Annotated in this window: 109 protein-coding genes, 2 tRNA genes and 1 pseudogene (2 of these 112 running past the window's edge); 64 read left to right on the forward strand and 48 right to left on the reverse strand. The window is 64.2% G+C overall.

Going from position 1 to position 112,968, the window contains the following annotated elements; translation table 11 throughout:
- Positions 1 to 364 carry the final stretch of a site-specific DNA-methyltransferase gene (locus H156_RS0107915; protein ID WP_017364488.1) on the forward strand. Its footprint begins 902 nt before the window's first position, so only the last 364 of its 1,266 coding nucleotides appear in the window; its start codon lies off the left edge, out of view; its stop codon occupies positions 362 to 364.
- Here H156_RS0107915 and H156_RS0107920 read toward each other — a convergent pair.
- From H156_RS0107920 to H156_RS0107935, 4 genes are all read right to left on the reverse strand, one after another.
- Positions 328 to 696 (reverse strand): hypothetical protein, encoded by a 369-nt coding sequence (locus tag H156_RS0107920; RefSeq protein WP_017364487.1) that lies wholly within the window; start codon positions 694 to 696, stop codon positions 328 to 330. The genes H156_RS0107915 and H156_RS0107920 overlap by 37 nt on opposite strands.
- Before the next feature lie 71 nt (positions 697 to 767).
- Positions 768 to 980: a hypothetical protein gene (locus H156_RS0107925; protein ID WP_026045831.1), complete on the reverse strand. Its 213-nt coding sequence runs from the start codon at positions 978 to 980 to the stop codon at positions 768 to 770.
- Between the two features lie 98 nt (positions 981 to 1,078).
- On the reverse strand, positions 1,079 to 1,594 hold the full coding sequence (locus H156_RS0107930; RefSeq protein WP_017364485.1) for a DUF3489 domain-containing protein: 516 nt from the start codon (positions 1,592 to 1,594) through the stop codon (positions 1,079 to 1,081).
- A gap of 81 nt (positions 1,595 to 1,675) precedes the next feature.
- Positions 1,676 to 1,864, reverse strand: coding sequence for a DUF6900 domain-containing protein (locus H156_RS0107935; RefSeq protein ID WP_017364484.1), 189 nt, complete (start codon positions 1,862 to 1,864; stop codon positions 1,676 to 1,678).
- A gap of 105 nt (positions 1,865 to 1,969) precedes the next feature.
- On the opposite strand from H156_RS0107935, the gene H156_RS0107940 reads away from it, so the two are divergent.
- From H156_RS0107940 to H156_RS0108065, 27 genes are all read left to right on the forward strand, one after another.
- Positions 1,970 to 2,500, forward strand: a complete 531-nt coding sequence (locus tag H156_RS0107940; RefSeq protein ID WP_026045830.1) for a hypothetical protein — start codon at positions 1,970 to 1,972, stop codon at positions 2,498 to 2,500.
- The gene (locus H156_RS0107945) at positions 2,500 to 4,464 is read left to right on the forward strand and encodes a phage terminase large subunit family protein (protein ID WP_017364482.1); all 1,965 of its coding nucleotides are present in this window, start codon (positions 2,500 to 2,502) and stop codon (positions 4,462 to 4,464) included. Before H156_RS0107940 ends, H156_RS0107945 begins: the two co-directional genes overlap by 1 nt.
- A gap of 2 nt (positions 4,465 to 4,466) precedes the next feature.
- On the forward strand, positions 4,467 to 4,916 hold the full coding sequence (locus H156_RS0107950; RefSeq protein WP_017364481.1) for a hypothetical protein: 450 nt from the start codon (positions 4,467 to 4,469) through the stop codon (positions 4,914 to 4,916).
- Between the two features lie 2 nt (positions 4,917 to 4,918).
- Positions 4,919 to 5,125, forward strand: a complete 207-nt coding sequence (locus H156_RS0107955) for a phage head-tail joining protein (protein WP_017364480.1) — start codon at positions 4,919 to 4,921, stop codon at positions 5,123 to 5,125.
- Positions 5,125 to 6,615, forward strand: coding sequence for a phage portal protein (locus H156_RS0107960; protein WP_017364479.1), 1,491 nt, complete (start codon positions 5,125 to 5,127; stop codon positions 6,613 to 6,615). Before H156_RS0107955 ends, H156_RS0107960 begins: the two co-directional genes overlap by 1 nt.
- A 1-nt stretch (position 6,616) precedes the next feature.
- Positions 6,617 to 7,855, forward strand: a complete 1,239-nt coding sequence (locus H156_RS0107965; protein WP_017364478.1) for a S49 family peptidase — start codon at positions 6,617 to 6,619, stop codon at positions 7,853 to 7,855.
- Positions 7,856 to 7,858: 3 nt separating this feature from the next.
- A complete protein-coding gene (locus H156_RS0107970) occupies positions 7,859 to 8,233 on the forward strand; it encodes a head decoration protein (RefSeq protein WP_026045829.1) in 375 nt (124 codons plus the stop codon).
- 2 nt (positions 8,234 to 8,235) lie between these two features.
- Entirely contained in the window at positions 8,236 to 9,240 is a 1,005-nt protein-coding gene (locus tag H156_RS0107975) for a major capsid protein (protein ID WP_017364476.1), read from the forward strand.
- The gene (locus H156_RS15930; RefSeq protein WP_017364475.1) at positions 9,240 to 9,521 is read left to right on the forward strand and encodes a head-tail joining protein; all 282 of its coding nucleotides are present in this window, start codon (positions 9,240 to 9,242) and stop codon (positions 9,519 to 9,521) included. The genes H156_RS0107975 and H156_RS15930 overlap by 1 nt, the downstream gene beginning before the upstream one ends.
- On the forward strand, positions 9,518 to 9,946 hold the full coding sequence (locus tag H156_RS0107985; protein WP_017364474.1) for a hypothetical protein: 429 nt from the start codon (positions 9,518 to 9,520) through the stop codon (positions 9,944 to 9,946). Before H156_RS15930 ends, H156_RS0107985 begins: the two co-directional genes overlap by 4 nt.
- Before the next feature lie 5 nt (positions 9,947 to 9,951).
- Positions 9,952 to 10,119 carry a DUF7210 family protein gene (locus H156_RS17240; RefSeq protein WP_017364473.1) on the forward strand — a complete coding sequence of 56 codons (168 nt, stop codon included), beginning with the start codon at positions 9,952 to 9,954 and terminating at the stop codon, positions 10,117 to 10,119.
- 2 nt (positions 10,120 to 10,121) lie between these two features.
- Positions 10,122 to 10,874 (forward strand): phage tail tube protein, encoded by a 753-nt coding sequence (locus tag H156_RS0107995; protein ID WP_017364472.1) that lies wholly within the window; start codon positions 10,122 to 10,124, stop codon positions 10,872 to 10,874.
- Between the two features lie 11 nt (positions 10,875 to 10,885).
- Complete coding sequence (locus tag H156_RS0108000; protein ID WP_017364471.1) at positions 10,886 to 11,275, forward strand: DUF6631 family protein; 390 nt, start codon at positions 10,886 to 10,888, stop codon at positions 11,273 to 11,275.
- A 41-nt stretch (positions 11,276 to 11,316) separates the two neighbouring features.
- The gene (locus tag H156_RS16695) at positions 11,317 to 11,487 is read left to right on the forward strand and encodes a hypothetical protein (RefSeq protein WP_201769617.1); all 171 of its coding nucleotides are present in this window, start codon (positions 11,317 to 11,319) and stop codon (positions 11,485 to 11,487) included.
- Positions 11,465 to 12,112, forward strand: coding sequence for a DUF6441 family protein (locus tag H156_RS0108005; RefSeq protein WP_017364470.1), 648 nt, complete (start codon positions 11,465 to 11,467; stop codon positions 12,110 to 12,112). Before H156_RS16695 ends, H156_RS0108005 begins: the two co-directional genes overlap by 23 nt.
- Before the next feature lie 2 nt (positions 12,113 to 12,114).
- Complete coding sequence (locus H156_RS0108010) at positions 12,115 to 15,306, forward strand: tape measure protein (protein WP_036246263.1); 3,192 nt, start codon at positions 12,115 to 12,117, stop codon at positions 15,304 to 15,306.
- A complete protein-coding gene (locus H156_RS16435) occupies positions 15,307 to 16,239 on the forward strand; it encodes a hypothetical protein (protein ID WP_017364468.1) in 933 nt (310 codons plus the stop codon).
- Positions 16,240 to 16,245: 6 nt separating this feature from the next.
- A complete protein-coding gene (locus H156_RS0108020) occupies positions 16,246 to 17,235 on the forward strand; it encodes a hypothetical protein (RefSeq protein WP_026597599.1) in 990 nt (329 codons plus the stop codon).
- A gap of 7 nt (positions 17,236 to 17,242) precedes the next feature.
- Positions 17,243 to 18,934 carry a hypothetical protein gene (locus tag H156_RS15940; protein ID WP_017365811.1) on the forward strand — a complete coding sequence of 564 codons (1,692 nt, stop codon included), beginning with the start codon at positions 17,243 to 17,245 and terminating at the stop codon, positions 18,932 to 18,934.
- Positions 18,935 to 18,943: 9 nt separating this feature from the next.
- On the forward strand, positions 18,944 to 19,741 hold the full coding sequence (locus H156_RS0108030) for a phage BR0599 family protein (RefSeq protein ID WP_017365810.1): 798 nt from the start codon (positions 18,944 to 18,946) through the stop codon (positions 19,739 to 19,741).
- Positions 19,742 to 19,750: 9 nt separating this feature from the next.
- Positions 19,751 to 19,990, forward strand: a complete 240-nt coding sequence (locus H156_RS0108035; RefSeq protein WP_017365809.1) for a hypothetical protein — start codon at positions 19,751 to 19,753, stop codon at positions 19,988 to 19,990.
- The gene (locus tag H156_RS15945; protein WP_017365808.1) at positions 19,987 to 20,259 is read left to right on the forward strand and encodes a hypothetical protein; all 273 of its coding nucleotides are present in this window, start codon (positions 19,987 to 19,989) and stop codon (positions 20,257 to 20,259) included. Before H156_RS0108035 ends, H156_RS15945 begins: the two co-directional genes overlap by 4 nt.
- Positions 20,256 to 22,457 (forward strand): phage tail protein, encoded by a 2,202-nt coding sequence (locus tag H156_RS0108045; protein WP_017365807.1) that lies wholly within the window; start codon positions 20,256 to 20,258, stop codon positions 22,455 to 22,457. Before H156_RS15945 ends, H156_RS0108045 begins: the two co-directional genes overlap by 4 nt.
- Positions 22,457 to 22,807 carry a DUF2793 domain-containing protein gene (locus tag H156_RS0108050; RefSeq protein WP_017365806.1) on the forward strand — a complete coding sequence of 117 codons (351 nt, stop codon included), beginning with the start codon at positions 22,457 to 22,459 and terminating at the stop codon, positions 22,805 to 22,807. Before H156_RS0108045 ends, H156_RS0108050 begins: the two co-directional genes overlap by 1 nt.
- A 66-nt stretch (positions 22,808 to 22,873) precedes the next feature.
- A complete protein-coding gene (locus H156_RS0108055) occupies positions 22,874 to 23,164 on the forward strand; it encodes a DUF6127 family protein (RefSeq protein ID WP_017365805.1) in 291 nt (96 codons plus the stop codon).
- Positions 23,161 to 23,637 carry a hypothetical protein gene (locus H156_RS0108060; protein ID WP_017365804.1) on the forward strand — a complete coding sequence of 159 codons (477 nt, stop codon included), beginning with the start codon at positions 23,161 to 23,163 and terminating at the stop codon, positions 23,635 to 23,637. Before H156_RS0108055 ends, H156_RS0108060 begins: the two co-directional genes overlap by 4 nt.
- On the forward strand, positions 23,634 to 24,098 hold the full coding sequence (locus H156_RS0108065) for a lysozyme (RefSeq protein ID WP_017365803.1): 465 nt from the start codon (positions 23,634 to 23,636) through the stop codon (positions 24,096 to 24,098). Before H156_RS0108060 ends, H156_RS0108065 begins: the two co-directional genes overlap by 4 nt.
- 2 nt (positions 24,099 to 24,100) lie before the next feature.
- On the opposite strand, the gene H156_RS0108070 is transcribed toward H156_RS0108065, so the two are convergent.
- From H156_RS0108070 to mads1, 8 genes are read right to left on the reverse strand one after another with little or no spacing between them, the layout of a single operon-like run.
- Entirely contained in the window at positions 24,101 to 26,383 is a 2,283-nt protein-coding gene (locus H156_RS0108070; protein WP_154656696.1) for a hypothetical protein, read from the reverse strand.
- A gap of 9 nt (positions 26,384 to 26,392) precedes the next feature.
- Positions 26,393 to 27,115, reverse strand: coding sequence for a hypothetical protein (locus H156_RS0108075; protein ID WP_026046000.1), 723 nt, complete (start codon positions 27,113 to 27,115; stop codon positions 26,393 to 26,395).
- Between the two features lie 5 nt (positions 27,116 to 27,120).
- Complete coding sequence (gene pglZ / locus H156_RS0108080) at positions 27,121 to 29,115, reverse strand: BREX-3 system phosphatase PglZ (protein ID WP_017365800.1); 1,995 nt, start codon at positions 29,113 to 29,115, stop codon at positions 27,121 to 27,123.
- Positions 29,112 to 31,961: a helicase-related protein gene (locus tag H156_RS0108085; protein ID WP_017365799.1), complete on the reverse strand. Its 2,850-nt coding sequence runs from the start codon at positions 31,959 to 31,961 to the stop codon at positions 29,112 to 29,114. Before H156_RS0108085 ends, pglZ begins: the two co-directional genes overlap by 4 nt.
- Positions 31,958 to 34,735: a DNA methyltransferase gene (locus H156_RS0108090; RefSeq protein WP_017365798.1), complete on the reverse strand. Its 2,778-nt coding sequence runs from the start codon at positions 34,733 to 34,735 to the stop codon at positions 31,958 to 31,960. The genes H156_RS0108085 and H156_RS0108090 overlap by 4 nt, the downstream gene beginning before the upstream one ends.
- Before the next feature lie 50 nt (positions 34,736 to 34,785).
- On the reverse strand, positions 34,786 to 38,511 hold the full coding sequence (locus tag H156_RS0108095) for a DUF6079 family protein (protein WP_017365797.1): 3,726 nt from the start codon (positions 38,509 to 38,511) through the stop codon (positions 34,786 to 34,788).
- Positions 38,512 to 38,523: 12 nt separating this feature from the next.
- On the reverse strand, positions 38,524 to 38,991 hold the full coding sequence (gene brxF / locus H156_RS0108100; protein WP_026597600.1) for a BREX-3 system P-loop-containing protein BrxF: 468 nt from the start codon (positions 38,989 to 38,991) through the stop codon (positions 38,524 to 38,526).
- Between the two features lie 11 nt (positions 38,992 to 39,002).
- Complete coding sequence (mads1, locus tag H156_RS0108105) at positions 39,003 to 39,230, reverse strand: methylation-associated defense system helix-turn-helix domain-containing protein MAD1 (protein WP_017365795.1); 228 nt, start codon at positions 39,228 to 39,230, stop codon at positions 39,003 to 39,005.
- Positions 39,231 to 39,334: 104 nt separating this feature from the next.
- Here mads1 and H156_RS0108110 point away from each other — a divergent pair, with 104 nt between their 5' ends.
- The 3 genes from H156_RS0108110 to H156_RS0108120 are packed head-to-tail and all read left to right on the forward strand — an operon-like array spanning position 39,335 to position 43,701.
- Positions 39,335 to 40,477: a hypothetical protein gene (locus H156_RS0108110; protein WP_017365794.1), complete on the forward strand. Its 1,143-nt coding sequence runs from the start codon at positions 39,335 to 39,337 to the stop codon at positions 40,475 to 40,477.
- Between the two features lie 11 nt (positions 40,478 to 40,488).
- The gene (locus tag H156_RS0108115; protein ID WP_017365793.1) at positions 40,489 to 42,603 is read left to right on the forward strand and encodes an ATP-binding protein; all 2,115 of its coding nucleotides are present in this window, start codon (positions 40,489 to 40,491) and stop codon (positions 42,601 to 42,603) included.
- A 3-nt stretch (positions 42,604 to 42,606) separates the two neighbouring features.
- A complete protein-coding gene (locus tag H156_RS0108120) occupies positions 42,607 to 43,701 on the forward strand; it encodes a DNA methyltransferase (protein WP_202948232.1) in 1,095 nt (364 codons plus the stop codon).
- Between the two features lie 501 nt (positions 43,702 to 44,202).
- Here H156_RS0108120 and H156_RS0108125 read toward each other — a convergent pair.
- Genes H156_RS0108125 through H156_RS17345 form a run of 3 tightly spaced genes read right to left on the reverse strand, consistent with a single transcriptional unit; the run spans position 44,203 to position 46,401 of the window.
- Entirely contained in the window at positions 44,203 to 45,165 is a 963-nt protein-coding gene (locus tag H156_RS0108125; RefSeq protein WP_017365791.1) for a hypothetical protein, read from the reverse strand.
- A gap of 1 nt (position 45,166) precedes the next feature.
- Positions 45,167 to 45,895, reverse strand: coding sequence for a hypothetical protein (locus H156_RS17340; protein ID WP_202948231.1), 729 nt, complete (start codon positions 45,893 to 45,895; stop codon positions 45,167 to 45,169).
- The gene (locus tag H156_RS17345; RefSeq protein ID WP_017365789.1) at positions 45,850 to 46,401 is read right to left on the reverse strand and encodes a hypothetical protein; all 552 of its coding nucleotides are present in this window, start codon (positions 46,399 to 46,401) and stop codon (positions 45,850 to 45,852) included. The genes H156_RS17340 and H156_RS17345 overlap by 46 nt, the downstream gene beginning before the upstream one ends.
- A 245-nt stretch (positions 46,402 to 46,646) precedes the next feature.
- Here H156_RS17345 and H156_RS0108135 point away from each other — a divergent pair, with 245 nt between their 5' ends.
- The 13 genes from H156_RS0108135 to H156_RS17510 all read left to right on the forward strand — a co-directional run bounded on the left by H156_RS0108135 (position 46,647) and on the right by H156_RS17510 (position 55,347).
- Positions 46,647 to 46,994 carry a helix-turn-helix domain-containing protein gene (locus H156_RS0108135; RefSeq protein WP_017365788.1) on the forward strand — a complete coding sequence of 116 codons (348 nt, stop codon included), beginning with the start codon at positions 46,647 to 46,649 and terminating at the stop codon, positions 46,992 to 46,994.
- Positions 46,991 to 47,965 (forward strand): ImmA/IrrE family metallo-endopeptidase, encoded by a 975-nt coding sequence (locus tag H156_RS0108140; protein WP_017365787.1) that lies wholly within the window; start codon positions 46,991 to 46,993, stop codon positions 47,963 to 47,965. Before H156_RS0108135 ends, H156_RS0108140 begins: the two co-directional genes overlap by 4 nt.
- 11 nt (positions 47,966 to 47,976) lie before the next feature.
- Positions 47,977 to 49,023 carry a DNA-methyltransferase gene (locus tag H156_RS0108145; RefSeq protein ID WP_202948230.1) on the forward strand — a complete coding sequence of 349 codons (1,047 nt, stop codon included), beginning with the start codon at positions 47,977 to 47,979 and terminating at the stop codon, positions 49,021 to 49,023.
- Positions 49,016 to 50,176: a hypothetical protein gene (locus H156_RS0108150; protein WP_017365785.1), complete on the forward strand. Its 1,161-nt coding sequence runs from the start codon at positions 49,016 to 49,018 to the stop codon at positions 50,174 to 50,176. Before H156_RS0108145 ends, H156_RS0108150 begins: the two co-directional genes overlap by 8 nt.
- Positions 50,177 to 50,442: 266 nt before the next feature.
- The gene (locus tag H156_RS0108155) at positions 50,443 to 50,658 is read left to right on the forward strand and encodes a hypothetical protein (RefSeq protein ID WP_017365784.1); all 216 of its coding nucleotides are present in this window, start codon (positions 50,443 to 50,445) and stop codon (positions 50,656 to 50,658) included.
- Positions 50,655 to 51,128, forward strand: coding sequence for a DUF2924 domain-containing protein (locus H156_RS0108160; protein WP_017365783.1), 474 nt, complete (start codon positions 50,655 to 50,657; stop codon positions 51,126 to 51,128). Before H156_RS0108155 ends, H156_RS0108160 begins: the two co-directional genes overlap by 4 nt.
- Positions 51,125 to 52,543, forward strand: a complete 1,419-nt coding sequence (locus H156_RS0108165; RefSeq protein WP_017365782.1) for a recombinase family protein — start codon at positions 51,125 to 51,127, stop codon at positions 52,541 to 52,543. Before H156_RS0108160 ends, H156_RS0108165 begins: the two co-directional genes overlap by 4 nt.
- Entirely contained in the window at positions 52,540 to 53,031 is a 492-nt protein-coding gene (locus tag H156_RS15955; RefSeq protein WP_017365781.1) for a hypothetical protein, read from the forward strand. The genes H156_RS0108165 and H156_RS15955 overlap by 4 nt, the downstream gene beginning before the upstream one ends.
- A gap of 174 nt (positions 53,032 to 53,205) precedes the next feature.
- A complete protein-coding gene (locus tag H156_RS0108175) occupies positions 53,206 to 53,469 on the forward strand; it encodes a helix-turn-helix transcriptional regulator (RefSeq protein WP_017365780.1) in 264 nt (87 codons plus the stop codon).
- Positions 53,470 to 53,480: 11 nt separating this feature from the next.
- A complete protein-coding gene (locus H156_RS0108180) occupies positions 53,481 to 53,960 on the forward strand; it encodes a hypothetical protein (RefSeq protein ID WP_017365779.1) in 480 nt (159 codons plus the stop codon).
- Positions 53,961 to 53,963: 3 nt separating this feature from the next.
- Positions 53,964 to 54,722, forward strand: a complete 759-nt coding sequence (locus H156_RS0108185) for a BRO-N domain-containing protein (RefSeq protein WP_017365778.1) — start codon at positions 53,964 to 53,966, stop codon at positions 54,720 to 54,722.
- A gap of 67 nt (positions 54,723 to 54,789) precedes the next feature.
- Positions 54,790 to 54,978, forward strand: a complete 189-nt coding sequence (locus H156_RS17245) for a DUF6127 family protein (RefSeq protein WP_338009791.1) — start codon at positions 54,790 to 54,792, stop codon at positions 54,976 to 54,978.
- A 135-nt stretch (positions 54,979 to 55,113) separates the two neighbouring features.
- Entirely contained in the window at positions 55,114 to 55,347 is a 234-nt protein-coding gene (locus H156_RS17510; protein WP_238536885.1) for a hypothetical protein, read from the forward strand.
- Positions 55,348 to 55,602: 255 nt separating this feature from the next.
- Here H156_RS17510 and H156_RS0108200 read toward each other — a convergent pair whose 3' ends face one another.
- The 8 genes from H156_RS0108200 to H156_RS15965 are packed head-to-tail and all read right to left on the reverse strand — an operon-like array spanning position 55,603 to position 69,408.
- Entirely contained in the window at positions 55,603 to 56,547 is a 945-nt protein-coding gene (locus tag H156_RS0108200) for a toll/interleukin-1 receptor domain-containing protein (protein ID WP_017365775.1), read from the reverse strand.
- Complete coding sequence (locus H156_RS0108205) at positions 56,544 to 59,372, reverse strand: ATP-binding protein (RefSeq protein ID WP_017365774.1); 2,829 nt, start codon at positions 59,370 to 59,372, stop codon at positions 56,544 to 56,546. Before H156_RS0108205 ends, H156_RS0108200 begins: the two co-directional genes overlap by 4 nt.
- Positions 59,369 to 60,640: an ATP-binding protein gene (locus H156_RS0108210; RefSeq protein ID WP_017365773.1), complete on the reverse strand. Its 1,272-nt coding sequence runs from the start codon at positions 60,638 to 60,640 to the stop codon at positions 59,369 to 59,371. The genes H156_RS0108205 and H156_RS0108210 overlap by 4 nt, the downstream gene beginning before the upstream one ends.
- Position 60,641: 1 nt before the next feature.
- A complete protein-coding gene (locus H156_RS0108215; RefSeq protein ID WP_017365772.1) occupies positions 60,642 to 63,437 on the reverse strand; it encodes a TrlF family AAA-like ATPase in 2,796 nt (931 codons plus the stop codon).
- Positions 63,438 to 63,447: 10 nt separating this feature from the next.
- A complete protein-coding gene (locus H156_RS0108220) occupies positions 63,448 to 66,537 on the reverse strand; it encodes a DUF1156 domain-containing protein (protein ID WP_017365771.1) in 3,090 nt (1,029 codons plus the stop codon).
- On the reverse strand, positions 66,534 to 66,878 hold the full coding sequence (locus H156_RS0108225) for a type II toxin-antitoxin system PemK/MazF family toxin (protein ID WP_017365770.1): 345 nt from the start codon (positions 66,876 to 66,878) through the stop codon (positions 66,534 to 66,536). The genes H156_RS0108220 and H156_RS0108225 overlap by 4 nt, the downstream gene beginning before the upstream one ends.
- Entirely contained in the window at positions 66,868 to 67,098 is a 231-nt protein-coding gene (locus tag H156_RS0108230) for an AbrB/MazE/SpoVT family DNA-binding domain-containing protein (protein WP_010962195.1), read from the reverse strand. The genes H156_RS0108225 and H156_RS0108230 overlap by 11 nt, the downstream gene beginning before the upstream one ends.
- Before the next feature lie 42 nt (positions 67,099 to 67,140).
- Entirely contained in the window at positions 67,141 to 69,408 is a 2,268-nt protein-coding gene (locus H156_RS15965) for a helicase-related protein (RefSeq protein WP_238536884.1), read from the reverse strand.
- Between the two features lie 465 nt (positions 69,409 to 69,873).
- On the opposite strand from H156_RS15965, the gene H156_RS15970 reads away from it, so the two are divergent.
- Complete coding sequence (locus H156_RS15970; RefSeq protein ID WP_036246269.1) at positions 69,874 to 70,068, forward strand: hypothetical protein; 195 nt, start codon at positions 69,874 to 69,876, stop codon at positions 70,066 to 70,068.
- Positions 70,069 to 70,177: 109 nt separating this feature from the next.
- Positions 70,178 to 71,860: an FAD-dependent oxidoreductase gene (locus tag H156_RS0108240; RefSeq protein ID WP_017365769.1), complete on the forward strand. Its 1,683-nt coding sequence runs from the start codon at positions 70,178 to 70,180 to the stop codon at positions 71,858 to 71,860.
- Between the two features lie 524 nt (positions 71,861 to 72,384).
- Here the strand turns inward: H156_RS0108240 and H156_RS0108245 are convergent.
- From H156_RS0108245 to thiE, 5 genes are all read right to left on the reverse strand, one after another.
- Positions 72,385 to 73,212 (reverse strand): class I SAM-dependent methyltransferase, encoded by an 828-nt coding sequence (locus H156_RS0108245; RefSeq protein WP_017365768.1) that lies wholly within the window; start codon positions 73,210 to 73,212, stop codon positions 72,385 to 72,387.
- A 169-nt stretch (positions 73,213 to 73,381) separates the two neighbouring features.
- Entirely contained in the window at positions 73,382 to 74,803 is a 1,422-nt protein-coding gene (gene lpdA / locus H156_RS0108250; protein WP_017365767.1) for a dihydrolipoyl dehydrogenase, read from the reverse strand.
- 23 nt (positions 74,804 to 74,826) lie between these two features.
- The gene (gene aceF / locus H156_RS0108255) at positions 74,827 to 76,137 is read right to left on the reverse strand and encodes a dihydrolipoyllysine-residue acetyltransferase (protein ID WP_017365766.1); all 1,311 of its coding nucleotides are present in this window, start codon (positions 76,135 to 76,137) and stop codon (positions 74,827 to 74,829) included.
- A 16-nt stretch (positions 76,138 to 76,153) separates the two neighbouring features.
- The gene (aceE, locus tag H156_RS0108260; protein WP_017365765.1) at positions 76,154 to 78,841 is read right to left on the reverse strand and encodes a pyruvate dehydrogenase (acetyl-transferring), homodimeric type; all 2,688 of its coding nucleotides are present in this window, start codon (positions 78,839 to 78,841) and stop codon (positions 76,154 to 76,156) included.
- 94 nt (positions 78,842 to 78,935) lie between these two features.
- Entirely contained in the window at positions 78,936 to 79,610 is a 675-nt protein-coding gene (gene thiE, locus H156_RS0108265; RefSeq protein WP_017365764.1) for a thiamine phosphate synthase, read from the reverse strand.
- 123 nt (positions 79,611 to 79,733) lie between these two features.
- On the opposite strand from thiE, the gene H156_RS0108270 reads away from it, so the two are divergent.
- Positions 79,734 to 80,078, forward strand: coding sequence for a hypothetical protein (locus H156_RS0108270; RefSeq protein WP_143708569.1), 345 nt, complete (start codon positions 79,734 to 79,736; stop codon positions 80,076 to 80,078).
- A 100-nt stretch (positions 80,079 to 80,178) separates the two neighbouring features.
- On the opposite strand, the gene H156_RS0108275 is transcribed toward H156_RS0108270, so the two are convergent.
- The gene (locus H156_RS0108275) at positions 80,179 to 80,547 is read right to left on the reverse strand and encodes a hypothetical protein (RefSeq protein ID WP_010962187.1); all 369 of its coding nucleotides are present in this window, start codon (positions 80,545 to 80,547) and stop codon (positions 80,179 to 80,181) included.
- 430 nt (positions 80,548 to 80,977) lie between these two features.
- Between H156_RS0108275 and H156_RS0108280 the strand changes: the two genes are divergently transcribed.
- The 3 genes from H156_RS0108280 to H156_RS0108290 all read left to right on the forward strand — a co-directional run bounded on the left by H156_RS0108280 (position 80,978) and on the right by H156_RS0108290 (position 83,397).
- Positions 80,978 to 82,150, forward strand: coding sequence for an aminotransferase-like domain-containing protein (locus H156_RS0108280; protein ID WP_036246297.1), 1,173 nt, complete (start codon positions 80,978 to 80,980; stop codon positions 82,148 to 82,150).
- A gap of 126 nt (positions 82,151 to 82,276) precedes the next feature.
- A complete protein-coding gene (locus H156_RS0108285; protein WP_010962185.1) occupies positions 82,277 to 83,299 on the forward strand; it encodes a polyprenyl synthetase family protein in 1,023 nt (340 codons plus the stop codon).
- A 21-nt stretch (positions 83,300 to 83,320) separates the two neighbouring features.
- A tRNA-Pro gene (locus H156_RS0108290) sits at positions 83,321 to 83,397 on the forward strand.
- 14 nt (positions 83,398 to 83,411) lie between these two features.
- On the opposite strand, the gene H156_RS0108295 is transcribed toward H156_RS0108290, so the two are convergent.
- The 9 genes and pseudogenes from H156_RS0108295 to rpsU all read right to left on the reverse strand — a co-directional run bounded on the left by H156_RS0108295 (position 83,412) and on the right by rpsU (position 91,607).
- On the reverse strand, positions 83,412 to 84,515 hold the full coding sequence (locus H156_RS0108295) for a tyrosine-type recombinase/integrase (RefSeq protein WP_017365761.1): 1,104 nt from the start codon (positions 84,513 to 84,515) through the stop codon (positions 83,412 to 83,414).
- A 68-nt stretch (positions 84,516 to 84,583) separates the two neighbouring features.
- Positions 84,584 to 84,733 (reverse strand): annotated as a pseudogene (locus H156_RS17780) (helix-turn-helix domain-containing protein); the annotation flags it as partial.
- Complete coding sequence (locus H156_RS15980; protein WP_154656697.1) at positions 84,730 to 85,356, reverse strand: rolling circle replication-associated protein; 627 nt, start codon at positions 85,354 to 85,356, stop codon at positions 84,730 to 84,732. The pseudogene H156_RS17780 and the gene H156_RS15980, both read right to left, overlap by 4 nt.
- Before the next feature lie 955 nt (positions 85,357 to 86,311).
- Positions 86,312 to 86,518, reverse strand: a complete 207-nt coding sequence (locus H156_RS0108310) for a hypothetical protein (protein WP_154656698.1) — start codon at positions 86,516 to 86,518, stop codon at positions 86,312 to 86,314.
- A gap of 631 nt (positions 86,519 to 87,149) precedes the next feature.
- A tRNA-Ile gene (locus H156_RS0108315) sits at positions 87,150 to 87,226 on the reverse strand.
- Between the two features lie 14 nt (positions 87,227 to 87,240).
- Positions 87,241 to 89,040 carry an RNA polymerase sigma factor RpoD gene (gene rpoD, locus H156_RS0108320; RefSeq protein WP_017365758.1) on the reverse strand — a complete coding sequence of 600 codons (1,800 nt, stop codon included), beginning with the start codon at positions 89,038 to 89,040 and terminating at the stop codon, positions 87,241 to 87,243.
- 77 nt (positions 89,041 to 89,117) lie between these two features.
- Positions 89,118 to 90,833 carry a DNA primase gene (dnaG, locus tag H156_RS0108325; RefSeq protein ID WP_017365757.1) on the reverse strand — a complete coding sequence of 572 codons (1,716 nt, stop codon included), beginning with the start codon at positions 90,831 to 90,833 and terminating at the stop codon, positions 89,118 to 89,120.
- A gap of 58 nt (positions 90,834 to 90,891) precedes the next feature.
- Positions 90,892 to 91,350, reverse strand: a complete 459-nt coding sequence (locus H156_RS0108330) for a GatB/YqeY domain-containing protein (RefSeq protein WP_017365756.1) — start codon at positions 91,348 to 91,350, stop codon at positions 90,892 to 90,894.
- A 23-nt stretch (positions 91,351 to 91,373) separates the two neighbouring features.
- The gene (gene rpsU / locus H156_RS0108335; RefSeq protein ID WP_010962181.1) at positions 91,374 to 91,607 is read right to left on the reverse strand and encodes a 30S ribosomal protein S21; all 234 of its coding nucleotides are present in this window, start codon (positions 91,605 to 91,607) and stop codon (positions 91,374 to 91,376) included.
- A gap of 110 nt (positions 91,608 to 91,717) precedes the next feature.
- Between rpsU and tsaD the strand changes: the two genes are divergently transcribed.
- Positions 91,718 to 92,731: a tRNA (adenosine(37)-N6)-threonylcarbamoyltransferase complex transferase subunit TsaD gene (gene tsaD / locus H156_RS0108340; protein WP_010962180.1), complete on the forward strand. Its 1,014-nt coding sequence runs from the start codon at positions 91,718 to 91,720 to the stop codon at positions 92,729 to 92,731.
- Here the strand turns inward: tsaD and plsY are convergent.
- Positions 92,718 to 93,314 (reverse strand): glycerol-3-phosphate 1-O-acyltransferase PlsY, encoded by a 597-nt coding sequence (plsY, locus tag H156_RS0108345; RefSeq protein ID WP_017365755.1) that lies wholly within the window; start codon positions 93,312 to 93,314, stop codon positions 92,718 to 92,720. The two genes, tsaD and plsY, sit on opposite strands and share 14 nt — an antisense overlap.
- A gap of 79 nt (positions 93,315 to 93,393) precedes the next feature.
- On the opposite strand from plsY, the gene folB reads away from it, so the two are divergent.
- Both folB and folK read left to right on the forward strand, forming a co-directional pair.
- Positions 93,394 to 93,759, forward strand: a complete 366-nt coding sequence (gene folB / locus H156_RS0108350; RefSeq protein ID WP_017365754.1) for a dihydroneopterin aldolase — start codon at positions 93,394 to 93,396, stop codon at positions 93,757 to 93,759.
- Entirely contained in the window at positions 93,752 to 94,246 is a 495-nt protein-coding gene (gene folK, locus H156_RS0108355; RefSeq protein ID WP_010962177.1) for a 2-amino-4-hydroxy-6-hydroxymethyldihydropteridine diphosphokinase, read from the forward strand. Before folB ends, folK begins: the two co-directional genes overlap by 8 nt.
- Here folK and H156_RS0108360 read toward each other — a convergent pair.
- Positions 94,243 to 94,998, reverse strand: coding sequence for a pteridine reductase (locus H156_RS0108360; protein WP_017365753.1), 756 nt, complete (start codon positions 94,996 to 94,998; stop codon positions 94,243 to 94,245). The genes folK and H156_RS0108360 overlap by 4 nt on opposite strands.
- A gap of 81 nt (positions 94,999 to 95,079) precedes the next feature.
- Between H156_RS0108360 and H156_RS0108365 the strand changes: the two genes are divergently transcribed.
- Both H156_RS0108365 and H156_RS0108370 read left to right on the forward strand, forming a co-directional pair.
- A complete protein-coding gene (locus tag H156_RS0108365; protein ID WP_010962175.1) occupies positions 95,080 to 95,607 on the forward strand; it encodes a phosphatase PAP2 family protein in 528 nt (175 codons plus the stop codon).
- Positions 95,604 to 96,668 carry an MJ1255/VC2487 family glycosyltransferase gene (locus H156_RS0108370; RefSeq protein ID WP_010962174.1) on the forward strand — a complete coding sequence of 355 codons (1,065 nt, stop codon included), beginning with the start codon at positions 95,604 to 95,606 and terminating at the stop codon, positions 96,666 to 96,668. The genes H156_RS0108365 and H156_RS0108370 overlap by 4 nt, the downstream gene beginning before the upstream one ends.
- On the opposite strand, the gene cysQ is transcribed toward H156_RS0108370, so the two are convergent.
- Positions 96,665 to 97,483 carry a 3'(2'),5'-bisphosphate nucleotidase CysQ gene (cysQ, locus tag H156_RS0108375; RefSeq protein WP_017365752.1) on the reverse strand — a complete coding sequence of 273 codons (819 nt, stop codon included), beginning with the start codon at positions 97,481 to 97,483 and terminating at the stop codon, positions 96,665 to 96,667. The genes H156_RS0108370 and cysQ overlap by 4 nt on opposite strands.
- Before the next feature lie 65 nt (positions 97,484 to 97,548).
- Between cysQ and yrfG the strand changes: the two genes are divergently transcribed.
- Complete coding sequence (gene yrfG, locus H156_RS0108380; RefSeq protein WP_017365751.1) at positions 97,549 to 98,202, forward strand: GMP/IMP nucleotidase; 654 nt, start codon at positions 97,549 to 97,551, stop codon at positions 98,200 to 98,202.
- Between the two features lie 66 nt (positions 98,203 to 98,268).
- On the opposite strand, the gene H156_RS0108385 is transcribed toward yrfG, so the two are convergent.
- Positions 98,269 to 99,300, reverse strand: a complete 1,032-nt coding sequence (locus H156_RS0108385) for a hypothetical protein (RefSeq protein WP_017365750.1) — start codon at positions 99,298 to 99,300, stop codon at positions 98,269 to 98,271.
- Between the two features lie 376 nt (positions 99,301 to 99,676).
- Positions 99,677 to 100,546: an Hsp33 family molecular chaperone HslO gene (gene hslO, locus H156_RS0108390; protein WP_017365748.1), complete on the reverse strand. Its 870-nt coding sequence runs from the start codon at positions 100,544 to 100,546 to the stop codon at positions 99,677 to 99,679.
- 78 nt (positions 100,547 to 100,624) lie between these two features.
- Here hslO and msrA point away from each other — a divergent pair, with 78 nt between their 5' ends.
- The 4 genes from msrA to H156_RS0108410 all read left to right on the forward strand — a co-directional run bounded on the left by msrA (position 100,625) and on the right by H156_RS0108410 (position 104,386).
- Positions 100,625 to 101,293: a peptide-methionine (S)-S-oxide reductase MsrA gene (gene msrA / locus H156_RS0108395; protein WP_017365747.1), complete on the forward strand. Its 669-nt coding sequence runs from the start codon at positions 100,625 to 100,627 to the stop codon at positions 101,291 to 101,293.
- 33 nt (positions 101,294 to 101,326) lie between these two features.
- On the forward strand, positions 101,327 to 102,121 hold the full coding sequence (locus H156_RS15990) for a M48 family metallopeptidase (protein WP_017365746.1): 795 nt from the start codon (positions 101,327 to 101,329) through the stop codon (positions 102,119 to 102,121).
- 364 nt (positions 102,122 to 102,485) lie between these two features.
- Positions 102,486 to 103,835: an ATP-binding protein gene (locus H156_RS0108405; protein WP_017365745.1), complete on the forward strand. Its 1,350-nt coding sequence runs from the start codon at positions 102,486 to 102,488 to the stop codon at positions 103,833 to 103,835.
- Positions 103,832 to 104,386 (forward strand): response regulator transcription factor, encoded by a 555-nt coding sequence (locus H156_RS0108410; RefSeq protein ID WP_010962166.1) that lies wholly within the window; start codon positions 103,832 to 103,834, stop codon positions 104,384 to 104,386. The genes H156_RS0108405 and H156_RS0108410 overlap by 4 nt, the downstream gene beginning before the upstream one ends.
- Here the strand turns inward: H156_RS0108410 and gmk are convergent, their stop codons facing one another.
- Entirely contained in the window at positions 104,387 to 105,001 is a 615-nt protein-coding gene (gmk, locus tag H156_RS0108415) for a guanylate kinase (RefSeq protein WP_017365744.1), read from the reverse strand. It lies immediately after the preceding gene.
- Positions 105,002 to 105,442: 441 nt separating this feature from the next.
- On the opposite strand from gmk, the gene H156_RS0108420 reads away from it, so the two are divergent.
- Positions 105,443 to 107,833 carry a PKD domain-containing protein gene (locus tag H156_RS0108420; protein WP_238536883.1) on the forward strand — a complete coding sequence of 797 codons (2,391 nt, stop codon included), beginning with the start codon at positions 105,443 to 105,445 and terminating at the stop codon, positions 107,831 to 107,833.
- Positions 107,834 to 108,003: 170 nt separating this feature from the next.
- Here the strand turns inward: H156_RS0108420 and H156_RS17020 are convergent, their stop codons facing one another.
- A complete protein-coding gene (locus H156_RS17020; protein WP_010962163.1) occupies positions 108,004 to 108,246 on the reverse strand; it encodes a hypothetical protein in 243 nt (80 codons plus the stop codon).
- On the opposite strand from H156_RS17020, the gene H156_RS17650 reads away from it, so the two are divergent.
- From H156_RS17650 to pgl, 3 genes are all read left to right on the forward strand, one after another.
- Complete coding sequence (locus H156_RS17650; RefSeq protein ID WP_017365741.1) at positions 108,236 to 108,760, forward strand: septal ring lytic transglycosylase RlpA family protein; 525 nt, start codon at positions 108,236 to 108,238, stop codon at positions 108,758 to 108,760. The two genes, H156_RS17020 and H156_RS17650, sit on opposite strands and share 11 nt — an antisense overlap.
- Before the next feature lie 104 nt (positions 108,761 to 108,864).
- Entirely contained in the window at positions 108,865 to 110,349 is a 1,485-nt protein-coding gene (zwf, locus tag H156_RS0108430; protein ID WP_017365740.1) for a glucose-6-phosphate dehydrogenase, read from the forward strand.
- Positions 110,350 to 110,360: 11 nt separating this feature from the next.
- Positions 110,361 to 111,068, forward strand: coding sequence for a 6-phosphogluconolactonase (pgl, locus tag H156_RS0108435; protein ID WP_017365739.1), 708 nt, complete (start codon positions 110,361 to 110,363; stop codon positions 111,066 to 111,068).
- Between the two features lie 3 nt (positions 111,069 to 111,071).
- Here pgl and H156_RS0108440 read toward each other — a convergent pair whose 3' ends face one another.
- The 3 genes in view from H156_RS0108440 to H156_RS0108450 are tightly spaced (at most 28 nt apart) and all read right to left on the reverse strand, a layout consistent with a single transcriptional unit that may run on beyond the window.
- On the reverse strand, positions 111,072 to 111,674 hold the full coding sequence (locus H156_RS0108440; RefSeq protein WP_017365738.1) for an IMPACT family protein: 603 nt from the start codon (positions 111,672 to 111,674) through the stop codon (positions 111,072 to 111,074).
- Positions 111,675 to 111,702: 28 nt separating this feature from the next.
- Positions 111,703 to 112,671 (reverse strand): 2-hydroxyacid dehydrogenase, encoded by a 969-nt coding sequence (locus H156_RS0108445; protein WP_017365737.1) that lies wholly within the window; start codon positions 112,669 to 112,671, stop codon positions 111,703 to 111,705.
- Between the two features lie 10 nt (positions 112,672 to 112,681).
- Positions 112,682 to 112,968, reverse strand: partial view of a DMT family transporter gene (locus tag H156_RS0108450; protein WP_017365736.1) — the end only. Its footprint extends 595 nt past the window's final position; the window shows 287 of its 882 coding nt (coding positions 596–882); its start codon lies beyond the right edge, outside the window; its stop codon occupies positions 112,682 to 112,684.

Below are 112,968 nucleotides of genomic sequence, written 5' to 3' on the forward strand. Positions count from 1 at the left end.
TTGGCCCGAGGGCGCGGAGCGCCACTGGTGCGGCGACCGCGACCAGGGCGACGTCTGGCAGATCAAGAAGCCGCAGAAGAACGACCTGCACCCGACCATGAAGCCGGTGGAGTTGGTCGAACGGGCGATCCGCAATTCGAGTCGTCCCGGCGATGTGGTACTTGACCCCTTCGGCGGTTCAGGCACCACCCTGATCGCCGCCGAGAAGTCGGGGCGCGTGGCGCGCCTGATCGAACTCGACCCGAAGTATGCGGACGTGATCGTGCGGCGCTGGCAGGACTGGACGGGCAAGCAGACCACCCGCGAATCGGATGGCCTGGCGTTCGATCAGGCGGCGACTTCCTCCTCGACGATCTCGCAGTGAATCACGAACCCGGTCAGATAAGGCAGCCCGCGCGGGATGCCGTAGTCCTTACTGGTGCGGCGTCCGATGGTCCATTCCATCCACTGCCGGGTGGCGGCGCGGATCGCGTCGTGGAGGGCATGGCCCGCATGCATGCGGTTGAGGACTTCGTCCGCGAAGTGGCGTCCGTGGCGGCTGTCGAGGAAGGCCCGCACCGCTTCGAAGGGCTGTCCCGTGGCGTCGGAGATGGCGTTCATCGCGATGGGCCAGGCGGCTTGCGCGTGCGCGTCCATCGTGCCCCAGAAGCCCCAGTCTTCGTTGCGGGTGACGGGGATCGTTTTGGCGGTGGTCATCGTTGTTTCCTTCGTTGATCGTTGCGACACACGTATGAACGCGCTGTTCGATCGGGAAGCCAAGCTCAATCTCAATCCTCTCGCATCGCCTGCTGGCGACCGGTTACGGCGGCCAGCTTGGCGCGGGCCGACGCGCTTTCCCAGTGGCAGGGTCCGTTGCCGTGCGCAGCCTCTTCGCTCCAGCGGGCCAGGATTTCGTCATCGCTCCAGCCCTTGGCGGTGAGGTAGGCGTAGTCGTCGGCGTCGTAGTTGCTGTGGGTGAGGATGGCGCGAGTGGGTTTCATGCTGTGCTCCTTAGCGTGGATGGTTGCGACACCCGTATGAACGCGCTGCCGGCGCGGGAAGCCAAGCGTTTTCTGCTTGGCTTCCCATTCCGATTGAATCACGCGATTCGGTAGATGCGCTCGCCGCCCTCGGGCTTGTCCGAGGTGATGGTGAGGCCCAGCTTTTTCTTGAAGGCGTTGGCGAAGGTGCCGCGCACCGTGTGCGCCTGCCAGCCGGTGAGTTCGCAGATCTGGCGCACCGTCGCGCCCTCCGGGCGCCGGAGCATCGCGATGACTTGGGCCTGCTTGCTGTTCTCGCGGGTGCGGGGCTTGGTCTCGGCGCTCTGCGGTGCCCAGGTGGCTTCGGCGGCTGCGACCTCCGCCTCGAGATCCGCATCTGCCTCCACCGAGGCCGGCGCGGGACGCGGGCGCCCCAGGGCTTCGTAACCCTCGGCGGCGACGGACCAGTCGGTGCCGTCGGTGGTGATCAGGGCCCGATTGCAGAGACCGTCCAGTACCTTCTTGCGGGCGCCGCCTTTCACGTTGTCGGGGAACCACTCGATCTTGCCACCGGTGTGCTCGACGGCGTAGGCCAGGATGGCGTGCTGGGCGGGGGTGAGTTGGATGGTGCTCATCTGATGCTCCTTCGTGATGGTTGATGGTGTGGTCATGAACGCGCTGTTCTCTGGAGAAGCCAAGCGCTTTCCGCTGCTTTCTCAGCCCTGTCGCGCGGCCTGCCGGCCTGCCTGGTAGGCGGCCATCAAGGCGCTCTTGACGGCCCAGACGCTGACCTCGTGGAAGTCCAGCCGGTCGCTGTTGCGCGTTTCCAGGGTGTCGATGAACAGGTGATCCAGCGCGATCTGCTGCAGCTGCCGGTCGATGTCCTTTTCGGCTTGCTCGGTCACGTGCTTCTCCTCGAGGTGTCGTTGATGGTGATGACATGAACGCGCTGTTCCCGAGAGAAGCCAAGCTGAATCCGAGCCGGGCCGCGCCAATGCTTGATGGAGACCATGGGACTGTCGATTCGCGCCTATGCCCGCCACCGTGGGGTATCGGACACCGCCGTACACAAGGCCATCCGCGCCGGGCGGATCACGCCCGAGGCGGACGGCACAATCGATCCGGACAAGGCCGACCGCGACTGGGCAAGGAACTCCGAGCCGCCCAAGGAGGGAACGGGCGCCAAAGCCGCGAAGGTGCGGGTGGCGGACGATCCGGCCCCGAACCTCGCCGCCGGGCTGCCCGCGGGCGGCACGTCGCTGCTGCAGGCGCGCACGGTCAACGAGGTGGTCAAGGCGCAGACCAACAAAGTGCGCCTCGCCCGCCTCAAGGGCGATCTGGTCGATCGCAACCAGGCCATCGCCCACGTGTTCAAGCTCGCGCGCACCGAGCGCGACGCCTGGCTCAACTGGCCCGCGCGCATCTCGGCGCAGATGGCGGCCCGGCTCGGCATGGACGCACACGCGCTGCACGTCGCGTTGGAGGCGGCGGTGCGCGAGCACCTCGCCGAGCTCGGTGAATTGAAGGTCCGCGTCGATTAATGAACGACTTCGTCTACGAGGGCTTCGACGCCATCGAGCGCGCCTGGCGCGAAGGACTGACGCCCGATCCGCTGCTCTCCGTCTCCGAGTGGGCCGACCGGCACCGGATGCTTTCCAGCAAGGCCTCGGCCGAGCCGGGCCGCTGGCGCACCAGCCGCACGCCTTACCTCAAGGCGATCATGGACTGCCTGTCGCCGACCTCGCCGGTCGAGCGCGTGGTGTTCATGAAAGGCGCACAGGTGGGCGCCACGGAAACCGGCTCGAACTGGATCGGCTACGTCATCCACCACGCGCCCGGTCCGATGATGGCGGTGTGGCCCACCGTGGAGATGGCCAAGCGCAACTCCAAGCAGCGCATCGACCCGCTGATCGAAGAGTCGCCGGTGCTCTCCGAGCTGATCGCCCCGGCACGCTCGCGCGACTCGGGCAACACCATCCTCGCCAAGGAGTTCCGCGGCGGCGTGCTGGTGATGACCGGCGCGAATAGCGCCGTGGGCCTACGCTCGATGCCGGTGCGGTATCTCTTCCTCGACGAAGTGGACGGCTACCCGGTCGACGTCGAGGGCGAAGGCGATGCGATCTCGCTCGCCGAGGCGCGCACGCGCACCTTCGCGCGGCGCAAGATCTTCATCGTCTCGACACCGACCATCGCCGGGGCGAGCGCCGTCGAGCGCGAGTACGAGGCATCCGACCAGCGCCGCTACTTCGTGCCGTGCCCGCACTGCTCCCACCGCCAGTGGCTGCGCTTCGAGCAGCTGCGTTGGGAGAGGGGCCGGCCGGAGACGGCGGCCTATGTGTGCGAGTCTTGCGACCAGCCGATCGCCGAGCATCACAAGACCTGGATGCTGGAGCACGGCGAGTGGCGCGCGATGGCGCCGGAGAACGGCATCAAGACGGCGGGCTTCCATCTTTCGTCGCTCTACAGCCCGGTAGGCTGGCGCTCCTGGCGCGACATCGCGAGCGCGTGGGAGAGCGCGGTCAGCAAGGAGTCCGGCTCGGCTGCCGCGATCAAGACCTTCAAGAACACCGAGCTCGGCGAGACCTGGGTCGAGGAAGGCGAAGCGCCCGACTGGCAGCGCCTGATCGAGCGGCGGGAGGACTACCGCATCGGCACCGTCCCCATGGGCGGCCTGCTGCTGGTGGGCGGCGCCGACGTGCAGAAGGATCGCATCGAGGCCTCGATATGGGCCTTCGGGCGCGGCAAGGCGTCCTGGCTCGTCGAGCACCGCGTGCTGATGGGCGACACCGCGCGGGATGCGGTGTGGAGACGTCTGGCCGAGCTGATCGACGAGACCTGGACGCACGACTCCGGCAACCAGGTTCCGCTGGCGCGCTTCGCGCTCGACACCGGCTTCGCCACCCAGGAGGCCTACGCCTTCGTGCGCGCCTGCCGGGACAGTCGACTGATGGCGATCAAGGGCGTCCCGCGCGGCGCGGCCCTGATCGGCACGCCCACCGCCGTCGATGTGTCGCAGGGCGGCAAGAAGCTGCGCCGGGGCATCAAGGTGTACTCGGTGGCGGTGGGGCTCGCCAAGCTCGAGTTTTACAACAACCTGCGCAAGAGCGCGGATGTGGCCGACGACGGCACCACGCCGATCTATCCGCCAGGCTTCGTCCATTTGCCCAAGGTCGATGCCGAGTACGTCCAGCAGCTCTGCGCCGAGCAGCTGATCACCCGCCGTGACCGCAACGGCTTTCCGGTGCGCGAGTGGCAGAAGCTGCGCGAGCGCAACGAGGCGCTGGACTGCTACGTGTACGCCCGCGCCGCCGCCGCGGCGAGCGGTCTCGATCGCTTCGAGGAGCGCCACTGGCGCGAGCTGGAAAGACAACTGGGCATCGCCGCACCGCCCGAGCAGGACGAACACACCGTAACCGCAGAAGACGCCCCCGACTCCGGGGGCGTCGTCGTTTCGGGCCGACGCATCCGGCGCCGGTCCGTCGTCAAGAGTCGCTGGATGAGCTGAAGATGATCTTGGAAGGCACCTACCGTAACCCGACCACCGGTCGAGACGAAATCCGCTGCATCCGTTGTGATGCGTCGGGACACATGATGGGCGTACCGGCCCTCGCTTCCGCCTTCGCGGTGGGAGCCCTGTCCGCCGATGGCTCCGTCGCCACCGACGCGGTCGATCTGGGTGAGGAGCACGGCTACACATTGCTGCTGTCTCGTAAGAGCGGCGTCGCCTCGAAGCAGGAAGCGATGGAGATCCAGAGCTCGATCGACGGCGTGCGTTGGCTGCCGGCGGCGGGCATCTATTCGGACGAGAACGTGGCCTGGCACAAGCCGCCGAACGGCAGCGACTACTTCACCGTCCAGGGCCGACCCATCGGACGCTTCGCGCGCATCGCCTTCAAGAACGGCAACGCCGCCCAGACCGAGCTGGTCCTCGAGCTGGCCGCATTGGCGGGTGTCTGACCATGGCCTACACAGCGGCCGATCGCGAAGCGCTGGAGCGGGCATTGGCGCGCGGCGAGCGGCGCGTCACCTTCGGCGACAAGACGGTGGAGTACCGCTCGGTGGACGAGTTGCGCGCGGCGCTGCGCGAGGTCGATGCGGCGCTCGCCCGCGAGGCGGGCCGACCCAAGCTGCGCCAGATCCGGGTCACCACGGGCAAGGGGCTTTGATGGGCTTCTGGAGCCGCATCAAGCTCGCCTTCGGCACGACCCCCACCTACGACGGGGTGGGCTCCGGGCGCCGCGCGCTCGCCTGGATGCCGGGCAACCCCGGCGCGGTGGCCGCGCTGCTCACGACGCAGACGGAGCTGCGCGCGAAGAGCCGTGACCTTGTGCGCCGCAACGCCTGGGCGGCCGCCGGCATCGAGGCCTTCGTGGCCAACGCCATCGGCACCGGTATCAAGCCGCAGTCGCTGATCGAGGACCCGGGCCTGCGCGAGACGATCCAGGCCCTCTGGCGCGACTGGACCGAGGAGGCCGATGCCCAGGGGCTCACCGACTTCTACGGTCTGCAGGCCTTGGCCTGTCGCGCCATGCTCGAAGGCGGCGAGGCACTGGTGCGGCTGCGCTACCGGCGGCCGGACGACGGGCTGGCGGTGGCGCTCCAGATCCAGGTGCTGGAGCCCGAGCACCTGCCGGTGACGCTCAACCTGCTGGCCGACAACGGCAACGTGATCCGCGCCGGCATCGAGTTCGACCGGCTCGGCCGGCGCGTGGCCTACCACCTGTACCGCTCGCACCCGGAGGACGGCCTGCTCGCGCCCATGTCCGGTGGCGGCGGCATGGAGACGGTGCGCGTGCCCGCCGCCGAGATCGTGCATCTGTTCCGGCCCTTGCGTCCCGGGCAGATCCGCGGCGAGCCCTGGCTCGCGCGGGCCTTGGTGAAGCTCAACGAGCTGGACCAGTACGACGACGCGGAACTGGTGCGCAAGAAGACCGCCGCCATGTTCGCCGGCTTCGTCACCCGCGACCAGCCGGAGGACGCACTGATGGGCGAAGGGCCGGCCGATGCCTCGGGCGTGGCGCTGGCGGGGCTGGAGCCGGGCACCCTGCAGATCCTCGAACCGGGCGAGGACGTGAAGTTCTCGCAGCCGGCCGACGTGGGCGGCTCCTACGCCGAGTTCATGCGTCAGCAGTTTCGCGCGGTGGCCGCCGCGATGGGCGTGACCTACGAGCAGCTCACGGGCGACCTCACCCAGGTGAACTACTCCTCCATCCGCGCGGGGCTGCTGGAGTTTCGCCGCCGCTGCGAGGCGATCCAGCACGGCGTCATCGTCCACCAGCTCTGCCGCCCGGTGTGGCGCGCGTGGATGGCGCAGGCGGTGCTGGAGGGATGGCTCAAGCTCCCCGGCTTCGCCCGGGACGCCGCGCGGCGCCGCGCCTGGCTCGCCTGCAAGTGGATTCCCCAGGGCTGGCAGTGGGTCGATCCGCAGAAGGAGTTCAACGCGATGCTCACCGCGATCCGGGCGGGGCTCTTGTCCCGCTCGGAGGCGGTGTCCTCCTTCGGCTACGACGCCGAGGACGTGGATCGGGAGATCGCCGCCGACAACGCCCGCGCCGATGCGCTCGGCCTCGTCTTCGATTCCGACCCGCGCCACGACCGCAACCCACCCGCGGCGGCCTCCGACCCGGTGCCGCCGCAAGACATCCAGGACCTCTGACATGCAGCTCGTACACCTGGCGTCCCGTCTCTACGGGACGCCACTTCTCATCGCGCGTTCGAAGCTGGACGTGATCCTCTCCGTGCTCGGTCCCCGCATCGGTCTGCCCGACGTTGAAGCCGCCGTACCGGCGGTGATGCCCGCGAGCCCGGAGGTCGCGGCACCGCCCGGCATCACCGTGATCCCGATCCACGGCACGCTGGTGCGCCGCACCCTGGGACTGGAGGCCGCCTCCGGCCTCATGAGCTACGGCGAGATCGGCGCCCGTCTGGATGCCGCGATCGCCGACCCTGCCGTGTCCGGCATCCTGCTCGACGTGGACTCCCCCGGCGGCGAGGCGGGCGGCGTGTTCGAGCTCGCCGAGCGCATCCGTGCGGCCGACGCCGTGAAACCGGTCTGGGCGATCGCCGCCGACTCGGCCTTCTCGGCCGCCTACGCCATCGCATGCGCCGCCTCGCATCTCGCCGTCACGCGCACCGGCGGTGTGGGCTCGGTCGGGGTCATCGCCATGCACGTCGACCAGTCGGTCCGCGACGCCCAGCAGGGCTACCGCTACACGGCGATCACCGCCGGCCGGCACAAGAACGACTTTTCGCCCCACGAGCCGCTCGACCAGGAGGCGGCGGAACGCCTCCAGGCGGAGGTGGATCGCCTCTACGGCCTGTTCGTCGGGCACGTGGCCGCGATGCGCGGGCTGGACCCCGACGCCGTGCGCGCCACGGAGGCCGGGATCTTCTTCGGCGAGCAGGCGATAGGCAGCAGGCTCGCCGACGCCGTGGCGAGCCGCGACCAGCTGCTCGCCGTCTTCGCGACCTTCTTGAACCCGCAGGGCCGTTCGCGGAACCCGGCCCCCCGCACGCGTCCCGGTTCCGCGTACGCCAAACAGGAGAACGACCCGATGCAATCCACCGATCCGACCCCCGAAACCCCCGAGACGACGCTCGTCGCCGCTGCTGCCTCCGCGGCGCCCGTGCCCGAGACGCCCGCCACCGCTGCGGACCGGCGCGAGGCCGTGGCCATCGCCGAGCTGTGCCAGCTCGGCGGCTGCCCGGAGCGCACCGCCGAGTTCCTGGCCGCAGGTCTTTCGGAAACCGATGTCCGCCGCGCGCTGCTCGCCGCCCGCGCCCATGGCCCCGAGATCGGCTCGGCGATCCATCCGGATGCGCATGCCGCGCACCGCGCTTCACCCGAACACAACCCGCTGATCAAGGCGGTCAAGCACCTCACCGGAAAGGAGTGAACCATGCCGACCCTAGTTGAACCGATGAACCTGGGTGACCTGCTGAAGTACGAGGCGCCCAACCTGTACTCGCGCGACCTTGCCACGGTCGCCGCCGGCCAGAACCTCGTCCTGGGCAGCGTCGTCGGCCGCGAGACCGCCACAAACAAGCTGAAGGCGCTCGACCCGGCCGCCACCGACGGCACCGAGTTGCCCGCCGGCGTGCTGATCGTCGACGCCGACGCCACCGCCGCCGACCTCGATACGGTCATCGTCGCGCGCCACGCCATCGTCGCCCGCCATGCGCTGGTCTGGCCTGCCGGCATCACGCCCGCGCAGCAGTCCGCCGCCATCGCCGCCCTCGAAGCGCGCGGCATCCTCGTTCGTGAAGGAGCCTGACCATGCAGAATCCCTTTTCCAATCCCGCCTTCTCGATGGCGAGCCTCACCGCCGCCATCAACCTGATCCCCAACCGCTACGGGCGGCTGGAGACCCTGGACCTGTTCCCGATCAAGCCGGTGCGTACCCGCCAGGTCGTGGTGGAGGAGATGCACGGCGTGCTGAACCTGCTGCCGACCCTGCCGCCCGGCTCGCCCGGCACCGTGGGCAAGCGCGGCAAGCGGGCGATGCGCGCCTTCGTCGTGCCCCACATCCCGCACGACGACGTGGTGCTGCCCGAGGAGGTCCAGGGCATCCGCAGCTTCGGGCAGGAAACCGAGACCGAGAGCGTGGCCGGCGTGCTCGCCCGCCACCTGGAGACCATGCGCAACAAGCACGCCATCACCCTGGAGCACCTGCGCATGGGGGCGCTGAAGGGCGAGATCCTCGATGCCGATGCCACGCCGCTGGTCAATCTCTACACCGAGTTCGGCATCACGCCCAAGACCGTGAACTTCGCCCTCGGCAACGCCAACACCAACGTCAAGGGCAAGTGCGCCGAGGTGCTGCGCCACATCGAGGACAACCTCTCGGGCGAGTTCTCGACCGGCGTGCACTGCCTGTGCTCGCCCGAGTTCTTCGACGCGCTGACCGGCCACGCCAAGGTCGAGGAGGCCTACAAGAACTGGCAGCAGGGCGCGGTGCTCATCAACGATATGCGCCGCGGCTTCACCTTCGGCGGCATCACCTTCGAGGAGTACCGCGGCCAGGCGAGCGACGCCTCCGGCACCACCCGGCGCTTCATCGCGGCGGGCGAGGCCCACGCCTTCCCGCTCGGCACCGTCGACACCTTCGCCACCTACGTCGCGCCCGCCGACTTCAACGAGACGGTCAACACCCTGGGCCTGCCGCTCTACGCCAAGCAGGAGCCGCGCAAGTTCGACCGCGGCACCGACCTGCACACCCAGAGCAACCCGCTGCCCATGTGCCATCGGCCCGGTGTGCTGGTGAAGCTGACGGCAGCGTGATGGCGCAGGTGACGGATCTCTACGAGGCCGCCGGCCGCGCCGGGCTGCTCACCGACGTCATGGTGGGTTCGCTCACGGTGCAGTGCGTCTTCAGCGCCCCGGATGAGCTGGCGCTCGATGGGCTCGCACTGAACCGCGACTACCACCTCGAGTACCCGAGCGCCTGGCTCACCCTCGCCGCCGGCGACACGGTGGAGATCGCGGGAAGCCCGTATCGGGTGCGCGAGGTCCGCCAGCTGCGCGACGGCTCCGAGATGCAGGCCAAGCTGACCCGGCTATGACGCCCTCCGTCCGCGAGCGCCTGATCCGGGCGGTCGTGGCGCGCATCGGTTCCGCGATCGCACCGACGCCGCTGCATCGCCAGCCGACCGTGCCGCTCCCGCGCGAGGCGAGCCCCGCGCTCCTGCTGTTCATCGAAGGCGATCAGGTCCTCGCGCAGGCGAACGACCGGCTCGACCGCGCCCTGACGCTGAGGCTGGTCGCGCTCGCGCGCGAAGGCGACGCCTTCGACGTGGCCGACGCGATCATCGTCGCGGCGCACGGCGCGTTGATGGCCGAGCCGAGCCTCGGCGGGCTGGCTCTGGGCGTGCGCGAGATCGACTGCGAGTGGGACACGGAGGACGCCGACAGCCAAGCCCTGGCCGTGCCCGCGCGCTACGAGATCCGCTACCGCACCCTGGCCTCCGACCTCACCCAAAAAGGATAGTCACCATGCACATCGAACTGATCGAACCGCACACCCACGCCGGCCGACTCCACGCCCCCGGTGAGATCCTCGATCTCGACGAGGCAGCGGCCCAATGGCTGATCGAGCGCGGAGCCGCACGGCCGGCCGACCCCCAACCCCAGACCCAGATCAAGACCCGTAAAGGAGACTGACCATGCCGTACTTTTCCGGACAGGGGCGCGTCTACATCGGCGCCCGCGACGCACTTGGCAACCCGCAGGGGCTCGCCTACGTGGGCAACGTGCCCGAACTCAAGGTCTCCCTCTCGGTGGAGACCCTGGAGCACCAGGAGTCGGTGAGCGGTCAGCGCCTCACCGATCTGCAGCTCATCAAGACCAAGAAGGGCGAGTTCGCCTGCACCCTGGAGGAGCTCATCGCGACCAACCTGGCGCTCGCCCTCTACGGCGCCACCACCGCCCAGACCCCGGGCACGGTCACCGCGGAGGCGCTGCCGAACCCGGTCACCCCCGGCAGCCTCTACCTGCTCGCCAAGCAGGACGTCTCCTCGGTGGTGGTGAAGGACTCCAGCGCCACCCCCAAGACCCTGCCGGCCGCGCAGTACTCGGTGAACGCCAAGCACGGCTCGCTGGTGATCCTCGACGCCACCACCGGTGGACCCTACGTCGAGCCCTTCAAGGTCGACTACGCCTACGGCACGGCCTCGGTCACCGCGATGTTCACCCAGCCGCTGCCAGAGCGCTGGGTGCGCTTCGAGGGGCTCAACACCGCCGACGGCAACCGCGAGGTGGTGATCGACCTCTACCGCGTGGCCATCAACCCGGCCAAGGAGCTCTCGGTCATCACCGACGAGTTGCTGAAGTTCGAGCTCTCGGGCCAGGTGCTCGCGGACACGCTCAAGCCCGCCGCCGGCGACCTCGGCCAGTTCGGCCGCATCGTGCTGCTGTGAGGGGGATGACGATGAGTGCTTCCGATCTGGATGTTCTCGTGCCGCAGCCTCAAGTTGTGGATCTGGCCGGCCAACGCCTCGCGATCAGCCCGCTGGTGCTCGGCGAGCTGCCGGCGATGCTCAAGGCCGTGCAGCCCTTCGCGCAACGACTGGCGGACGAACCGGACTGGCTCGCCTTGCTCTCGGACCACGGCGATGCGTTGCTCTCCGGGTTGGCGATCGCCAGCCGCCAACCGCGCGAGTGGGTGGACGCGCTGGCCCTCGACGATGCGATCACCCTGGCGGCGACCGTGTTCGAGGTGAACGCGGATTTTTTCGTGCGCCGGATCGCGCCGAAAGTGGGCGATCTGGCGCAGCGTCTGAACGGCCGTTTGGCTGGGCTGACGCCATCGCCCGCCTGATTCGGGGCGGTCACCGCTACCCGGACATCCTCGGCTACACGTTGGGCCAGCTGAACGCCTTCCTCGCCGCCGATCGCCGCCTCGAACACGAACGGCTCGCCACCCGGCTTGCCGTCATGACCGCTGCCGCCCAGGGCAGTCGCGACGGCATCCGTGAGCTCCAGGCCGAACTCCATCGAGGCATGCGTGATGAAGATCGATCTGGTCGCTGACGGTTTGCTGGATCGGCGGCGCTTCAGCGCCTGGCAGGGCGACACCCGCAAGGCGATCCACACCGCCGTGGCCCGCGCGATGCGCGACACCGGCAAGGCGATGGCCGAGCGGGCGCGGGGCGAAATGCGCGCCGGTTTCAAGGTCGTGAAGCCGAAGTTCCTCCGCTCGATGCACGCCAAGGTGTTCGACCGCAAGGCCGAGGAATTCCCGGCCCTCTACATCGGCTCGAAAGTGCCCTGGCTGGGTATCCACGAACAGGGCGGAACGATCCGGGGGCGGATGCTCATCCCGCTGCTGCCGCAGCACCGGCGCATCGGGCGCAAGGCGTTCGCCCGGGTGATCGATGCCTTGATGCGCTCCGGCAATGCCTTCTTCATCGAAAAGAACGGCCGGCAGATCCTGATGGCCGAGAACATCGCCGAGAACGCCCGGCCGCTCGCGCGCTTTCGCCGTGCCGAGCGGGAGCGCACCGGCGCCAAGCGCGTGCGGCGCGGCCAGGAGATTCCCATCGCCGTGCTCGTGCGACGCGTGAGCTTGAGAAAACGGTTCGACCTCGCCCGCTCAGTGCGAGGCGATCTTCCCCGCCTGACGGCGGCCATCCGTAAAGCAATGTCGAAGGTTTGAACGTGGCCGGTAACCGTGCCCAGATCCTCATCACCGCCGTCGATGAGACGCGACGGGCCTTCCAGTCCGTACAGGGAAATCTCACCCGCCTGCGCGGCGAAGCCGCCCAGGTCGGAGAAGTGCTCTCCCGCATCGGCGGCGCGATCGGCATCGGGCTGGGGGTGCGCGAACTGGTCGAGGTCGCCGACCAGTACAAGAACCTGCAGGCGCGCCTCAAGCTCGCGGTCACCTCGCAAGAGGAGTTCAACCGCGCCGACGCGGCCCTCTTCGAGATCGCCCAGAAAAACCGCGCGCCCCTGGCAGAGACCGTCACGCTCTATGCGCGGCTCGCACCCTCGGTGCAGGCGTTGGGGCGTTCGCAGGCGGACGTGCTGGCGGCTACCGATGCCATCGGTCAGGCCGTGTCGCTCTCCGGCGCATCCAGCGACGCGGCGGCAGGTGCCTTGCTGCAGCTGGGGCAGGCCTTCGCCTCGGGCCAGCTGCGCGGTGAGGAGTTCAATTCCGTCATCGAGCAGACGCCGCGCCTGGCGCAGGCCATCGCCGACGGCATGGGCGTGCCGCTCGGCTCACTGCGGGCCCTGGCCCAGGAAGGCAAGATCACCTCGAAGGCCGTGCTCGACGTCCTGCTCAAGGAGCGGACGCGCCTCGCCGAGGAGTACGCGAGCCTCCCCGATACGGTGTCGGGTGCGCTCACCCGCCTCAGGAACGCCTTCCAGCGAGCCTTCGGCGAACGCGACGCGAGCTCGGGTCTGACGGCGGGACTGGCGCAGGCGATCCAGTTCGTCGCCGGGCATCTCGAGCTGTTGATCGACTTGGCCGGTGTCGTGCTGGTCGCCGCCTTCGGGCGGATGGCAGGCGCCTTCGCGACCAGTGTTGCTGCCGCCCGGGCGGAAGCGGCCGCGCGCCTGGCCAACCTGCGCACGCTGGAAGCCGAGGCGCTCGCTCGGGTGCGGCTCGCCGATGCCGCCTTGGCTCAGGCACGTGCACAAGGGCTTGCCACCAGCGCGCTGGTCGCGGATGCGGCCAAGGCCCAGCTGCAAGCCACCGCTGCTTCCGGTGCCGTGGCTCAGGCAGTAGCGTCCACGTCCCTGCTCGGTCGCGCCGCGGGTCTGTTGCGCGGGGTGCTCGCGCTCCTGGGCGGGCCCATCGGCGTCATCGTGACCGCCGCGGGGCTGCTCGCGGGCGCACTCTATTCGGCGCGCGACGCCGTGGTCGAGTTCGGCGGCAGGACCGCCTCGTTCAAGCAGATCGTCGCCGCCGCCTGGGACCTGGTCGTCGAGAAGGTCGGCGAAGTCGTCAGCGCCTTAGGAAGGCTGGTCGGTATCAACGACCTGTCCTGGGCCCGCGTGCGCGCGGCGATGGTCGGCGCGGTGAACGCCGTCGGCACGGCGGTCCGCGCGATGGTGAACGTCGTCATCGGCACGTTCAACGCCATCGGCAGCGTCGTGGGCATCACGGCCGCCTTCCTGGTCGAGCGCTTTCGTAGCGCCTTTTCCGACATCGGAGAGCTGGCGAAGGCCTTGGGCCAGGACGTGGCAGCGGCCTTCAGCGGCGACTTTTCGATGCAGGCGCTGCGCGCAGCACTCAGCCGCCAGCTCGGTGAGGTGCGGGATTTCGGAAAGGAACTGGCGGGAACGGTTCGAGACGCCCTCACCCGCGACTACGTTGGGGAGGCTGCGCAAGCCATCGCCCGGCGAGTCCGCCCCGAATCAACCCAGCCGGGCGTCTTCGGCCGTCCGCAACCACCGGCCAAGCCGACATCCGACAAGGGGGGCGAAACAGCGAAGCTCGCCCTCGTTCAGGCCCAGGCCGAGGCCGAATTCAAGCTCCTCAAGGACGCGTTCGATCGCCAGGCGCGGGCGCTGGACGCATCTCTCGAAGACCGGCTGATCTCGCTCAAGGACTACTACGCTGCCAAGACCCGGATCGAACAGCAGGAGATCGATGCGGAGATCCGGCGCGTGCAGGTCTCGCTCGCGGAGCAGCAGCGCCTGCAAAAGACCGGCAAGGACGAACCGGCACGCCTCAAGGCGAAAGCCGAGGTCGCCAAGCTCGAAGCAGAGCTCACCGTCCTCAACAACAAGCGCGCGGATGTCGAGGTCGCCAATGCCCGCAAGGCCGCCCAGGCCGAGCGCGAGCTGCGCGAGGAGCTTGCCAAGGTGCGCGACGAACTGCTCGACCTCACCGGGGCGGCGACCAGCCAGGATCGACGCGCGGCGATCGAGCGACAGTACCAGACCCTGATCGAGCGGCTGCGTGCCGAGGGCGACACCGAAGGCGCGGCCACGGTCGGGCGCCTCATCGACGTCAAATCGGCGGCCGCCGATCTCGCCGACTACGAGCGCCAATTCAACGACGCGCTCGCCCGGATGCGTGCATCCGAGGAGTCGATCAACCTGCAGCGTCAGTCGGGGCTGCTCACCGAATCCCAGGCACGAAGCCAAATCCTTGCGCTGCATCGCCAGACTGGCGAATCGCTCGATGCGCTCCAGCCGCAGTTGGAGGCCGCCGCCGCGGCCATTGGCCCGGAGGCCGTCGCCCGGGTACAGACCTGGAAGAACGAGATCGCACAGGTGAAGCTCGTGGTGGACGACGTGGCGGTCGCCGTCGACGGGGCGGTGCAGGACGGCTTCGCGCAGATGTTCGAGGCCATCGGCAGCGGCGCCAAATCGGCCAAGGACGCCTTCGCCGACTTCGCCCGCTCGGTGCTGGCCGCCATCAACCGCATCGCCTCGCAGAAGCTCGCTGAGGCGCTGTTCGGCAGCCTGTTCGGAGGCGGCGGCGCGGGCGGTGGAAGCCTCGGATCGCTGGTCTCGTCGTTGTTCCAGGGCTTCGCCGGCGGCGGCTACGTCACCGGTCCGGGCACCTCCACCAGCGACTCGATCCCGGCACGGCTCTCCGCCGGCGAGTACGTGCTCAACGCCGCCGCCGTGAAGCGCGTGGGCGTGGCGTTCCTGGAGGCGATCAACGGCATCGAAGGCGGACCGCGCATCCAGGGGCCCCGGCTCGCCTTCGCCGCCGGCGGGCTGGTGCCCGAGACGCCGCCCCCGCAACCCCAGGGCCAGGGCGTGCGCATCGTCAACGTGATCGACCCGGCGATGGCCGCCGACTACCTCAACTCGTCCGCGGGCGAGAAGACCATCCTCAACATCCTGCAACGCAATGCGGGAGCCGTCAGACAGGTGCTTGCGTAAATGGCGTTCGAAATCGGCACGGCCAGCGATTACCGCGATCTGCTGGACCGCTTCCATGCCTTCCTCACCGCTCACCCGAATCTGGTCGCCGCGGGCCAGCAGTGGCAGGCGCTGCACTGGACGACGGACGCCGCCACGAAAGAGCTCATCCTCAAGGCGCCCGGGCTGGCCGGTGCCGAGGAGATCTACTGCGGCATCCGGGCCTACGAGAACGCCACGGCCGGCTACTACATGTGGGACCTGAACGGCTTCATCGGCTTCAACCCGGCCAACGACTTCTACACGCAACCGGGTGCGATCAGCGGCTGGCTGCCGATGATGTCGCTCTGGAACACGGCGATCCCGTACTGGTTCGTGGCCAACGGCCGACGTGCCGTGGTGGTGGCGAAGATCTCGACCGTCTACCAGGCGGCGCACCTGGGCTTCGTCCTGCCCTACGCGACGCCGGGTCAGTACCCGTACCCGCTGCTCGTCGGCGGCTCGATGACCGGCCAGCGGGGCCGCAACTACAGCGTGACCTCGCCCAACCACCGCCATTTCGTCGACCCGGGCGAGGACGGACAGAACAACGCCAACACCGCCTGCATGCTGCGCGGCCCCTCGGGCGCCTGGCTGCCGTTCCAGAACCTCGCCTACTCGTCGTCCGAGTATCGCTACGACGGGCCGCGCCCGGTCTGGCCGACGAACTACACCTATCTCGGCAACCTGCGCGAGGCGCCGGACGGCACCTACGTGCTCTCGCCCGTGGTGCTCACGCAGAACAACTCCGGCACCGATCACGATCTCTTCGGCGAGTTGGAGGGCATCTATCACGTCTCCGGATTCAACAACGCCGCCGAGAACCTGATCACGGTGGGCGGCGTGGACCACCTCGTGGTGCAGAACGTGTATCGCACCAGCGTGCGCGACTACTGGGCGCTGCGCCTGGAGTAAACAACCATGGCCTACCAGACCGGCACCTCCGCCAACCCCGATCAGCTGCTCGATGCCCTGCGCGTGTTCGCGGTGGCCAACGGCTGGACCCAGCTGCGCTGGGTCCCCGACGGCACCGGGCAGACCCTGTCGCTTGCCAAGGGCGGGCTCTACGTCCATCTGCGCTCCGCGGTGAACGAGCGCCTCTCCACGCGCTACAACACCGTCACCGGCGTCTGGCTGATCGGCTCGACGGGATTCGATGCCGGCAAGCCCTGGTGGGATCAACCCGGATCGATCGTCAACGCGAGCTACGTGAGCAACACCACGAGCTACCGCGCCGAGGCCTGCGGCCTGTTCGAGGTGGGCACCGCCAACACCTACCACCTACTCTCGGCCGCCACGCCCGAACTGATCATGTGTGTGGCCGAGGTCTCGCCCGGCGTCTATCACCATCTCGCCTTCGGGGAGCTCACGAAGTTCGGCGGCTACGGCGGCGGGGCGTTCGTATCAGGAACGTTCGGCTCGGACGCCTACACCTACACGTACAGCGGCTTCAACGACTACGTTTTCGGCTACCCCTACGATCGGCACGGCGGTCTGCCGTTCAACGATTACAAAGGCTACGGCCAGACTTTCGTGCGCGGCACGGTGGATTCGGCCGACACCTGGTTCTCGGTCTGCCAGAACTCGCCGTTGACCGGCAAGCGTGCTAAGGCGATGTGGGAAGAGGGACTGGGCACCCCACGCAACAGTCTCGCGCGCTACTGGTGGGGGCATACGCCCAACACGCTGAACGGCGTCACGCCCATGATCCCGTTCTACGTGTTCGCGGAGCGGCCAAGCGGCTTCTTCTCGCCCTTCGGCCACACCGCTCACCTGCGCTACCTCAACATCACCCACTACGCGCCGGCGGAGGCCTTCGCGTTGGGCGCCGAGCAGTGGATGGCCTTCCCGGCCCACTCCAAGAACGGCAAGAGCGGCGTGCACGGCTATGCCGTGAGACTCATCCCCTAAGCGGATCATGCCGACCTTTCCCGGTTCCATCCTGCCCGGTGCCGCCCGCCAGGAGCCGCCAACCTGGTCGCGCTCGCCGGAGGTCTCCGAGCGCGTGCCGGTCGCCTTTCCGTTCGACCCGAGTGCGAGCTCGGTCATGCGTCCGGGTACGCGACTCGACACCCAGCCCGTCGACGAGCTGCGGCTCGGCTTCGCAGGCGCTCTGCTGCCCGCCTTCGGGGCCGACTGGTATCACCGCATCCACGTCATCCCTTCGAACATCGATCTCGGCAACTTGGTGAGTCCGGTCGAGCGGGTGCTGGAGGTGTGGAACGCTCGGTTCGACGCGCAGACGCTCGATGCCATCGACGAGACCGGAACGGACGGGCTGCTGCTCTCGGGCCAGCCGGCGCCGCCGCTCGCCTTCGGGCCGCTGCAGTCGCGCCTCTACACCTTCGCAGCGGGCACGCGCGGGGCGCCGGTGATCGACGCCGCCTACCGCTTCGTCTTTGCCGGCGGGCTCACCGCGCTGCTGGTGGTCACCGGCCGCCGCGTGGTGGTCTTTGGCATGCGTCCGGACTGGTCGCAAGGGATCACCGAGCGGCTGGAATGGCTCACCGAGGTGCTGGAGTCCTACGACGGCACCGAGCAGCGGGTGCGCCTGCGGCAGCTGCCGCGACGCGGTTTCGAGTATGGATTCCTGATCGAGGGCCGGGACGCCCTGGTGCTGGATCACCTTCTGTTCGCTTGGGGCGCACGCATCTACTGCCTGCCGGTGTGGACCGACGTCTCCACCCTTGCGGGCGAGGCCGCCGTCGGCAGCGCCGCGCTCACCGTGCAGGACGCCGCCAACAGCGACTACCACGCCGGCGGCCTGGCGGTGCTGTGGCGCTCCAACACGCGGCACGAGGCGGTGGAGATCCTCTCCATCGCCGGCAACACGCTGACCCTCAAGCTTCCCCTGGCCGGAAGCTGGCCGGCCGGCACGCGGGTGTTTCCGGCGCGGCTCGCCCGCCTCGAGGGCGAGGTGGCCGTGGCGCGTCCCACCGACACCATCGCCGTCGGCCGCTGCCGTTTCGGCATCGAGGACATCACGACGCCCGCGGTCGCCGACTATGGCCCGGCCTATCAGGGCTACCGGGTGTTCGACTGGCGGCCCAACCGGAGCACCGACCTCGAGGACAGGTGGCGGAGGAAGCTCTCGATCATCGACTACGGAACGGGACTGCCGACCTTCGACGACGAATCGGGCACCCCACTCATCGGCCGCACGCTGACCTGGCTGCTCACCGACCGGAGCGCGGCGACCGCCTTCCGGGGCTGGCTCGCCGCACGCGCGGGACGGGCGAATCCCTGCTGGTTGCCGACCTTCGAGTCCGACCTCGAAGTCAGCCGCACGGTGGCGGCCACGGATGCCGGCCTCATCGTCCGCAACGTCGGCTATGCCCGCTTCGTCGCTGCAGATCCCTTGCGGCGCGACCTCCGGCTCCTCACCACGGCCGGCACCTTCCATCGCCGTATCACCGGGGCGAACGAGATCTCCGAGGACGAGGAACTGCTCTCCCTGGACGCGCCGCTGGGCGCGACCCTCGAACCCCAGCAATTCCTGCAGGTCTCGTGCCTGGAGTTGGCCCGGCTCGACCAGGACGCGGTCGAGCTGCATTGGGAGACGGACACCACGGCGCGCGTGCAGCTCTCCACCCGAACGTTGAGATCATGAGCTAAGACCATGAGCTATCTGGGCATCGAACAGTCCGCCCACGACGGACAACCGCAGGAGCTCTACCGCTTCTCCCAGGGCGCGCAGCGCTGGCTCTACACCTCGGGGCAGGCGGCGGTGGACTACCAATCCGAGACCTATCAGCCGGCGACGATCTCGCGCGGCGGCCTCGAGCAGAGCAACGAGCTCGCGCGGCTGGGGCTGGAGATCCGCATGCCGCGCGACCTGGCCGTGGCGAGTCTGTTTCTCGCCGCCCCGCCCGAGGGTGTGGTGAGCGTGACCCTCTACCGGCGCCATGTCGGCGACGCCGAGTTCATCACCTACTGGAAGGGGCGGATCACCGGCGCGCGGCTGTCCGGCGCCGAGGCCACCCTCAAGTGCGAGCCCATCGCCTCGAGCCTGAAGCGGCCGGGCCTGCGTGCCCGCTACCAGCTGCTGTGCCGCCACGTGCTGTACTCCAGCGGATGCGGCGCGCTGAAGGACAGCTTCCGCGTGGACGGCGCCGTAGCGGCGGTGAGCGGCGTGACCGTCCAGGTCGCCGTCGCCGCCAGCCGGCCGGACGGCTACTTCGTGGGCGGCATGCTCGCCACCACCGCCGGCGCGCGCATGATCGTCGGTCACGCCGGGATCGACCTCACGCTGGTCGCGCCCATGGTCGGCCTCACGGCGGGCGATGCGGTCCAGCTCTATGCCGGCTGCGACCACACGATGGCGCATTGCAAGGACAGGTTCGGCAACCTGGACAACTTCGGCGGCTTCCCCTTCATCCCGGTGAAGAACCCCTTCACCGGCGACGCCATCGTGTGAGATTTCACCATGTGGCAACAGATCATCATCTGGGTCGTCACCACGGTCCTGTCGGCGCTGCTCGCGCCGCGCCCCAAAGTGCAGGACGCCCAGCCCGGCCAGATCGGCGACAAGGATGTGCCCATCGCCTCCCAGGACGCCCCCATCCCGGTGCTGTTCGGTACGCGGGTGATCTCGGGACCGAACGTGGTCTGGTACGGCGACGTCCAAGTGCGGCCGATCCGCAAGTCCTCCGGGGGCAAGAAGTGAGCGAGGCCATCGCTCGGCTGGAGCATGCCCGCGCCCTGGGCTACTGCGCCCGCGGCATGCGTCGCTGGTTCGAGGGGCGCAGCCACACCTGGGCCGAATTCGTGGAGCGAGGTGTCCCGGCCGATTGGCTGCGCGCCACGGGTGACGCGATGGCGATCCGCGTCGCCGAGGAAGCCGACAAGGCCCAAAGGGCCGCAGGACAGCACGAAGTGCTGGTCCTGAGCGCAACGAGGGATGCGCGAAGCGCACAGACGGAGCAGGCAGGATGAGCGGCGGCGGAAAAGGCAGCCAGGAGTACACGGTCGGCTATTGGTACGGCCTCGGCGCCCACCTCGCCCTGTGCCACGGCCCGCTGGACGCCATCACCGAGATCCGCGTGGGCGAGCGCGTCGCCTGGTCGGGCAACGTCACCGGCAACACCACCATCACCATCGACAACCCCAATCTCTTCGGCGGGGAGGAGCGCGAGGGCGGCGTGCAGGGGCCGGTGGACATCCTGATGGGCGGGCCGACCCAGGGGCGCAACGCCTACCTGCAAGAGCGTCTCGGCGCCGACGTTCCGGCCTTCCGCGGCGTGGTGTCGCTGATCCTGCGCCGGGTGTGGGTCGCGGCCATGAACCCCTACATCAAGCCCTGGTCGGTGCGCGCCAAGCGGGTGCCGAGGCAGTGGTACGCGGCCAAGGCCGAGATCTCCGGCGACGCCAACCCGGCCCACATCGTGCGCGAGTGCCTCACCAACGGCGAGTGGGGCATGGGTTACCCGACGAGTGACATCGACGATGCCAGCTTCACGGCGGCCGCCGACACGCTCCATGCCGAGGGCTTCGGGCTGTCGCTGCTGTGGAACAAGGAAGAGACCATCGAGGACTTCATCCTGTCGGTGCTCCGGCACGTGGACGGGCTGCTCTACGTCCATCCGCGCACCGGGATCTTCACCCTCAAGCTCGCGCGCGCCGATTACACGCTCTCTAGCCTGCCGACCTTCGATCCGGGCAACATCCTGCGCATCGAAGAGTTCACGCGGCCCTCCTGGGGCGAGATCACCAACCAGGTGACCGTCGTCTACCGCGACGGCACCACGGACAAGGACGGCAGCGTCACGGTGCAGGACATCGCCGCCGTGCAGCTCAACGGCGGGGTGGTGGCGACCACGGTCAACTACCCCGGCATCAGCCGAGCGGAGCTGGCCAACCGGGTGGCCATGCGCGAGTTGAAGCAGCTCGTAAGCCCCCTCGCCAAGTGCACCTTCGTCGCCAACCGCCAGGCCTCAGGCCTCAACATCGGCGACGTGGTGAAGCTCTCCTGGCCGCCCTACGGCATCGACCAGATGGTGATGCGCGTCGCCCGCATCGCCTACGGGGAGCTGGCGAACGGGGCAGTGCGGGTGGAGTGCGTGCAGGACATCTTCGGCCTGCCGCAGTCGGTCTACTCGGCGCCGCCGCCCTCGGGCTGGACGGAGCCGACCAGCCTGCCGGCACCGTGCCCCCACCAGACCCTGTTCGAGGTGCCGTACTGGTCGGTGGTCAAGGACTTCACCGGCGAGTCCCAGAGCCTGCTCGGCGACATCGACGATCTCGACGGCCTGGTGGCAGCCTGCGGTTCGCGCCCCTCGTCGGACGCCTTCGGCTTCAAGGCACTGGCCCGCGTCAGCGGAAGTTTCACCGACAAGGGTTTCGGCATCTTCACGCCCACGGCGGTTCTCACGGCAATGCTGCCGCAGTCGGCCGTTCAGGTGAGCGTGGGGCTGACCTCCGGCATCGGCCTCGAGGAGGTGACTGCCGGGGGACTCACGGTGATCGACGGCGAATGGCTCAAGGTGGTGTCGCTCGACCTCGCGACCCAGACCGTCACCCTGGAGCGCGGGATGCTCGATACGGTGCCGGCAAGCCACCCGGCCGGCAGCCGCATCTGGTTCGTCGACGGCTTCCGCCACTACCTCACGCCCGAGTACGTCGCCGGCGAGACGGTGCGCGTGAAGCTCCTCACCCGCACGGCACGCGGCACGCTGCCCGAGGCGGCGGCCACGGAGATGAGCCTGCCACTCAACAAGCGCTTCATCCGTCCGTACTGCCCCGGCAACGCCCAGATCAACGGCAAACGCTATCCGACCGCGGTGGCCGGCGAGATCAACGTGAGCTGGGCCACGCGCAACCGCCAGTCCCAGACCGCCTACCTCGTCCTGCAGACCGAGGGGGCGATCACGCCGGAGGCGGGCCAGACCGTCACCGTGCGCTTCTACAACGAGAACGGCTCGCTGCGCCGCACGGTGAGCGGCATCGCCGGCAGCGGTACCACCTGGCCGCTGGCGCAGGAGCTCGCCGACTCCGGCCTCGGGCGCGTCAACGCGCACGTCAAGGTGGAGATCGAGGCGAGCCGCGACGGCTACGTGTCCTGGCAGAAACACGTCATCGAATTCGACCGTACCGGCTATGGCCTGCGTTACGGCGACTACTACGGAGGTACCTGATGGCTTTGAATGACCCGAACCTCGGCCTCGCCTACGGCTGGGCCCAGGGCGAACACAACTGGAACGGCGGCATGGACGCCAACCTGAAGCGGCTCGGCGCCGTGGTGGGTCTGTCGGTCAAAGACCGCGACCTCGCCACCCCACCCGCGACACCGGTGGACGGCGATCGCTACATCGTCCCGGCAGCGGCCACCGGCGCCTGGGCGGGTCGCACCGACCAGATCGCGGTGCGCATCGCCGGCGCGTGGGAGTACCACGCCCCCAAGATCGGCTGGACCTGCTTCATCGAGGACGAGGGCGTGCTCTCCGTCTACAAGGCGACCGGCTGGAGCCCGGGCATCGCCGTCTGATCGCTTCCCTTTCCATCATCCACCGAACCCGCCGCCCGGCGGGTTCTTCGTTTTCGGAGACCAACGATGAGCCCACCCACCCTGCAAGACGGCATGGTCGTCATGTCGCGCGACGAGTTCGAAGAGCTGCTCGCGCGCGCCGCCGAGCGCGGCGCGAGGCGCGCCCTGGTCGACGTCGGCCTTGATGGTCCCGAGGCGGCGAACGACATCCGCGAGTTGCGCGGTCTGCTCGAAGCCTTCAACACCGCCAAGCACACTGCGTGGCAGACCGTCGTCAAGATGGTCACCACCGGATTCCTGCTGGCGCTCGTGGCGGGTGCTCTCATCAAGCTCAAGGTGTTCGGAGGTGGCCAATGATCGAGACCCTGCTTGGTGGCCTCCTCGGCGGGGCCTTCCGTCTGGCGCCCGAGATTCTCAAATGGCTCGACCGCAAGGGCGAGCGCGGTCACGAGCTGGCGATGCAGGACAAGGCGCTGGAGTTCGAGAAGCAGCGCGGCGCCCAGCGCATGGCCGAGATCGCCGCCGCCGGCGAGGCCGCCTGGAACAGCGGTGCGGTCGAGGCGCTGCGGGAAGCCGTCGCCGCCCAGGGCCAGCGGTCGGGCGTCCGGTGGGCCGACGCGCTCTCCAGCAGCGTGCGGCCGGTGATCACCTACTGGTTCATGGCGCTGTACTGCGCGGCCAAGACCGCCGCCTTCGCCGGCGCGGTCGATGCCGGCGTGGACTGGATTCCGGCCATCCAGGCCGCCTGGACCGAGGCGGACCAAGCGCTATGGGCCGGCGTGCTGAATTTCTGGTTCCTCGGCCGCGTGTTCGATCGGGTGCGCCCGTGATCGAAGTCCCGTCGACCGCGGTCGACCTGGCCAAGCGCTTCGAGGGCTTCCATCGTGTTCCCAAGCACGATCCGCAGCGTCTCGCGCACCCCTATGTCTGCCCGGCAGGGTATTGGACCATCGGCTACGGTCACCTTTGCAAGTCCGACCATCCGCCCATCACCGAGGACGAGGGCGATATCTATCTGGCCCAGGATCTGCGAACCGCGCTCGCCGCCACACTGCGCTACTGTCCGGTGCTGGCGACGGAGCCCGAGGAACGGCTCGCGGCCATCGCGGACTTCACGTTCAACCTCGGCGCAGGGCGGTTGCAGACCTCGACTCTACGGCGCCGGGTCAACCAGCGCGACTGGTCGAGCGCTGCCAAGGAGCTGCGGCGGTGGGTGTATGGCGGCGGGAAGATACTACCGGGACTGGTGGCCCGCCGCGAAGCAGAAGTCTTCCTGCTGGTGTCCAGCTGACATCAGACCGTCGGCATCTGGTGACCCAGGCCCGGCGACAGCAGGCCAGCGATTTCCTCAAGAAGAGAGCGCAGTTTCGCGTGATCGGATTGAGCGATCGCCATATCGATCCGGGATGACCAGTGTCCGTGCCGGTGCAGGTTCGCAGCCCGTTCCACAATCCTTCTTGCCGCACGTTCTCGGATTTCCCGCTCTGGCGCCGCATCGCCAGACAAACGAGCTGCTATAGCCGTTCTGAGCTCCACAACCTGCTCATCCCCACCGAGTAGAACGAATGCAGCGAGACCGCAAAGTCCCCTTTCCAGAACGCCCCATCCTGTTTCGTATCTCCCGCCTTTGAACGTCCACGACAACAGGCTTTCCCCGATCTCCTTAGCGATATCATCACAACCGCGATTGCGCGCGTCCATTGCAGCTTCGAACAACGTCTCGGTCATCCGGAAATTCTCAACGAACGTCACCGTGTCCTTGTCATCGGGAATCCAGGTCAATGTAGCGATCAACCAGCGCGCATGCTTCCGAAGTTCCTCTTGGCTGTGATGGTCGCATGCGGGCGCATTTGACACTGCCAACAGGATTTCCGTCACGCCCGTTATCCAGTGAATCATGTCAAACGCGAAGTGGGATTTTGCCTGTATGGCTGCAAGAAGTAGCTCTTTCTCCGTTTGGTAGAGGCCGTCTGCCCAATGCTCGATGTTCCGTATGACCGATTGGGCGTCCGCATTGTCCGGTTGCGCTTCAGAGATCGCGTTTGCCAAGGCAGTAAGCCGCGCCCTCAAGCTCTGCATGCTCGTCGACGAGTAGTACGGCCCCAGGAATGTGCTATGGCTGCTCGATAGAGGTGCATCTGGCACCTTAAGAAACAACTTCGCAACCAAGGCCACGTCTCGGCGGATTTCTCCAACCGCGAAATGGATGTCGTGGCTCCTGGATCGAAGGAGGTCGAAAGTCAGATTCGCAAGCTGCGTCATGCCTTCCATCGTAACTGGGCGGTAATCCTCTTTCGCGCAGCCAGTGCACGCGATCAAAGCAATCTTTTCACTGAGTACCGCTATGTCATTCGGATCTCCATGGGCGAGGACATATCGCGCAGACTGTCCCATCAGCCGTTGTCCCTCCAGCAGAACATCGGCCATATCGTGAGGAACCACGGTCTGTACCGCGCTCGAAAGGTATCCTGCGGCGAGTTGTGCGTGGCTTTTTGCAGCAAATGGGCTCGAGTAATCGATGCCCAGATACACCTGAACAAGCGCAGCCATAGCTTGCAATGTCTGTTCGATTTGCTGCTCATCCCGGCGCGCAATCCCACTCTGGGCGTTTTGCCGCAGGTGCTCCAGTGTGTCGTTGAAGAAACTGTCGCTGGAAAGAGGATTGTCGACAAATGGGTTATTGGCGTAGAAGGTTTTCCCCTTGGACTCGATGTATGCAGCATTGATGCCGACGACGGCGTTCAGCGCCGCGCCGGAAACTTCATAATCCCCTTGCTCTGCATAGCGCCGAGCAAACGACATTGCATGTCGGATCGCTCGTTTCGCGCCATCGGTCCATCGATTGTTGATCTGGAAGAAGGCCGTACGGGCCAAGTCATGCGTGGAGTCCGTGGGTGACGACGTGGCACTTGCAGGTTCTTCGCGCTCAAGGAGTGGCATTGCCCGCTGAGCCCGCCGAGCCCAGGTCCGCAATTCCTTCCGGGTGTCTTGAATGAGTATGCCGAGTTGCTGCAAGGGATTGATGAGAACCAAAGCGCGCCGATAGGCGTACATGAACGAGATCAGTATGAATCCGACCGCCCAGGAGGTCGCGAGAACGACGTGCGCCAGTCGAGCTTGATCGACGAACGTCGACAGCGTGGCGACGCCGATTGCCAGGAGGAATGCCAGCGCGAACGCGCCGAGCAACTTCAGATCCGCACTCAGACGACGAAATAGCCCGTGAGGCATGCGCTCAATGTTTACCTGCATGGCGAATAGCACGAGCGATGTCACAATGGCGGCCGCACCGATCAGCGCGCTTCCGGTGTTCAGAATCAGGCCGCGCAGCCCCTCGATCGCTTGTTCTGTTGCGTAGTGGACTTCAAGCGTGGACTGGAGAGCCGGTGACAGATAAAAGCTGGCTGAAACGAGAAGGACCAGACCCGCAGAAAATGCGATGCTGCCATATCGAAGTCCCCATCCTGCAAGCCGGTATTTGGCTCTGTATGCGTACTGCCACAATGCCGCGATTCGTCGCCGAATCGCCTTCCTCGTGCGTGCGACGGTGGGCTCTATGGCTTTTGGCAAGGGCATGAGCGATTGTCACCGTCCAGGATGTAGGCACACGAACTGGTTCCCGGCTCCCTCCGACCTCACTTCCAGGTTCGGACTCTTCGACGCAAGGTAGCCAAGCGGCTGTTCCAACACGAAGGGATAAAGCACCGCCAGCGACGACAGGGTCGGAACCGATACCGCTTTGCCGACGTAACGCAGTGCCGCCTCGACCAGCCAGGCCACAGCCTGTTCGTTGCTGACCACGATCGGCTTCATGCGCACGAGGCGCTTGCCTTTCTCGACGCGTTCAATCGCGCCCCAGCTTGCTTGCGACTGCAGCACCATGTTGGTCATCCGGTACGTGCCTTCGCGTTCGCCAAAGGACTCGCTCATCCGGCGATGGACTTCGGCAGAAGCGCAGTCACCCTGCAACGCCGAAAGGCGCCCCACCAGCTCCGCCACCTTGCCGAAGAACGGATAGGTGGCAACGGCCATTCCCCAGGTCAGAGCAGCGATAGGTACGCTCGGATCGGCTTTGAAAATTCCGACACCGCGCTCCGCGAAATCGGCGAGTTCGGGACGTGGCTCCAGCCACAGACGATTCAGTACGGTCCGTGTCTTCTTTCGTGCTGCCACGCCCAGGCCAGCAGCGTCCAGCAAGGTATTCAGCTCATCGAGCGTGCCGAGTTCTGTACGCACCCTAAGCGCGGCAGCCGCCCATTCAAGCGGGATGAAGCGATCAAAGCCAATTTGCGGCGCTGACGACGTCATTCGATTCAATTCACGTAACTCACTTTGACGAAGGGCACGATCAGCTCCTCCACGGAGATGCCGCCGTGAACCACGACCTGGTCATCCTTCGGCACAAACGCCCCGCGCCCTCCTGCGAATAGCGGCATGAAGTTCGCGGGTAGTCCAGCGACATCCAGACGGAAGGTCTCCGGATTGGCGGCCGCCGTCTCCGCAATCAAAGCCTCGCTGCGATAGGTCCTGACGCGCTCCCCGCGCAGTTCCGACGCGACTCCCTGGTTCGGGCGGCCAATGCCCACCGCTTCGACGTTGCCGTGGTCAGCGGTCAGGTAGACGTGGAATCCGTTGTCCAGCAGCATCGAGAACAGACGATCCACAAAGCACGACTCGCACCAGCTTGCGATCTGTGCCGCGATGCCCCGTTTTCCGAGGACGGCGCCATGGATGATTTCGTCGACGGTGTCCACGACGAGGCCGGCCACCTTCACAGCCGGATTGTTCAGTGCTGCCTCAAGCGCGGGGAGGTCATCGGTGCGCTTGACTGACTTGCGGTACAGCACCTCGTTTGCGCGAAGACCATGGTCCTGCCAGAACCGCGTCCATTGCGCAGGTTCCTGAGAGGTTGATTCGATGCTGTCGGCGAACTCGCGCGGGCGCAGACCAGAGAACAGCGCCTGCCGGGACACCGATGTCAGGGTTGGCAGCCACGCAAAACAGGCGTTCTCGTCGAACATCAGCCGCTGCGACCGATTGATCACGCTCTCCCGGATCTGAATCCACTGGTCTACGGCCAGCCCGTCGAATACCACCAGTGCGACCTTTGCCTCGCCGTTGCCGCGGCGCAATGCCAGATACCGTGGCACATGGTGGACCATGATCGGCCCTTTGGCCGCCGGCAAAGACGGCAGGTCCGCGTAATGCTTCCCGACCCATTCACGCAGCTGATCGTCGGCGGAGATGACCAGGTCTCGCATCGCTTCTTTGATGCTCTCCGCTCGGGCAGCATCCAATCCATGGAAACGCGAGATGACTTCGCCGAGCCGACGCGAGAAATGGGTCCAGTCGCGGTGTGGTGACTGGATGGTCGGCACTTCCGCCTTCAGGCTCTTGATGCCTTCGAACACCAGGTTCCGCATCGACGCCGGGTCCTGCACCACGCCCGCCTTGGCCCATTCCGGCAGGGTGGCCGGCACGCCCTGGACCACCAGCGGGTGCAGCGTGCCGTCCAGGAACATCGAGTCGACAATCACCCGGACGTCATGGTGGTCGAAAGGCAAGTCGAGTTTTGCGACGTAATCGGGCGGCGTGGGTTCACCGGTGCGGGCACCAGTGATTCCCAGCTTAGTGAGGTAGCGAAACCAGGCTTCCTGCACCACACGCAGGGTGATGCTCTTGTGCGCAAACAACTCGGCGATGGGTATGCCCTTGAATGCGTTATGCTCACCGACCACGTGCCCCACGTGCTGCGCGAGCACGCCCGGAAGGGCCGCCTCGCGGTAGTGCAGACGGAGGAGCTCACGCCAAAAGTCCTCCGGCCGCGTGATGAGGTGCGGGCTGATGCGGAAGATGTGCGTCAGCACGAACTCCTTGGTCGCCGCTTCGCCCAGCGACTGATGCGCGTGCCTCGCCTGCGCTTCGAACAGCGCGGGCAGCATCTCGCTGCCCAGCTGCCTCACCACGGCATAGCTGAGCTTGGGGAACAACTCGGCGAGACTCAGGCTCAGCTTCCGCGCCTGACGCAGGTAGTCCCAAGGCAAGTCGGCGACGTTCATTCCCCGCAGATGGAGGATTAGTGCGCGGGAGGGACCCGGCTCGCCCCGGTCCCACGCCGCCCGATAGCGTTCCTCGTACTCTGCCCGGAAGGCGATGCTGTCCTCGAAGGGCAGTACCTCAAAGCCACGCTCGCGCAGTCCCGACAACACTTGCTCATCCAGCAACACATCGTCCGGGTCGGCGACGATCCAGAGCCGGGCTAGATCGACGGGAAACTCCTTCAGGATGCGGTCAACCCAGGCTGTCATGCTTGCGCACCTCCCAGGTGACCAATGCGAAGCATCAGCACCGCATTGAGATCCGGCGTGCAGCCTTCCGCATCCGCCAGGGCCGCCATGCGCGCATCGTGCTCAGCTTCGAGCCGTTTGCGGCGGTGCTCCCTGACCGCGGGAAGACCGATGCGACCGATCGCCTGGTAACGCGCCTCGAAGGCGTAGCGCGCCCGTTCGCGCTCCTCGGCGAGCCAGGTGCGGTGCTCCCCCAGCAGCTCTTCAAAGAGCCGCTCCCCCTGGGCCTTGGCCGCAGCCAGCGATATTTCGAAGCAGGCCAAGGCGTTCTCCACCTCGACCTTCGGTGCAAGCGTCACGTTCTCGGTCAGCAGCAAATCCCAGATCCGCTTGGCGGTCGGCACGAAGGTGCGACCATCGTCGGTGACAAACACGGGAAGGAACCGCCGCCGGGAGAAGCTCTCGGAGAGGTTGGACGCGCTGATGTTGATCTCCCACAGCGACCACACGCCACGCACCGTATCGGGCAAGCCGGTCACCGTCGCAATCGGCAGCGGCTGGCCCGCCACGCAGCGCGGCAGCTCGCTGATGACTGCGCGGGCGCGCGGGTCTTCCAGCGTGATCCACTCCATCTCAGGGTTGTGTTCGGCGGTACGCGCATCGAAGCAGACGCGGGAAGACTCGCTCCCGTCCGCCCACTTCACACGCCAAGCGTCGCCAACCTTCTCAGCCGCTCCACCTCGCGCAGGCAACCCGGCGGTGATCGCACGCTCCAACCAATACTGCGCTGGATGATCCCGCCACTTGCGGGCATCGCCTGCTTCCAGCACGTGGTCTTCCGTCAACAGATCGGTGTCCTTCCGACTCGCCGCCACCTTCTCCCGAACCTGGTTGATGACTGCATCGCATTCCTTGTCGATCGATGCTGGGTCTTGCAGCCCGTGCACGAACAGTTCGTCGAAGATCGGCTCCACCTCCACCGAGTCCATCACATCGGCCGCCTTGTCGACGCCGAACTCCTGGGCAATGACAGCGAGCTTTTCCTCCAGCACCTCGCGCACCCGGTGCTCCACCGTGTCTTCCAGCACGAAGTTGACTGCCCGCACGACATGGGGCTGACCGATGCGGTCCACGCGGCCGATGCGCTGCTCCAGCCGCATCGGATTCCACGGCATGTCGAAGTTCACGATGACATGGCAGAACTGGAGGTTCAGGCCCTCGCCGCCGGCATCGGTGGAGATCAGTATCCGGACATCTCGTGAGAAGGCCTGCTGGGCGCGGGTTCTCGCGTCCAGGTCCATCCCGCCGTTGAGCAGTGCCACGGAGAAGCCCCGGCTCTCCAGGAACTCGGCGAGCATGGCCTGGGTGGGAACAAACTCGGTAAAGACCAGCACCTTGAGCTGCGGGTCGTTCTCCTCCTGCTGGAGCTTGTAGATCAGTTCGAGCAGCGCTTCCGCCTTGGCATCCGTCCCCTGTCGCTCGGTTTCGCGAGCCAGATCCAGGAGCATCTCGACTTCCGACCTCTCGCGCTCCCAGCCGCTGGCCTGCAGGGCAATGTCGAGCTGGGACTGGCCGTCGAGCTCTGCCCATTCATCCGGGTCCACCGCCTCGAACAGGTTTGCCTGCGCCTGGGGCGCGTCCAGCAGGGCTTGGCGCTTCTCCAGGGTGGCGCGGATGGCGGCCGTACTGGACGTCACCAGGCGTTGCATCAGGATCATCAGAAAACCGATGTGCCGTTGCTTGGCGGCCATCGCCTGGTTGTAGCCGTGCCGGACGTAGTCCGTCACCGCCTCGTAGAGCCGCTGCTGGGCGGCATCCTTGTCCTGCCACGCCACGGCTTGGAGTCGCGTGGACCGGGGTTTGAATAGCGGTTGACCCTCCGCGTCGATGGCGGCCCGTTTCTCGGTGCGAATCACAAACGGGTGCACCCGGTCACGGTGGATGCTGGCTTCGTCCGGAAACGCCTCGCGATCCAGCAACTGCATTAGCCGCATGAACTGGTCGGTCTTGCCCTGGTGCGGCGTCGCGGACAGCAGGAGCAGATAGGGCGCGGCCTCGGCCAAGGCAGCGCCCAGCTTATACCGGGCAACCTGCTCGGTGCTGCCGCCGAGGCGGTGCGACTCGTCGATGATTACCAGATCCCAGCCCGCCGAGATCAGGTCCTCGAAGCGCTCGCGGTTGTAGGTGGCGAGTTGCTCCAGGCTCCAACCACGGCGGCCTTCGATTGGTTTGACCGAGTCGAGCGAGACGATCACCTGGTCATGCATGCGCCAGAGGTTGTCGTCGCCCCCAGAAGCCGAAAGAGCGCCGTTGTCGCGCCACTGGCGAAACGCCGCCAGCTCGGACGCCTCGATGAAGCGGAAATGCTCACCGAAATGCAGCCGCATCTCCGCCTGCCATTGACGCACCAGTCCTTTCGGCGCCACCACCAGCACGCGTCGCGCCATCCCGCGCAGTTTGATCTCACGCAGGATCAAGCCCGCCTCGATGGTCTTGCCAAGACCCACCTCGTCCGCCAACAGGTAACGGATGCGATCCCGGCTCATGGCTCGGTTCAGCGCGTAGAGCTGGTGCGGAAGCGGCACCACGCTCGACTGGATCGGCGCCAGCAGCAGGTTGTCCTCCAGCGCGTCGAGCAGCTTGGCCGCCGAGACCGTGTGCAGGATCTGCTCCACGGTGGGTCGCACGGCAGTCAGATCGCCGAGATCCTGGGCGCGGGCGCGCACCACGGCATCCTTGGCCGGCAGCCAGACGCGATAGGCGACCTCGCCCCACACGTCCTGGCGGTCGATCACCCGACAGGGCGAGGCCTGTCGGGCATGCCAGCACCAGTCACCGATGGCGAAGCCGGGGGCGCCATTCGTCACGCATCGGCCTCCGTACGCGTCAGCGCCTGGTCATACCAGAGCAGCAGCTTCTCGTCTTCCTGCAGCGCCTCGTCCGGGATCTTCTGGGCGACCTTGATGATGGTCTGGTAGTCCTTCCTGCTCCAAGCGTCCTTGAAGCCGGCGCGCAGCACTTCCAGTCGGAACTCCTTTAGCCGGCGCCCAGTGGCGGCCAGGTAGGTATCGAACTCCTTGAGCAGCACCTTCTCGCGTTTCTTCTCCAAGTCCTGCGCCTTGTTCGGATCGGGCACGTACCAGCGGTCCTTGGCCTTGGCGATCAGGCGCCGGTCACTCTTGTCCAGGCCGCGCAGGTCCTTGTGATTGGTGGAGAGATAGCTGTGAATCTGACTGGGTACGTCGCCGGTGCCGTCGTACTGTAGAAAGTTAGCCTCCAGCAACGCTGCCAGCTCGGGCCTTTTTTCATGCTTCTTCCAGCCGGCGCCGAGCTGAGTGATGAACTCGGGATGCAACTCCTGGTAGGTCGACGGACGCTTCTTCAAGAAGTCCGTCAGCCAGTCGATCGCGCTGCGTTCGTCGGAGACGAACAGTTCCATTTGGGGTGCTTGCGCAACCTGAGCGCGCTTCTTGTCGTACTCGGCAACCTGCTCGGGCAGGAAGACCATACCGTCGCGCTCCGGGAAGCGCTGGTACAAACCCTCCTGGAACTCCGGGCTCGAAAGTGGCACCGCCGCGCTGTGGCGTACGAACCAGGCGACCATGCGGTCGAAGAGAATGCGTGGATCTCGCTCGGCAATGAATTCAAGCTGTCCGGCCTTGATCTTGGCGACCGGTAGCTGACGCAGGTGCGTTTGCACGAAATCCCACGCGGATTCCTGCGTTGCGCCTCGTTCCGAAAATCGTTGCTCAAGGCCACCGTTGGGCTTGTAGGCGGAGATAACGAGATCCTGCTTGACAGCAACGGTTGTGGTGACAGCCTTGAAGCTGCCTTGCTGCTTGTCGAGTGCCGACACGTTGGCAACGACAAAACCGGCTTCCTGCATGGCGGTTTGCAGACTATTCCATACGGATGCCTTGGTGTTTGAGAACACTACCGTCATCCAGCGACCAGGTTTGAGGACGCGGTAATACTCAGCAAAGCAGGCCTTCATTAGGTGTCGATAATCGTCGACTGATTTTTGCGCCGACCGGTTCTCCTTTGAACGATCAACAATCGCATCAAGCTCTGCCCGAGTTACAACGCCGTGCCATGATTCTGCGAGGAAGTTCAGCTCTGCGTACGGGATGTTGTCTCCGAACGGCGGGTCAGTGAATATGTAGTCGACGGATGCATCAGCGAGCGCGAGACCCGTCGTTGAAGATGTCCCTAAGATGGTGCCCCCGTGAACAGCCTCGTAGTCCTTCATAGCGGCGACAATCCGCTTCAGCTTGTTTTCGTAGGCGATGAACGGGGACGCCTCTGAAATCAAGGATGGCACGTAGTAGGAGCCAGTTAGCGGATTGTATGGAAAGGAAACTTCTGGCCTATAGCGATTCAGGATTGACAGGTTTACCAGATGGCTATCAAGCCAGAACTTGAGCAGGAGTTTGATTCGCACATCGGTGATAGCACTCGCGTGCTTCCAAAAAGCCGCTATGGCGAGACGTGCGCGGGGGCTATATAGGTGGTGCGTGTGTGTAATCCCCTTATCCCGCATACGCGGCGCTTCCCACATGTCCGAGTAAGGGAACTCCCAGACCGGCACTTCCTGTGGTAGGGCCATAGTCTCAAATCGCTCAATAAGCGCGATGTCCTGCGCAGATGGCTTCTTGACGTGCTTTGTCTTCCCGATGCTGTAGGAAATCAGCGTCGGCACTCGCTTCGGCGTTGAGATGTTCGCGCCAGTGGCAGGGTCACGCCTTTTCACATAAAGGCGGTCCAGCCTTTTTTTGGTCAGCTCGACACCACAGCTAGGACAAGGGAACGCATCCCTCACTTCGTTGCTGTTGGCGATAAGAGCCTCGTCGAGGAAGTTCACCTCACCTGCGCACTCCGGACAGGTGAAGATTTCGCTCCAAACGGTGTATTCAATTCGCCCCTTGGTCTTTCCGTCCGTATGCAGGGTCTCGTACATCCAGCCGATTTCCTGTTCGACCTTCTTGAGCAGTTGTTTCCCCGCCTTGGCGAAATCCTCCACGTCGAACGGCAGGTTGTAGTTGGCCGCGATGAAGGTGGCCGCCGGCGACAGGTCGTTGAGGATGACGCGGCGCGCCCCCCATTTGGGCGCCGGCTTGCCCTCCTTTTTCCACGACATCTCCAGTTCATGCCGATACGCCGCAGGCGCGGAAGCGCACCACTGCGCAGCAACGCCTGTCATGCCTGATCCCGCGAAGCCGTCGAGCACGATGTCGCCTGGCTGCGTGTAGTGCAGGATCGACGGCACGATGGCCAGGTGCGGCACCTTGGTGTGATAGGAATGCGCCTTGTAGATCGGATCGGTCTTGCCCACCGATACGTCGATGGCCAACGGTTCGCGGCTGTACTTCACCGACGGATCGTAGGGCTTGCCATAGTGCTTGACGAAGTCCGCGAGCCACGGGTTCGGGCAGGCGGTGTAGTACGGCGGATCGGACATGGCAAGGATGGCCTCGTCCGTCCCCTGCGGGAAACCTTCCTGCTTGCGGAATTCGGGGTCCTTCAGCTTCTCGGCGAGCAGCCTCAGAAAGTGTTCACGGCGCGCTTGGTCACTCGAAAACGTCTGCCCAAGGCACTCGACCGGACCGGTGTTGGTTGTTGGGCTTTGCAATAAATCATTCATCAATTCGATTCCTCAAGTTCTTCTTCTCGGCGCGCCACATTCCAGCTTTCTCACTCGATCACGAACCGCAGCTTCCCGGCATCCTTGCCCTTGCAGCGCTCATTCATGAACGACTCGAAGCGCTTGCGCAGATCCTCGGGCGTAGCGGGCGATCCGCCGGTGAGCAGCGCCTTTTTGATGTCGTCTCCGGTGACCACAATCTTTTCGAGGCCTGACAGCGCTTCCTGAACTGCCGCGACGAACTCGGGCGCGATCGGATCTGGCAAGGCCTTTGAGGCAAGGAAGCCCTTGATCAGGTCGCGCTGCGCGGCCTTCAGCAACTCGAAGTTGGCCTGGATGATCGGGTCGTCCAGGTTGTCGAGCAGCGTTTGTTGCCAACCTTGGACCAAGCGGTCGAGCTCGTCGTCCAGTGTCTTGAGGACGTTGGCGGCCGGCAGCAGGTCGCCCTGCTCGTTGGCTGGGCGGAAGCTGCAGTGCGGGCAAACGGGGCTGGCTGCGAGCTCGGACTCGACCAGGGACGCGCAGCTCTTGAGCTTGTCCAGCTTGTCCTCGAAGGTGGTGAGCTGGCCGGTGGGCATGAGGGAGATGCCAGCGAGTGCCCGCAGGGTCGTGATGCGCGAGTCCTTGCGCAGGGCAGACTTGCTCTTGTCCTCCGCCACGCCGAGCCGGGCCTTGCTGTGTTGCGCCACGTAGGCGGTGATATAGTCCTTCTTCAGCGTGGCCAGGCGCTGGCGATACTCGGCGGCATGCTGCGCACTGCGGTCCTCGGCGAGTCTATCGAGGATGTCTTTGCGGGCAGCCTGCGCCTGCAGCACCCAGGCATGGTCGGTGGCGAGCACCATCTCGGCCTGTGACAGATACGCCGCCGTGGTACCCAGCTCGGCCACCAAATCGCGCAGTTTCTCCACGGAGGACAGGACCTCGAGGTTCTTCTTCTGGGCATCGATGTCGTCCTGGGTGACGCGCAAGTTCTTGAGCTTGCCAACGGTGTTGTAGGGCGATAGCCCCTCCAGGAATCCTTTCAGCGCTTCCAGCCGCGTGCGCCAGTCGCGCAGCTCTTCTTCGCGCAGCAGGGACTGGCCCCAGAAGCTGAGGCGGTTCTGCAGATCGGTGCCGACCATGAGCACACGCTGCACCTGCTTGGCCACGGCATCCAGCAGTTCCTTGACCGGCTCCTCCCTGCCTTGGGTCGCCATTTGGGCGAGGCCAGACGGCAGGCCCAGCAGCTCGAACAGCGAGCGCAGGACGGCGACATTGATCTCCTTTGGTGCCTCGACGTGCTTGAACTGCTTGAGCTCGTCCAACGCCCGTTCGACCAGCAGAGCCATCTTGCCGGAGTCGATTTTGTCGCCGGTAATGGCCAGCACGATGTCGCCCGAGTAGACCAGGCTGCCCAACACCGCCACGAGCAGGTCGGGTTCCAGGCGGAAACGCACGGGCGCGAAGTACTCGACGTCGGTGGCGCCGCTGATGAGCTCGCTGCGGTTGAGCACCTGGCCGTGGCCTTTGGCCTTGAGTCGGTTGAGCACTTCTTGGGCGTACTTGGATCGCGTGGGCTCGATGCGGTCGCCATCCAGCATCTCCAACGCATCCAGGATGGCGATGGCGTCCTTGGTGCGCGTTCCCCCCGCCAGCGCCTTGAGGGCATTGGTGATGAGCTGCTTGCGGTTGGATTCGGTGACCAGCACCGAGAAGGTCGGATATTCCGGCGCCAGATCCGCGAAGTGGGTACCGAGGGCCAGACCTGAGGTGACGTTGACGATGTCGCGGAAGTTGGCGCGCTCATCCGGCCCAAGCCGCAGCTTGTCGCGCATCGACACGCCCTTGGCCCATTCCTGCAGGGTCTTGGTCTTGCCCTGGTAGGTGACCTCGAAGGCGGTCATCTGTTTGTCCTGCAGCCACTTGCTCATGTCGCGCAGGGCGTCCTTGGCCTTGTCCAGGTAGACGGCCTTGGCCGCGCCGCTGGCGGTCGAGGCCAGTTCCTGGGCGGCGGCGTAGAAGGCGAGATGGCGCTTGATGGCGTCATCCAGCCCCTTCAACCGGAAGAACACCTCGTCCGTTTTGTTGTCATCGCGGAAGCGCGGCGGCTCGAACGGCTGGATGAAGTAGATGTAGAAATCGCGCTCGGGCTGGGCGGTTGGCCGATCGTTGGGCGCCCCGAGGAAGAGGTAGCCGTTGCGCTCCACGCGGCGCTCCTGCCATTCCACCTGGTGCTGCCAGATCTTGTAGCCGGTGACATACGCATGCTCATCGGTGCACTCCATGAGCTGCATGAGGGCGCTGTAGTAGGCGCGATCCAGGGCGTCGTCCGACAAGGCTTCGGCACGCTTCTCGACCTGAGCGTCGTAGTCGACGTCCTTCTTGAGATCGAGGTAGTACTGCTCGGTGTCCGGTGCCTTGGAGATGAACTGACCGTTCACCGTCTTGACGATCTCGCGCAGGGTGGTCTGCACCGCGGTCAGCAGGTCGTCGGATGGCTCACCGCCCATGTCCTCGATGCCGGGTTGGTACAGACAAAGCGTGTCGCGCAGTTCCTCGGCCGTTGGCCCCACCGGCACATAGATGTCGCCGCCGGTGGTCAGCCGGTGCACGGCCAGCCCCTTGATCACCCGCATGGCCATCGCCTTGTAGGGCGGCCGGGTGAACGCCTTTTGTACCCGTTCGCCAAGAACTTCGGCCACCTTCAACACTGGTCCGATGTTCGGGTCCGAGCGCAGCACCGAGTTGGAGGTGACCGTGTCCCAGAACTTGTCAAAGCCGATCAGGCCGGGCCGATCGGTTGGTACATCGTCGTCCAGGAGAGCCTGGATCTGGTCGCGCAAGGTGACCAGAGCGCCGCGCTTTTCGGTGAAGATCAACCGCTCGAAGGTGCCGATGTAGTCCGGGTGGACGGGGAACAGGCGGACGTATTCATCCATCCGCTCGTTCATGCTGCTGTAGAACTTGGCGAAGGGCATGAGGTAGGTGCGGATCTTGTGCTGCTGGTCGGCCGACTTCTTGAGCAGGCGCTCCGCCACGACAAAGCTCACGTCCTGGCGGGCCAGCAGGACCTGGGTGAAGCGCTCGTTCACGCGGCGCAGGCTGTCGGCCACGTGCTGGAAGCGGCTGCTGTCGAAGATGGCCTCCTGCACGCCGGCCACAAAGCGGAAGCGCAGGTGCTTGGTGACCTCGCCGATCTCGCGCAGGAAGGACAGGTCCAGCACCAGATCATGGTCCTTGCGGGAGCGCAGGTATTCGAGGAACTCGTCGACGACGAGGAGGACGCCGTGGTTGGGGTGCACCTCGTCGAACGCGGCCATCATCTCCTCGAAGGCGGCCTTGTTGTTGACCACCTTGTCGGCCGGCGGGAATGAGTAGCTGACGCCATGGTTCTCCAGAAATATCTCGAGCTCTTGCGTGATGATGTCGCGCAGGGGCATCTGGCTGGAGACCTCGATACGGTGCACCTTGAACTTGCCGGCGATCGAACCTGCGGCATCCGCGACCTTGGGATGGCGGAGCATGGGAACGTATGCGGCGTCCTCGGCGATCAGCGACAGCACGGACATCAAGTGCGACTTACCGGTGCCGTAGTTGCCGACCACGAGCACACCTTTGTGATCGACCGATTCGTCGAACGAGAGCTGCGGGATCATCTGCTTGGTGATCCGCTCGGCCATGTCGTCGGAAATGACGTAGGTGGCGACGAGCTTCTTTGCCTCGCCGGGTCGGTTGGCGTCGAGCAGCTGAATGACCGACTCGATCGGCTCGAACTGAATGAGATCCCCGTAGCGCATGCGTTTTCCCCTTTACCCCACCGTTTCAATTTCGAACGGGACCAGGCCATCGAGGCCGTAGTCCTGATATTCCGGATGCCCCATTTCCGCATAGATCAGGCGGCCATCACGTAGCTCTCCTGGCCACACCGCCACGACACGCCGGGCATGGGCGTGGCGCTTGAGCAGATCCAGCGGATCGAGCTTGAGCGACTGATCGAACAGCAGCTCGATGTTGTCGAGCAGGAGCAGATCGCCGCCCGCAGACTCATCGGCCAGTTCCCGCATGGCGACGTTGGCCTGGAGCGCCCGCTGCCGCAGCGGCAGCGCCGCGAGGCGCTTTCCCAGCGCGGCTCCGACATTCATTACCTTCGCACTGCGCCGATTGGCCAGCGCGGCCATGAGTGCGGTCTTGCCGCACCCAGGGTGCCCAACAAGCAGGATTAACTTGCTGTGCAGGGCCGCGATCTCGTCTACCAGACGGTCCAGTCGTGTAAGCATCGGGCTGCCCTTCACCCTTTCTCGCCACGAGGTCCGCCACGACCTTCTTCGCCCTGGGCTTCCGCCGTCTGCCTCTTGATCCACTGGTCGATTTCCTGGCGCTGGAATCGCCACGTTCCACCGACTTTGAAGGCGGGAATCTTCTTCGTCGCCGCCAAGCGATAGACCGTGCGTTTGCCCACCTTGAGGTAGGCCGCCACTTCATCGAGGGTGAATATCTCTCCAGTGTCTTCTTTCATCGCTTCCTCACCCGGTACCGGGACAGGGGCCGGTGATGATGGTAATCTTGGCAAGGATACGGCAAACTTGTGCATCTTTGAACAGCCAAACGGCAGGAGGGGGGATGATCGACCCGGCAAGCCAGGCCCAACTGAAGGAGGCCATCGCGGACTGCATCGGCACCGACCAGGGGGTGCTGGACGCGCTGCGGGAAGAGATCCGCCCTCTGAAGAGTGCCACGCGCCGCATCCAGCCGCGTGCCACGACGTCGATCTCGCTGGTCGGCACCGATGGCGGCAACAACCAGCTTCAGTTCGACCCCTTCCTGATCCAGCTGGTCCGGGTGGTGGATAGCAGCAACAACGAGTACTGCCTGGAGGCGGTCTCGCCCACAACCCCCGTCCAGAAGCTCAACGAGCGTCAGTTCGCTGCGGACGGGTCGGCGCGGACGGCACTGGGCGAAATGATGGCCTTTCTGGGTGTGGCCAGCCTGCCGGCGCTCTCCCACATGATTCGGCCAACCGATAAGGGGAAGCCGGTTTCGCCCAGCTGGGTGCAGGTCTACAGGGAACTGGTCGAGTGGGCGATCTTGTTCGCCATCCTGAAGAAGGACTTTGGTACCGACACCTTGATCATTTGCGACGGGCTACTGCGCAGCAAGGTCTTCGCCAAGGACCTGTTCCAGAGACTGCTCCAGGGCATGAAGGACCGCATCGAGGCGCAGTGGAGCAAGAGCCGCCGTCGGGTATACCTGGCTGGCGTGGCCAAACACAGCAAGGTGCTTTCACGGTATCGCCTCGCTATGGCACTGGAAGGCGTCCTTCAGACCGACTATCCGGCCTACGTGGAGGTGCCGCGCGAGGTGGAGGAACAGGCCTACGTCTGGTCGGAATTCGCGCGAGGCGATGACCGCGCCGGTGAGGGTGGAGAGATCAACAAGTTCGTCGGCGGCAAGATGTTCCTGGTGAAGTTCGGTTCACACCGCCGCGACCCAGTGTGGCCGGTGGACATCTTTGTGCCCCAAGTCGGAGAGTCGCAGACCATCCTCGGCTCGATGCTCGCCGACGCGATCAACGGCTTCCCGGTGCCGCACTATCCGCGTTGCCTGCAAAAGGCACATGAAAACGCAGCCCTGGTCGATTTCGATTTCGACATCCTGCAGGACTTCATTTATGAGGGTGTGCGATCGAGTCTCGGTGGTGACGCGGGGACTTTGGACGCGTTTCAACTACAGGACGCCGACCCAGCGCAACGCCGGTACGGATGAGGGGGAACAACATGGCAGAAATCCAACTTTTTCCCAGGGACCAAGTCGTCGGCATTTTCCGGGGCTTCCAGCAAGGGGGCATGGAGTTCCACGCCGACCTGGTGTTGCCGTATCGGAACGAGTTCCAGAACATCCCGATGCATGGGCAGTTCCTTCTCGTCCAGTTGGAGACGCCCGATGAGGCGGTGTTGGGCCGCATCGCCTCTTTCTCCTCAGAGGGCAAGCTGTCTTTCGGCTCCGGCGAGGAGTTCAACATCCGCGCGGTCCGCGAGGATCGGCCGATTCCCGAAGATCTGCGTGAGCAGTACCTGAAATACCGGGTGAACATCCGTGTTCTCGGTGTGCTGCGGCGAAATGGCAAAGGGCTGACCTTCGTTCCCTCGCATCGCCGGCTCCCCCATGTTGGCAGCAAGGTGGCATTTCCGAACGACGACGTGCTGCGGGAGATCGCCGGTCACAACATCGATGGGGCACCCATCGGCCATCTGGCCTTCGGCGAGTACATCTACGCCGCGGGCAGCAAATCACTCCAGGCGCAAGAATGGATGCAGGTGGTCGATCCCGAGGTATTGGTCCGCTTCCCGATCGAGTCACTGGTATCTCGCCGCAGCTTTATCTTTGCCCGAGCGGGTTTCGGCAAATCCAATCTCAACAAGCTGCTCTTCTCGAAGCTCTACGAGACGACGCCCTTCGTCACAAAACGCGCTGGCAAGCAGGTCCCCGTGGGCACGGTGATCTTCGATCCAGATGGTGAATATTTCTGGCCTGACGACAAGGGCCGTCCGGGGCTGTGCGATGTCCCCGCGCTGGAGGACAAGGTCGTCGTCTTCACCGACAGGAAAAATCCGAGTCCTTTCTACCAGTCGTTCGTGGCTGGCGGCATCAAGCTGGATATTCGCCGCCTACGCCCAGGAGACGTGATTTCGATCGCGCTCGGACCAGAACGTCAGGAACAGCAGAACGTCCGGAAACTTCGAGGCCTGCCCCAGGAGCGCTGGGAGAAGCTCGTAAATCTCATTGATGAAACCGGCAACTCAACGCCATTGGAGGATGTTGCCAAGCTGCTAGACCTTGAATACCCAAAGCAGGACGCCGAGGCTCTGGCCGCCCGGGCCAATATGACATCGATTGTCCGGATGCTGCACGACAAGAGCAGCCAACTCATGGACATGCTGGTTCACGCGCTCTCCGAGGGAAAGTTGTGTGTCATTGACGTTTCCCAGATGCGCGGCGGCCAGTCACTGGTGCTCTCGGGTCTCATCCTTCGCCGCATTTTCGATCGAAACCAGCAGGAATTCACCGCGGCCGATCCAAAGACGATCCCAACGATCGCAGTCGTCGAAGAGGCCCAATCGGTGCTGAACGAAAGCGCACCGGCTGCCGAGCCGTACATCGCCTGGGTGAAGGAAGGTCGGAAGTACGATCTGGGCGCGCTGCTGATCACCCAGCAGCCGGGCAGCATTCCTGTCGAGATCCTCAGCCAGGGCGACAACTGGTTCATCTTCCACCTGTTGTCCGCGGCGGATCTCACGTCCCTGAAAAGAGCCAACGCCCATTTCAGTGACGATTTGTTGAGCTCGCTACTCAACGAGCCCATTCCAGGCCAGGGTGTGTTTTGGAGCTCGGTGGGAGGCAAGCCCTATCCAGTCAGCCTCCGCGCCCTGTCGTTCGAGAAGATGTTCTCGATGCGGGACCATGACTACAACCAGCCAGCCGGTCACACCTACGCCCAAACGCTGCGCAGCACCTTCTCCGGGATGAGGCAGATCGCGACGACAGCGCGCGTTCCCGAAGCCGAGGGTGCAGGCACTTTGTTTCCTGCAGAGGCCGAACACGAAGAAGCCGAGCCGGTGGACGTCATGGCAAACATCGAGCAGCGGGCAATCGACGCCCTGCGGGCCGATGCCAAGCTGATCGCAAAAATCGAATCCACCGATGGAGCCGCATGGGGCTCCATCAAGGCGTTCTTCCTCGATCAACTGCCCGAGCACTTGGATGACAGGGATACCCTGGCCTTCCGGCTGGTGAAGAAGGCGCTTGACCATTTCTATGGCCCACAAGACCAGGGGTGGGAGCAATACCGCCATCCGACCCGCAACACTGCCTACGTCAGAAAGAGGAGCTAGGCAGTGTCCACCGCACAAACGGCTCTGAACGGAATTTGCCCCTACTTCACGATGTTCCCGCTCGACTTTCCGCTCAACATCCTGAAGCGGAGAGCACAGGCAGGTGATGTAGTGCTTGATCCTTTCTGCGGCCGGGGCACCACCAATTTCGCTGCACGACTTGTCGGCCTCCGTTCCCTTGGGGTGGACTCCAGTCCGGTTGCTGCAGCCATCACGGCCTCCAAGCTCGCGACGACCACCGTTGATGACATCCTTGCCGAGGCACGCAGGATTCTGACCGAACGTGAAGCGCGCCACATCCCGACCAGCGAGTTCTGGCAATGGGCGTTTCACCCGACCGTGCTGGACGCGCTGTGTCGATTCCGGGAGGCATTCCTGGAGGACTGCACTACGGATGCCCGCATCGCGCTCCGCGGCATCGTCCTGGGTGCGCTGCATGGCCCGAAGCAGAAGTCCTTCCCGAGCTACTTCTCCAACCAATGCCCCCGCACCTACGCCCCCAAGCCTGCCTATGCGACACGCTTCTGGCAGGGGCGAGGGCTTGAGCCTGACCCCATCGATGTCTTGGCCGTGATTGAACGGCGGGCGAAGCGCTACTACGCAACGTCTTCCGACATCACGGGAGCCGTGCGATTGGCGGACAGCCGGGAGGCCGAGGCGCTCCAGCCAGACACGCCGGAAGCTCGGTTCGACTGGGTGATCACGTCGCCCCCGTACTACGGCATGAGGACCTATATCCCCGACCAGTGGCTGCGAAACTGGTTCGTGGGAGGCCCCGACGCTGTCGACTACACCAATCGCGATCAGGTCGTTCATTCGAGCCCTGAGGACTTTGCGGCCGATCTGCGTCAGGTATGGCGCAACGCGGAGAACGTGTGCGCGGAAGATGCCAAGATGGTCATCCGGTTCGGTGGCATCACGGACAGGCGCGCCGACCCGCTCGACCTCATCAAGAGATCCCTCAGTGACAGCGGCTGGCGCATCACCACAATCAGGGAGGCTGGGTCTGCCACAGAAGGCAAGCGCCAGGCGGATGCCTTCCTGCGCACCAAGTCCAAGCCGATGGTCGAGTACGACGTTTGGGCGACCAGGCAGTAGTTCGGGTGCGTCGGGTAGATCGTGGGTGCCAGGTGCCCGAAGCGGACGCTGGTTCAATTCAGGATTCGGGAATCGAACTGGCGGCCGATTTGAGGTACTTGGCGGATGCCGACGCTGGCAGGAACTGATACGATTGCCGGCAGCAGGGGCTGGGTTCCGCGCCGTTCCGCAGGAGTTCGCAGCGACTCTAAGGCGCTGAGTTACCCGGGTTTGGCACTGGCTGCCGCCCCACCACCACCATTCCACGCCCAACCTCTGTCGGTTGGGCGTTTTCATTTCCGTGCTCCGCGACACCACGCGGGGTTCGGCGCCGTTCTGCATGTGTCACGCGGTAGTGACGCGGCGTCCGGAAGTCGTCCGGTTGGACTCTCTTTCGCTCTCCGTTCTCTCGAAACCGGCGTCAACTTCTTCGCCCCAGCACACGCAGGCGGCTTTGTGCGTCAACGCTTTGCACGTGTGTCACGGGCATCGGTTGTCCATCGTGCTTGGATGACCAAGGCATCAGGCCGGCGCAGGACTCGACGCCGCCGCGCAGGGCATGGCGTACAAGCCCGCACGCTGCTGCGTGACCACGAGGGCGCGGTAGGCGAACAGCGCCCCCTCGGCCTCGATCTTGCCCTTGTCGCGCGCCTTGACCTTGAACACGTCGATGGGCTTGGCGCTCTCAAGTCCCGCACGTTGCATGACCTGCTCGGCCGTGCGCGGCTCGCCTCTGAACGACCACAGGGCCTTGAACACCGCGGCCTGCGCCTCGGTCAGCCGGATCGGTCCGTGTGGCCAGTCGGTCAAGGTCACCCAGCGGAAATCCGCCGAGAACGGCCCATGCACGGCCGCCGCGGGATCGAGGGGCTGCGGCGCGGGCGGCTCACCCGGCAGGCCGATGAACGCGATGCCGCCACCGTAGAGGGTGAAGCGATCTTCCAGCGCCCACCACTGCACGCCCGGCCCGAAGGGTGCGCCGCGCGTCTCGCGGGGCTTGGGCGTGATCACCCGAAGGTCGCTCCCGGCCACGCGCACCCGATCCAGCAGCGCCGGCTCGCGCCACAGGCGAACGATGTCGCGTGCCAGCAGCACCGGCGAGCGCCGGAAGTCGCCCAGCCGCCACACGCCGTCGCCGAGGTCGTCGATGCCGTCGCGGCTCTCGATCGCAAGCGCCAGGCGCAGCTTCTGGCGCAGCCAGTCCTCGTTCAGCCGCAGCGATGTGCCGTCCTGCGGCGAGACCGGCACCGGCCCGCAGTCCGGGCAGCGGCACAAACGCCCGCCGCGCCCGTCGCCGAGCACCGGTGCCCGATGCAGCGCGCAATGCGGGCACAGCACGCAGGATTGATCGGTCACCGCCGCCTGGATCGCGCGGCCCAGGTGCGGCAGAAGCGCCACTTCGCGCGGCGACAAGGTGGCGCGCAGCACTGGTGTGCCCGCGGCGAACAGCCGGCAGAGGAACTGCCAACCCTCGTGCGCCGACATCTCACGCGCCCTCGGGCGTCGTCGCCCCCACCGTGCCCGTGGCCAAGGGCGCTTCGTGTGCGCTCAAGGTCTGGCCGGGGCGCAGGATGCCGATGCGCACCAGGTAGCGTTCCAGCTGCGCTTGCAGCCTGGGATCGAACTGATGCAGGTTGAGTCGCCCGCGGCTCGTGACCTCGATGGGCACCACGCGGGCGCGGGTGCGTCCCGGCTCCGGCGGGTAGTACAGGTTGATCTGGGCGGCCAGCACCGTCCAGCGGCCCTCCAGTGGCGCGGGCAGTTGTTCGCGCAGCAACTCGTGCACCGAACGGTGGCGGCTGGCCTGCATGGCGGTGCACTCGATCTTGAGCTCGCCGTCCGGGCTCAGCAGCGCCAGCGACTTCAGCTGCACCAGCGAGAAGCCGTCCTCGAACACTTCGGGCACGTCGAAGCCCGTGCGCAGCGCCGACAGATCCAGCGCCGGGGCCTTGATGCGCTCGGGCGTGGCCTGGACCCCGAGCACATGCTCGGCGAAGGCCTGCACCAGCATCTGCTGCACCTTGTGGCCGCCGCGCACCAGGGTGCGCACCACGCCCGTGGCCTCGGCGTACTCCAACACCATGTGGATGTTGGGATTGCCCACGCGCTGCTTCAACACCACGCCCTCGAACTCCAGCCGCAGCATGGCCAAGTCTTTGACGTGCACCGTCAGCAGATGGATGCCGGGGCCCGGGTCACCAGATAGGCCACACACCCCTCGCCGCACTGCCGCTCGCGCTGGTAGTAGGCCGAGATCGCCTGACGCAAGCCGGCCAGGGCCGCGTCCATCCCGATCGGGCGGCGCCGCACCCCCAGGTTGAACTGCTGCGCCTGGGCGCTGTGGTGCGCCCAGAAATCGAGATCGCTGGCGCGCTCGAACAGCGCCCGGTGCCGCACGTACAGCCAAAACGACCGATGCAGGTCGCTCTGGCAAAAGGTGAGTCCCGTCAACACGGCCGGATCGTTCACCGCGGCCTCGAACATCGCCTGGCTGCCCGCGGCATCGCCGAGTGCGACGCTGGCCATCAGCTCGGCCGTCAGCCGGTCACGTGCCGCCGTGTCGCCCCAGGCCTTGATGGCTTCGATCACGTCCCGATTGGGTGGCCCGTCCGGCTGCGGCTCGGGCGCAGGCGGCTCCGCCAACCCGTGGCTGGCGAGGAACTGGTGCAGGGTCTCGTCCGGCGGCAGCGCCAGCAGCACGTCGACATAGGTCTTCTTCATCGCGTCTCGGTCCTTTCCCTGAGGTGGCGTCGGAGGTCTGCGGACCGAGGGTTCGGGCGCGCGGGCCGGCGACAGTTGACTGAACTCGAATCACGCAGAAGTAAGGCAGCGTGATACAGCGCGATTGTGTCCCTGCGTGGTCCGCTTGTCAAACTACATGGCACATCTGGCGGCATTTGGTATCACAGGGCTATACTGTCCGACCGCATTCCAATACTTCCCGTGATTCGAGACAGGACATCGCCATGGCTTCCACATTCGGATCTCGCCTGCGGCGATTTCGCGAGGCGAAGAAACTGACCTTGCAGCAGGTGGCCGATGCGGTCGGCTGCACCAAGGCCTACATCTGGGAACTGGAGATGAAAGAGGGGCAGCGCCCCTCGGCCGAGCGCGTGCAGGCGCTGGCCAAGGTGCTGGGCGTGACCATGGAGGACATCATGGGCGAGCCCCTGCCTGCAGCGCCCGAGGCCAGCCCCGAGGACGTGGCCTTCTTCCGCGCCTACGCCGGCATGCGCGAGGACGAGAAGGCCCGCGTGCGCCAGGCCTTGAAACTCATCTTCCCGGACAAAGACCTGCCGGAGCCCAAGGGATGACTTCGGCGCCGCCGCTCACCGGGTCGATCGCCGCCAGCAGGCTGCATCACTGGCTGCGGGCCTGGTATGCGGGAGCGGTGCCGGAGGCGGTCGATCTCGATGTCGTGCGGCAGATGCTGCCGAGCACGCCCTTCGGGGCAGGGGTGCGCGAAATCCGCCCGCCGGTGCCGTTCGACGACGCGGCCTTCGAAGGGATGCTGGCGCGCGATCCCACGGACCCCGCCGTCTGGGGCATCGCCTACAACGGCAGCGTCAGCCCCGAGCGTCAGCGCTTCACCATCGCGCACGAGCTCGGGCATTTCGTGCTGCACCGCGATCGGCAGCCGCGCTTTGGCTGCGACAAGGAGAGCGTCTACTCGGGCCACGAGACCATGCGCCAGATCGAGCGCGAGGCCGACGACTTCGCCGCCAACTTGCTGATGCCCGGCGACCTGCTGCGCCAATGGACGGCCAACCGGCGCATCGATCTGCACGTGCTCAGTGCGATTGCCCAGCGCTTCCAAGTCTCGTTCGAGGCGCTGTGCATCCGCTTCATCAAGTACACCGGCGAGTGCGCCATCCTGGTCTACTGGGACAACGGCTATGCGAAGTACGAGTGGCGCAGCAGCAGTGCCGTGAAGACCCGGGCGCGCATCCGGCGCACCGACGATCCGCAAGAGCCCCTGCCCGGCACGCTCGCCGCCGACGCGAGCGTCGTGCAGGCGTGGGAGGGAGTGGAAATGTCCGCCGCGATCTGGTGTCCGGAAGAAGCGCCCTACATGAAGCTGCGCGAGTTCAAGCACAGCTACGGCGCGAAGGATCGCGTCCTCACTCTCCTGCTACTGGAGGGCGCCGAGCCGCGCTCTTGGGATCGGTCTTTGCAGCACGACGAAGCCCCCAACATCTACGACCAATATCCTGGGAACGGCAAGAATCCGGGCTTAACGCTCGGAAACTTGTCCGTTCGTGATCGACAAAATAGCGCAGATTGAAGGAGATTGCAGTGCAAATAACCGAAAAACCGATTGCGGTCGAAAAGTCTGACCAGTTCCGTCAGACAAGCAAGGTGCGCGCGCCGCGCAACCGCACATTGACCATTGGCAACGATGAAAAGGCTGCTCTTTTAGATCAGACAATTTCCCTTTCTCGTCCGGTAAGTGTGGCAGAGATCGAGGGGCGAGTCATCCATCAAGACATCTTCGAGTGCGCTGGCAATTTGCCAGACTCATTTATTGATCTGCTTATTATCGACCCCCCTTACAATCTAAACAAGGTTTTCGGCGGTACCAAATTCTCCAGGGCGAGCCCAAAAGACTATGAAGAGTGGCTAAATGCATGGCTAAGTAAGCTCGTCCGTTGTCTTAAGCCTACTGCATCAATCTACGTCTGCTGCGACTGGCAATCGTCTGCATCTGTTCAGGCTGTATTGCAGAGTCACTTCATCGTAAGGAATAGAATCACTTGGGAGAGAGAAAAAGGACGAGGGGCGAGCGCGAATTGGAAAAACTGCTCGGAGGACATTTGGTTCTGCACAATGTCCAAGGACTACTTTTTCAACGTCGAGGCCGTAAAGCTCAAAAAGAAGGTCATTGCTCCCTACCGAGATAAGTCGGGCGCTCCTAAGGATTGGCAGGAAACTGATTCCGGTAACTTTCGCCTAACACACCCTTCTAATCTTTGGACTGATATCTCAATCCCATTCTGGTCGATGCCGGAGAATACCGACCACCCCACGCAGAAGCCAGAGAAACTACTTGCGAAGCTAATCTTGGCGAGCTCGCGTCAGGGCGATTTCGTTTTCGATCCATTTCTAGGATCTGGCTCAACATGCGTGACCGCCAAGAAGCTCGGACGCCGGTTTAGCGGGGTAGAGATAGAGGCTGATTACTGTTGTATGGCCGTCAAGCGACTAGCTCTTGCAGAGGCTGATCGAAGTATCCAGGGATACCGCGGAGGTTACTTTTGGGAGCGGAACAGCCTCAGCGAGCAGAAGTTCGAGAAAAAAAGGAGCACTTCTTCAGAAATGAGCGGAGAACTCTTCGATGAATAACGCCCTACTAAAGCAGTTGATCGAATTTATATCAAAGCACGACGGAATCGGTGACAAGGCCAAACTTACAGCCCTTGTGAATAAAGAATTTGTGCTGACGCAGGATCGATCTGTCTACTATCGGCCTGAGTTCGCCATCCGTTTCAGCTCTGCCCAGAGCGAGAGCTTCAGCAATACCGTCCTATCACTCTCAAATCTCCAGAAGGTGGATGATAGGCCTTTTCTTGTGTGCCTCATCACCCCGAGAAAAAACTACCTCCTGCTTGCAAACTCCACATTCCTGCGGAAGATTAGTCACAGTTCACAAGAGCTGCGTGAAAACAATATTCGCGGAAGCTTCAACGGCTCCGACATCATGCGTGACTTTGAGGGGATTTCCAATGTTCCTGCCAATTTTGAACGACTCTATAACATTCACGCGGGGATAGGGTTCGATGGCAACCTGCTTCGCTTAGTTGAGGCAACAAACAACATAAGTCCAACGGGGAAGAAGTACATGGTGTCGGCTGCCGCGCGGATAATCATATTAGATGCGCCGACAAGAGCATTGAAGTTCACGGCTTCCCCCGATTTTCTCGAACTCAAACGCGACCTTGATGAGAAGGTTGATCGCTTTCGTAATGAAATTCTGCTCGCTGCATTGATCGAGAATGTCAATGTTCGCGGCCGCATCATCGAATATCTAATCGCCGGCGAAGACGAGAGGTTGCGGCAAGATCTTGTCGCCGCTCTGCGAGACCGTGGGAAGGGCCTGCCACAAGTCAAGACTGAAAACGCACTAGGGGACTACGCGCGTGCATTTGAGCAGTTTTCAACAGAAACCGATGTCAAGACCAAGATTATGATCTTGGACTCAAACCCAAAAGCTTACAACTTAGATAAGATGCTCGAATTCTTAGCGACACCAAAGTCTGTATTCATGTTTTACTTTGTTGGTGTCGATCCGCACAGAATTGTCAACACAGTACTTGTTTCGATGTTTCAAAAGAGACTGCTCAGCTCGACTATCCTGCTGAAGCACTGGGCCGGAAGAAACTCTCGCGGGGTTTCGCAGTTTGAGGGTAAAACAATTGGAAGTCTGATTCTCTCGCCCGACAATGATATTGATATGGGGATGGCGTCGAGCTTTTTGGAAAAGATCATCGATCTGTAGCCCGTGAGCGGGCCCTCCAATAAACCCACTGTTGCACTTGGTGCTTGACACCGTGTGGAGAAAGTGCGTCGCCCAACGAGGGCCGAATATCAACACGCGATTTTCGCGGGGGCATACTGCGAGAACATGAATCCAACGGTGTGCTCGTAAGTTCCCGATCTCCACCGGTTGACATTCGTCGCAGCCCTTCCTAACCCTCGCAAACCCGTTACGCGAAGCCCTTCGGGTTCCTAGCATTAAGAGCGTTTTCCATCGAAACGCTTGCCATGCACGAACTCGAACCCACCTCCACCATTCCTGCCACCAGCCGCCCCCGGCACGCGCACCAGGAAGTCGTCGACCTGCTGGCCGCAGGCCTACTGCGGCTGCGCGCCCGCGGCGCAGTCCCTGCCCTCGGCACCAGAGAGCAAGTTGACCTTGGCTTCGTCGGCCAGGAGCGCGTGAATGCGAACCCCGATGACCACGAAGGAGTTCGCCCATGACGGCACACGCAACCCGCGCCGACGCCAAGACTCTCGCCGCCCGCATCGCCCAGCTGCCGGACCTGCCGATGGACAGCCTCTGGGCGCTGTGGGACGAGCACTTTGACGAGCGCCCCAACCACCACCATCGCACCTGGATCGAGAGCCGCCTGGCCTATGCGATGCAGGCGCGTGTCTTCGGCGGCTTGAGGCCCTTCACGCGCCGCCGACTCGAAACCATTGGCGAGACCGGCCTCCTGCCGCGTCCGCTGCAGCGGCAGGCGAACCACTTGCTGCTGGGCACGGTGCTCACCCGCATGTACGACGACGTCGAGCACCGCGTGCTGGTGCGCGGTCCCTTCGACTACGAATACCAGGGGCAGCGCTTCAAGAGCCTGTCGGCGGTGGCGCGCCACATCACCGGCACCCAATGGTCCGGGCCGGCGTTCTTCGGACTGAAGTCCGGCGACAAGGGGAAGGAGCCGGCATGAGACCGAACCGAACCCTGCTCACGCCGGCCGCTGCCCTCACGGTGAAGAAGCGCTGCGCCGTCTACACCCGCAAGTCCACCGACGAAGGGCTGGAGCAGGAGTACAACAGCCTGGAGGCGCAGCGCGATGCGGGCCTGGCCTACATCGCCAGCCAGCGCCATGAAGGCTGGATCGCCGTGGACGATGGCTACGACGACGGCGGCTACTCCGGCGGCAACCTGGAACGCCCGGCGCTCAAGCGGCTGTTGGCTGACATCGAGGCCGGCCGTATCGACATCGTGGTCGTTTACAAGATCGACCGCCTCACCCGCAGCCTGGCGGACTTCGCCAAGCTGGTGGAGGTGTTCGACCGCAACGGCGTCTCTTTCGTCTCGGTGACGCAGCAGTTCAACACCACGACCTCGATGGGGCGGCTCACGCTCAACATCCTGCTGTCTTTTGCCCAGTTCGAGCGCGAGGTCACCGGCGAGCGCATCCGCGACAAGATCGCCGCCAGCAAGGCCAAGGGGATGTGGATGGGCGGTATGCCGCCGCTGGGCTACGACGTCGTCGATCGCAAGCTCGTCGTCAACGAACGCGAGGCGGCGCTGGTGCGCGACCTCTTCCGGCACTATGCCGAGCACGGCTCGGCGGCGCGGCTGGTGCGGGAGATGGCCATCGAGGGACACACCACCAAGGCCTGGGTGACCCAGGGCGGCCACCGGCGCACCGGTCGCCCCATCGACCAGCAGTTCCTGTTCGCGCTGCTGCGCAACCGCATCTACCTGGGCGAGATCCGTAACCGTGGCGTGTGGTACCCCGGCCAGCACGAGGCCATCGTGCCGCAGGAACTGTGGGAGGCGGCCCACGCCTTCATCGAACGGCGCAAGCAGGCTCCGCGCGAGCACCGCGCCAAGCATCCGGCCCTGCTCGCCGGCTTGCTGTTCGCCCCGGACGGGCAGCGCATGCTGCACACCTTCGTCAAGAAAAAGAGCGGACGCATGTACCGCTACTACGTGCCCTATCTGCACAAGCGGCGCAATGCCGGCGCCACGCTCGCACCGGACGCCCCCGACGTCGGGCACCTGCCTGCGGCCGAGATCGAGAACGCGGTGCTCGCCCAGATCCACCAGGCGCTGTCGGCCCCTGAAGTGCTGATCGGCACCAGGCGGGCCTGCCAGCGCCACCCGGCAGGCGCCGCACTCGATGAGGCCCAGGTCGTCGTGGCCCTGCGGCGCATCGGTGCGGTATGGGCGCAACTGTTTCCGGCCGAGCAGCAACGCATCACCCGCCTGCTCATCGAGCGGGTGCAACTGCATACCCACGGCCTGGACATCCTCTGGCGCGAGGATGGCTGGCTCGGCCTGGGCGCCGAGGTGGCCGGCCATCCGCTTGTCGAGGAGATGCGCGACATCCCGCAGGAGACCTGCGCATGACGACCGAACGCCCCACCGGCGCGACCAACCCGCGGCTCAAGTGCGTGCGTATCGAGGTCGGCGCGGATGCGCGCAGCTACGTCAGCGGCGATCGGCGCGTGACCCTGGTGCCCTTGACCATCAAGCGCCGGCAGAACCGCAAGCTGCTCATCCCGCCGCCGCGGGAGTCGATGCCGCAGTCGGGCGGCCTGGACGAGCCGATGATCAAGATGCTGGGCAAGGCCTTTTACTGGCAGCGCCTGCTCGACGAAGGGCGCTACGCCACCGCCACCGATCTCGCACGCGCCCTGCGGCATGAACCCGGCTGGGTGGCCGAGGTGCTGCGGTTGACGCTGCTGGCGCCCGACATCGTCGAGGCCATCCTCGAAGGCCGCCAGCCGCGGCCGTTGAACCTGCAGACCCTGCGGGGGCGGCACGAGCTGCTGCCGCGGGATTGGAACGAGCAGCGCCGCGCGTTGGGCTTTGCGGTGCAGACGCTCACGGATTGAGGCGGCACGCCTTCTCTGCCACGGCGGGCCGCGTGCCCGCTGTTCATTTTGAGCGCCCGGTCGAATGGCGAACCCGAAGTTCTTCGCCGGTTCGCCATTCGGTCCCTCCAAGGTTCGCCATCGCACGCCTGAAATGACGCCACCGATTCCTCAACCGCGTCATAGGAGGCTTGCATGCCGACAACGGCCTACCCACTCGCCCGATCGCCCGTGCCGGCGATCGATGCCCTCAACCCCGGCGATCGCCGGGTCCTCAACGAAAACGAGCTCGCGCAGCGCTGGGGCTTGAGCCCCAAGACGCTGCAGCGCTGGCGCAGCGAAGGGCGCGGTCCGCGCTATCTGAAGCTGTCCAAGCGCGTGAGCTACCCGCTGGAAGCGGTGATCGAGTTCGAGCACGCGGCGCTGCACGACTCGACCTCCGAGCGCAGCCTGCGGTGAGGAGGTCAGCCATGAACGACCTCACGCTCTACCCCGCCGATCTGGCCGCGCTGTCGGTGGCCCAACTCGCCGCCTTGCCGCCCGAGCAGAAGGCCGAGATCAGCCGCAACCTGGACGAAGCGCTGACTTGGCTCAAGCAGGCGCGCGCCAAGTTCGATGCCGCGCTCGATGCCGCCTACGGCGAGGAGGCCCGCGCCGCGCGCCTTGCGGCCGGCAAGGACTTCGGCGTCGTGCATCTCACCGACGGCGCGCTGCGCGTGACCGTCGATGTCCCGAAGCGCGTGGCCTGGGACCAGGCGCAGCTGTCGCAGATGGCCCGGCGCATCGCCGCCGCCGGCGAGCGCGTCGAGGACTACCTCGATGTCGAGTACTCGGTGTCCGAGTCCCGCTTCCACCACTGGCCGCAGGCGTTGCAACGGCAGTTCGAGCCGGCGCGCACGGTCAAGCCCGGCAAGCCGACGTTTCGGCTGACCTTGACCTCGGAGGACTGAACCATGCCCACCGAACTCATGCCGTTCGATTTCGAGGGCCGGCCGATCCGCGTGGTGACGGACGCCCAGGGCGAGCCCTGGTTCGTCGCGGCCGACGTGTGCGCAGCCCTGCACCTGCCCGAGACCCACAAGGCGGTGGCCCGCCTGGACGACGACGAAAAGGCCCGGAATTCAATTCCGACCCCTGATGGCGAGCAGGAGATGACCGTCGTCAACGAGCCGGGGCTCTACAGCCTGGTGCTCGGCAGCCGCAAGGTTGAAGCCAAGCGCTTCAAGCGCTGGGTCACGCACGAGGTGCTGCCGGCCATCCGCAAGACGGGCCGCTACACCGCGCGCCACGCCTCGCCGGCCCTGCCTACCCCCACCCAAGACCGCGTCGCCTCGATCCTGCTGATCGGCGAAGCCGTGGCCAAGGTGCCGGGAGTCAAGCCCGGCATCGCGATGGCGGCCACGCTCACCTGCATCCAGGAGAACACGGGGCTGGCGATCGAGACGCTGCGCCGCGCGCTGCCAGCCGCCGTTGATCCGATCTGCTCGCTCAACGCCACCCAACTCGGCCAGTTGCTGGGTCTGTCGGCCAAGGCCACCAACCAGCGCCTGGCCCAGCACGGCCTGCAGTGGCGCAACGAGCGCGACGAGTGGGAGCTGACCGAAGCCGGCAAGTCCTGGGCCGAGGCGATGCCGTACGCCCGCAACGGGCACAGCGGCTACCAGATTCTCTGGAGCCCTCAGGTGGCCGAGCGGCTGAAGGAGGTGGCGTGATGACAACCCGTCACCCTCTGACTTTTTTCTCTTGGCAAGCAAATGGCCGGGCTGTGCTCGGCGCGCTGTGGCATGGCATGGCATGGCGGGCAGGCCGCGACAAGGCCCAAGCGAACTGCGCGACCTGCTGGAAGCCTGGCGCGATGCCCGCCGCACGGCCTGGCAGACCGCCGTCAAGGTCATCACCACCGGCATCCTGGCCGCGCTGCTGGTGGGCGCTGCCATCAAGTTGAAGCTCATGGGAGGCGGCCAATGATCGAGACCCTGCACGGTGGTCTCCTGGGCGGGGCCTTCCGTCTGGTCCCCGAGGTTTTGAAGTGATCGGACCGCAAGGGCGAGCGGGGTCACGAACTCGCCATGCAGGACAAGGCGCTGGAGTTCGAGAAGCGGCGTGGCGCCCAGCGTATGGCCGAGATCGGCGCGGGTGCGGACGCCACGTGGAACACCGGGGGCCATCGAGGCCTTGCGGGAGTCGGTCGCCGCCCAGGGCCAGCGGTCCCGCGTCCGCTGGGCCGATGCGCTGTCGGTCAGCGTCCGCCCCATGATCACCTGCTGGTTCAGGGCGCTGTATTGCGCCGCCAAGACCGCTACCTCAGTGGGTGCGATCAGTGGCGGCGCCGACTGAGGTGCCGCGGTTTTTCACACTTGGACCGCGGCCGAAGGCTACCTGGCTGCCGACTCCAAGACGGCGCAGAACGCGAAGCCGCGCCACCGCCCGGCGCTTGCACCGAACCCGGAGGGACGGCTCGTTGCAATCGTGGACTTCACCTTCAACCTTGGTCGGGGCGCCTCCAGACATCGACGCTGCGGCGGCGGGAAAGTGCTTCCGGAACTTGTCAACAGGCGATTCGCTGAAAGCGATCTGATCCAGAGCCCGGACTCAGGCGCTCTGAAGCGCACGGCGTAGCGACGCTGAAACCTCCCGGACGTGAGATTGGCCGCCGATGTACTTCGAGACCCTGATGTAGCCGTTGCTCTCCATCAGGTTGAGAACGAAGTCGATGAAGGCCACGGGCTTGTTCACCCTTGCAGCTAGTTCGCGATTCTGTCGAACGTTCTCGTTCACCAGCAGGGCGGCGATCTGATTCACAGTGCCTTGGTAGTCATCGACGTACGCTTCGGCGAACTTCAGGAAACCGAGGTCGGTCAGTACGACATGCAACGCTCCGATGACCTTTCTGACCCTGATGAAGTCGTGCCGCTTGAGAATCTCCAGCGAATCGAGCAGCTCTTGCTGCGGGACGTCTCGCAGAATCGGTTCGGCTTTCAGCCGGTCCCATTCCACCAGTCCTGCGCCCTCGTCGATCTGTCTCCGAGCGATTACACGGATGACCAGATCATCGACACGCGACAACCCTGCGATCAGCGGCGCAGGACCGGCGAAGCGCGCTGGCGGTGCACCGAGCGCCGGCTTGTCGGTCACATCGAAGATGACCGACAAGATTCGCTGCAGGCTCTCGCCGTAGTCGTCGAGGTTGTCGATCTTCTGCCAGACCGTGGATCGCAGCGCCTCCGGAACATCGCAGTCGTCGATGACGACGGGGATCAGCTTGGTCCCGCGGCTGATCCGGTTGACCACGGATGCATTCAGCTCTTCCCGGACCCAGGGCTTCCGAACGCTCGTCGCGGACAAGACGATCACGACTGCACGGGCTTCCCTGAGTCCTTCCTCGAAGATCTTGTCCACGAGGCTGTCGCCCGGCTTCATCTCCCACTGATCCAGCCACGCGTCCACGCCGTTCTCACGCAGGCGCCTTGCGAAGTCGACCACGAAGCGAGCCTTGTCCTCGCTCGCGTGGCTGACAAAGACCTTGGGCGCCGTCATTCTCCAGCCTCGAACTCGGCGTTCTTGAACTTCAGCACGTTGCAGTTTTCTTTCACGGCGCGCTGCAGCCCATCGTCGAACCCGGTGGCCGACTCGGCCTGGATCTCGATGGCGATCTTCACCTTCACACTGGGGCGCAGGGTGAACTGCTGGACGACCTCGTCGACCAGATCGGCGAACTGCTTCTTCGCCTGGAACGGGTCGAGCTCGATGCTGCCGTAGAACTGCTTCTTGGTTGTCTGCCCCGCAGTGGCACCACCTGTGGCATAGCCACCCTTGGCCGAGTCCTCAGCGAGAGGCGTGCCGCCACCGGCGGGAATCGTCGTCGTGGCTGCACCTCCGCCAGCCTCGGCAACCTTGTTCCGAGAAGCTTCTTCCGCGTAGGCCGCCGCGGTAACCGGCTCGATCAGCAGCAGCGATGCATCCAGAATGGGCGAGTAGCGCTTGCCGTAGCTGAATCCGACGTAGCGGCCATCCTCCTTGCCCTGCGCGAAGCCGAAGAAGTCGCGGCTCTCCGCGCCCGCGGCCAGCGTCATCTGGAAGACGGTGTCGTCCTTCAGGCGCGGCAGGTAGAGCTGCTGGCAGCTCTGCTGCCAGACGTTCAGGGCGCTGGTCTCCTTGACGTCGTCCTTCCAGAACCAGTCCTTTAGCACCTTGGCCAGGTGGATCGGCGCCCACTCACTGATGAGCAATTCGTTCTCCTTGAGCACGCGCTCGATTTCCTGCGACCAGTTCTGTGCGCCGGGGTTGAGCTGGAAGTGTTCCCACCGCAGCTCGGAAAGGCCTTTGCCGGGGCGCGCCTCCTGCATCGGAGCCAGCAGCCACTTGTAGGTCTCGCGAATCATGCGGCGCACGGTCTCCTCGGCCTGCTCCAAGCTGGCGTTCGCCTGCTTGGCCATCAGGTTGTCGAGGACGATACGGTTGTCCTTGTAGTCGGCAACGATGCTGCGCCATGCCAGGAACGAGCGCACATGGTCCTTCAGCCGGCTCACGCTGTCGTAGTCGGCGGCCAGGAAGATCAGCCGGTTCTGCTTGAAGCGGGGCTGGTCGCCGCGCTTCTTCAGGATCTCGGTGGCGCGGTCTAGCCCTAAGCTCTGGCCGCTCTTGCTGAAGGCGGCGTCGGGCGGCAGCACCACCAAACGCAGCGCCCAGTCGTCGGGCACGTCGCCGCTGTCGGTGAAGACGTGGATGCCGCCGAACACCCCGCTACTGAGGCCGCGCTGCATGCGCTCGCGGATCGTTGGGAACACGTCCTCCCTGTCCTGAAAGCGGCGCTTGCGCTCCTCCATCTCACGCCGCAGGTTTGGCCGGGTATCGAGCCAGAACCGGTTGTTGGCGTGGTTGAGGTAGTGCAGCCGGTCGGTCAGACGCCTGAGCGCATCCTTGAACACGCTGATCTGCTGACCCGGCTGGATACTGCCCAAGATCACGCGCTCCAGCTCAAGGCCCCGCACCAGCTGGTTCGTGGTGCTGGGCGCGCTGCCCAGAAACACTGTGCGAGCCGACCTGCGGCAAGCCTGCACGGCTCCGAACCGGGTGTCCCTGTTCTCGATCTCGGTGGTCTCGGCGCGCTCGCCATCCACGTCGCGTTCGATCACCGGGTCCCACCCCTGCGGCAGGTAGTAGACGGCCTCGTTGCGCACGTCGGCGTCGTACAGCGGCAGGCTGCCCGGCATGATGAGCGGGTCGTTGTTGCCGTCCTTCCACAGGCGGTGGATGACCTTGGCCATCATTTTCAGCACACCGCGGGTGCGCTGGAAGTTGTCCAGGGTCGACCAGTCCTCATACAAGCGGTCGAACACCTCGGGGTGGATCGGGTAGGCGTGCACCAGCCGCTCGAAGTAGCGGCTCTCCTGCGTCTCGGCGGGCAAGTCGTCGCGGTGGGCGGTGTAGAAGTCGGCAAACGCGCGGCACACCGATTCCATCGCCAGCTTGTCGTTGATCGAGGCGAACAGCCGCCGCCGCACGATCTCGAACGCTTCCTCGGTGGCCACCGGCTTCCACAGCGCCTGCACGCGGCCGAAGTAGTGCGCCAGCGCCTCCAGCGCCTTCACGCCGCGCTGGCTGCCGGCTTCCTTGTCTGATTCGGGCAGTGATGCCAGCAGCACGGCTGTGGGCACGGCCTTCAGTGCCTCGGTCAGCGCCTGAACGAACGACAGGTTGGAATCGAACGTCCCCCCGGTGAGTGTCTTGCCCTCTTCGAACTGGCGCACGTACGCCACCAGCTCGTCGATCAGGATCACGCAAGGGGCACAGCGGGCCAGCAGCGTCTCCAGAACCGCCTTGCCGGGCGACGTGCCCGAGGCATCCGCATCGGCCACCAGGGCGTAGCCCTCCGCGCCACCCAGTTGCCACGCCAGGTCGCCCCACAGCGTGCGCACTGTCTGGCCATCGCGCTGCGCGGGCTGGTTGGGCGAAGACTTGATGCCGTCCAGCACCGCAATGCGGGCGCGCGGCAGCTCGGTGATCTGCGCCGCATTCAGGATGTCGCCCAAGCCCTGCAGATCGCTGGCCGGCACCTCGCCCTTGGCCATGTGGTACACGGCCAGCATGGTGTGCGTCTTGCCGCCGCCGAATGCGGTCTGCAGCTGGATCACCGGGTCGCCGCCCTTGCCTGCCAGGCGCTTGACCACGGAGTCGAGCAGCAGGCGCATCCCCTCGGTGATGAAGGTCCGGCTAAAGAACAGCGACGGGTTCTGGTACTCGGCCGTGGCGGTGCCCGCGTGCACGCGCCACAGATCCGCCGCGAACTCGGCCTGCTGGAACGTGCCCTTGAGCACGTCTTCGTGTGGGATGGCGATCTCGCGCCAGGGTTTCAGACTCATGCTTCTTGCTCCGTGCGAGCGGCATAAATCGTCAAAACCAGCTCGCTGTCATCGTTCATACGGTATTCGGGGCGCTTACCCGAGAGAGCTTCGCTGCGCGCGAGGATGATCGACACACCTTCCCCACGCTTGTCCATGAGGTGGCTGCGATGCTGCGCCAGTTCGTCATCCCCCACCGGGCAGCGCGCCAAGAGGCTGGTCAGGGCTTCATTGCGGGCGGCCTGCCGGAATGGCAGGCTCTCTGGGGTCATGGTGTTGGGCAGCATGCCCGGCGAATACAGCTCCAGCCGATCGGCAAACAACCGCAGTCGTACCTTGGCTCCTGCCATCGAATAGTCGCGGTGCGCCACCGCGTTGACCACCGCCTCAAACACAGCGGTCATGTCGTACTGGGGCATGTCCACCCGTCCGCCGTGGGCACGCTTGAACGCGGCCACCTGCATGTTCTTGCGCACGAAGGCGCAGGCCAGACGAATCTGTTCATCCAGCGGGCCGGTGATGTCCCGAGCGTCCCTCTGATAGACCGATTCCCCTTCGGGAACGACGGTGGTACCCGCATAGGCGACGGCCTGAATCAAGGCGCCGGGCAGATAGCGGTGCGGTTCGCGGCTGGCCATCAGCAGGCCCGCCACGGTCGGTCGCCAAACATCCTGCTCGTCTTGAGCTGCCATGGCCAGCTTGCCGAGCAATACTTCCGGTGCATCGGCGCTTTGGGCCGGCGCGAAACGCCGCCACAGGACCTCGTCCAGATCGGTGAGCGTGGCGCGCGACACGGGGGTCTCGTCGAAGCGGATCAGCCGCGACTGGCTGCGCTGCTGGAACAGACGCGCCAGATGATCCGGGGGCATGGGGCGTTTCGAGGAACCCACGCGATGGAAGTACCCTCCCGGGCTCTGGTGCACGAACAGACTGCGCGCCACTTCCACCCGCAGCACCGGCTGCTCCGCCCCCGCCGAATCGGGCAGCGTCATGCGCTCGATGACCGGCGCCAAAGGCGGTTTCACCGAATCCTCGCAGGCCTGCCGCACCAGCGCCTCCACCGCATCCAGCCGTTCCAGCGGAATGCCCAGCACCTCGCGGGCGCGGTCTTCCACGCCGAGCAGCAGCACCCCGCCGGCGCTGTTGGCAAAGGCGGCCAGTTCGTCCGCCAGATCCTCCTGCCCAGGGCCGCGCAGCTTGCCACCGGCGAACTTGACCTCCTTCAGTTCCAGGAAGCTGTCCTCGCCCAGGCGAATCTTCTCGATCAGTTCCGCACGTGTGCCCAGCATCTCAAACCTCCCTGCCCAGCCGCTTCCACCTGCGGGCGAAGGCCTCGCGCCCGCCTTCCATCACCCGGCAGACCTCCTCGCGCACGGCCTTTTCCTGCAACGCGCCGCTTTCTGCCACGACGCACTGCCCGTTCTTGAAGTCCATCACGTGCACCAGCTCCGCATCGCCATTGACCACCACGTTGGGGTTGTGGGTGACGACGATGAGCTGCCGGCGCAGCTTGTTCTCGCGGATCTGGCGCACGATGAGGTCGTAGATCAGGTGGTTGTCCAGATCGTCCTCGGGCTGGTCGAGCACGATGGGCTCCTCGCCGAAGGCCAGCAGAAAGGCCAGGAGCGCCGCCGAGCGCTGCCCCTGGGAACCCTCGCTGATGGCGTACCATCCGCCATCGCGCTGGTACTCGATCTTGAGATCGTCTTCCGGGTACCACGTCAGCACGTGGTCGGCGAATTCCGGCTTCTCGGCCTTGCGCTCCAGGTAGTTGCGGAACTTTCCACCCAACGTGCCGGGGCGCTCGATGAGCGCGTTGCGCATGGCCTCCAGCGCTGCGAGCTTGTCTCGATCCGCAGCGGCGGCCACGTCATGGGCCAGACCCGATTGGGCCTGGCCGTCATCGACCTTCAGGATGTCATCGGCAAACCGCTCGTCGGTGGCTTCGATCAGCTCGCGCAGGCTGCGCTCGATGACGAAGGCATCGAAGCCGAACGCCACGACGTTCATGCGCACGTGAGGGTTGTGCGCCAGCTTGTCCTGCAAGAAGGTCTGGCGCTGCCGGGTGATGGCCTGCCTGCGCTCGACGACCAGCGTCTGCTGATCGGCAATCTGCTTCACCAGCACAGCACGGTCGGCCTGCAACTGCCGCAGGGCTTTGGCCTGCGCCTCCAGCTGCTGGCGTTCCTGGGTGAGCCGCGCAAACGCCTGCGGGTCGGCCACGCCCTGCTCTGTCAGCTTGGCCTGCAATTGCTGATAGGCCGCGCGTGCCGCCTCGGCCCGCGCGCGCCACGTGGCCAGCCGCGCGTCGCCCTTCAGTTTGCCGATGTCCCGATCCAGTGTGGCGGCATCCTGCTCCAAGCGCTGGCGTGTCTGCGCGAGCAAGGCATCGGCCTCAGCCCGCCACGCCAGCAGATCCGTCTCGGCCTCGCCGAAGTGCTGCGGCAGCCAGTCGTCGAGCAGCAGGTTTTCCGCGGTTTGGCGCAGCGTGCTCGCTGCCTCGCGCAACTGCGCCAGCGTCTCGTCCACCGCCCGCGCCTGGTGCTGGGCGCGGGCATAGGCCTGCTGCACGGCGGCGTGGTCGCCCTGCGCCAGGGTCTTGAGCTTGTTTTCCAGTTCCTGCAAGCGGCGCTCGACCTCGGGCAGGGCGGCGACCTTGCCGTCGATCTCCCGCAGCCGCGCCCGCTGGGCGAAGAAGGCGCGCTTGGCCTCCTCGAACGCCTGCTTAAGCGGCTCCACCCCGGCCGCCTCGTCGATGATGGTCAAGAGCGCCTGCCGGCCATTGCCCGCCAGCGCGGCGATCTGACCCTGCGAGAACAGGCGGACAGGGAAGCGGCTGGCGTTGACGCTCTGGCTCGTCGAAGGCTGCCACTGACCATCGCGCCATTCCTCGACCGGCGTGCCCTGTCCATTGGCCTGCCAGTTCAGGCGCAGCAACCGGTCCTCGTGCTGCCACTCGACGCGGAGGGCCGTGTCCGCCTTCAAAGCGCCCCTGTCGTCACGCCCCCTGGCCACCGTGGCGAAGGCCTCGAAGCGCTCGCGCGGCTCGCTGTCCCTGGGCAGCGCCCGAATCTCGCCCTCGCGCCGGGTGGCGAGCCGCAGCGCGTGCACCACGGTGGACTTGCCCGTGCCGCGCCCGCCGACGATGGCGTTGAAGTACGGCGAGAGCGTCAGCCGCGCCGGCTGGCCATTGCCCATCACCCGCGCTCGGTCGATCTCGATGCTGCGGATCACGTGCGCCGGGGTCTTGAACGGGTCGAACGCCCCTTCGTCGCTGCGGCGGATCGACACGCCGTTGCCATCCAGCAGCGCCAGCCGCAAGCCCTCCAGCGTCGGCGCGGCCATCTTGACCCAGGTGTAGCGGCTGCCCGGCACCGCCGCTCCCTGAAAGCTGTGGCAGTCGCTGCCCAGCACCCGCGCCAGCGGCCGGGCGAGTTTTTCCACCGCTTGCGGATACGGGTTGGCTACGTCGAGCCACTCCAGGGCGAGCAGCCCTTCGACCTCCAGCGCCTGCCGGACCATGTGGGCCGACAGGGCGCATTGCTGCGTGCCCGGATTGACGCGCAGCAGGCCCTTGTCGGCATCGGCATGCGCCGGAATGGGAATGGCGTCCGCCGCCAGCACCGCCGCGATGACTTCGGCCACCGACCTGCTGGTCTCGCCGTCCGAGTCGCCCTTGGTGCCGCCGTAGCCCGCTGCGCCCAGAAGACTGTCGATGTCGCCGGTCGTGGCAGCCGGATCGAAGATCGCCAGCACATGAACCCCGCCGCTGGCGGAAATCTCCACGCCGGGGAACAGGGTCAGCGGGCGGAAGCCTTCGGGCGGGTTGCCGGCCTCGGCCTGCGCCTGCATGTCGGCATAAGCCGTTTTCAGCTGATCGATCCACGCGCCGCTGTTGTGGTCGGTCACCGCCACGCAGTCGATGCCGGCGCCCATGTAGCGCAGCAGCCATTGCTCGGGCGTGAGCGTCAGGTTTTGCGTATGCCAGGGCGTGTCGCGCGAAGCAGGCGTGTGGGTGTGGAAATCGAACGTCCACCAGCGCGAGCCCGGGTAGTTCCATGGGGTCTCAGTGACGGGTGAAATCATGGCGCCTCCCTCAGAGTTCCAGTTGCATCTGCGTGCCGACCACGCCAGCCTCGTTGGCCGCCTGCTCGATGCCGCTCCAGGCGGTGACGAGCTCGTTGTAGGCGCGGGCGTCCTCCGCCCAGCCCTTGCGTTCGCACAGCGTGTAGAGCCGGTAGGCGAGGGCGCGGATGGGTTCGGCGCGGGCGGGCATGCGGGCGAGCAATGCGCCGGCGGCCGATTCGCCCGATTGGTTCAAGGCGCGGATGAGCTGGTGCAGCGCCTCCCAGATGGGCGTGCGGGTGTCGGTCTCGGGCGACCAGTCGGCGGGGTACTCGGGCCATTTCAACAGGCGCACGCTGCCCTTGGCCGACTCGGCCACGCCGGCGGCCACCAGCGCATCCACCGCCGTGCCTTTGGCGCGGGCGAGCACGTCGGCTTCCCCATACTTGCCCGCGGACCAGCCCTGTTGCTCGAACCAGTGCAGGCAGAACTGGGTGTCGTGGTCGAAGTCGTCCTCGGCGAGAAAGCGGTTGATGAGGGAAAGCGCGGTTTTCACCGTCATCGGCTCACCACTGGCCTCGAGCACCGAGGCGTATTGCGAGAAGATCGCCATGCCCGGGCCGATGATGGCCTGCGAGAGGTCCACCGGCGCCACCCGGCCAAAGCCCCTCTCCCCCGGGGAGAGGGGTTGGGGTGAGGGGCCGGCGCCGATCATGTCGGCGATGGCCTCCGGCAGCGTGGCGTTCAACTCACGCAAGAATTCGCGGCGGCTGGCGGTGGGGGCGTCCGGCGCACGCTTGCGGCAGACCAGCACGATGCTGGAGGCGAGCGCGTTGGTGCCCGCGCCGATCATGCGGTTGCCGAGTTCCGTGCGCATCGGCCAGGTGCCGGTGAGCATGAAGCCTGCGTCGAGCACCGCCTGCAAAAAGGTCTCCCAGCCGGTGCTGCTGGTGCCGGATTCGTCGGTGGTCTCGCTCTGCTTGAAGGCGTAGTAGATCGTCACCGGAAACGCCGGGTGCGCCTGCTCGGCCAGATTCTTCAGCGCCCGGCGCATGCCCTCCAGAAAGAAGGCTTCCGCCGCCTCCTTGCTACCGTGACGGTAAGGGGTGGCGACCAGCTCCTCGGCTTTGGGCACGGCGAGCGTCGCATACAGGCCGGGGAAGATGGGGCGCAACGAGCGGCGCAGCCAGACGTAGAAAAAGTCCGACAGGTCCGCGTAGCCGATGTTGTCGTAGTACGGCGGGTCGGTGGAGACGACCTTGTCGCGGGAGAGCGTTTGGGTTTGAGCGTCAGCACCGTCACCATATCCAGCACACCCGCCACGAAGTGAACGTACCGCGGGCTCAATCCATTCAAAGGCACTAGAAAAGCCACCACCGGAATCGCTAAAGGGATTAGCTTCCCCGAAATCCCAAGCCATAGGAATGGCCTGACGTGCGAACAAATTGCGCAAAGATGCTGTCCTCGCCGAGCCACCAGTAGATGCTTTCGTGCCGGTCGGCCCACTATCCCAAGTGCAAATAGAATTATTGCGGTCCGAAAATCGGCTAATTGCTATTGCCAAATACACCCCCACCGCCTGGGCGTAGGCCAGCGCGCCGGTGCCGCCTTGATCTAGTGTCCTAGTATCGAGTAGGTAGGAGATAGAGGGGTCGCTATCTCCTAACCGCTGTCTTCTGTCTTCTGCGAGCACGCGGAACGCGTGCTCCGCGTCCTGGCGGCAGCGTTCGATGGCATCAATCACCAGATCGGAAAAGGTGGTCAGCGCCACCAACTGGCGGGGGGTGAAGAGGTCGCCGAATGTGTTGAGACCGTAGTTCGGCGTTTTGAAATCGCGCGGATTGGTCGGCAAATCCATGTCCGGCTTCCACTCCGGCTGCGCCTGCCGGGCGATGGCCTCGTGCTCGGGCAGTGGTGGCAGGTAAACCCGCCCGCGCACGCCTTCGGCGACGATGGCTATCAGCCGCGCACCCATACGCCCGGCCTGGCCTTCGGTGCGGATGTATTTGTAGTCGATGGGCGAGTTCGACAGCAGGCAATAAAAGCCGCCGCGCTTACCCGCCGCCGTGCCGTCTTTCGCTCGCGCATAGGCCGCCTTGTCGAACCCCGGCGTGCCCGCCACCCGCACGGTGAAGCGGTAGTAGCCCTCACCCCCGGCCCTCACCCCCAGCCCCTCTCCCAGGGGGAGAGGGGAGATCATGGGCTGCACATAGGCTTCCTTGCCCGCCTTGCTGGACAGCACGAAGGTCGAGGCGAGCGGCACCTCCACATGGGAGAACGCCGGGTTGGGGCTACGCACCGTGCGCGCCCACAGCCAGGCGATGACGGTGAGCTTTTGCCCCACCAGCGGCGCCAGGTCCGGGCGATCCTTCGCGAGCTCGGGCGTGACCTCGACCTGCGGATAGAGCTGGCCGATGCGTTTTTCCGCCTCGGTGCGCATCCATGCGCCGTAGCGGCGCACGTCTTCGGCGAGGCCCCTCGCGCCGGCCCAGTCCTGCGCGAACAGGCCCTCACCCCTAACCCCTCTCCCAGCGGGAGAGGGGGGCAAAGGCCCCACCGGTGCGCGGCCGGCAAAGCGCGGCGGGATTTCGATCATGGCCTTGTTGATGGTCACCGCCACGGGGTTGAGGTCGGAGGCAAAGCTCTCTAGCCCCAGGCGCTGGGCTTCGAGCGGAATCGCGCCGCCGCCGGCAAAGGGATCGTGGAAGGCGGGGAGCTTCTCGGGGTCGAAGAGCTCGGCGGCGCAGGGATGATTTTTGTTGAGCTCGCAGGTCTCGCGCCGCCTACGCCAGATTTCGGCGCGGGCGCGTTCGAGCACGGCTTCGTTGTTGGTGTTTTCCCACTGGACGAGCTCCTCGATGAGCTTGAACAGGCGCTCGCGTTCGAGCCGGGCCTTGTCCTTGTTGACGCCGCGCCCAAGCTGGCGCTCGTAGCCGGGGTCGTTGACCATCTGGGCGAAGATCACCGCCCGCGCCGCCGCCAGGGGCCGCCTCGCCCACCACAGGTGCAGGGTGGAGGGGTGGCCGTGGCGGATGGACTTTTCGCGGGCGCTGGCTGCGTTGATGGCGTCCAGGGGGAGTGCCACTTCAATGAGTTTTTTCGGGGCTTTGATCGGGGTCATGAAAGTGGTCCCAGCAGGCGGGCCAAAGCGGTGTTGGCGCGCGCGGCATCGGCGGCGGCCAAGCGCCCCAGCACGCCGCGGATCAGCCGGGCATCCAGGGTGAACAGCTTGCAGCGCACCACCGAAGGCGCGGGCAGGCCGGCGGCGGCCAGGTCTTCAATCGGGTAATCGAGCGGCCACGGCGGATTCTTGGCCGAGGTGATCATGGCCAGCACCACGTGAGCGGCCGGAGAGTTGAAGGCGGTCGCGTCGGAGAGCACCAGCGCGGGGCGGTTCTTGCTGGCGGCGCGGTCGGTGAAGGGGAAGGGCACGCGCACCACCTGGCCGCGTTCATAGGTCACGGTAGGCCTCCTCGTCGGCCGGGCTCGTCCACTCGGACAGGGTGCCCTCGACGGCCTTGAGGTATTCGATGTCGAGCGGTTGCACACGGCGCACGCGGGCGCTGCCGTCGGGTTCGATCTCCCAGGCGATGAGGTCGCCGGGACCGACGTGGAGCGCGGCGCGGATGTCGGCCGGGATGGTGGTCTGGCCCTTGGCGGTGATTTTGGCCACGGCGGTCATGCCGTACCTCCTTTCATGTAAGGAATGGAAGGATATCTTACATCAATGCGGAAATTCAGCGCGCGCGAGCAGTGCATCCAGATCCAGATTGATGCTGGTGACGGCCCAGTCGGGCTCGCTGGTGAAGGGCTGGCGCACGTAGAACGGACCTTCATGCTGCTCGCCGTCGACCAGCACGATGGCCAGGATGAACTTGTCGGACTGGTTGAGGGCGTAGAGGATCTCGTTGCGCGTGACGGTGATCGTGGTTTGCCCCTTGACGCGCCCTTTGACCTCGATGTGGCGGGAAGGCGGTAGCTTGCCGTCCTGCGCGGGGGGCAGGCTGGTGATGTCCCAGCCGCACTTCTCGGCCGAGACGTCGATGACCTCATGCCCGAGGGCGCGTTCGGCATCCATCACGGCGCGCATCGCGATCTGCTCGACGCGGGCCCGTGCGGCGGCGTCCGCGGTCCAGCCCGGCTGCCCCTTGCGCTGCAGCAAGAGGCCCGCCGGGATGACGAGCGCGCCGCCCAGGATCACTGGCGTGGCGGAGACGACGTGGCGCATGGCCGTGAGCTCCTTCTCGCGCGTCTCGCGGCGGGCGGTGAGCTCATCGATGGTGCGGCGGACGTTCGTAAGCTGAAGGCGAACGTCCTTGCCGGCGGCGATGTCCTCCTGCAGCTTGATGTAGCGGTCGGACCAGAAGTTGATCTCCTTGACCAGGCGCTCGTGCACGGCGGCGAGCGTCTTGCCGACGGTCTTTTCGCGGCGGGCGCGCACATCAATGAAGTGTTCGGGCACCAGGTGGGTGGAGGCGTGGGCGAGCGCCACCTGCTCGAGATTCGCCCTCACCCCCTGCCCCTCTCCCAAGGGGAGAGGGGTGTTTAGCCAGGGGGCGGCCAGCACGTCCTCGATCAGCGCCCGGTCGGCCGGCTCGAGCGGCTCCAGGTCCAGGTGCGGCGCCCAGCCGGCGTTGATGGCCTTGCCGGAGGCGTCGATCTCGACGAACTGCATGCGGCGCGAGACGATGCGCGCCGGGTCGGCGCCTTCCTTGAGCTTGTTGCGGTGGGCCTCGAGCGTGAGATCCGTCACCGACTGCATCAGCGGGTGGCCGGGGTGGATGAGGCTCGCCATCGGGCTGCCTGCGCGATCCGTCAGGCGCACGAACTGCTTCTCGAAGCAGACGCGCTCGTAGCGGCGCAGCACCGGGTCGGCATGGCGGCGGTCGCGGCCGGTGATTTGCCGGTCGCGCTCGCGGATGATGGCCGGGACGTGGGTGATCTCGTAGCGCCCGGGCTCGCGGGGCTTGAGCTCGCCGCCCAGCTGCTGGAAGGCCTGGGTGAAGAACGAGCGGATGAAGAAGGGCTGGAGCTTGCGGGCTTCGGCCTTCTCCATCTCCTCCTTGACGGCGAAGAGGCGCTTCTCGTCCATCACCTCTTCGCACAAGGCATTGCGCTTCATGATTTCTTCGAGGTGGCGGGTGTCCAGCGCGCCTTCGACTTTCTTCAGCAGGCGGGCGCGGACCTCGGGATCGGCGCCGTAGCGGATGGCCTCGATCAGCAGGTCCTTGAGGCTCTTTTCCTCGAAGACCTCGCCCAGGATGTCGAACACGCGGCCGCCCAGGGCCTGGCGTTCGACTTCCAGCTTCTCGAACAGACGCTGGAAGACGTCGCCCTCGCGCGTCTCAGAAGCCACCATGTTCCACAGGTGGCAGACCTCGGTCTGGCCGATGCGGTGGATGCGGCCGAAGCGCTGTTCCAGGCGGTTGGGGTTCCACGGCAGGTCGTAGTTGACCATCAGGTTGGCGTTCTGCAGGTTCACGCCTTCGCCGGCCGCGTCGGTGGCGACGAGCACGCGCACCGCGGGGTCGTTGCGGAAGAGCTCCTGCACCTTGCGGCGTTCTTCGCGCTTGACGCCGCCATGGATCATGACCACGGCATCGATGCTGCCGATCAGTCCGCGGATCTTGGTGGCCAGGTAGTTGAGCGTGTCGCGGTGCTCGGTGAAGATGATGAGCTTGCGCTGCCGGCCCTGCTCGTCATGCATTTCAGGCCGGCCGTCCATGGCCGGCCCCGCTGCGCGGCGCCCTACGGGCGTGCAGATCGGCAATCCTGCCGATCTGTCGGGCGTGTCCTGCAAGAGACGCGAGAGTTCGTCCCACTTGCGGTCCTGGCCGGAGTGGACGACCTGGCGCGCCTGCTCCTCCAGGGCTTCGAGGATGAGGATCTCGGCCTCGAGCTCCTGAATCGTCTGTGCGGCGGTGGCCTGGTCGACGACGGCCTCCTCGAAGGTCCGTAGTCGTCGGGCGACATGGCGTCGGCCGATTCCCAAATGTCTTCGGGCACGCCGTTGATGCCGGGGCCCGCCAGCGTCTCGGCCAGGGCGCGGCCACGTGCCCCGAGCTTTTCTTCCTCGACGCGGCGCCTGAGCTTGATGCGGCGGCGCTTGAGCGATTGGTAGATGGCCTCGGGGCTGGAGGCGAGCCGGCGCTGCAGCGAGGTCAGCGCGAAGCCGACCGTGCCCTTGCGGCCGCCGTCAGCCAGCTCGTCCGCTTTGTCGAACTGGGTTCTGACGTAGACGGACACGCCGATGCCGACGCCGTTCCAGACACCAGGCATGCCGGGTTCAAGGGATCCACGCAGCCATGAAGGCGATGGCGTTTTACGACCGGAAGCGCCTGCACTCGACGCTGGGTTACGAACCGCGAGAGCGGTTCATGCGGGACGGGCTCGCAGCCCGGAATCGGAAAAAAACAGGTGGCATGAACCCCACCACTTGGAAGACGAAAAACCGCACATGTACATCCCATCCTGGCTGCCGCTACCGGCAATCCCAGGGAGGTGTGGCGTCTTCTATCCAGGAACGCTGTTGTCCCTGCCGGGCTTTGGCGTGTCCGCCAGCCTGCTGTCTCGCCATGTCATGCATACCCTGGTACAGATATCCGCTGCGCTGGTGACCGTCATGGGACCGGGAATGACCGGCTCGGGCTAGACCTAGGTTTCCTGTTCGATGACTGGCAGTATCATCGACCCGCCGCCGCGAGCCGTGACCTAGGGCCGCACGGTGCCCCCACTGAATCCAACTCAGGACATCAAAGCCCATGAATTCCGTTCCAAAACGCATCCTCATCGTCGGCGGCGTGGCCGGTGGCGCCACCTGCGCGGCTCGGGCACGCCGGCTTTGCGAAACCTGCGAGATCGTCGTGTTCGAACGGGGACCGCATGTCTCGTTCGCCAATTGCGGCCTGCCTTATTTCGTCGGCGACGTCATCCCGTCAGAGGCCAATCTGCTGGTGGCGAGTCCCGATCTGTTCGCGCGCCGTTTCAACATCGAGGTGCACACCGAAACCGAGGTCATCGGCCTGGATCGGCATGCCAGACGGATCGAAGTCCGCGATCTCAGAACGGGCGCGGTGCGAACGGAGCCCTATGACGCGCTCGTCCTGGCGACCGGCGCCCAGCCGGTCCGTCCGCCCCTGCCGGGGATCGACCTGCCCGGGATCCATGTGCTGCGCACCATCCCGGACAGCCGCGGGATCAAGGCGGCGGTGGCCCATGCGAAGCGGGTGGTGCTGGTGGGCGGAGGATTCATCGGCCTGGAAATGGCCGAGAACCTGGTCGGTTTGGGACTTGAAGTCACGCTTCTGGAGCTCGCCGACCAGGTGTTGCCGCCGCTCGATCCGGAAATGGCCACGTATGCCGCCGAGAGGCTGAAAACCCATGGGGTCAGCCTGAGACTGGGCGAAGGCGTCGAGGCCTTCGATAAGCACCCGGAGCATGGTTTGAACCTGCGCACCTCGAAGGGTGGAACCATCGCTGCCGATCTGGTCATCCTGGGGATCGGCGTGCGCCCGGAATCGGGGCTCGCGGCCGCAGCCGGCCTGGAGCTGGGCGCCTTCGGCGGCATTCGCGTCGATGAATACATGCGCACCAGCGATGCCGCCATCTGGGCCGTGGGCGACGTGGTCGAAGTGAAAAACCGGGTGACCGGGGAATGGCAACTCGTCCCGCTGGCGGGGCCCGCCAACCGGCAGGGGCGGGTCGCGGCCACCGCCATTCTCCACCATTTCGAATGCAGCGACGGTACGCCGCCTCCCCTGAAGTTCGAGGGCGTGCTCGGAACCGCGGTGTGCGAAGTGTTCGGTCTCACCATCGCCTGTACCGGCGCGAACGAGAAAGTGCTGCGGCGGGCCGGTATGGATTACGACAAGGTCTACCTGCATCCCGGTCATCATGCGAGTTATTTTCCGGGTGCCAAGCCGATCCACATCAAACTGCTGTTCTCCAGAACGGACGGCCGGATCCTGGGCGCCCAGGCGGTCGGCGAGCTCGATGTGGCGCGGCGCATCGATGTCATCGCCACGGCCATGATGCAGGGGGCGACCGTATTCGATTTGGAGGATTTGGAACTTTGCTACGCGCCCCAGTTCGGCGCCGCCAAGGATCCGGTCAACCTGGCCGGCATGATCGCGGCCAATCATCTACGGGGAGATCTGTCGCTCGCCGCTTGGGAGGCATTGACAGAAACCACGGCCCTCCTGGTGGACGTCCGCAGCGAGGCCGAGTTTGCCGCTGACCACATTCCCCATGCCCGGAACCTCCCGCTCGAAACCTTGCGCGACCGGCTCTTCGAATTGCCTCGGGACCGGGAAATCTGGCTGGTCTGCGGCGTGGGACAACGCGCCTACTATGCCTATCGCCTGCTGTATCGGGCGGGTTTCAACGTGAAAGTACTGTCCGGCGGCATGCAAACCTACCGGGCCTGGATGCGCGCCCGTGACTGATCTCGTTTGTCGAGCGGGAGCTAAGCGATGGAAAACGGGGCTGCTGAAGTTCCCGAATGGGCAGAGGCGAACATGTCAATGGAAAAGCCCGGAGTGTCCCTCGCCACCGGGATGGTCCCGACTGTTGGACAGGTCGGCGATCTTCCTCGAGATCGGTGTCACCGGGATAACGTCCCGTCCTTTTTTAGGTTTTGAGAACCCCCGACGCCGCCAAAATCGGCCGAGAGACGTGCCCGGCGCATTGATTTTACGGGTCCGCAAGAGCCAAAGTTTTGGATGGGACGTTACCCCGGATTCCATTGCGCTGGACTCTTTCCTCGAGCCCGAATGGGAAGTCGAGGTCGAATGGCCGCAATCGCCGAACAAAGACCCGCGCCGAGAATCGGCGAACCGACGGGTTTTCGGCCTAAACGGCCATGTGCGCCAGGCTCGTGACTTGGTAAGAGGCTGTTCTTCCAAGGGCAACGAGGCCGGATACCCTGCCGACATGCGCGCAGAATAGCCCAGCGACATGAATGTCCTCATCAGGCCGGTTTTTCGGCAACGACATAGATGACGTTCGCCTCGATCCCGTTCAGGCGGGATTCGGCGATAAAGCGGAGATTGGCTTCCCTCACTCTGGCAAGGCTCTCGGCATCCAGTTGATCGATGGTGCCGCGGTAGCCCGAGCCCAGCAAGGTGATCCACCAGTCCCCGGGCGAAGCGATGGGATGGATTCCGGCTTCTTCCGCAATCTGGTAGGTTTCGATCCCCCCCTCTCTCAGCATCGCCGCCAACGACGCCGGGTCACTGATTCTGTCCCAGGGGTTGAAGGACTTATGGAGCTCGGGCGCCTCGATCCGGATGGCTTTCCAGAACACCGAATTGGCTGGTTCGAAGAAGTTCGGCCCCCAGGTCGTGAGGGCGAGCTTTCCGCCCGGCCGTACCCGCCGCCAGAGTTCCTTGACCGCGCCAGGCATGTCCGGCGCGAAGAAGATGCCGAATACGCACACCACCGCGTCGAAGACCTCGGCCGGGAATGCGAGGGACATCATATCCCCCAGCTGGAATTCGGCCTGGGCGAGGCCGCGCTGCCTGGCCTTGGTCCGCGCAAGTTCCAGGAGGTTTTCCGCCAGATCGACGCCTATCACCCGCCCCTTCGCCCCAACGGCTGCCGCAGCCGGGAGCGCAGAAGCGCCGCTCCCGCAGCAGACGTCGAGCACGGTTTGTCCTGGCCGGAGATTCAGTCTGTCGATGGTCGCCTGCCCGAATCGGTCCCAGAATGTGTTGGCGGGATGGTCGAACAGGTCGGCGGCGGCATTGTACGCAGCGGCAGCGCGCGCCCTGGCCGCTTCCAGGTCCTGCCTATGCATGGTGGCTCCTCTTGTCGGAAGGGAACGCCAACCGGCTTGACCTTCCCAGGTACCGCGAAAAACGGGGTATTGTTGATTTATTCATCGAACTCGGCGTTCTTGGATTTCGACAGGCCGCAGTCTTCCTTCACCGCGCCTTTACGCCGCGACTCCGGCGGTCTGCGCTTTTTCAGCGCTTGCGGATATAGAGATCGGTGATCGTGCCTTCGATCATTTCCGCGGCGAAGGCGAAGGTTTCCGACAAGGTCGGGTGGGCATGGACGGTGAGGCCGATGTCTTCCGCATCGGCGCCCATTTCCATGGCCAGCACGGCTTCGGCGATGAGCTCGCCGGCATGGGGGCCGACGATGCCGGCACCAATCACCCGTTTGGTGGTCTTGTCGCAGAGCAGCTTGGTGGCGCCCTCCTTGCGGCCGATGCCCAGGGCGCGACCGCTCGCGGCCCACGGGAACACGGCTTTTTCGTATTCGATGCCCTGGGCTTTGGCCTGGGCTTCGGTGACACCCATCCAGGCCACTTCCGGATCGGTATAGGCCACCGATGGGATGGTCAATGCCTGGAAGGCGGACGGTTTGCCGGCGATGACTTCGGCGGCGACCTTGGCCTCGTGGGTGGCCTTGTGGGCCAGCATGGGGTTGCCGACGATGTCGCCGATGGCGTAGATATGAGGGACGTTGGTGCGCTGGCGCTCGTCGACGGGGATGAAGCCTTTGGCATCGACGTGGATACCGGCATTTTCCGCCCCGATCAGGGCGCCATTCGGGGCGCGCCCCACCGCGACCAGCACGCGGTCGAACAGGTCGGACTCGGGCGCGCCCTCCCCTTCGAAGAACACCTTGAGGCCGGCGGCTTCGGGTTCGATCCGGCTGACGCGGGTCTTGAGATAGATGTTCTCGTACTGCTTCTTGATGTGCTGGTGCAGCGGGCGCACCAGATCGGCATCGCAGCCCGGGATCAGCTGGTCCATCAGTTCCACCACGGTGATACCGGCACCCAGGGCGTGATACACCGTGGCCATTTCCAGGCCGATGATGCCGCCGCCGACGATCAGGAGGCGCTTGGGGACTTCCTGCAGCGCCAGGGCGTCGGTCGAATCCATCAGGCGCGGATCGTCGTGAGGGAAGTCTGGAATCTTCACCGCCCGGGAGCCCGCGGCGATGATGGCATGGTCGAAGCCGACCGTGACCGGCCCGTCGGTCGTTTCCACCTGCATGCCGTGCTCGCCGGTGAAGCGGCCGGTGCCCTGGACCACGGTCACCTTGCGCTGCTTGGCGAGGGTCTCGAGCCCTCCGGTCAAAGTCTTGACCACCTTGTCCTTGAAGCCGCGGATCTGGTCCAGATCGATCTCGGGCGCGCCGAACCGGAGGCCGAACTCGCCGGCTTCCCGTGCCTCGTGAATGATCTGGGCGACGTGCAGCAAAGCCTTGGAGGGGATGCAGCCCACATTGAGACAGACGCCCCCCAGGGTCGGGTAGCGTTCGACCAGGACCACCTGCCTGCCCAGATCCGCCGCGCGGAAAGCCGCGGTGTAGCCGCCAGGCCCACCGCCCAGCACCAGGACATCGGCGTGTATCGTCTTGGGTTCAGCCATCGGGGATATCCTTCCTCGGTTGGTTAGAGCAGGACCCGCCGCATGTCGGCGAGCAGGCTGCTGACATGGGTGACGAAGCGGACGCCGTCGGCGCCGTCGATCACCCGGTGATCGTAGGACAGCGACAAGGGCAGCATCAGCCGCGGGACGAACTGGCCGTCTTGGAATACCGGTCGCAACTGCGCCTTGGAGACACCCAGGATGGCGACCTCGGGGGCGTTGATGATCGGGGTGAAGGCGATACCGCCGATGCCTCCCAGGCTGGAGACGGTGAAGGTGCCGCCCTGCAGATCGGCGGTGCGCAGCTTCTTGCCGCGGGCTTTGTCGCCGATGGCGGCGAGTTCGGCGGCGATGTCCCAGATACCTTTGGTGTCGGCGTCGCGGATCACCGGCACCACCAGGCCATCTGGCGTGTCCACCGCAAAACCCACGTGGTAGTAGCGCTTCAGGATCAGCTCCTCGCCATTGGGAGCGACTGACGCGTTGAAGCGCGGGAAGTCCTTCAGCGCAGCGACCGCAGCCTTGATGATGAATGGCAGGAGGGTCAGTTTGACGCCGCGCTTGGCGGATTCGGCCTTGAGCGCATTTCGGAAGGCTTCCAGCTCGGTGATGTCGGCCTCGTCATGCTGGGTGACGTGGGGGACGGTGAGCCAGGTGCGGTGGAGGTTGGCGGAAGAGAGCTTCTGGATTCGCGACAGCGGCTGGCGTTCGATCGGGCCGAACTGGGCGAAATCGATCTCTGGCATCGCCGGCGCGGCGAAACCGCCGCCGCCCGTTCGTTCTGCTGTCGCGACGGCTTGTTTCACGAAAGACTGGACGTCCGTTTTCAGGATGCGGCCTTTCGGGCCGGTGCCGCGGACTTTCGCCACGTCCACGCCGAGTTCGCGGGCGAAGCGACGTACGGCGGGGCTGGCGTGGGCCGGTCCCGAGCCTTCCTCGGCGACCGGCATCGGCGCAGGAGGTGTGGGCGCCGACGCAGGGACTGCCTGGGTGTCGCCCGCAGCCGGGGCGGCTGCGGCCGGTGGCGGGGAAACAGGCTCGGCCGGCGCCGGTTCTACCGGGGCGGAAGCCGCCCCAGAGGCGTCCGTGCCCTCGTCCTCCCGCAGCTGCAGAATGGGCGTCCCCATGCTGACTTTGCTGCCGACCCGCACATGCAGTTCGGTGACGGTGCCGGAATAGGGCGAAGGAATCTCCATCGCCGCCTTGTCGCTCTCCAGGGTGATCAGCGAGTCGTTCGCCGCGACCTTGTCGCCAGGCTTGACCAGTACCTCGATGATCTCGACGTCCTTGAAGTCGCCGATATCGGGGACGACGACGGTTTGTTCTTGGGCCATGTTGTTCTTGTCCTCCTCAGCACCCGATGGGGTTGGCCTTGTCCGGATCGATGTTCCAGCGGGTCATCGCCTCGGACACCTTGGTTTTCTCGATGCCGCCTTCATCGGCCAGTGACTTCAAGGCCGCGAACGCGATGTAGTGGCTGTCCACCTCGAAGAACCGGCGCAGCGCCGACCGACGGTCGCTGCGGCCGAAGCCGTCCGTACCCAGCACGGTGTAGCGTCGGGGTACGAACTCCCGGATCAGGTCCGGATAGGCCTTGACGTAGTCCGTGGCGGCGACGACGGGGCCGGCGGTGGGGGCCAGGCATCGTTCAACGTAGCTGGTCTTCCGCGGCTGTTCCGGATGCAGCAGGTTCCAGCGCGAAACCTCGAGGCCATCGCGGCGCAACTGGTTGAAGCTGGTGGCGCTCCAGATGCCGGCCTTGATGCCGTAATCGGCTTCCAGCAACTCCGCGGCCTTGATGACTTCGCGCAGAATGGTCCCGCTGCCGAGGAGCTGCACTGCCTCGTCCTTGCCGGCATCACGGAACTTGTACAAACCTTTGATGATGCCTTCCTCAGCCCCTTCCGGCAGGGCCGGATGGGTGTAGTTCTCGTTCATCACCGTGATGTAGTAGAAGACGTTTTCGCCTTCCTGATACATCCGGCGCAGACCGTCGTGGACGATGATCGCCAGCTCGTAGGCGAAGGTCGGATCATAGGTGATGCAGTTGGGGATGGCGCCCATGATCAGGTGGCTGTGGCCGTCCTGGTGCTGCAGACCTTCGCCGGCCAGCGTGGTCCGTCCGGCGGTGCCGCCCATGAGGAAGCCGCGTGCCTGCATGTCGCCCGCCGCCCACATCAGGTCACCGACGCGCTGGAAGCCGAACATCGAATAGTAGATGTAGAACGGGATCATCTGCACATTGTGGTTGCTGAACGCCGTACCGGCGGCGATCCAGTCGCACATCGCGCCGGCTTCGCAGATGCCTTCCTCCAGGATCTGGCCGGATTTGTCCTCCCGGTAGAACATCACGGTGTCGGCGTCCTGCGGTTCGTAGAGCTGGCCGACGGAGGAATAGATGCCGTATTGCCGGAACAGGCCCTCCATGCCGAAGGTGCGGGCCTCGTCAGGCACGATCGGCACCACGTAGCGGCCCAGCGCCTTGTCCCGCAGCAGGGACGACAGCAGGCGGACGAACACCATGGTGGTGGACATTTCTCGGTCCTCCGAGCTTTTCAGCATCGTCTCGAAGATGCTCAGCTCGGGTATCTGGAGGTGGGGTGCCTCCTTCCGCCGTTGCGGCAGGTAACCGCCCAAGGCCTTGCGGCGCTCCTGCAGATAGATCATCTCGGGGCTGTCTTCGGCCGGTTTATAGTACGGCGCCTCATGCACCTTGTCGTCCGGGATCGGAATGTTGAAACGGTCGCGGAAGGCCTTGAGCGCCTCGGCGTCCAGCTTCTTCTGCTGATGGGCGATCATCTGGCCTTCACCGGCCCGGCCCATGCCATAGCCCTTGATGGTCTTGGCCAGGATCACCGTCGGCTGTCCCTTGTGCGCCACCGCGGCCGCGTAGGCGGCATACACCTTGTGCGGGTCGTGACCGCCCCGGTTCAGATGCCAGATGTCCTCGTCGGACATGTTGGCGACCATTTCCAGCAGTTCGGGATACTTGCCGAAGAAATGCTTGCGGACATAGGCGCCGTCTTTGGCCTTGTACGTCTGGTACTCGCCGTCCACCACCTCTTCCATCCGCTGCCGCAGGAGACCCTTGGTATCGCGCGCCAGCAGCGCATCCCAGTGGGAGCCCCAGATCACTTTGATGACGTTCCAGCCGGCGCCGCGGAATTCGGCCTCCAGGTCTTGGATGATCTTGCCGTCGCCGCGCACCGGTCCGTCCAGGCGCTGCAGGTTGCAGTTGACCACGAAGATCAGGTTGTCCAGTTTTTCCCGGCCGGCAAGGCCGATGGCGCCCATCGATTCCGGCTCATCCATCTCGCCGTCCCCGCAGAAGCACCAGACCTTGCGGCCTTCGGTATTCAGGAGGATCTTGCGGTCGGCCAGGTATTTCATGAACCGCGCCTGGTAAATCGCCATGAGCGGGCCGAGGCCCATGGAGACGGTCGGGAACTGCCAGAAATCCGGCATCAGCCAGGGGTGCGGATAGGATGACAGCCCCCCGCCGCCCACTTCGGCGCGGAACCGGTCCAGATGCTCCTCGGTCAGCCGTCCTTCCAGAAATGCCCTGGCATAGATGCCGGGCGCCGAATGGCCCTGGAAAAACACCAGGTCGCCGCCATGGTCCCGGTCGGGAGCGTGGAAGAAATGGTTGAAACCGACGTCGTAGAGCGTGGCCGAGGAAGCGAAGCTGGAAATGTGTCCGCCGTACTCGGTGGATTTCTGGTTTGCCCGCACCACCATCGCCATGGCGTTCCAACGCAGATAGCAGCGGATACGGTGCTCGATGCCGGCGTCACCGGGACTGCGAGCCTCCGCATGAGGCGGAATGGTGTTGATGTACGCCGTGTTGGCCTTGTAAGGCAGATTCGCGCCGGAGCGGCGCGCCTTGTCGACGAGCTTTTCGATCAGGAAATGCGCGCGCTCGACGCCTTCTGTTTCGATGACGGCCGCAAGCGCGTCCAGCCACTCCCTGGTTTCCTCCGGATCGGTATCCGTGTTGGCCGCGGACTGGGAGTTGAGGGAGGGATTGCTTGCGATCATGGCGGTACTCGGCCCTTCGGTTGATTAAAGCGTTAACCGAATATGATGCCGCCGTTCTAACCCTAGGACAATGGGATCGTGTAGAACGGACGACTCAGGCGTCGTCGCAGTGCGGCCGCCGTTTCCGCGGAGCGTGAAAAAGGCTGCACAGTTCACGGGCCGCACGTGCGACATCCGCGGCACCGAACACGGCCTCGACGGCCGCCACCAGGTCCGCTCCGGCACCGATGACCTGACCGGCGTTGGTGGTATCTATGCCGCCGATGGCTACGATGGGGATCTGCAGACGGGCTCCCGCCTCCCGCAGCGTTTCCAGCCGTGCGCGCGACGCGCAGGGTTTGGTGGCGGACGGGAAAAGCGCGCCGAAGGCCACATAATTCGCGCCCTCGGCTTCCGCTCGGAGTGCCCTTTCCAGCGAGTCGTAACAGGAAATGCCGACGATCGCCCGGTCGCCGAGGACGTGACGTGCGGCGGCCACCGAACCGTCGTTCTTGCCCAGATGGACCCCGTCCGCGCCGATCTCCGCTGCCAGCCGGGGGCTGTCGTTGACGATCAGGGGGATCCCGGCGGTGCGACAGAGTTCCTGCAGCCGGATTCCGTCGGTCAGGCGATTGCTCGCCGGTCCCGACTTGGGTCGGTATTGCACCACCGCGGCGCCTCCGAGGATGGCGGACTCCGCGGCGGCAAGCAGCGCATCGCCCTGCAGCCGGTCGGGGGTGATCGCATAAAGGCCTTTCGAGGGAAAGGGCAGGTACATCGAGTTTTTCATTCGAGTGGGTCGTCAGTGGCGTCCCGGTATTCTCGACCGTTGAAATCCCGTAGGCATCTGCTCGTTGACACGGCATTCATGATAGGCTTTCGAACGTTACCCATCCTTGTGCCGACGACGATCGTGGAAAAACCTTCAATACCGGCGGTAGCGGCGCTGATTTCCTGTCTGACCGCCTGCGGTACGGGGCCGGTGACGCCGGACTCGTCGGTCCAGCCCATGGCGTTTCACAATGCCCGTCTGACTTATGCCTTGATGACCGACGACGAGGAGATCCTGCAGCGGGACTTCCATATGAAAACCCGCCCAACGGGGGTGGAGCGCGCCGTCGCCGGCATCGGCCTGCTGACCGCGAGCGGCATGGAGGCGGTCACCTGGCCGGTATTCGCTGGTTTCCGTGCCTATCTGGAAGCCCATCAGGAACCCAGCACGCCGCAATATCTGCCCGGCGTGCGGCACGAGCCGTAAAACGGCGGTGACAGCCGGTGAGCAGCATGAAAAAAGGCGGAGCGCTCTCGCTCCGCCTTCCCTTGCCGGCGGGCATGGCCGCCGACCAAATGCAACGAGATTACTTCGTCTCGTTGTTGATGGCCGTCATGCGGTTCACGACGTCGGTCAGCTTCTCGATGGCGGCGGCATTGTTGCCGGCTTCGAGTTCCGTCGCGGCTTCCTTGGCGGCTCCCATGGCCTTCTGCAGGGACATGCCCGCACCGGCGCCGGTGATTTCCTTCGCCTTCTGACGGTAGAGCTTTGCACTGGCGATGGCGGCATCCTTCTGGCCGCTCTTGGCCTGTTCCAGCGCCTCCTGGGACGCCTTGAGCGCCTCTTCGGTGGCTTTCTTCACGCCAGCGGCGTCTTCTGCGGCGAAAGCGCCGAAGCTCAGCGAGCCGGCGACCATCAAAGCGGCGAACTTGGACAGGACGTTCTGAGTTTTCATATCGACTGAGTCTCCTCGGGTATCGTAGTTATCGTTGTGTGGAGTCTGGAGCCGAGTGACTGCTGTCGTATCCCTCTGCCCGTCGACCCACCGGTACCAGCCCGGCTACAACGCGGCGCTAACGGAAGTCGACACCTGACGGCCCCGCCTTCCGTAATCGGGTCGTAATACTAACCAAATTCCGCGACCAAGACCACGTTTGGAGCGCGGGTCGTCGCAAAATTCCCCCCGTCCCCCGTCTTGCCTGTCGCAAAGGGGCGCCGCAGGCGCGTTTGTTCCCGTGCTGCAAGCCACGATGTTGTATAGTCGGAAGCTTGCGAACGCTGATGGGCCGACGGCTTCCGCTCTCGGCCGGGCCTTGGGCGAACCCGCCTCGAATTTTTTCAAAACCATCCAGCCGAACCGGCTCGAGCAACCACACCGGATTTTCATGACACCTCGACTTTCCCGCCGAACCGAACGCCTTACCAGTTCCCTCATCCGAGACATCCTGCAGATCACTCAGCGGCCCGGGGTCATCTCTTTCGCCGGCGGCTTGCCGGCGGAAGAGATGATGCCGGAACTGGATTTCGGCGCCTGTGCCGCAGACTCCCGCCAGTACGGTCCCAGTGAAGGCGAGCCGGTGTTGCGGGATTTGATTGCCCGAGGACTCTCGGGCCTCGGGCTTCGCTGTCAGACCGAGCAGGTCCTGGTGACGACGGGCTCCCAGCAGGGTATCGACCTGGTCGGCAAGCTTTTCATCGACGAAGGAACGCCGGTGTTGCTGGAATCGCCGACGTACCTCGCTGCGCTCCAATGTTTCCGGGTCTATGGCGCGGAGTTTCACGGCCTGCCCTTGCAGGTCGGGGGCATCGATCCGGAAGCACTGAAAGCGGCCATCGACCGCCACAGACCCGCTTTCGTGTATCTCATCCCCAGCTTCCAGAACCCGTCGGGATGCTGTTACAGCGATGCGGCACGCCGCGCCGTCGCGGCGGTGCTCGATGAGACCGGTACCCCTTTGGTGGAGGACGACCCCTACCGGGATTTGGTCTATACGTCATGCGACCGGACGCCGGTCTGCGCTTATCTCGAAAGGGCGCCCTGGGTCTATCTGGGCAGCTTTTCCAAAATAACGGCGCCGGGACTGCGCGTCGGCTACCTCGCATCGTCTCCCGGTCTGTTCCCGTGGCTCGTCCGCCTCAAGCAATCGAGCGACCTCCACACCGGCCGCACCGGTCAGGCCTGGCTGGCGCGCTTCCTCTCTTCCGGCGATTTCGGGAAGCATCTGGCGCACATGAACGGCGTCTATGCCGGGCGGCGGGATACGATGCAGGCTGCCCTGGAGCGGCATTTCAGCGGCCTGGCGGAATGGTCGGCACCGGCCGGTGGACTGTTTTTCTGGTTGCGGCTGGTAGGGAACATCGACACTCTGGCTGCACTCAAGGTGGCATTGGGCCGCGATGTGGCATTCATGCCGGGAGAACCGTTCTTCCCGGTCGCGGATCAGCGCTATCCGGCTTTGCGGTTGAACTTCAGTCATGCTACGCCGGAAAAGATCGAGAGGGGCATCGGCCTCCTGTCGGAGGTGCTGAGCGAATGCGCCGCTCCTGCCGCCGGTTGAAGTGCAGTCGACGACTCTGGGCGGTTTGGACCCAGAACGTCGCATGCGCGGTCACCTTGACACACGCGCTATGAGTATCTAACATGGATGGGTTTTTTTGTTGGCGGGCGCGCTCATAACAACTCGATGAATAATCACGCTATCTCCGATCCAGGGGCCGCCGATCTTCGCGATTCCCGCGAGGTTTTCGCCGGTATCCGCCGTCTCGTCGACGGCGAGGCGGCTGCGGTCGATAGCCTGATCTTGCGCGAGCTGCATTCCGATGTGGTACTCATCAATCAGATCGGGCAATACATCGTCGGCAGCGGCGGCAAACGCCTGCGCCCCATGCTCCATCTGCTTTCGGCCAAGGCATTGGGTTATCCGGGCGACCACCATATCACCCTGGCAGCGGTCATCGAGTTCATCCACACCGCGACGCTGCTGCACGATGACGTCGTCGATGAATCCGCGCTGCGCCGGGGGCAGGACTCTGCCAATGCGCTCTGGGGTAATTCCGCGAGCGTGTTGGTAGGGGATTATCTGTACTCGCGTTCATTCGAGCTGATGGTGCGGGTCCAGGATATGCGAGTGATGGACATCCTGTCCCGCACCACCACGGCCATCGCCGAGGGCGAGGTGCTGCAGCTGCTCAATTGCAACAATCCGGCGACCGACGAGGGGCGCTACCTGGACGTCATCTCTCGCAAGACGGCGATATTGTTCAGCGCTGCCGCCCAGCTTGCCGCGGTGCTCGCCGGCTCGTCGCACGCAGTCGAAGAATCCCTGAAAAATTACGGGACATATCTCGGAATCGCCTTCCAGCTCAAGGACGACGTGTTGGACTACAAGGCCGATCCCGAAGAGTGGGGCAAGAACCTCGGTGACGACCTCGCCGAAGGCAAGCCGACACTGCCATTGATCTATGCGCTGTCCCAGTCCTCCGGCGCGGAGGCCGAGCTCTTGCGGCAAGCGATAGAGCACGGCGAGCGGGAACACTTCAAAAAAGTGTACGCAGTGATTGAGTCGACCGACGCAATCTCGTATACTGAGCGGCGTGCCAGGGATGCTGCGAACAAAGCCATTGAGCAGGTTACCCATCTTCCCGAGAGTGGTTACAAGGATGCCTTGATCGCTCTTGCACGGTTCGCGGTCGATCGCGGCTATTGAAAAATCTGTCCAGCCGGATTTCGGGGTGTAGCTCAGCCTGGTAGAGCACTGCTTTCGGGAGGCAGTGGCCGGAGGTTCGAATCCTCTCACCCCGACCAATGAAATCAAACCCTTATCTCGCATTCCCCACCTTCTCGCGTCGGTCGGTGTGCCCAGATTGTGCCGTGTTGCCTTCTAAGGCCTGTACGGCGGCCCGAAGGTTCTCCGGAGCCAAGTGAGCATAGACCCGATCCGTAACGCGAATATCGCTGTGGCGCAGTAGGGCCGACACCTCATGGATCGGTCGACCGGCCTGCACCAGCCAGCTTCCGCAGGTCCGCCGCAGATCGTGCGGATGTACATCCTGTAAACCCGCTTTTTGAACCGCCGCCGCAAAACTCGTCTTAACGCTGGCGATCCGTTGTCCCTCCTTGTCACAGAAGACCCAAGGGCTATCCGGGCAGTATTGCGCCCGAAAACTCGCCCGCCGGATCAGTGCGGCCCGCGCTTCCCCATTCAAGGGCACGCTACCGGCCTTTCCGTTTTTCTGGTGTTGGCCCTCCAGGTAGACCAAGCTCCGATGGAGATCGACCCGGCTCCATTCCAGCTCGAGCATTTCCCCGCGTCTCATGCCGGTGTTGAGCGCCAAGCGGATGAAGTCCAGCAGATGGGGGGCCCGCGCCACTTGCTCGGCGGCATGTAACAACGCCTCGGCTTCCGCTTTGGTCAACCAGCGCGAACGCCCTTCCGGCTCCTTCTGCTTGCGGCCTTCCACTGGATTCGGAACGTCCCATTCCAGTTCGCGCCGCGCCCAATTCAAGGCCGCACTCAACAAGCCGATTTCCCGATTGATCGTGGCGGGCTTGACCCCGTCGCCCTGACGCCGCTTTACATACTCGCGGACATCCAGGCCGGTCAGCGTATCCAACGCCTTTTCCGTGAAAAATGGATACAGGCGCTTCAAGCTGCTCCGGTCACGGTCGATGCTGCGCTTGTTCTCATGCTCGCGCAGGTATTCCAGCATCAGTTCATCGAACGTGTGAGACGGTTTCTCGTCCCACTGTTTTTCCTTGTAGACTTCCAGCTTCCACTTGGCTAACAGCGCTTCGGCTTCCTTGAAGTCGGCTGTGCCAGTACTGCGGCGAGTTCTCGTGCCGCTTGCGTCGGTGTAGCTCGCCCACCAGTACGGTGAGCCTTTCCGTTTTCGTAGACCGTCGCGGTCCGTTCGTTTCGCCATGTGCGTTGACCTCCTCGCACATCGCCCGCGCAAGGCAGATTATGCGCGAGTTCGGTTTGTTGTTCCACGTAGGCCCGGACGGCATGAGAGGGTATCAGGCAGCGCCGACCGACACGGACGGTTGGCAATTCGCCGCGCTCAACCAGCCGCCGCACCGTTCGGATCGAGACGGCCCCCAATTGCCGGGCGGTCTCATCGAAGGACCACAACAGGGTCATGTGACCCCCTCCAGCCGGTCAACGATCAAGGGCCAGAACGACACGATGCGGAATTGGGAGGGTATCCATTCGCCGGTGAGCTTGGACACCCAGCCCCCACCGGGACAACGCCGCGGCTTCAGGCCGGGCGAAGGATAGTGTTCGCGCACATAGGCAGGGCAAAGCCACCACGTCCGCTCATTGCGGGCAGCATGTAGTAAACCACCGCAGCCATGAATCCGGACCCGCTTGGGGAACTCAGCTTTGCCGCCCTTGCTGGCGTACTTGGCGATGTAGGCGACGCCCCGAGCCTTGAGCCGCGCGGTTTGGGTCATGCCATGCTTCCACCAGCCCTGTTTGTCGAACTTGGGCAAGGCGAGGCGTTTGGGCAGGAACACCATCAGGTGATAGTGGAGACAGTGCCCGCCGTACCAAGCACGGCGTTCTTCCTGAACTTCAGACACCCAGACATAGCGGAAACGGACGCCCCGGCGTTCACACCATTGGCGTACCCGTTTCAGGCACTCGGAAACATGACCGGGCTCCCACTCGACCTCATCCCGATAGGTCAGCGTCACAAACCAAGCGGAAATCCGAAAACCGCCTTGCTCCGCTTCTTCCTGGTGGAGCCGGGCGGCAGTCATGACACCGCGTTTCATCCGATTCAGCCGACCCTGTTTAGGGTCGAGCTGCATCCGCGTGTCACTTGTTGAAGAAAGGACAAGCCCCGCAGCGCCTTCGGCGCTGCCAGTTACACCTGGAGGTTGCTCAGCAGGTCCCCGAGCTTCAAACAGAGAGGACGCAACACGTTCCGGGGCTCGGTTGGGCAAATGCAAGTCAGGTTCGGCCCGCGCCCCCTCGACCGCGCACCCGCGCGCGGTCCGCGTCGGCGCACTGCCGGGCCTTTCCGCGAGCACGCTAGACGCAAGGCGGGTTCCGTTCTGCGCTGAAGAAGTTCGACCCGAGGAGGGATCAAGGAATTGACAGCTATTGGACATGACCCACCTGCACACATTGGCAGGTAGGCCGACAGGAAATGAATTTGTCGATCATCGGCACACCTTGTTAGGGTTTGCCGATCACGCTCCCTGGAGCTTGGCGAATTCCCGCAGCGGAGTCGATTGTATGATGAGGCCTTGTCTCAGCTACGGGAGCCACCCGTAGGACGCCGGCAAGCCCCGCACTGTTCACAGCGCGTCATCTTGCCTACTTTGAGCGTAGTTAATCGTGATCGGAGGTAAAAAAGAGCAATGAGATTGCCAAAAGGCGGAAAAAAGTCTAGCGCAGATCAGCAGTTGCCCACAAGCTCCACCGCCGACCTCGCTACGCTCGGCCCCCGGCGCTCGGGGCAATGCTTACGCAGCCCCGCGCCGGGCTGCGGGCCGTGGATTTGTGGACAACTGCGCACGGTCGGCAAAGCACATGTACCGGCGGACTCCCGTAAACGAATAAATCCCGAACGCTACGTAACCTCGCTTGGCGCGCTCGTCCTACGTCCTCGCTTGCTTCAAGGTTCCCCAACGTCCAAAAACGATGAATGTCGTACCTCATTTTGTACAGCACCCCTTGTCCGCCCCTTATTGCAACCGGTTAAGAAGGTTAATGGGTGCATCCTTTATCATCCAGGGTCAAAGCTATCAGATGACCCAGCGTCATACCAGGGTGCTTTTCCATGGATACCTTAACCATGCTCCACCCAACCCAAACAAGCCAGTCCACGACAAAATCTAAATCCCGGCCTGTCATTCTGACCGGAAGCAATTCTTGCACTTGTTCAAGTGTGTGCTCTTTCAGATTCACCTGCATATCAGCCTTCCTCATGCATCCAGCGAATGTGCCCAAATTGTGCCCACATCAAGGCACAGCACAGCCGAAACTGTCACCTCAGGGCACAATTGCGCGGGCAATATGCGCCTAAGTGAATGATTTAATTACAGAGGAATTGCAGGACTGGGTTTCGGGAGGCAGTGGCCGGAGGTTCGAATCCTCTCACCCCGACCAGAATTTACCTTCGAATCATTGCGTTGCCGTTCGGTTTCACTAGCTGTTGCGGCAGCGTGAAACCAATGCCTGGGATCAGGCTCCCATCCAGTACCCTTGTGGCGTCGCGTCGGTAACGGGTCTGTCTCGATCCGCCCGGTTTTCCGCGATTTTGGTTTTCGTGATTCGCCAGCCGTAATGCTGGCCTGCGGTCCATTTTCCTTCCCATTGCTACAAGAGCCAAGGGCCTTGCATCCGTCGAAGCGTACCGTCGGTGCAAGGATGGCGCCGATCAAGAACGCAGCCTTTGTGACGGTCGTCGTCGCGAAAGCGGGTCGTGGGACTGCGATTTTCGGGCATCGTGGCACACGTCGCTGTGCCCGGTTGATGGACCACCGGGCGGGTTGCGACACGAAGCCCTGAAAATGCCCCTATCCATCGATGTAATGAGAAAGAATGGTGGGCCCTGTAGGACTTGAACCTACGACCTGGCGATTATGAGTCGCTCGCTCTAACCGACTGAGCTAAGGGCCCAAACTCGATGTCCGTCATTCGATGTCCAGAAAGCTGCGCAACTGTTCGGACCGTGACGGGTGGCGCAATTTGCGCAGGGCTTTGGCTTCGATCTGGCGGATGCGTTCACGCGTCACGTCAAACTGCTTTCCGACCTCTTCCAGCGTGTGGTCGGTGTTCATGTCGATGCCAAAACGCATCCGGAGTACCTTCGCCTCCCGGGCGGTCAGTCCGGCAAGCACCTGTTGGGTGGTTTCGCGCAGGCTGGCCACGGTGGCATGCTCGACCGGTGACAGGACGCGGGAGTCCTCGATGAAGTCCCCTAGGTGCGAATCGTCGTCGTCGCCGATGGGGGTCTCCATGGAAATGGGTTCCTTGGCGATCTTCATCACCTTGCGCACCTTGTCTTCCGGCATGTCCATGCGTGCGGCGAGCTCATCCGGCGTCGGCTCGCGCCCCATTTCCTGCAGCATTTGCCGCGAAATGCGGTTGAGTTTGTTGATCGTCTCGATCATGTGTACCGGAATACGGATCGTGCGCGCCTGGTCGGCGATGGACCGTGTGATGGCCTGGCGGATCCACCAGGTTGCGTAAGTCGAAAACTTGTAGCCCCGCCGATACTCGAACTTGTCCACCGCCTTCATCAGGCCGATGTTGCCCTCCTGGATCAGGTCCAGGAACTGCAGTCCCCGGTTGGTGTATTTCTTGGCGATGGAGATGACGAGACGAAGGTTCGCTTCGATCATTTCGCGTTTGGCCAGGCGTGCCTGGTTCTCTCCCGCGGACACTCGGCGATGAATGTCTTTGATGAGCGCGATGTCGAGCCGGTTCTCCTTCTCGATTTGAGCCAGTTTGGCCTGAATCCGGCGAATTTCCTCCGCATGGGCCTTGATCGCAGCCGCATAGGGTTTCGCCGGATCGCATACCCGGTCGAGCCATCCCTCGTCGGTTTCACTGCCGCTGAACGACTCTATGAACTCCGTCTTGGGCATTTTCCCTTTGGTCACGCAGATGTCCGTGAGCGCGCGTTCCTGCTCGCGGATTTTCGCCACGGTGTCGCGCAGCGTATCGGTCAGTTCCTTGAAGAACTGCGGGGTCTTCTTGAATTCCATGAAGGCCGTGGCCAGGGCATCGAACGACTTCTGCGTCTTCTCGTGGCCGTAGCCGTACTTGTGGTGGGCGGTGACGGCCGCCTTGTGCAGCTTGCGGAAAGCCGCCAATTTTTCTTTTACCAGCTCAGGGTCGGGGCCGGTATCGCCTTCATCGATGATTTCCGCTTCGGCGTCGTCTTCGGTTGCCACCGTGTCTGCCGCGGCGGGATCGAAGAAATCGGAGATCAGATCGGAGAGTCTGAGTTCGCCGTTGTCGACGGTCTCGAAGGCTTTGAGGAAGTGTTCCATGGCTGCCGGGAACCGTACCAGTTCGTTGGCGGCGATGTTGAGCCCCTCTTCGATGCGCTTGGCGATGCTCAGCTCGCCTTCGCGGGTCAGCAGCTCCACGGTCCCCATTTCGCGCATGTACATCCGCACGGGATCGGTGGTGCGCCCAAGTTCGGTATCGACCGACGAAGCGAGCGCCGCTGCGACTTCCGCGGCTTCATCCTCGTCGGATTCGGCCACCACCGCCGTGTCCTGGATCAGGTCTTCGTTGTCGGGGACATCCTCGTGGACTTCGATTCCCATGTCGTTGATCATGCAGATGATGTCTTCCATCTGCTCGGGATCGACGATGTCGCTGGGGAGATGATCGTTGACCTCGGAAAAGGTGAGGTAGCCCTGCATCTTGCCCTTAGCAATAAGTTCCTTAAGCTGGTGCTGCTGCTGTTCTGGCGTCATTAACGAACTCGCGCTGGAGGGGTGGGTGGTACTGAAGAACTTTTCATTGTAGAAGATGGGGTGGCGTTAGTCGAGTTTCAAGATTTTCCTCCTGTCAGTTTCCGCAGCTCTTCCCGTTCACTATCAGTGAGTTGGGCGACCTTCGACTTGTCGATCAATTGGCTCAGCCGCTCGTCCCGAAGCAGTGCGCGCACCCGGTCCAAGGCATCGACGAATTCCCTCTCCATTCCTTCTTCCGGCGTGAGCAACCCCGGTTTCAAGAGGTTTCTGGCCAGTTCGCCTTCCGGTGTTTCCCGCAGATGTTCGAACAGCATGCCCGCCGTCGGTGTGTCTCGCAGATCGGTGTATTCCAGGATGCGTGCGATGAGGGGGCCGGCGCGGGGGTTTCCGATGAGCCGGGCCCTGATTTCCGGTGAGATGAGTTTCGCGAGCTGAGGGCGGTGTAATAGGAGGGTGACCACATTCCGCCACGCGGACGGGGGGCGCACCTGCCCGGAAGGATGGCCCAGCCGGTTTTCGAGGGATTTCGAGGCGGGCGCCTGGGTCACCACACCGGTGAGTTCGCTCAGCCGTTGTTCCATCAATGTCCTGAATGCTCCGACCGGGAGGCGGTCCAGAAGTTCCCGGGCCTGTTTCTGCAGCGTCGCGCGTCCTTCGATGCTGCGTAGATCCAGGTCTGTTTGCAGCGTTCGAAACAGGTAATCGGAGAACGGTGAGGCCTGGCCAATACGACGCTCGAATGCCTCGCGCCCTTCCTTGCGGATCAGTGAATCCGGGTCTTCGCCTGCCGGCAGGTGTATGAAGCGTATTTCGCGTCCTTCCTGCAGCAGCGGAAGGCTGGCTTCCAGCGCCCGCCAGGCTGCCTTATGGCCGGCGGCGTCGCCATCGAAACAGAAAACGATTTCCCTGGTGAAACGGAACAACAAGTGCACATGCTCGGCGGACGTGGAAGTGCCGAGCGTCGCGACGGCGTCGTTGATCCCGTGCTGAGCCAGGGCGATGACGTCCAGGTAGCCTTCGACCACGAGGATCCGCCGGGGGCGGGGGGTCGATTCCAGCAGCTCGTGCAGACCGTACAGTTCCTTGCCTTTTCTGAACACCTCCGTTTCCGGCGAGTTCAAATATTTCGGCGTGTCATCGCCCAGGGTGCGGCCGCCGAAGCCAATGACGCGGCCGCGCCGGTCCCGAATGGGAAACATGATCCGATGGCGGAATCGATCGTAGCAGGAGCGGCCTTTCTCGATGACCAGACCGCTCTGGATCAGAAGCGTTCTGGGCCAGTCCGCCGGCAGGCTGTTCCAGCCCGGCGGGGCGTATCCGAGCCGGTAGCGGCGAGCGATTTCACCGGTCAGGCCGCGCTTGCGCAGATAGATTTTGGCCTGTTCGGCGTCGGGATGGTCGCGGAGCTGCTGGATATAGAAGCCTGCCGCCCGCTCCAGAATGTCGTAGACTGGTTGGAGCGAAGCGGAAGGATTCGCCCCTGGGGTGGCCATGGCTTTCGGCAGATCGATCCCCGCCAGCGTGGCCAGGGTTTCCAGGGCTTCCGGGAAGCTCTGGTGTTCGTAATCCATCAGAAAGCTGATGGCATTGCCATGGGCGCCGCAGCCGAAACAATGGTAGAACTGCTTTTCCCGGCTGACGGAAAAACTGGGCGTCTTTTCCGAATGGAAGGGGCATCGGGCCAGGAAGCTGGAGCCCGACTTCTTCAAGGGGACGCGCGCGTCGATGAGATCGACGATATCGATGCGCGCTATGAGGTCGTCAATGAATTCGCGAGGGAGTCGGCCGGCCATTGGGGAAAGAGGGGTTCCCACCGGCTCGTCCTTGCCTCATCGGCGGGGAAACGCGAACTCAGCTCAACAGTGATTTGACCCGCGCGCTGGCTGCGGACATGTCTGTCCGCCCCTGCAGCTTCGGCTTGGCCAGGGCCATGACCTTTCCCATGTCGCCGATGCCCTTCGCGCCGGATTCCTCGATGGCCGCCTGCAGTATGGCCGAGACCTCTTCTTCGCTCAGTGCCTGAGGGAGGTATGTCTGGATGATCGCGAGTTCTGCCTGCTCGACGGCAGCCAGATCGTTGCGTCCCGCGGCTTCGTACTGGGCGATGGACTCGCGCCGCTGCTTCGCCATCTTGTCGAGCACCATGACGATTTGCGCGTCGTCGAGCAAGATGCGCTCGTCGACCTCCTTTTGCTTGACGGCGGCGAGGATCAGGCGGATCGTCGCCAGGCGTTCTTTCTCACCTGACTTGAGTGCCGCTTTCATGTCGCTCTGCAGGAGTGCTTTCAGCCCCGCGTCTTGCTCAGCCATGTGTGCGTTCCGAATGGATCCGTTTATTGCTGAGGACGGCCCTTGCGCAGGTTCTGCAGCGCGAAGCGTTCGCGCGAGAGTTTCTTCAGATGCCGTTTGATGGCCGCGGCGGCCTTGCGTTTGCGTTCCTCGGTGGGCTTTTCGTAATATTCGCGGCGGCGCACTTCCGACAGGACGCCGGCCTTTTCGCAGGCGCGCTTAAAGCGGCGGATGGCAATTTCAAAAGGTTCGTTCTCGCGGATCTTGATCGACGGCATGTAGCATCCCAAACAGTTCAAATGGATTCTTGGAAAAATGGCCGGAGTCCGGCCGCCTCTTGAATAAATGGCGCATTATACCCGGACCGCCGGGTAACGCAAAAAGAGCCGTGTTGGTCTTGGGCATCGAAACTTCCTGCGACGAAACGGGCGTCGCGCTTTATGACTCGAGCAAGGGGCTGCTGGCGCACCGGCTCTACAGTCAAGTCGACGAGCATGCGATGTATGGTGGCGTGGTGCCGGAAATCGCATCGCGCGACCATCTGCGCAAGCTCCTCCCGCTGGTCCGCGAAGTGTTGGCTGCAGGGGGCGTCCGGCGTACCGCGATCGGCGGGATCGCCTACACGGCCGGACCGGGCCTGATCGGAGCGCTCCTCGTCGGGGCGGCCGTGGCCCGCAGCCTCGCCTGGGCCTGGAGCGTCCCTGCCATCGCTGTCCATCACATGGAAGGCCATCTGCTGGCGCCGCTGCTGGAACCCGAGCCTCCCGAATTCCCCTTCGTCGCACTCCTGGTTTCCGGCGGCCACACTCTGTTGGTCGAGGTGCGTGGCATCGGGGTCTACCAGGTGCTGGGCGAATCGCTGGACGATGCGGCCGGCGAGGCTTTCGACAAAACCGCAAAGCTTCTCGGGCTGGGTTATCCCGGTGGGCCGGCATTGGCCCGCCTCGCCGAGAAGGGGCGCGCCGAACGGTTCCATTTCCCCCGTCCGATGACGGACAGGCCGGGTCTCGATTTCAGTTTCAGCGGACTCAAGACCCACGCATTGAACGTGCTTGCCGCGCTGCCGGGGACGCCGCAGGACAAGGCGGACATCGCCTGCGCATTCCAGGCGGCCATCGTCGATACGTTGGTGCTGAAGTGTCGCCGGGCGATGCGGGAAACCGGGTTGGGGCGCCTGGTCGTCGCAGGGGGCGTGAGCGCCAATCAGGCGGTGCGCAAGGGGCTTCAGGCGATGGCTGAAAGCGAGCGCTACCGGGTTTACTTCCCAAGGCCGGAGTTCTGCACCGACAATGGGGCGATGATCGCCTTCGCCGGTTGCTGGCGTCTTCGGGCCGGCCAGTTCGAACCGTCGGCGATCGAGGCGAGGGCACGCTGGGCGATGGAAACGCTCACAGCCGTTTAGCGCCGAGCCGAGCTTCTTCGCCCTTGAGCAGCCGTTCGATGTTGCCCTTGTGGCGGTAAACGAGCAGCGTGGACATGAACAGGGTTGCAACCACCAGTTCGGCGGAGCCCAGCCAGAGCCAGACGTAGACCGGAGCAAGGACCGCCGCTGCCAGTGCGGACAGGGACGAAAAGCGGAACAGCGCGGCCACGCCGATCCAGGTCAGGAGCGCCATGAGGCCCACTGGCCAGGCGAAGCCCAGCAGTACGCCCAGGGCGGTTGCCACGCCTTTCCCTCCCTTGAACTGGAAAAACACCGGGTAGAGATGCCCGACGAATGCCGCGAAGCCGATCGCGGCGAACAATGGCGGAGATACCGCCATGCTCTTGGCGATGAGCAAGGGAATCAGCCCCTTGGATGCGTCACCCAGCAAGGTCAGGATGGCGGCCCGTTTGCCTCCCAGTCGCAGCACGTTGGTGGCGCCGGGGTTCTTCGAGCCTTCCTGGCGCGGGTCGGGCAGCCCCAGGGTCCGGCTGACGATGACCGCGCTCGAAACCGAGCCGAGCAGATAGGCAAAGGGAATCAGTAGCCATTCGACCGGCATGATCGCTCCGCAGTTGTCATGAATTTGAATTCTATGTTACGAATGGCCGTCTTGAACGCGCGACCGACAGAGGCCGGAAATGGACATTATATTTCTGCGGGGCCTGCAGATCGAGACGATCATAGGCATCTACGACTGGGAACGGGAGATCCGCCAGACCGTCGTTCTCGATCTCGAAATGGCGACCGACATCCGCAGGGCGGCGGAGACCGATGACATCGCCCATGCCCTTGACTACAAGGCGGTTTCGAAGCGTCTCATCGAATTCGTCGAAAACAGTCAGTTCTTTCTGGTGGAAACCCTGGCCGAGAAGGTCGCGGCCATTCTGCTGAACGAATTCTCGATCCCCTGGGTGCGTGTCACCCTGAACAAGCGCGGCGCCATTCGCGGCGCCAGCGATGTCGGCGTCCTGATCGAGCGCGGGGAAAAGCCGGCCGATGCCTGAGGTTTTCGTCAGCATCGGCAGCAACGTCGACCGGGACAGGCATATTCCTTCGGCGCTCACGGCACTGCGCGATGCTTTCGGACCGCTGCGCGTGTCCAGCGTCTACGAGACGGCCGCCGTGGGGTTCGAGGGCGACCCTTTCTACAACCTCGTCGTGGGATTCACGACGGAGCGGCCGCTCGCCGATGTCGCTAATGAACTGGCCCGGATCGAAGCGGATCATGGACGTACGCGGGAGTCGAAGAAATTCAGCGCCAGGACCCTGGACCTCGACCTGCTGCTATACGGCGATGCGGTCGTCAGCGAAGGGAAGCTCAGGCTTCCGCGCAAAGAGCTGACCGAATACGCCTTCATGCTCGAGCCGCTTGCGGAAATCGCGCCGGATTTGAAGCATCCAGTCCTGGAAGTGAGCTTTCGGGAGCTTTGGGAGCGTTACGACAAGACCGGTCTGCAACAGGTGCGCATCCGCCCGTCCTGGCATTCCTAGCCGAACAGGCTGCGGCCGCCATCCACAGCGAGCACCTGTCCCGTGACATAGGGGGCTTGGTCCAGGAACCAGGCGACGGCCTTGGCGACGTCCAGTGGAGTGCCGGGCCGTCCCAAGGGGATGCGGTTCAGGATTTCGGCCTGTACGTCTGCATCCGTGCCCTGTTCGGGCCATAGAATCGCACCCGGCGCTACCGCATTCACGCGGATGGCCGGTGCCAGTTCCTTGGCAAGCGACCTGGTCAGCGCAACCAACCCCGCTTTGGCGATGCTGTATGCCGGATGGTTTTTTAGCGGCCTGTCGGCGTGGATATCGACGAGGTTCACCACGCAGCCCCGGTTGGCCGACAGCCAGGGCAAGGCGTGCTGGACCAGGAAAAACGGCGCGCGGAGATTGCTGCCCAGTAGTTCGTCCCACTGCTGGCTGGTCACCGATCCCATGGGGGTCGGATAGAAGACCGATGCATTGTTGACCAGTGCGTCGAGTCGGCCCCAGCGTCGGGCCGCCGCCGCGACCAGTGGCTCCAGGGCTTCGAGTACCAGCAGATCCGCGCCGATCGCCGCGGCCGAGTCGTTGCGGCGGCGGTTGAGGTCGTCGCAAAGCGTCGCGGCATCCGTTTCCGAGCGATGGTAATGCACGATGATGCGGTAGCCTTGATCGTGCAGGTGGGCGGCAATGGCTGCACCGACTCGGCGGGCCGCTCCCGTGATCAGAGCCACCTTCCCCGCCGCCGGTCCCACTGAAGTCTTCATCGAATCGTCACCGTAGCGACCGCTTGCTGTCATGGTCGTCCTCTATGCTGGCCGAAGCATTCGTTTCCCCGGAGCGTTGCCATGAAACTGATCCACGCGATTCACCGTTGCGACGTATTCATGTTCATCTGGTTCATGAACCGCAAGCACCTCGAGCTCTGCGCGCGGTGCAGCCGTTGGGTTTCGCGCACCGGAGACGGTTTTCTCTACGCTTTACTCGGCCTGTACTGGTTCGCCGCCGGTGACGACCTGAGCCGGGCTTTGCTGAAAGCCGCTCTGCTGGCGTTCGCGATCGAGCGGCCGCTGTATTTCATCGTCAAGAACGGCCTGCGCCGCGACCGGCCTGCCGCGGCGATCCGGGATTACCACAGCTTCATCATTCCTTCCGACCGGTTCAGCTTCCCGTCCGGCCACACCTCGGGCGCGTTCCTGATGGCGACGGTCGTCGCCAGCGCCCATCCCGCCTGGTTGCCGGCATTATACGGCTGGGCTGCCGCGGTGGGGCTGTCGCGCATTTTCCTGGGCGTCCACTTTCCCACCGATGTGCTCGTGGGGTTGGCCATGGGTACGAGCATCGCTTTCCTCAGCGTGGGAGTCTTTCTGACGTGAGAATCTTTTACGGCGTCCAGGCTACGGGCAACGGCCACATCACGCGGGCGCGCGTCATGGCGCCCGCGCTCAAGGCGGCCGGGTTCGAGGTGACCTATCTGTTCACCGGTCGGCCTTGGGATCATCTGTTCGAAATGGAGGTTTTCGGCGACTACCTGTGGCGCAAAGGGCTGACATTTTCGACCAAGGCCGGACGGGTCTCCTATCTGAAGACCTCGGTTCACAATGACGTCCTCCGCTTCGTCCAGGACATCCGGACGCTGGATCTTTCCCATTACGACCTGATCATCACCGATTTCGAGCCGGTCACGGCCTGGGCAGCCAGGATGCAGAAGCGCGAAGTCATCGGCATCGGCCATCAATACGCATTCGGCTATCCCATCCCCAAGACCGGGGACGACATTCTCGCGCGTACCGTGCTCAAATATTTCGCCCCGGCCAGCGTCGAGCTGGGCCTGCACTGGCACCATTTCGACCAGCCGATCCTGCCGCCGGTCATCGAAACGCCGCCGGAACCGGAAGCGGTGCTCGAGCAAAAGGTTCTGGTCTATCTCCCTTTCGAGGACATCCGCGAGATCGTGGCGCTGTTGGCGCCCCTGCGCGAATACGAATTCCACGTCTACAGCCCGGCGGTCAGCCGGGACCGGCCCGAGCACATCCATATCAAGCAACTGTCCCGTGCCGGCTTCCAGCGGGACCTGCGTGACTGCAGCTCGGTGATCTGCAATGCCGGATTCGAACTGGCGAGCGAGGCCTTGCAGATGGGCAAGAAGCTGCTGGTCAAGCCGCTGAGAGCGCAAATGGAGCAGCTTTCCAACGCCCTGGGGCTGGAACAGACGCAGCTCGGCGCGGTGATGCCGGAGCTGGACCGGGCGTCGGTGATACATTGGCTGAGGAACGGCCATGCCGTCCGGGTCGTCTACCCCAACGTGGCGTCCCACATCGTCGGCTGGCTGAAAAGCGGCGATCGGCACATCGACCATGCCTGGGTCCGCAGCGTGTGGGACGAGGTCCGCTACGATTATGGCGCCGACCCCGAGCGCCGGGCCAACGCCGCCTAGCCTTCGATTCCTCGCGTGTAGTCGAGCCAGGGACGGCTCTTGTCGCCGAACACCAGGAAGTAAGGATTCAACAGACTGTCTCTTGCGTTATACACGAGCGGGGCGCCCGTGAGGTCGGTCACCGCGCCGCCGGCCTCGGTGACGACGCAATGTGCCGCCGCCGTATCCCATTCGGAAGTCGGACCGATCCGGGGATACAGATCGGCGGTTCCTTCCGCCACCAGACAGAGTTTGAGCGAACTGCCCATCGGCCGCAATTTACATTCTCCCAGCCGGTTCAGATAAGTCTCCATCGCAGCATTCACGTGCGACCGGCTGCCGACGACGACGGGATGCAGCGGTGCCTGGGCGCGCACCCGGATGCGTTGCGGTGTCTGGTCGCCGTGCTGGCGAAAGGCGCCACAACCTTCGGCGGCGAAATACGTCAGGTCCAGCGCAGGGGCGTGAACGACGCCCAGGACGGGCGCGTGTTCATGGATCAGGGCGATGTTCACCGTGAATTCCCCGTTTCTTTTCACGAATTCCTTGGTGCCGTCCAGCGGGTCGACCAGCCAGAGCGAAGACCAGTTTTTCCTGTCTTCGAACGCGTGAGCCGCTGACTCTTCCGAAAGTACCGGAAATTGGGGTCTCAGACGAGCCAGTCCGGCTACAATCAACTCATGCGATGCCAGATCCGCCGCCGTCAGTGGTGATTGGTCGGATTTCTGCGTGACGCTGAACTCCGAGTCATAGATCGCGAGGATAGCCCGGCCGGCCTCCTTGGCCAGCGCGACCACGGATTCGAGCAGGCGGGAAGGCTCCTTCATGATGGGCATGGACTGATTTCCTTGGCTACTCACTGGGCTGGGCTTTCGACAAATCAAGCGAAACATGGTAACCGATGATTCCCTGGAAGCGCATGCGCAGCGTGTTTCTCGACATGGACGGCACGTTGCTGGATCTCAATTTCGATAACCACTTCTGGCTCGAATTCGTGCCCCGGCGCTATGCCGACCGCAACGGCCTGAGCCTGGCGGAAGCCAAGGCGGAGCTGATGCCGAGGTTCCGGGCGATGGAAGGCCGGCTGGAGTGGTATTGCCTGGATTACTGGAGCCGGGTGCTGGGGCTGGACATTCCGGCCATGAAAGCCGAAATCGCCGGATTGATCGCGGTCCTGCCCCATGTGACCGAATTTCTCGATGCGGCGCGGTCGGCGGGGCTGCGGCTGGTCCTGGTGACCAATGCCCATCCCAAAAGCCTGGGACTCAAGCTCGAGAAAACCGCCCTCAACGTCTTCTTCGACGCCATCATCAGCTCGCATGCCATCGGCCTGCCGAAGGAGGACCCTCTGTTCTGGCGGCGCCTGCACGACGTCGAGCCCTATGATCCGGAAACCACTCTGCTGGTCGACGACAGCCTGCCGGTGCTGCGTTCGGCTCGGCAAACGGGGCCCAAGTACCTCGTGGCCGTGCGCAAGGCGGACAGCAAGCGGGCGGCGGCGAATATCGCCGAGTTTCCAGCCATAGATGACTTGCGGGCGATCACACCACAGTGAAGACGTTTGCCGGCCTCCCGTGAGTGGAAGAGAGGCTTTCGTCGTCGTCACCCATCGAGGGACGGGTCATCGATGATTGCCTCCTTCCATCATCCTGGCCCCGCATGCCATTTCCATTTCCCGCCGGTCGGTGGATGAGCCGTCTTTTCCGGGCTCCCTGGGCTGGAACGGGTTTTCGGTCATGTCGGCGTCCATGGCGGCGCGCTTGTGCCCTTTCCAGACCATCGGCCCCTTAGGGCCCAGCACCATGAGCGCTGCCAGCAGGCCGATCGTGACCAGGCTGAAGGAGCTGAGCTGGGCCAGGGTCAGCGGTCCGCGCAGTTGACATTTGCCCGCTGCCACACCTTCCTTGTAGAAGAGATAGGTGAACCAGATCAGGATCAGCAGATTGGCCGTGGTGAAGACGGGCATGAAGATCAGGACATGGTCGGGAATCATCATGACGACCACCATGGCACCCATGGTGCCCCCCATCACGCCGGCCATGAGGCCATGGATGACGGCCATCGGCCCGCAGCACCAGGCTGTGAGGACGCCATAAAGCGTGCCGAGCGACATGCCGACCATGGCGCCGACGAAAAAGCCGTTGGTCGCTCCCAGCACGCCCCCGATCATGGTGCCGACCTGCATGCCGATGGTCATGCCTATCACCATACCCATCATGTGCGAGGCATGGGCGTATATGTAGCTGCGGAGATACCCCAATGTCGCGATCAGCGGCACGACGCTGAGGTCGAGGTACACCATCCACCATCCGTAGCGGTCGAGAAACTGGGGATCGTCGGCGAAATAGTTCCAGTAGACGAGTCCCTGCAAGGCCAGAACGGCGCCGATGACCACGACGACGTTCAGGCCGAGCCTCAAAAGCGGGCCCAGCGAAGGTCCAGCGGGCGTCGTTTCGGTGGCTGGCGTAGAAGTGTCTGGAATGATCATGCCGGTGAACGATGTCCCGTCGGAATCCTCGCAGCATGGATCTTCGACCGATGGAGGCAGGGGGAGCGTGATGTCGTTGACCTTGATGGATACCACCCGGTTGGCGCTGTCGAACCTCAACTGCAGATCGAAATATCCCGACGTCTTGGTATTTTCTTCTGGCATGTCGTTTCCTGGTATCGTTGGGAGCGTGGTGGCTGGCTGCGGTCTGGAGAAAAATGACACTTTTACGGCGTGACCATTCCGCAATAACGGTGCCAATGACATTGACGGGGCATCCGATGCGCAGTGTACGGCGGTGCCTGGCTCAAGTCGTTGATTCGGGCGGGCGCTTTCGATGATGCGTGCCCGCTCACCCAGGACGGCACCGGCGCGTCTTCGGCGAAGCAGCCGGCGCTGCGACCTCGTGCCGCAGGGGTGAGGAGCCGGCGCCTTCCCGTCCATGCCGTGGACGGCTTCATGTGGGAGCAACGGGGAGATGCGATTGCGTGATATGCCGGTTACACGAGTGATTTCACTTGGCTGCCGGAGGTCGTACCAGTCAATGCTTGGTAGATGAAGGCGGGCTCTTGATTTCTTCGGAGAACAGGACGCCAATGTCGACGAGGTCGAACTGGTAGCGCTTGTTGCAGAAGTCGCAATCCACTTCCACGCAGCCTTTTTCCGCCAGTATGTCCTCCACATCCGCTTTGCCCAGGGCCAGCAGCGTGTCTTCGATGCGCTGCCGCGAACAGGAGCAACGGAATACCACGGGTTCGGCTTCGAATAGGCGTACTTTTTCCTCGTGATAGAGCCGGTAGAGCAGGTCTTCGAACGGCAGATGAAGCATTTCGTGTTCCGTGACCGTGTCAGCCAGGGTGACCAGCCGCATCCAGTCTTCCTCGGTAGGCGTCTGGGTTGGAAGGGCCTGCAGGAACAGCCCGGCGGCACGCTGGCCGTCCGCGAATAGCCAGAGTCGGGTCGCCAATTGTTCGGAATGGGCGAAATAACCTTCCAGAGCCGCTGCGAGGCACTGTCCCTCCAGCGAGACCACGCCCTGGTAGGATTCCTCCCCCTCTTTCTGGATCGTGAGGACCAGCCTGCCCTCCCCGAAAACTTCGCTCAAGTTCCCTTCCGGCACCGGATCGCGCCAGTGGGCAAGGCCCCGTATCGTCTGGCGATGGGTGGCCTGGACCACCAACGTGTGCAATGGTCCCCGGCTCTGGGTCTGGATGATCAAGGCCCCTTTGAACTTGATCGTTCCGGAGAGCAGCGTCACGGCGGCGAGGGCCTGGCCCAGCTGACGGCTCACGTTGAGGGGATAGGTGTGCCGCTGAAGCACGGCCTGCCAGCTGGCATCGAGGCGGACCAGTTCGCCGCGGATGCCCATGTCTTCGAACAGGAAGCGCTGAAAGGTGTCGGAATTTTTCATGATGCCCGCATTCTTCCGATGGAAAGGCCGGCATTATAGGGTTTTTCATTTCCCTCTCATTCAACGCGGGAGTTCGCTATGTGGTTCAAGTCAGCCGGGTCGGCGTTGCCCGATCCTCACGATGCCCTGCCGGGTCGCGCTACGCCTCTGCAGGTGACCGAGACGCACTTCGTCCATGGCCGGCGGATCCGGCCGCCTTTCCCGTCGGGCACGGCCAGAGCGTTCTTTGGGATGGGGTGCTTCTGGGGCGCGGAGCGGCGGTTCTGGACCTTGCCCGGCGTCTATTCGACGGCGGTCGGGTACGCCGGAGGGTCGACGCCCAATCCCACTTACGACGAGGTGTGTACCGGCAGAACCGGCCATGCCGAGGTCGTCCTCGTCGTATACGAGCCGGACAAGGTCGGTTTCGACGCCCTGCTGCAGGTGTTCTGGACCTCGCACGATCCGACGCAGGGCATGCGTCAGGGCAATGATGTGGGGACACAGTATCGCTCCGTGGTTTTCGCCACCACGCCGGAACAGCTCCAGTGGGCCCTGGTGTCACGCGATGCCTACGAGAGGGCGCTCGAACGGGCCGGCCGCGGCGGCATCACGACGGAAATCCGAATGGCCCCCGACTTCTATTATGCCGAAAGCTATCACCAGCAGTACCTGGCGCAGCATCCAAACGGCTATTGCGGGCTGCGCGGCACCGGGGTCGAGTGCCCGCCTTTCCGGATTGAACAATCGCGAGCCGATCCGATATGATCCCGGCCCTTCGTTTCGCCTCGACCAGCCGCCATGAAGAAAGCAGCCGTACCGCTTCTGGGTATCGTGATGAGCGCCTGTGCCACTTCGCCTCTGGGGCGGAACCAGCTCATGCTGTTGCCGGAGAGCCAGATGGCGATGCTGGGCGATCAGTCCTTTGCCGCTGTGAAGCGTGACGTGCCGGTCGATCCGGACCGGCAGGCCAACGACTACGTGCGCTGTGTCGCCGACGCAGTGACGCGCGAAGCCGGCGGAAGCTGGGAGGTCGTGCTGTTCAGGCAGGACAGCCCCAATGCCTTCGCCCTGCCCGGCGGCAAGATCGGCGTCCATACCGGCATGCTCCGTATCGCCCGCAACCAGGATCAACTGGCGACGGTGCTGGCCCATGAGGTCGCCCACGTGCTTTCCCGTCATGCCAACGAGCGCTTGTCCCAGCAGGTCGCCGTCCAGCAGGGACTGAATGCCATGCAAGCCTTGGCCGATCCATCGTCTTCTTCCGGCAAGACGCTGCTGGGGCTGCTGGGGCTCGGCGCGCAGTACGGGATTCTGATGCCTTACAGCCGCACCCAGGAAAGCGAGGCGGATCTGCTCGGCCTGGATCTCATGGCGCGCGCCGGCTTCGATCCGCGCCAGAGCATCGAACTATGGAACAACATGGCAAACTCAGGGGGCGGCCAGCCGATCGAATTTCTGTCCACCCATCCTTCGCACGCCACCCGCATGCAGGATCTGGCAAAGCGGATGCCCCAGGCGCTCGATTTACAGCGCCAGGCGGCTGCACAAGGACATCGACCGCAGTGTGACGGGATAAGGGCGGGAGGCGGTTGACGAACCCGGGGCAGGTCGAAGGAACAAACAAAACGCAGGGGGATCAGCCCTGCGTCGAAAGAGGAGGAGTCGCTCGCACTACCGTGCGGCGCGTCAACTCGAGGGAGGTAGTCTCGATGACGGGTTTAGGTTATCAAGCCACACCTGTGACGTGAATGTGACAAATTGTCGCGTGGCAGGATGTCGCACTGTTTGTCAAGTACCGTATCGGGACGGTAGACCGAAAGCCTTTGTTCTGCCGAGTATCCTTACCCGTGCACGGACTCGACATGCCGCTTGCCTGCCCGTTCCGTCCTCTGTGGCAAATTGCCGCAGATATCCTCCCCGTCCTCCCCAACAGTAAGATAGGCGTATGAGCGATTCCATGAACATCCCTATCCCTTCGGATTCGGACAATACCAACCGTAAGAATCTCCAATGGTTGTTCGTTCTCCGCAATCTGATGATCGGCGCTCAGGCCTTCATGATACTGTTCAGCGTCTACGGTCTCGAGATTCCTTTGCGCCAAGCGCCGCTGTGGGGGATCGTGACGATCCAGTCGCTGTTCAACTGGTGGACTTGGCTCAAACTGTCGGATACGGAACCGACCACACAGATCGATTTGTTCATACAGCTCACGGAAGACGTCTTCGCCATTGCCTTGATCCTTTATTTCACCGGCGGGGCCAACAATCCCATCGCCTGGTTTTTCCTGCTCCCGCTCATCATCGCCGCGACGGTGCTCTCGCGTGCCTTCACCTGGCATCTCGTCATCCTGGCTTCCGGCTGCTACACGATTTTGATCGGTTATTACCAGCCGCTCCCGGCGCTCAATCCCGAAACACTGACGCCCCCCATCCCGGCCCATGCATTCATGATCGATCCTCAGCATGCCCATCTGCATGCGGTCATCGAGGAACATCACGTGCAGCTGCACGCCTTCGGCATGTGGTTCGGGTTCGTCTTCAGCGCGGCTCTGGTGGCCTATTTCGTCGCAGAGATGGCGGAAAATCTGCGGGAACGGGAGCGCAAGCTCGCCGAGGTCAGGGAGCAAAGCCTCAGAAACGAGCGCGTGATCGCATTGGGAACACTCGCCGCCGGTGCCGCCCATGAGATGGGAACCCCGTTGGGTACCATGGCCATCCTGATCAGCGAGCTGGAGCAGGAATTCGAGGCCGAGCAGCGCGACGATCTCCAGGGGAAGATGCGGATACTTCGCGAGCAGGTCAAGCGTTGCAAGAACGCTCTCGCGGTGATGTCGGCTTCCGCGGGCGAAGGGCGGGCGGAGAGCGGCCACGTGATGCCGTTGCCGGACTACCTCGATGCCGTCATCGAAGACTGGAAGCAACAAAGCCTGCCGACGCCGCTCGGCTATTACCGCAACGGCACCCGGCCCATTCCCTCGATCATTGCCGAGCGCAGTCTGACCCATGCGCTGGTCAACATCATCAACAATGCGGCGGACGTGTCTCCGGAAGGGATACAAGTCGAAGCGCGCTGGACCGCGGAACGGGTGACGCTGGACGTCATCGACCATGGGCCCGGGGTGACGCCCGAACTCAGGCAGCAGCTGGGCAAGTCGCCGGTGACGACCAAGGATCATGGCCTGGGCGTCGGTTTGTTCCTGGCGTTCTCCACCATCGAACGGCTGGGTGGCGTCATCAGCATGTCCACCCGGATGCAGGGCGGTACCCGGACCCGCATCATTCTACCCCTGATGCCATCATCGACATGAGCACGCACGAAGAGAAAAACGAGAGTCCCCATCTGCTCCTTGTGGATGACGATCCCACCTATTGCGAGGTGCTGCGCCAGGCCTTGGCGCGGCGGAATTACACCGTGCATGCCGCCAACGACGTGGAAACGGGGCTCGATCTGGCCGCGCGGATCGAGCCGGAATACGCGGTCGTCGATCTGCGCATCGGCCACGAATCGGGGCTGACCCTGGTGAAGCGTCTGCACGAACTGGATTCCAACACCCGTATCGTCGTGCTGACCGGGTTTGCAAGCATCGCGACCGCGGTCGAAGCCATCAAGCTGGGGGCTACCCACTATCTCACCAAGCCGGCCGACACGGACGAAATTCTGGCAGCTCTCCACAAGGACGAGGGCGATGCCTCGGTCGAAATCAAGGAAAAGCCGCTTTCAGTGAAACGGCTCGAATGGGAACATCTGCAGAAGATCCTGATCGAGCACGACGGCAATATTTCGGCGGCGGCGCGCGCGCTCGGGATGCACCGCCGCACGCTGCAGCGCAAGCTCGAGAAGAGGCCCGTCAAAGAGTGATCAGCCCAGAAGATCGGCGATCAGGCGTCCCAGCCGCGGCGCCTGGCGCTGGACGGTGAGGCGCTGGGTTTGGACGATGGCACGGAGCTGGTTCAGGGCGAGGTTGAAGTCGTCGTTGACGATCAGGTAATCGTATTCCGCATAATGCGACATTTCGGAAATGGCTGCCTCCATGCGGCGGGCGATCACCGCTTCAGAATCCTGCTGGCGGGTGCGCAGGCGTTGTTCCAGCGCCTGACGGGAGGGCGGCAGGATGAAGACCGACACGCATGCGGGCATCAGTCGGCGGACCTGGCGGGCGCCTTGCCAGTCGATTTCGAGGACGGCGTCTCGCCCGCTCGCCAGCACCTCCTCGACCGTCGTTTTCGCCGTGCCGTAATAGTTGTCGAAAACACGGGCGTATTCCAGAAATGCTTCGTTCGCGATCATTTTTTCGAACTCCGCCTTGTCCACGAACCAGTAGTCCTGGCCGGGCATTTCACCGGGCCGCTGGGGGCGGGTCGTGTGCGACACCGACACCGCGAGGTCCGGAGCACCAGCGCACAGCGCGCTGACCAGACTGGTTTTTCCTGCGCCCGAGGGGGCGGAGATGACGTAAAGGAGTCCCTGTGTCATGGGGCGGTCCGGGGGTGATGGCCTGAAATTCGCTGTAGGGATGGAGTTGAGGGTGCCGATCCGGGACGGCCGTATTCTATCAGGGGAGGGAACTTTCTTGGCGAGCGGGGTACCAACAGGAGACGCCGTGACGGCTATAGGCGTCGCGCCCGGCTCGGGCCCCGTCTGATCCGGGCAAGCGGGGGGCATTGGGGTTGATTGAGGGCCGATATGGTGTACTTTAGATAACATTGGCTGAGGACTTGTAAGCTTCGATGGTTGCAGGAACTGTCACGGGGCACCGGCGAGTAGGGGTAAGAATGCGGTCCCACGTATCCAATGGCAGTGCAGATGATTTGGGCAACGGGTGAGGACATGAATCCATTCAACGATAAATTCCATTTGAAATCATTGGCTATATCGATTATCGGCGCTTACGGCGCAGTTTCTTCGTCGGGAGTGATGGCGGCCGTCTACAGCGTCACTCCCATCACCTCACTCGCCGGTAATGTCGATGTCACGGACATCAATGATGGCGGACAGGTTGTCGGCTATTTCGATTCCGGGGACGACAAGCATTCGCCCCATGCCTTTCTCTTCGCCGATGGCGGCATGATCGATCTCGGGGTGTTGGCCGGCGGCAGGAGCAAATCCTGGAACATCAACAATGCATCTGCCGTGGTTGGGCAATCGGGTAACGAGCAGAATCCCATTGCGTTTTATTACAGTTATTACGGTAATAAAAAGATGGTCGATCTCGGCTTGCCTCAAGGGGGCACGGCCGTCGTTGCCTCGGCCATCAACAATAATGGCCAGATCGTGGGATGGGCCAAGATCGAAGACGTCAGACATGCTTTTCTGTACAGCAACGGCGCTTTTTCCGACCTCGGTACGCTGGGCGGGGATTCCAGCTTCGGCACAGGTGTCAATGACGCCGGCCAGGTTGTGGGGTATGCAGAAACGGGCGCCAAGACTCCTCACGCATTCCTGTACGACAACGGCAACAAGATCGATCTGGGGACACTGGGGGCCGACAGGAGCTACGCTACCGCTATCAACAACGTCGGCCAGGTGGTCGGGTATTCCGACGTCTCCGCCGGCGTGACCCACGCATTCGTGTATAGCAACGGCGCCATGGTGGACATCGGTACTTTGGGCGGGGGGAGCAGCCAGGCACTGGGGATCAATGATGCCGGCAAGATCGTCGGTATGTCCACGACGCCCGGTGGTCAGCAGCATGGTTTCCTCTACAGCGATGGCAAGATGTATGACTTGCATGATCTGATTCCGGCGGAGGCGAACATCGTGTCGGCCACCGAGATTCAGGGTATCGCCATCAACAACGCCGGTCAGATCGCGCTCACGGCAAGAACCGGAGCGAACCGGCGTGGTCTGTTGCTCACGCCGAATCTCCCGTCGGCGGTGGTCGAGGGACCCGCCGGTAACATCGCCGAGAACGTAAAGGTGACGCTGGACGGTTCCCACAGCACCGCGCCGGCCTGTTCACGGCAGGGGGCTCCGAAGCCATGCCCGGTTTTCTCCTGGTCGCAGGTCGGAGGTCCGGGCGTCAGTCTGAAGGGAGCCGACACCGCTACCGCGAGTTTCACCACCCCCGTCCTGGGATCAGGCCAAAAAAGCAAGGTGCTGAGCTTCAAATTGAGGGTCAGTGACGGCCTGTTCAGTGACGAGGAACTCATCGACGTCACCGTGGTGTCCAGCAACGCCATCAATCAGCCGCCGGTCGCCGATGCCGGTGACGCGCAGACGGTGAGGGCGGGGGCAAGCGTGCATCTCGATGGCTCCGGCAGCTATGACCCGGAAGGGGGAAAGCTTACCTATGCATGGAGTAATGTTTCGGCAGGCGAGCCGTGCAACACGGTGGTGTTGGACAACAGCACGACCTCCTCGCCGGGTTTCACGGCACCCCTGGTCGGCCAGACGCCGCAAACCTGCACGTTCTCTCTCACGGTGACCGACGAGGAGGGGTTGGCATCGACCCCTTCGAGTGTCAATGTGACCGTGGAAAACACCAATCATCCGCCGGTGGCGAACGCGGGCACCGATCTGACGGTGCATACCGGCGACACCGTGAACCTGAACGGCAGCGGCAGCACCGACCCGGACGGTGATCCTTTGACATATGCGTGGGTTCAAACCGGCGGACCCGCGGTGGTTCTGAACGGCGCTGACACAGGGGCGCCGAGCTTCGTCGCTCCGGCGGTGACGGCCGGGAACGACACGCTGGCATTTCAGCTCACCGTCAGCGACGGCTTTCTGACGGCCAGTGCGTCGATGAACGTGAAAGTCCTGAGCGCGGGCGCCTCTCCGAGCCCGGCACCGACGGCATCTCCGACCCCGGCGCCCACCACGTCCCCGAATCCGACACCGACACCGGCTCCGACGTCCAGTCCCAGCCCGACACCCGCACCGACGCCGAATCCCGTCTGTGATCGTGCCGTGGTTGATCCCTCGCGACTCTGGGCGCCGGATCACAAGATGCGGCGCATCCTTCTCAAGGAGCTCGGGGAAAGCGCTCAGTCTCCAGCGTCGAATGCGATGACGGTCAAGATTCTTTCGGTCATGCAGGACGAGCCGGTCCGCCGGATCAACAGTGCCGACAGCAGTCCCGACGCGGTCATCGTGCACAAGGCGACGGGTGACAAGGTGAGGTTGCGGGCCGAGCGCGCCGGCAAGAAGAAAAACGGCAACGGGCGGGTCTACACCATCGGCTTCAGCGTGACCGATACGCAGCAAAACGTCTGCGAAGGAACGGTCAAGGTGTGCGTTCCTTTGAAAAAGAAGGAAAGCTGTGTGGACGATGGCGCGCTTTACGATTCGCTGTCGAAGCGATAACGGTCGCCGCGGATTGATGTGCGCGGGTGGGGCTGGATACCCACTCGCGCACACTGCTGTCGGTCGATGATGACTTTCTCCGCCGGCCGCCCACTCGTTCCCGCTCCATCCTCAAGCCACTTTTTCGTGACGCCATTGGATTTGCCTCTCCGTCAATACCGGTGATGCCATCAGGCGACGGTGGGCGTGTCGTTTTTTCCCTTATAAATCCGTCTGTTCAGCGATTTTGGTTCCCGGTCCAGGGGACTCCGTCGTCGTGACACGACGTGGCCTGCCTGTGAGTGCAGGAAAATCAGTGAGACGGAAGGGAAGAATCTGATCACGGTTCTTGCTTTACCATCGGAAGTCGGCACCGCGATGCCGACTTGATTCTTGCCAATCCTGGGTTTCGAATCGGTGGTGATGGCTATCACGGGAAATTTCCTTGCTCTCAGGCACCCGCTCGGACGGGCGTTGCTGTGCAGCGTTCGTTTCGGTCTGGGGGCCGTGGTCCTCTTGTCGGGTTGTGCGACTCATGTCGATCATGGCAAGTCCATGGCGCGATCCGAAGCAACGTCTCGTTTCACGGTTCGCCAGGGTGCCGCTTACAATCGGGCCTATCGTGTCAAGGGCCGGGTTTATCGTCCCCTGGCCAGTGCCAAGGGATATCGGGAGCGGGGCATTGCATCCTGGTACGGAGAGGAGTCCGGCCGGCGTACAGCGATGGGGACCCGTTTCGACCCCCATGGTTTGAGCGCAGCGCACAGAACCCTTCCCTTGCCTACGCGGGTCAGGGTCACCAATCTTGGCAACCGTCGGTCGATCATTCTCGTGGTGAACGATCGCGGACCTTTCATCGACGGGCGTCTGATCGATCTCTCCCGTGGTGCGGCAAAGGCATTGCGGCTGAACGGCTTGGGACGTGTCGAAGTCGAGGCATTGGACTGAACTCGGGTATTCGGCGTTCGCTTGAGTCCCCTGCGGTTTCATGGTTCCATTGCGTGACGCCCGTGCCGGCTCCCATCCTCTGAACTTCAAGGAAAGGTGGTTCCATGACCCTGCAGCAACCTCCTCAGGCGCTACCGTGCCATTTCGTCATTTTCGGAGCCACGGGCGATCTGGCTGCGCTCAAGCTGCTTCCCGCGCTCTATCGCCTGGATGTCGGGGGGCACTTGCCGGCTGGCATGTCGATCATCGCCCTGGGGCGGCGGCCTTGGAGTGAGGCCGATTGGCTCCAGCATCTGGAGGAAAGCATCCGGCGGCGCACGGGCGAACAGTTCAACGCCCGCGTCTATCGGCGTTTCGCGGCACGTTTCGCCTATGTCGCGGGCGACCTGCATGATCCGGCCATCTATCAGATCCTGAGCGACAGGCTCTGCGCCGACCAGAGCTGCGCCCACGCAGCGTTCTATTTGTCTCTCAAACCTTCCGATTTCGGGGAGGTCATCCAGCGGCTCGAGCAGGCCGGATTGAACCGGCCACGCGGTCTGCATCGGATCGTGGTGGAAAAGCCCTTCGGCGAAGACATCGACAGCGCCAGGCAACTGAACCGGTTGTTGCACGACGCCTTCGACGAGGAACAGATTTACCGGATTGATCATTATCTGGGCAAGGAAACGGTCCAGAATCTCCTGGTGTTCCGCTTCGCCAACACGCTCATCGAGCCGCTCTGGAACCGCAATTACATCGATCACGTGCAGATTTCCGTGGCGGAACAGGCGGGCGTTTCCACTCGTGCCGACTACTACGACAAAGCCGGTGCGCTCCGTGACATGCTGCAGAACCATTTACTGCAGTTGCTTACATTGGTGGCCATGGAGCCGCCGCCGGCACTGGAAGCCGATGCGCTGCGCGATGAGAAGGTCAAAGTGCTGCGATCGATCCGCCCCATCGAAGACCAGGTGATCAATGCCCATGCGTTCCGGGCGCAGTACGGTCCTGGCTCGATTGACGGTGTCCCCGTGCCGGGCTATCAGGACGAGGCCGGGGTGGCGCCTCATTCCATCGCCGAGACCTTCGTCGCCGCCAAGTTCTATGTCGACAACTGGCGCTGGCGCGGCGTGCCTTTCTATCTGCGCACCGGCAAGCGACTCGCGCAGCAGCTCTCGCTCGTCGCCATCCGCTTCCGCCATCCGCCCCAGCAGTTGTTCCGGGAGACTCCGCTGGAATTCATCGAGCCCAACTGGGTCTTGCTTTCCCTGCAGCCGTCGGAGAGCATGCATATCGAGCTGCACTCCAAGCAGCCGGGTCTTGGGATGGACACACGGATCATCCGGCTCGACGCGTCCTATCGGCGCGGCCGGGAGAAAACGCTGGAGGCTTACGAAACGCTGCTGCTGGATATCATGGAAGGCGACCGTTCGCTGTTCCTGCGTTTCGATGAGGTGGAATGGGCCTGGCGCGTGGTCGATCCCATACTCCGGCATTGGACGCGGCAGCGCGATTTCATCCACACCTATCCGGCCGGCTCGTGGGGGCCACTGGAAGCCGACCGTTTGTTCGACAAACTCGAGCAGAGCTGGCGCAACCAGTTATGAGGGCAAGCCCGATGTATCCGAGACAGCAGAAGCGCTGGCATGTCTACCCCACGGCAGAGGATTTCGAGATCAGGGTGGTGAAGGGGATATTGCGGATGGCCTGGGAGGCCATTGCGATCCGCGGGGCTTTCCACATCGTTTTGGCCGGCGGTCGGACCCCGGAGCCCATCTATCGGCGACTGGCGGCTGCGCGGGCCGAGGCCGAGTGGCGTCAATGGCATGTCTACTGGGGGGATGAATTCTGTTTGCCCGCGGGCAATCCGGGGCGGAATTCCGTCCTCGCCCGGGACGTCTGGCTCGACCAGGGAGCGATTCCCCGTACCCAGATTCACCCCATTCCCGCGGAGTTGGGGCCGCAACGCGGCGCCGAGCTGTACGCGGAAGTGATCGCGGGTGTCGAAGAATTCGATCTCGTTCTGCTCGGCCTGGGCACGGACGGACATACCGCGGCGCTGTTTCCGGGCCGCGACTGGGGAGCCGAGCCGGACAGTCCTGACGTGCTGGCGGTGACGGACGCGCCGGGCTTTTGCGCCGAGCGTGTCAGCCTCAGCGCCGCCCGGTTGAGTCGAAGCCGTGAGGTGATCTTCCTGGCGACCGGTTTCGGCAAATTCAGCGCGGTTCAGCGTTGGCGCTGTGGAGAACCGTTGCCGGCGGCGGCGATCACGCCGGCATGCGGCGTGGACATCTGCGTGACGCTGGAGGCTTTCGACTTTGCCTGAGCCTTACGGTTCGAGCAGGGAAGATTGACCGCGTGTGGCATCCCTCAGGCCCGCCCGGAAGTGTTCCACCAGGCTTTCCGGCAGGCTCGCCATGACCTTCAGGCCCTGTTCGGTGTACGTTTCCCGCCTTTCTTCCACGCCGAGCGAATCCAGCAGGCGGTAAAGTGCGCCCATGTGCTCGAACGGCACTTCCACCGTGATTCCGGTCCGCGGCAGTTCCTCCTGCCGTTCGGCGGTGCGTAACGCCTCGGCCGCCGTTCCGCCGTAGGCCCGCACCAGTCCGCCCGCTCCCAGCTTGGTACCGCCGAAATAGCGGACCACTCCGACCACCACGTGATCGAGCCCCTGGCCTTCGATGGCCCTGAGGATGGGTTGGCCGGCGGTACCGCCCGGTTCACCGGCGTCGCTGAAGCGGTACTGATCATCGATTCGGTAGGCCCAACACAGGTGGGAGGCATCGGGATGCCGGGCCGCCACGGTTCGGAGAAAGGCGAGCCCCTGCTCCGGCGTATCCGCCCGTCCGCCGTAGGCCACGAACAGCGAACCTTTCACCTCGGTCCGATGCTCGGCCGTCGCTTTCAGGGTGACGAAGCCCTTTCCGTTCATTCACTCCTCCTGCGCGTCATACGGTGTATCAATAGCCCTGCCGGGGGTCGACCCGGTATGGCATCGGCTCGCCGCGGGCGGCGGCATTGAGCATGTTTGCAAGTTCGGCGATCCGCGCCGGCTCTTTTTCTTCCGACCAGCCCGCCCGGTGCGGGCTCATTACCACATTGTCCAGTGTGTGAAAAGGGAATGACGATGGCGGATACGGCAACCCCTGTTTACGTTCCGTTGCAGAAGGATAGCGGTACCAGACGTCGATGCCGGCCGCATAGATTCGTCTGGCCTGCAATGTCCGATAAAGCGCCTCCTCGTTCACGATGCCCCCGCGCGCCACATTGACCAGGACGGCATTCGACGGTAGCTGCTCCAGTTCACGGCGTCCGATCAAACGGTCGGTCTGATGGGTATGGGGGAGACAGACGATGAGCGCCGCCGCCTGCGGCAGGAGTCCCGAGAGATCGGCGAGGGCGTATTCCTCGGCGGATGTCCCGGGATTGCGCCGGACGCCGGCAATCCGCATGCCTAGCCCCCGGCAGGCCGCTGCGACGCGCCTGCCGATGCGGCCATAGCCGAGGATCACCGCCAAGCCACCGTCCAGCATCACCGAACCGGGTACTCCTGTATGCTCGCCCGACCAGTAGCCGCGCCGGAGCTGTTGGTCATAGGGTACGATCCGCTTGGCGGCGGCCAGGAGCAAGGCCACCGCCATTTCCGCCGTCGGCCCGATATTGTAGGGCAGGTTGTGCAGGGCGATGGACGGGAATTCCTTCATGCGGTCCAGCGTTGTCAGCGGCACGCCCACCCATGGCACGATCACCGCGCGCAAGCGGCCATTGCCCTCCAGTTCTTCTAACGTCGGTTCACCGCTTACTAGGATGTCGAAGCCGTTCGCTGGCCGGCATTCGCCCGAACTCAAGCGAATGCCGGGAGCGAGCCGGCTTTGCAGGTCCGCCCAGTGTTCCGGTCCGGTTTCGTAGTTCAAATGGACCTTCAGCATCGATCGCCCCTTATTGCGCCTCTTGTGCCACCCGCCGTTCGGCCCACTGGTGCAGCAACAAAGCCGCCAGGATCAGAGCAGTGCCGCCGACGATCCTGAACGAGAGCGGTTCATCGTTCAGGACATGGCCCAGATACAAGGCGAGCACCGGTGAAATCAGGCTGATCATCGCCACCCGTGTAGCCGAAAGACGACTCAGCACATAGTAATAGAGGGCGAATCCCAGCGTCGTGGCGATCGCGCCCAGATAGGCGATGGCGGCGATACTGCTGGTGGGCAATAGCTCCGGCCACTCGC

The organism is Methylococcus capsulatus str. Texas = ATCC 19069 (genome assembly GCF_000424685.1).
GTDB classification, from domain to species: Bacteria; Pseudomonadota; Gammaproteobacteria; order Methylococcales; family Methylococcaceae; genus Methylococcus; species Methylococcus capsulatus.

Bases quoted from the DNA above. Each gene is read 5' to 3' on its own strand.
- H156_RS0107920 (WP_017364487.1), bottom strand. From the start codon at position 696: ATGACCACCGCCAAAACGATCCCCGTCACCCGCAACGAAGACTGGGGC.
- H156_RS0107925 (WP_026045831.1), bottom strand. From the start codon at position 980: ATGAAACCCACTCGCGCCATCCTCACCCACAGCAACTACGACGCCGAC.
- H156_RS0107930 (WP_017364485.1), bottom strand. From the start codon at position 1,594: ATGAGCACCATCCAACTCACCCCCGCCCAGCACGCCATCCTGGCCTAC.
- H156_RS0107940 (WP_026045830.1), top strand. From the start codon at position 1,970: ATGGGACTGTCGATTCGCGCCTATGCCCGCCACCGTGGGGTATCGGAC.
- H156_RS0107945 (WP_017364482.1), top strand. From the start codon at position 2,500: ATGAACGACTTCGTCTACGAGGGCTTCGACGCCATCGAGCGCGCCTGG.
- H156_RS0107950 (WP_017364481.1), top strand. From the start codon at position 4,467: ATGATCTTGGAAGGCACCTACCGTAACCCGACCACCGGTCGAGACGAA.
- H156_RS0107955 (WP_017364480.1), top strand. From the start codon at position 4,919: ATGGCCTACACAGCGGCCGATCGCGAAGCGCTGGAGCGGGCATTGGCG.
- H156_RS0107960 (WP_017364479.1), top strand. From the start codon at position 5,125: ATGGGCTTCTGGAGCCGCATCAAGCTCGCCTTCGGCACGACCCCCACC.
- H156_RS0107965 (WP_017364478.1), top strand. From the start codon at position 6,617: ATGCAGCTCGTACACCTGGCGTCCCGTCTCTACGGGACGCCACTTCTC.
- H156_RS0107970 (WP_026045829.1), top strand. From the start codon at position 7,859: ATGCCGACCCTAGTTGAACCGATGAACCTGGGTGACCTGCTGAAGTAC.
- H156_RS0107975 (WP_017364476.1), top strand. From the start codon at position 8,236: ATGCAGAATCCCTTTTCCAATCCCGCCTTCTCGATGGCGAGCCTCACC.
- H156_RS15930 (WP_017364475.1), top strand. From the start codon at position 9,240: ATGGCGCAGGTGACGGATCTCTACGAGGCCGCCGGCCGCGCCGGGCTG.
- H156_RS0107985 (WP_017364474.1), top strand. From the start codon at position 9,518: ATGACGCCCTCCGTCCGCGAGCGCCTGATCCGGGCGGTCGTGGCGCGC.
- H156_RS17240 (WP_017364473.1), top strand. From the start codon at position 9,952: ATGCACATCGAACTGATCGAACCGCACACCCACGCCGGCCGACTCCAC.
- H156_RS0107995 (WP_017364472.1), top strand. From the start codon at position 10,122: ATGCCGTACTTTTCCGGACAGGGGCGCGTCTACATCGGCGCCCGCGAC.
- H156_RS0108000 (WP_017364471.1), top strand. From the start codon at position 10,886: ATGAGTGCTTCCGATCTGGATGTTCTCGTGCCGCAGCCTCAAGTTGTG.
- H156_RS0108005 (WP_017364470.1), top strand. From the start codon at position 11,465: ATGAAGATCGATCTGGTCGCTGACGGTTTGCTGGATCGGCGGCGCTTC.
- H156_RS16435 (WP_017364468.1), top strand. From the start codon at position 15,307: ATGGCGTTCGAAATCGGCACGGCCAGCGATTACCGCGATCTGCTGGAC.
- H156_RS0108020 (WP_026597599.1), top strand. From the start codon at position 16,246: ATGGCCTACCAGACCGGCACCTCCGCCAACCCCGATCAGCTGCTCGAT.
- H156_RS15940 (WP_017365811.1), top strand. From the start codon at position 17,243: ATGCCGACCTTTCCCGGTTCCATCCTGCCCGGTGCCGCCCGCCAGGAG.
- H156_RS0108030 (WP_017365810.1), top strand. From the start codon at position 18,944: ATGAGCTATCTGGGCATCGAACAGTCCGCCCACGACGGACAACCGCAG.
- H156_RS0108035 (WP_017365809.1), top strand. From the start codon at position 19,751: ATGTGGCAACAGATCATCATCTGGGTCGTCACCACGGTCCTGTCGGCG.
- H156_RS0108045 (WP_017365807.1), top strand. From the start codon at position 20,256: ATGAGCGGCGGCGGAAAAGGCAGCCAGGAGTACACGGTCGGCTATTGG.
- H156_RS0108050 (WP_017365806.1), top strand. From the start codon at position 22,457: ATGGCTTTGAATGACCCGAACCTCGGCCTCGCCTACGGCTGGGCCCAG.
- H156_RS0108055 (WP_017365805.1), top strand. From the start codon at position 22,874: ATGAGCCCACCCACCCTGCAAGACGGCATGGTCGTCATGTCGCGCGAC.
- H156_RS0108060 (WP_017365804.1), top strand. From the start codon at position 23,161: ATGATCGAGACCCTGCTTGGTGGCCTCCTCGGCGGGGCCTTCCGTCTG.
- H156_RS0108070 (WP_154656696.1), bottom strand. From the start codon at position 26,383: ATGCCCTTGCCAAAAGCCATAGAGCCCACCGTCGCACGCACGAGGAAG.
- H156_RS0108075 (WP_026046000.1), bottom strand. From the start codon at position 27,115: ATGACGTCGTCAGCGCCGCAAATTGGCTTTGATCGCTTCATCCCGCTT.
- pglZ (WP_017365800.1), bottom strand. From the start codon at position 29,115: ATGACAGCCTGGGTTGACCGCATCCTGAAGGAGTTTCCCGTCGATCTA.
- H156_RS0108090 (WP_017365798.1), bottom strand. From the start codon at position 34,735: ATGAATGATTTATTGCAAAGCCCAACAACCAACACCGGTCCGGTCGAG.
- H156_RS0108095 (WP_017365797.1), bottom strand. From the start codon at position 38,511: ATGCGCTACGGGGATCTCATTCAGTTCGAGCCGATCGAGTCGGTCATT.
- brxF (WP_026597600.1), bottom strand. From the start codon at position 38,991: ATGCTTACACGACTGGACCGTCTGGTAGACGAGATCGCGGCCCTGCAC.
- mads1 (WP_017365795.1), bottom strand. From the start codon at position 39,230: ATGAAAGAAGACACTGGAGAGATATTCACCCTCGATGAAGTGGCGGCC.
- H156_RS0108110 (WP_017365794.1), top strand. From the start codon at position 39,335: ATGATCGACCCGGCAAGCCAGGCCCAACTGAAGGAGGCCATCGCGGAC.
- H156_RS0108115 (WP_017365793.1), top strand. From the start codon at position 40,489: ATGGCAGAAATCCAACTTTTTCCCAGGGACCAAGTCGTCGGCATTTTC.
- H156_RS0108125 (WP_017365791.1), bottom strand. From the start codon at position 45,165: ATGTCGGCGCACGAGGGTTGGCAGTTCCTCTGCCGGCTGTTCGCCGCG.
- H156_RS17345 (WP_017365789.1), bottom strand. From the start codon at position 46,401: ATGAAGAAGACCTATGTCGACGTGCTGCTGGCGCTGCCGCCGGACGAG.
- H156_RS0108135 (WP_017365788.1), top strand. From the start codon at position 46,647: ATGGCTTCCACATTCGGATCTCGCCTGCGGCGATTTCGCGAGGCGAAG.
- H156_RS0108140 (WP_017365787.1), top strand. From the start codon at position 46,991: ATGACTTCGGCGCCGCCGCTCACCGGGTCGATCGCCGCCAGCAGGCTG.
- H156_RS0108150 (WP_017365785.1), top strand. From the start codon at position 49,016: ATGAATAACGCCCTACTAAAGCAGTTGATCGAATTTATATCAAAGCAC.
- H156_RS0108155 (WP_017365784.1), top strand. From the start codon at position 50,443: ATGCACGAACTCGAACCCACCTCCACCATTCCTGCCACCAGCCGCCCC.
- H156_RS0108160 (WP_017365783.1), top strand. From the start codon at position 50,655: ATGACGGCACACGCAACCCGCGCCGACGCCAAGACTCTCGCCGCCCGC.
- H156_RS0108165 (WP_017365782.1), top strand. From the start codon at position 51,125: ATGAGACCGAACCGAACCCTGCTCACGCCGGCCGCTGCCCTCACGGTG.
- H156_RS15955 (WP_017365781.1), top strand. From the start codon at position 52,540: ATGACGACCGAACGCCCCACCGGCGCGACCAACCCGCGGCTCAAGTGC.
- H156_RS0108175 (WP_017365780.1), top strand. From the start codon at position 53,206: ATGCCGACAACGGCCTACCCACTCGCCCGATCGCCCGTGCCGGCGATC.
- H156_RS0108180 (WP_017365779.1), top strand. From the start codon at position 53,481: ATGAACGACCTCACGCTCTACCCCGCCGATCTGGCCGCGCTGTCGGTG.
- H156_RS0108185 (WP_017365778.1), top strand. From the start codon at position 53,964: ATGCCCACCGAACTCATGCCGTTCGATTTCGAGGGCCGGCCGATCCGC.
- H156_RS0108200 (WP_017365775.1), bottom strand. From the start codon at position 56,547: ATGACGGCGCCCAAGGTCTTTGTCAGCCACGCGAGCGAGGACAAGGCT.
- H156_RS0108205 (WP_017365774.1), bottom strand. From the start codon at position 59,372: ATGAGTCTGAAACCCTGGCGCGAGATCGCCATCCCACACGAAGACGTG.
- H156_RS0108210 (WP_017365773.1), bottom strand. From the start codon at position 60,640: ATGCTGGGCACACGTGCGGAACTGATCGAGAAGATTCGCCTGGGCGAG.
- H156_RS0108215 (WP_017365772.1), bottom strand. From the start codon at position 63,437: ATGATTTCACCCGTCACTGAGACCCCATGGAACTACCCGGGCTCGCGC.
- H156_RS0108220 (WP_017365771.1), bottom strand. From the start codon at position 66,537: ATGACCCCGATCAAAGCCCCGAAAAAACTCATTGAAGTGGCACTCCCC.
- H156_RS0108230 (WP_010962195.1), bottom strand. From the start codon at position 67,098: ATGACCGCCGTGGCCAAAATCACCGCCAAGGGCCAGACCACCATCCCG.
- H156_RS15970 (WP_036246269.1), top strand. From the start codon at position 69,874: ATGTACATCCCATCCTGGCTGCCGCTACCGGCAATCCCAGGGAGGTGT.
- H156_RS0108240 (WP_017365769.1), top strand. From the start codon at position 70,178: ATGAATTCCGTTCCAAAACGCATCCTCATCGTCGGCGGCGTGGCCGGT.
- H156_RS0108245 (WP_017365768.1), bottom strand. From the start codon at position 73,212: ATGCATAGGCAGGACCTGGAAGCGGCCAGGGCGCGCGCTGCCGCTGCG.
- lpdA (WP_017365767.1), bottom strand. From the start codon at position 74,803: ATGGCTGAACCCAAGACGATACACGCCGATGTCCTGGTGCTGGGCGGT.
- aceF (WP_017365766.1), bottom strand. From the start codon at position 76,137: ATGGCCCAAGAACAAACCGTCGTCGTCCCCGATATCGGCGACTTCAAG.
- aceE (WP_017365765.1), bottom strand. From the start codon at position 78,841: ATGATCGCAAGCAATCCCTCCCTCAACTCCCAGTCCGCGGCCAACACG.
- thiE (WP_017365764.1), bottom strand. From the start codon at position 79,610: ATGAAAAACTCGATGTACCTGCCCTTTCCCTCGAAAGGCCTTTATGCG.
- H156_RS0108275 (WP_010962187.1), bottom strand. From the start codon at position 80,547: ATGAAAACTCAGAACGTCCTGTCCAAGTTCGCCGCTTTGATGGTCGCC.
- H156_RS0108280 (WP_036246297.1), top strand. From the start codon at position 80,978: ATGACACCTCGACTTTCCCGCCGAACCGAACGCCTTACCAGTTCCCTC.
- H156_RS0108285 (WP_010962185.1), top strand. From the start codon at position 82,277: ATGAATAATCACGCTATCTCCGATCCAGGGGCCGCCGATCTTCGCGAT.
- H156_RS0108295 (WP_017365761.1), bottom strand. From the start codon at position 84,515: ATGGCGAAACGAACGGACCGCGACGGTCTACGAAAACGGAAAGGCTCA.
- H156_RS15980 (WP_154656697.1), bottom strand. From the start codon at position 85,356: ATGACTGCCGCCCGGCTCCACCAGGAAGAAGCGGAGCAAGGCGGTTTT.
- H156_RS0108310 (WP_154656698.1), bottom strand. From the start codon at position 86,518: ATGCAGGTGAATCTGAAAGAGCACACACTTGAACAAGTGCAAGAATTG.
- rpoD (WP_017365758.1), bottom strand. From the start codon at position 89,040: ATGACGCCAGAACAGCAGCAGCACCAGCTTAAGGAACTTATTGCTAAG.
- dnaG (WP_017365757.1), bottom strand. From the start codon at position 90,833: ATGGCCGGCCGACTCCCTCGCGAATTCATTGACGACCTCATAGCGCGC.
- H156_RS0108330 (WP_017365756.1), bottom strand. From the start codon at position 91,350: ATGGCTGAGCAAGACGCGGGGCTGAAAGCACTCCTGCAGAGCGACATG.
- rpsU (WP_010962181.1), bottom strand. From the start codon at position 91,607: ATGCCGTCGATCAAGATCCGCGAGAACGAACCTTTTGAAATTGCCATC.
- plsY (WP_017365755.1), bottom strand. From the start codon at position 93,314: ATGCCGGTCGAATGGCTACTGATTCCCTTTGCCTATCTGCTCGGCTCG.
- folB (WP_017365754.1), top strand. From the start codon at position 93,394: ATGGACATTATATTTCTGCGGGGCCTGCAGATCGAGACGATCATAGGC.
- folK (WP_010962177.1), top strand. From the start codon at position 93,752: ATGCCTGAGGTTTTCGTCAGCATCGGCAGCAACGTCGACCGGGACAGG.
- H156_RS0108360 (WP_017365753.1), bottom strand. From the start codon at position 94,998: ATGAAGACTTCAGTGGGACCGGCGGCGGGGAAGGTGGCTCTGATCACG.
- H156_RS0108365 (WP_010962175.1), top strand. From the start codon at position 95,080: ATGAAACTGATCCACGCGATTCACCGTTGCGACGTATTCATGTTCATC.
- cysQ (WP_017365752.1), bottom strand. From the start codon at position 97,483: ATGCCCATCATGAAGGAGCCTTCCCGCCTGCTCGAATCCGTGGTCGCG.
- yrfG (WP_017365751.1), top strand. From the start codon at position 97,549: ATGATTCCCTGGAAGCGCATGCGCAGCGTGTTTCTCGACATGGACGGC.
- H156_RS0108385 (WP_017365750.1), bottom strand. From the start codon at position 99,300: ATGCCAGAAGAAAATACCAAGACGTCGGGATATTTCGATCTGCAGTTG.
- hslO (WP_017365748.1), bottom strand. From the start codon at position 100,546: ATGAAAAATTCCGACACCTTTCAGCGCTTCCTGTTCGAAGACATGGGC.
- msrA (WP_017365747.1), top strand. From the start codon at position 100,625: ATGTGGTTCAAGTCAGCCGGGTCGGCGTTGCCCGATCCTCACGATGCC.
- H156_RS15990 (WP_017365746.1), top strand. From the start codon at position 101,327: ATGAAGAAAGCAGCCGTACCGCTTCTGGGTATCGTGATGAGCGCCTGT.
- H156_RS0108405 (WP_017365745.1), top strand. From the start codon at position 102,486: ATGAACATCCCTATCCCTTCGGATTCGGACAATACCAACCGTAAGAAT.
- H156_RS0108410 (WP_010962166.1), top strand. From the start codon at position 103,832: ATGAGCACGCACGAAGAGAAAAACGAGAGTCCCCATCTGCTCCTTGTG.
- gmk (WP_017365744.1), bottom strand. From the start codon at position 105,001: ATGACACAGGGACTCCTTTACGTCATCTCCGCCCCCTCGGGCGCAGGA.
- H156_RS0108420 (WP_238536883.1), top strand. From the start codon at position 105,443: ATGGCGGCCGTCTACAGCGTCACTCCCATCACCTCACTCGCCGGTAAT.
- H156_RS17650 (WP_017365741.1), top strand. From the start codon at position 108,236: ATGGCTATCACGGGAAATTTCCTTGCTCTCAGGCACCCGCTCGGACGG.
- zwf (WP_017365740.1), top strand. From the start codon at position 108,865: ATGACCCTGCAGCAACCTCCTCAGGCGCTACCGTGCCATTTCGTCATT.
- pgl (WP_017365739.1), top strand. From the start codon at position 110,361: ATGTATCCGAGACAGCAGAAGCGCTGGCATGTCTACCCCACGGCAGAG.
- H156_RS0108440 (WP_017365738.1), bottom strand. From the start codon at position 111,674: ATGAACGGAAAGGGCTTCGTCACCCTGAAAGCGACGGCCGAGCATCGG.
- H156_RS0108445 (WP_017365737.1), bottom strand. From the start codon at position 112,671: ATGCTGAAGGTCCATTTGAACTACGAAACCGGACCGGAACACTGGGCG.